Origin of the sequence: Pseudarthrobacter sp. O4 (assembly GCF_050157025.1) — a bacterium.
Classification (GTDB): domain Bacteria; phylum Actinomycetota; class Actinomycetes; order Actinomycetales; family Micrococcaceae; genus Arthrobacter.
Map to the genome: position 1 here is coordinate 4,482,303 of NZ_CP189591.1, position 114,510 is coordinate 4,596,812.

The 114,510-nt window shown below is 63.0% G+C and carries 97 protein-coding genes, 1 tRNA gene and 9 pseudogenes (2 of these 107 running past the window's edge); 53 read left to right on the top strand and 54 right to left on the bottom strand.

Going from position 1 to position 114,510, the window contains the following annotated elements; translation table 11 throughout:
- The 3 genes from gltB to pyk all read left to right on the top strand — a co-directional run.
- Positions 1 to 532: the 3' portion of a glutamate synthase large subunit gene (gltB, locus tag ACQCSU_RS20710; protein ID WP_426977221.1), read on the top strand. It extends 4,085 nt beyond the left edge of the window; 532 of the gene's 4,617 nt are visible here — the last part of the coding sequence; the start codon falls outside the window, past its left edge; its stop codon occupies positions 530 to 532.
- Positions 525 to 1,982 carry a glutamate synthase subunit beta gene (locus tag ACQCSU_RS20715; protein ID WP_426977223.1) on the top strand — a complete coding sequence of 486 codons (1,458 nt, stop codon included), beginning with the start codon at positions 525 to 527 and terminating at the stop codon, positions 1,980 to 1,982. The genes gltB and ACQCSU_RS20715 overlap by 8 nt, the downstream gene beginning before the upstream one ends.
- 98 nt (positions 1,983 to 2,080) lie before the next feature.
- Positions 2,081 to 3,580 (top strand): pyruvate kinase, encoded by a 1,500-nt coding sequence (gene pyk, locus ACQCSU_RS20720; protein ID WP_426977225.1) that lies wholly within the window; start codon positions 2,081 to 2,083, stop codon positions 3,578 to 3,580.
- A 100-nt stretch (positions 3,581 to 3,680) separates the two neighbouring features.
- On the opposite strand, the gene ACQCSU_RS20725 is transcribed toward pyk, so the two are convergent.
- The gene (locus tag ACQCSU_RS20725; RefSeq protein WP_426977227.1) at positions 3,681 to 4,286 is read right to left on the bottom strand and encodes an ANTAR domain-containing response regulator; all 606 of its coding nucleotides are present in this window, start codon (positions 4,284 to 4,286) and stop codon (positions 3,681 to 3,683) included.
- A gap of 207 nt (positions 4,287 to 4,493) precedes the next feature.
- Between ACQCSU_RS20725 and ACQCSU_RS20730 the strand changes: the two genes are divergently transcribed.
- A tRNA-Leu gene (locus ACQCSU_RS20730) sits at positions 4,494 to 4,575 on the top strand.
- A 1,154-nt stretch (positions 4,576 to 5,729) separates the two neighbouring features.
- Here the strand turns inward: ACQCSU_RS20730 and ACQCSU_RS20735 are convergent.
- Positions 5,730 to 6,167, bottom strand: a complete 438-nt coding sequence (locus ACQCSU_RS20735; protein ID WP_426977229.1) for a CBS domain-containing protein — start codon at positions 6,165 to 6,167, stop codon at positions 5,730 to 5,732.
- Between the two features lie 969 nt (positions 6,168 to 7,136).
- On the opposite strand from ACQCSU_RS20735, the gene ACQCSU_RS20740 reads away from it, so the two are divergent.
- From ACQCSU_RS20740 to ACQCSU_RS20750, 3 genes are all read left to right on the top strand, one after another.
- A protein-coding gene (locus ACQCSU_RS20740) for an IS3 family transposase (RefSeq protein WP_426977230.1) occupies positions 7,137 to 8,542 on the top strand; the annotation gives its coding sequence in 2 pieces (ribosomal slippage) (positions 7,137 to 7,476 and positions 7,476 to 8,542; 1,407 coding nt in all).
- A gap of 41 nt (positions 8,543 to 8,583) precedes the next feature.
- The gene (locus ACQCSU_RS20745; RefSeq protein ID WP_426977232.1) at positions 8,584 to 9,207 is read left to right on the top strand and encodes a hypothetical protein; all 624 of its coding nucleotides are present in this window, start codon (positions 8,584 to 8,586) and stop codon (positions 9,205 to 9,207) included.
- Positions 9,204 to 10,010: an ankyrin repeat domain-containing protein gene (locus ACQCSU_RS20750; protein WP_426977233.1), complete on the top strand. Its 807-nt coding sequence runs from the start codon at positions 9,204 to 9,206 to the stop codon at positions 10,008 to 10,010. The genes ACQCSU_RS20745 and ACQCSU_RS20750 overlap by 4 nt, the downstream gene beginning before the upstream one ends.
- Positions 10,011 to 10,082: 72 nt before the next feature.
- Here ACQCSU_RS20750 and ACQCSU_RS20755 read toward each other — a convergent pair whose 3' ends face one another.
- Entirely contained in the window at positions 10,083 to 10,208 is a 126-nt protein-coding gene (locus ACQCSU_RS20755; protein WP_426979883.1) for a zinc-binding dehydrogenase, read from the bottom strand.
- Positions 10,209 to 11,264: 1,056 nt separating this feature from the next.
- Positions 11,265 to 11,765: a DUF4192 family protein gene (locus tag ACQCSU_RS20760; protein WP_426977234.1), complete on the bottom strand. Its 501-nt coding sequence runs from the start codon at positions 11,763 to 11,765 to the stop codon at positions 11,265 to 11,267.
- A 62-nt stretch (positions 11,766 to 11,827) separates the two neighbouring features.
- Here ACQCSU_RS20760 and ACQCSU_RS20765 point away from each other — a divergent pair, with 62 nt between their 5' ends.
- Entirely contained in the window at positions 11,828 to 12,436 is a 609-nt protein-coding gene (locus ACQCSU_RS20765) for a transposase (protein WP_426977236.1), read from the top strand.
- Between the two features lie 20 nt (positions 12,437 to 12,456).
- On the opposite strand, the pseudogene ACQCSU_RS20770 reads toward ACQCSU_RS20765, so the two are convergent.
- A pseudogene (locus ACQCSU_RS20770) lies at positions 12,457 to 12,735 on the bottom strand (transposase); the annotation flags it as partial.
- Positions 12,736 to 12,917: 182 nt separating this feature from the next.
- Here ACQCSU_RS20770 and ACQCSU_RS20775 point away from each other — a divergent pair.
- Positions 12,918 to 13,349 (top strand): PAS domain-containing protein, encoded by a 432-nt coding sequence (locus ACQCSU_RS20775; protein ID WP_426977238.1) that lies wholly within the window; start codon positions 12,918 to 12,920, stop codon positions 13,347 to 13,349.
- A gap of 433 nt (positions 13,350 to 13,782) precedes the next feature.
- Here the strand turns inward: ACQCSU_RS20775 and istB (ACQCSU_RS20780) are convergent, their stop codons facing one another.
- The 5 genes and pseudogenes from istB (ACQCSU_RS20780) to ACQCSU_RS20800 form a co-directional block, all read right to left on the bottom strand.
- The gene (gene istB, locus ACQCSU_RS20780) at positions 13,783 to 14,541 is read right to left on the bottom strand and encodes an IS21-like element helper ATPase IstB (protein WP_426977240.1); all 759 of its coding nucleotides are present in this window, start codon (positions 14,539 to 14,541) and stop codon (positions 13,783 to 13,785) included.
- A complete protein-coding gene (locus ACQCSU_RS20785) occupies positions 14,538 to 14,720 on the bottom strand; it encodes a hypothetical protein (RefSeq protein ID WP_426977242.1) in 183 nt (60 codons plus the stop codon). Before ACQCSU_RS20785 ends, istB (ACQCSU_RS20780) begins: the two co-directional genes overlap by 4 nt.
- A complete protein-coding gene (locus ACQCSU_RS20790) occupies positions 14,714 to 15,580 on the bottom strand; it encodes a Mu transposase domain-containing protein (RefSeq protein ID WP_426977244.1) in 867 nt (288 codons plus the stop codon). The genes ACQCSU_RS20785 and ACQCSU_RS20790 overlap by 7 nt, the downstream gene beginning before the upstream one ends.
- 498 nt (positions 15,581 to 16,078) lie before the next feature.
- Positions 16,079 to 16,501 (bottom strand): annotated as a pseudogene (locus ACQCSU_RS20795) (transposase); the annotation flags it as partial.
- Positions 16,502 to 16,778: 277 nt separating this feature from the next.
- Positions 16,779 to 17,048, bottom strand: a complete 270-nt coding sequence (locus tag ACQCSU_RS20800; RefSeq protein WP_426977246.1) for a transposase — start codon at positions 17,046 to 17,048, stop codon at positions 16,779 to 16,781.
- 247 nt (positions 17,049 to 17,295) lie between these two features.
- Here ACQCSU_RS20800 and ACQCSU_RS20805 point away from each other — a divergent pair, with 247 nt between their 5' ends.
- Entirely contained in the window at positions 17,296 to 19,452 is a 2,157-nt protein-coding gene (locus ACQCSU_RS20805; protein WP_426977247.1) for a glycogen debranching N-terminal domain-containing protein, read from the top strand.
- Positions 19,453 to 19,979: 527 nt separating this feature from the next.
- Positions 19,980 to 20,870, top strand: a complete 891-nt coding sequence (locus tag ACQCSU_RS20810) for an SDR family NAD(P)-dependent oxidoreductase (protein ID WP_426977249.1) — start codon at positions 19,980 to 19,982, stop codon at positions 20,868 to 20,870.
- A gap of 898 nt (positions 20,871 to 21,768) precedes the next feature.
- On the opposite strand, the gene ACQCSU_RS20815 is transcribed toward ACQCSU_RS20810, so the two are convergent.
- Positions 21,769 to 22,116 (bottom strand): DUF4192 family protein, encoded by a 348-nt coding sequence (locus ACQCSU_RS20815; RefSeq protein ID WP_426977251.1) that lies wholly within the window; start codon positions 22,114 to 22,116, stop codon positions 21,769 to 21,771.
- Positions 22,117 to 22,506: 390 nt separating this feature from the next.
- On the opposite strand from ACQCSU_RS20815, the gene ACQCSU_RS20820 reads away from it, so the two are divergent.
- The 3 genes from ACQCSU_RS20820 to ACQCSU_RS20830 are packed head-to-tail and all read left to right on the top strand — an operon-like array spanning position 22,507 to position 25,224.
- A complete protein-coding gene (locus ACQCSU_RS20820) occupies positions 22,507 to 23,265 on the top strand; it encodes a prolipoprotein diacylglyceryl transferase (protein WP_426977252.1) in 759 nt (252 codons plus the stop codon).
- A complete protein-coding gene (locus ACQCSU_RS20825; RefSeq protein ID WP_426977253.1) occupies positions 23,262 to 23,618 on the top strand; it encodes a hypothetical protein in 357 nt (118 codons plus the stop codon). The genes ACQCSU_RS20820 and ACQCSU_RS20825 overlap by 4 nt, the downstream gene beginning before the upstream one ends.
- Before the next feature lies 1 nt (position 23,619).
- A complete protein-coding gene (locus ACQCSU_RS20830) occupies positions 23,620 to 25,224 on the top strand; it encodes a radical SAM protein (protein ID WP_426977255.1) in 1,605 nt (534 codons plus the stop codon).
- Between the two features lie 2,023 nt (positions 25,225 to 27,247).
- On the opposite strand, the gene ACQCSU_RS20835 is transcribed toward ACQCSU_RS20830, so the two are convergent.
- Positions 27,248 to 28,638 (bottom strand): IS3 family transposase gene (locus tag ACQCSU_RS20835; RefSeq protein ID WP_426977257.1). Its coding sequence is split into 2 segments (ribosomal slippage): positions 27,248 to 28,287 and positions 28,287 to 28,638, totalling 1,392 coding nucleotides; the frame shifts between segments, so codons are not numbered across the junction.
- Positions 28,639 to 28,797: 159 nt separating this feature from the next.
- Positions 28,798 to 29,469 (bottom strand): transposase, encoded by a 672-nt coding sequence (locus tag ACQCSU_RS20840; protein WP_426977259.1) that lies wholly within the window; start codon positions 29,467 to 29,469, stop codon positions 28,798 to 28,800.
- 83 nt (positions 29,470 to 29,552) lie between these two features.
- Here ACQCSU_RS20840 and ACQCSU_RS20845 point away from each other — a divergent pair, with 83 nt between their 5' ends.
- Positions 29,553 to 29,744 carry a hypothetical protein gene (locus ACQCSU_RS20845; RefSeq protein WP_426977261.1) on the top strand — a complete coding sequence of 64 codons (192 nt, stop codon included), beginning with the start codon at positions 29,553 to 29,555 and terminating at the stop codon, positions 29,742 to 29,744.
- Here ACQCSU_RS20845 and ACQCSU_RS20850 read toward each other — a convergent pair.
- Positions 29,651 to 30,058: pseudogene (locus ACQCSU_RS20850) on the bottom strand (IS110 family transposase); the annotation flags it as partial. The gene ACQCSU_RS20845 and the pseudogene ACQCSU_RS20850 overlap by 94 nt on opposite strands.
- Positions 30,059 to 30,152: 94 nt before the next feature.
- A complete protein-coding gene (locus ACQCSU_RS20855; RefSeq protein WP_426977263.1) occupies positions 30,153 to 30,926 on the bottom strand; it encodes an integrase core domain-containing protein in 774 nt (257 codons plus the stop codon).
- Here ACQCSU_RS20855 and ACQCSU_RS20860 point away from each other — a divergent pair.
- The 5 genes and pseudogenes from ACQCSU_RS20860 (at position 30,914) to ACQCSU_RS20880 (ending at position 35,598) form a co-directional block, all read left to right on the top strand.
- Positions 30,914 to 32,312, top strand: a pseudogene (locus ACQCSU_RS20860) (IS30 family transposase). The gene ACQCSU_RS20855 and the pseudogene ACQCSU_RS20860 overlap by 13 nt on opposite strands.
- Before the next feature lie 213 nt (positions 32,313 to 32,525).
- On the top strand, positions 32,526 to 33,335 hold the full coding sequence (locus ACQCSU_RS20865) for a fumarylacetoacetate hydrolase family protein (protein ID WP_426977265.1): 810 nt from the start codon (positions 32,526 to 32,528) through the stop codon (positions 33,333 to 33,335).
- 161 nt (positions 33,336 to 33,496) lie between these two features.
- A pseudogene (locus tag ACQCSU_RS20870) lies at positions 33,497 to 34,746 on the top strand (IS256 family transposase).
- A gap of 284 nt (positions 34,747 to 35,030) precedes the next feature.
- On the top strand, positions 35,031 to 35,237 hold the full coding sequence (locus ACQCSU_RS20875; RefSeq protein WP_426977267.1) for a ribbon-helix-helix protein, CopG family: 207 nt from the start codon (positions 35,031 to 35,033) through the stop codon (positions 35,235 to 35,237).
- Entirely contained in the window at positions 35,230 to 35,598 is a 369-nt protein-coding gene (locus ACQCSU_RS20880; protein WP_426977269.1) for a type II toxin-antitoxin system death-on-curing family toxin, read from the top strand. The genes ACQCSU_RS20875 and ACQCSU_RS20880 overlap by 8 nt, the downstream gene beginning before the upstream one ends.
- A 380-nt stretch (positions 35,599 to 35,978) precedes the next feature.
- On the opposite strand, the gene ACQCSU_RS20885 is transcribed toward ACQCSU_RS20880, so the two are convergent.
- From ACQCSU_RS20885 to ACQCSU_RS20895, 3 genes are all read right to left on the bottom strand, one after another.
- A complete protein-coding gene (locus ACQCSU_RS20885; protein ID WP_426979884.1) occupies positions 35,979 to 36,575 on the bottom strand; it encodes a DUF4192 family protein in 597 nt (198 codons plus the stop codon).
- A gap of 3 nt (positions 36,576 to 36,578) precedes the next feature.
- On the bottom strand, positions 36,579 to 37,439 hold the full coding sequence (locus tag ACQCSU_RS20890) for a glycerate kinase (RefSeq protein WP_426979885.1): 861 nt from the start codon (positions 37,437 to 37,439) through the stop codon (positions 36,579 to 36,581).
- Between the two features lie 68 nt (positions 37,440 to 37,507).
- Complete coding sequence (locus ACQCSU_RS20895; RefSeq protein WP_426977271.1) at positions 37,508 to 38,059, bottom strand: TetR family transcriptional regulator; 552 nt, start codon at positions 38,057 to 38,059, stop codon at positions 37,508 to 37,510.
- 168 nt (positions 38,060 to 38,227) lie between these two features.
- Between ACQCSU_RS20895 and ACQCSU_RS20900 the strand changes: the two genes are divergently transcribed.
- The gene (locus ACQCSU_RS20900) at positions 38,228 to 39,064 is read left to right on the top strand and encodes an SDR family NAD(P)-dependent oxidoreductase (protein WP_426977272.1); all 837 of its coding nucleotides are present in this window, start codon (positions 38,228 to 38,230) and stop codon (positions 39,062 to 39,064) included.
- 99 nt (positions 39,065 to 39,163) lie between these two features.
- Positions 39,164 to 40,099 carry an SDR family NAD(P)-dependent oxidoreductase gene (locus tag ACQCSU_RS20905; RefSeq protein ID WP_426977273.1) on the top strand — a complete coding sequence of 312 codons (936 nt, stop codon included), beginning with the start codon at positions 39,164 to 39,166 and terminating at the stop codon, positions 40,097 to 40,099.
- Between the two features lie 1,789 nt (positions 40,100 to 41,888).
- Here the strand turns inward: ACQCSU_RS20905 and ACQCSU_RS20910 are convergent.
- The 3 genes from ACQCSU_RS20910 to ACQCSU_RS20920 all read right to left on the bottom strand — a co-directional run bounded on the left by ACQCSU_RS20910 (position 41,889) and on the right by ACQCSU_RS20920 (position 45,542).
- Entirely contained in the window at positions 41,889 to 43,208 is a 1,320-nt protein-coding gene (locus tag ACQCSU_RS20910) for a 2-hydroxycarboxylate transporter family protein (RefSeq protein ID WP_426977275.1), read from the bottom strand.
- 62 nt (positions 43,209 to 43,270) lie between these two features.
- A complete protein-coding gene (locus ACQCSU_RS20915; RefSeq protein ID WP_426977276.1) occupies positions 43,271 to 44,437 on the bottom strand; it encodes a glycerate kinase in 1,167 nt (388 codons plus the stop codon).
- Position 44,438: 1 nt separating this feature from the next.
- Complete coding sequence (locus tag ACQCSU_RS20920) at positions 44,439 to 45,542, bottom strand: tartrate dehydrogenase (protein ID WP_426977278.1); 1,104 nt, start codon at positions 45,540 to 45,542, stop codon at positions 44,439 to 44,441.
- Between the two features lie 166 nt (positions 45,543 to 45,708).
- Between ACQCSU_RS20920 and ACQCSU_RS20925 the strand changes: the two genes are divergently transcribed.
- Complete coding sequence (locus ACQCSU_RS20925) at positions 45,709 to 46,617, top strand: LysR family transcriptional regulator (RefSeq protein ID WP_426977280.1); 909 nt, start codon at positions 45,709 to 45,711, stop codon at positions 46,615 to 46,617.
- Between the two features lie 97 nt (positions 46,618 to 46,714).
- Here ACQCSU_RS20925 and ACQCSU_RS20930 read toward each other — a convergent pair whose 3' ends face one another.
- The 5 genes and pseudogenes from ACQCSU_RS20930 to ACQCSU_RS20950 form a co-directional block, all read right to left on the bottom strand.
- Entirely contained in the window at positions 46,715 to 47,212 is a 498-nt protein-coding gene (locus tag ACQCSU_RS20930) for a GNAT family N-acetyltransferase (RefSeq protein WP_426977282.1), read from the bottom strand.
- A gap of 131 nt (positions 47,213 to 47,343) precedes the next feature.
- Positions 47,344 to 48,330, bottom strand: coding sequence for an NmrA family NAD(P)-binding protein (locus ACQCSU_RS20935; RefSeq protein WP_426977284.1), 987 nt, complete (start codon positions 48,328 to 48,330; stop codon positions 47,344 to 47,346).
- Between the two features lie 109 nt (positions 48,331 to 48,439).
- Positions 48,440 to 49,432, bottom strand: coding sequence for an alpha/beta fold hydrolase (locus ACQCSU_RS20940; RefSeq protein ID WP_426977285.1), 993 nt, complete (start codon positions 49,430 to 49,432; stop codon positions 48,440 to 48,442).
- 409 nt (positions 49,433 to 49,841) lie between these two features.
- Positions 49,842 to 50,297: a TetR/AcrR family transcriptional regulator gene (locus ACQCSU_RS20945; protein ID WP_426979932.1), complete on the bottom strand. Its 456-nt coding sequence runs from the start codon at positions 50,295 to 50,297 to the stop codon at positions 49,842 to 49,844.
- A 3-nt stretch (positions 50,298 to 50,300) separates the two neighbouring features.
- Positions 50,301 to 50,411 (bottom strand): annotated as a pseudogene (locus tag ACQCSU_RS20950) (TetR/AcrR family transcriptional regulator); the annotation flags it as partial.
- Positions 50,412 to 50,586: 175 nt separating this feature from the next.
- Here ACQCSU_RS20950 and ACQCSU_RS20955 point away from each other — a divergent pair.
- The gene (locus ACQCSU_RS20955; RefSeq protein WP_426977286.1) at positions 50,587 to 51,681 is read left to right on the top strand and encodes an NmrA family NAD(P)-binding protein; all 1,095 of its coding nucleotides are present in this window, start codon (positions 50,587 to 50,589) and stop codon (positions 51,679 to 51,681) included.
- Between the two features lie 237 nt (positions 51,682 to 51,918).
- Here ACQCSU_RS20955 and ACQCSU_RS20960 read toward each other — a convergent pair whose 3' ends face one another.
- Both ACQCSU_RS20960 and ACQCSU_RS20965 read right to left on the bottom strand, forming a co-directional pair.
- The gene (locus tag ACQCSU_RS20960; protein WP_426979886.1) at positions 51,919 to 53,235 is read right to left on the bottom strand and encodes an MFS transporter; all 1,317 of its coding nucleotides are present in this window, start codon (positions 53,233 to 53,235) and stop codon (positions 51,919 to 51,921) included.
- A 122-nt stretch (positions 53,236 to 53,357) separates the two neighbouring features.
- Complete coding sequence (locus ACQCSU_RS20965; RefSeq protein ID WP_426977288.1) at positions 53,358 to 54,098, bottom strand: GntR family transcriptional regulator; 741 nt, start codon at positions 54,096 to 54,098, stop codon at positions 53,358 to 53,360.
- A 221-nt stretch (positions 54,099 to 54,319) separates the two neighbouring features.
- Between ACQCSU_RS20965 and ACQCSU_RS20970 the strand changes: the two genes are divergently transcribed.
- Both ACQCSU_RS20970 and lysA read left to right on the top strand, forming a co-directional pair.
- The gene (locus ACQCSU_RS20970; RefSeq protein ID WP_426977290.1) at positions 54,320 to 54,511 is read left to right on the top strand and encodes a hypothetical protein; all 192 of its coding nucleotides are present in this window, start codon (positions 54,320 to 54,322) and stop codon (positions 54,509 to 54,511) included.
- Between the two features lie 111 nt (positions 54,512 to 54,622).
- Positions 54,623 to 55,819 carry a diaminopimelate decarboxylase gene (gene lysA, locus ACQCSU_RS20975; RefSeq protein WP_426977292.1) on the top strand — a complete coding sequence of 399 codons (1,197 nt, stop codon included), beginning with the start codon at positions 54,623 to 54,625 and terminating at the stop codon, positions 55,817 to 55,819.
- 436 nt (positions 55,820 to 56,255) lie between these two features.
- Here the strand turns inward: lysA and ACQCSU_RS20980 are convergent, their stop codons facing one another.
- The 5 genes from ACQCSU_RS20980 to ACQCSU_RS21000 form a co-directional block, all read right to left on the bottom strand.
- Positions 56,256 to 57,056, bottom strand: coding sequence for an IclR family transcriptional regulator (locus tag ACQCSU_RS20980; protein ID WP_426977294.1), 801 nt, complete (start codon positions 57,054 to 57,056; stop codon positions 56,256 to 56,258).
- Positions 57,057 to 57,241: 185 nt separating this feature from the next.
- On the bottom strand, positions 57,242 to 58,888 hold the full coding sequence (gene pruA / locus ACQCSU_RS20985) for an L-glutamate gamma-semialdehyde dehydrogenase (protein WP_426977295.1): 1,647 nt from the start codon (positions 58,886 to 58,888) through the stop codon (positions 57,242 to 57,244).
- Between the two features lie 50 nt (positions 58,889 to 58,938).
- Positions 58,939 to 59,613 carry a GntR family transcriptional regulator gene (locus tag ACQCSU_RS20990; protein ID WP_426977297.1) on the bottom strand — a complete coding sequence of 225 codons (675 nt, stop codon included), beginning with the start codon at positions 59,611 to 59,613 and terminating at the stop codon, positions 58,939 to 58,941.
- A 73-nt stretch (positions 59,614 to 59,686) separates the two neighbouring features.
- The gene (locus tag ACQCSU_RS20995; RefSeq protein ID WP_426977299.1) at positions 59,687 to 60,598 is read right to left on the bottom strand and encodes a proline dehydrogenase family protein; all 912 of its coding nucleotides are present in this window, start codon (positions 60,596 to 60,598) and stop codon (positions 59,687 to 59,689) included.
- Between the two features lie 518 nt (positions 60,599 to 61,116).
- The gene (locus ACQCSU_RS21000) at positions 61,117 to 61,713 is read right to left on the bottom strand and encodes a HutD/Ves family protein (protein ID WP_426977301.1); all 597 of its coding nucleotides are present in this window, start codon (positions 61,711 to 61,713) and stop codon (positions 61,117 to 61,119) included.
- Between the two features lie 255 nt (positions 61,714 to 61,968).
- On the opposite strand from ACQCSU_RS21000, the gene ACQCSU_RS21005 reads away from it, so the two are divergent.
- Genes ACQCSU_RS21005 through ACQCSU_RS21020 form a run of 4 tightly spaced genes read left to right on the top strand, consistent with a single transcriptional unit; the run spans position 61,969 to position 64,933 of the window.
- Positions 61,969 to 62,775 carry an amino acid ABC transporter ATP-binding protein gene (locus tag ACQCSU_RS21005; RefSeq protein ID WP_426979887.1) on the top strand — a complete coding sequence of 269 codons (807 nt, stop codon included), beginning with the start codon at positions 61,969 to 61,971 and terminating at the stop codon, positions 62,773 to 62,775.
- Complete coding sequence (locus ACQCSU_RS21010) at positions 62,772 to 63,410, top strand: amino acid ABC transporter permease (protein WP_426977303.1); 639 nt, start codon at positions 62,772 to 62,774, stop codon at positions 63,408 to 63,410. Before ACQCSU_RS21005 ends, ACQCSU_RS21010 begins: the two co-directional genes overlap by 4 nt.
- Before the next feature lie 2 nt (positions 63,411 to 63,412).
- Positions 63,413 to 64,054 (top strand): amino acid ABC transporter permease, encoded by a 642-nt coding sequence (locus ACQCSU_RS21015; RefSeq protein WP_111907118.1) that lies wholly within the window; start codon positions 63,413 to 63,415, stop codon positions 64,052 to 64,054.
- 27 nt (positions 64,055 to 64,081) lie between these two features.
- Positions 64,082 to 64,933: a transporter substrate-binding domain-containing protein gene (locus tag ACQCSU_RS21020; RefSeq protein ID WP_426977305.1), complete on the top strand. Its 852-nt coding sequence runs from the start codon at positions 64,082 to 64,084 to the stop codon at positions 64,931 to 64,933.
- A gap of 527 nt (positions 64,934 to 65,460) precedes the next feature.
- Here the strand turns inward: ACQCSU_RS21020 and ACQCSU_RS21025 are convergent.
- Together ACQCSU_RS21025 and ACQCSU_RS21030 are read right to left on the bottom strand one after the other, a co-directional pair.
- Entirely contained in the window at positions 65,461 to 66,714 is a 1,254-nt protein-coding gene (locus tag ACQCSU_RS21025; RefSeq protein ID WP_426977307.1) for an allantoate amidohydrolase, read from the bottom strand.
- The gene (locus ACQCSU_RS21030) at positions 66,714 to 67,874 is read right to left on the bottom strand and encodes an FAD-dependent oxidoreductase (RefSeq protein ID WP_426977309.1); all 1,161 of its coding nucleotides are present in this window, start codon (positions 67,872 to 67,874) and stop codon (positions 66,714 to 66,716) included. The genes ACQCSU_RS21025 and ACQCSU_RS21030 overlap by 1 nt, the downstream gene beginning before the upstream one ends.
- Positions 67,875 to 68,003: 129 nt before the next feature.
- On the opposite strand from ACQCSU_RS21030, the gene ACQCSU_RS21035 reads away from it, so the two are divergent.
- From ACQCSU_RS21035 to istB (ACQCSU_RS21065), 7 genes are all read left to right on the top strand, one after another.
- Positions 68,004 to 68,882 carry a LysR family transcriptional regulator gene (locus ACQCSU_RS21035; RefSeq protein WP_426977311.1) on the top strand — a complete coding sequence of 293 codons (879 nt, stop codon included), beginning with the start codon at positions 68,004 to 68,006 and terminating at the stop codon, positions 68,880 to 68,882.
- A gap of 98 nt (positions 68,883 to 68,980) precedes the next feature.
- Positions 68,981 to 69,982: an Ldh family oxidoreductase gene (locus ACQCSU_RS21040; RefSeq protein WP_426977313.1), complete on the top strand. Its 1,002-nt coding sequence runs from the start codon at positions 68,981 to 68,983 to the stop codon at positions 69,980 to 69,982.
- Positions 69,979 to 71,340 carry a flavin monoamine oxidase family protein gene (locus ACQCSU_RS21045; RefSeq protein WP_426977314.1) on the top strand — a complete coding sequence of 454 codons (1,362 nt, stop codon included), beginning with the start codon at positions 69,979 to 69,981 and terminating at the stop codon, positions 71,338 to 71,340. The genes ACQCSU_RS21040 and ACQCSU_RS21045 overlap by 4 nt, the downstream gene beginning before the upstream one ends.
- 298 nt (positions 71,341 to 71,638) lie before the next feature.
- Positions 71,639 to 74,080 (top strand): FAD-dependent oxidoreductase, encoded by a 2,442-nt coding sequence (locus ACQCSU_RS21050; RefSeq protein ID WP_426977315.1) that lies wholly within the window; start codon positions 71,639 to 71,641, stop codon positions 74,078 to 74,080.
- Between the two features lie 121 nt (positions 74,081 to 74,201).
- Complete coding sequence (locus ACQCSU_RS21055) at positions 74,202 to 75,596, top strand: IS1380 family transposase (RefSeq protein WP_426977316.1); 1,395 nt, start codon at positions 74,202 to 74,204, stop codon at positions 75,594 to 75,596.
- A gap of 1,700 nt (positions 75,597 to 77,296) precedes the next feature.
- Entirely contained in the window at positions 77,297 to 78,340 is a 1,044-nt protein-coding gene (locus ACQCSU_RS21060; RefSeq protein WP_426977318.1) for a Mu transposase domain-containing protein, read from the top strand.
- Positions 78,337 to 79,095, top strand: a complete 759-nt coding sequence (gene istB, locus ACQCSU_RS21065; RefSeq protein WP_426977320.1) for an IS21-like element helper ATPase IstB — start codon at positions 78,337 to 78,339, stop codon at positions 79,093 to 79,095. Before ACQCSU_RS21060 ends, istB (ACQCSU_RS21065) begins: the two co-directional genes overlap by 4 nt.
- A 462-nt stretch (positions 79,096 to 79,557) precedes the next feature.
- On the opposite strand, the gene ACQCSU_RS21070 is transcribed toward istB (ACQCSU_RS21065), so the two are convergent.
- The 5 genes from ACQCSU_RS21070 to ACQCSU_RS21090 form a co-directional block, all read right to left on the bottom strand.
- Entirely contained in the window at positions 79,558 to 80,607 is a 1,050-nt protein-coding gene (locus tag ACQCSU_RS21070) for a TDT family transporter (RefSeq protein WP_426977321.1), read from the bottom strand.
- The gene (locus ACQCSU_RS21075) at positions 80,604 to 81,125 is read right to left on the bottom strand and encodes a PaaI family thioesterase (protein WP_426977322.1); all 522 of its coding nucleotides are present in this window, start codon (positions 81,123 to 81,125) and stop codon (positions 80,604 to 80,606) included. The genes ACQCSU_RS21070 and ACQCSU_RS21075 overlap by 4 nt, the downstream gene beginning before the upstream one ends.
- A 47-nt stretch (positions 81,126 to 81,172) precedes the next feature.
- The gene (locus ACQCSU_RS21080) at positions 81,173 to 81,670 is read right to left on the bottom strand and encodes a GNAT family N-acetyltransferase (protein WP_426977323.1); all 498 of its coding nucleotides are present in this window, start codon (positions 81,668 to 81,670) and stop codon (positions 81,173 to 81,175) included.
- Positions 81,671 to 81,801: 131 nt separating this feature from the next.
- A complete protein-coding gene (locus ACQCSU_RS21085) occupies positions 81,802 to 82,788 on the bottom strand; it encodes an NmrA family NAD(P)-binding protein (protein ID WP_426977325.1) in 987 nt (328 codons plus the stop codon).
- A 233-nt stretch (positions 82,789 to 83,021) separates the two neighbouring features.
- Positions 83,022 to 83,837, bottom strand: coding sequence for an oxidoreductase (locus ACQCSU_RS21090; protein WP_426977326.1), 816 nt, complete (start codon positions 83,835 to 83,837; stop codon positions 83,022 to 83,024).
- Positions 83,838 to 84,072: 235 nt separating this feature from the next.
- On the opposite strand from ACQCSU_RS21090, the gene ACQCSU_RS21095 reads away from it, so the two are divergent.
- Positions 84,073 to 84,555 carry a TetR/AcrR family transcriptional regulator gene (locus tag ACQCSU_RS21095; protein WP_426977328.1) on the top strand — a complete coding sequence of 161 codons (483 nt, stop codon included), beginning with the start codon at positions 84,073 to 84,075 and terminating at the stop codon, positions 84,553 to 84,555.
- Positions 84,556 to 84,789: 234 nt separating this feature from the next.
- Here the strand turns inward: ACQCSU_RS21095 and istB (ACQCSU_RS21100) are convergent, their stop codons facing one another.
- From istB (ACQCSU_RS21100) to istA (ACQCSU_RS21115), 4 genes are all read right to left on the bottom strand, one after another.
- Positions 84,790 to 85,620 (bottom strand): IS21-like element helper ATPase IstB, encoded by an 831-nt coding sequence (gene istB, locus ACQCSU_RS21100; RefSeq protein ID WP_426977330.1) that lies wholly within the window; start codon positions 85,618 to 85,620, stop codon positions 84,790 to 84,792.
- Positions 85,617 to 86,873, bottom strand: coding sequence for an IS21 family transposase (gene istA, locus ACQCSU_RS21105; protein ID WP_426977332.1), 1,257 nt, complete (start codon positions 86,871 to 86,873; stop codon positions 85,617 to 85,619). The genes istB (ACQCSU_RS21100) and istA (ACQCSU_RS21105) overlap by 4 nt, the downstream gene beginning before the upstream one ends.
- Before the next feature lie 545 nt (positions 86,874 to 87,418).
- On the bottom strand, positions 87,419 to 88,198 hold the full coding sequence (gene istB, locus ACQCSU_RS21110) for an IS21-like element helper ATPase IstB (RefSeq protein ID WP_426977334.1): 780 nt from the start codon (positions 88,196 to 88,198) through the stop codon (positions 87,419 to 87,421).
- Positions 88,195 to 89,715: an IS21 family transposase gene (istA, locus tag ACQCSU_RS21115; RefSeq protein WP_426977335.1), complete on the bottom strand. Its 1,521-nt coding sequence runs from the start codon at positions 89,713 to 89,715 to the stop codon at positions 88,195 to 88,197. Before istA (ACQCSU_RS21115) ends, istB (ACQCSU_RS21110) begins: the two co-directional genes overlap by 4 nt.
- Before the next feature lie 820 nt (positions 89,716 to 90,535).
- Here istA (ACQCSU_RS21115) and ACQCSU_RS21120 point away from each other — a divergent pair.
- From ACQCSU_RS21120 to ACQCSU_RS21135, 4 genes are all read left to right on the top strand, one after another.
- A complete protein-coding gene (locus ACQCSU_RS21120) occupies positions 90,536 to 91,786 on the top strand; it encodes an IS30 family transposase (protein WP_426979888.1) in 1,251 nt (416 codons plus the stop codon).
- A 185-nt stretch (positions 91,787 to 91,971) separates the two neighbouring features.
- Positions 91,972 to 92,112 carry a GH32 C-terminal domain-containing protein gene (locus ACQCSU_RS21125; RefSeq protein WP_426979889.1) on the top strand — a complete coding sequence of 47 codons (141 nt, stop codon included), beginning with the start codon at positions 91,972 to 91,974 and terminating at the stop codon, positions 92,110 to 92,112.
- Entirely contained in the window at positions 92,078 to 92,230 is a 153-nt protein-coding gene (locus tag ACQCSU_RS21130; protein ID WP_426977336.1) for a GH32 C-terminal domain-containing protein, read from the top strand. The genes ACQCSU_RS21125 and ACQCSU_RS21130 overlap by 35 nt, the downstream gene beginning before the upstream one ends.
- A gap of 478 nt (positions 92,231 to 92,708) precedes the next feature.
- A complete protein-coding gene (locus tag ACQCSU_RS21135) occupies positions 92,709 to 93,143 on the top strand; it encodes a hypothetical protein (RefSeq protein ID WP_426977337.1) in 435 nt (144 codons plus the stop codon).
- Between the two features lie 387 nt (positions 93,144 to 93,530).
- On the opposite strand, the gene ACQCSU_RS21140 is transcribed toward ACQCSU_RS21135, so the two are convergent.
- Positions 93,531 to 94,925: an MFS transporter gene (locus ACQCSU_RS21140; protein WP_426977338.1), complete on the bottom strand. Its 1,395-nt coding sequence runs from the start codon at positions 94,923 to 94,925 to the stop codon at positions 93,531 to 93,533.
- Positions 94,926 to 94,983: 58 nt separating this feature from the next.
- A complete protein-coding gene (locus ACQCSU_RS21145; protein WP_426977340.1) occupies positions 94,984 to 95,727 on the bottom strand; it encodes a GntR family transcriptional regulator in 744 nt (247 codons plus the stop codon).
- 267 nt (positions 95,728 to 95,994) lie between these two features.
- On the opposite strand from ACQCSU_RS21145, the gene ACQCSU_RS21150 reads away from it, so the two are divergent.
- The 4 genes from ACQCSU_RS21150 to ACQCSU_RS21165 all read left to right on the top strand — a co-directional run bounded on the left by ACQCSU_RS21150 (position 95,995) and on the right by ACQCSU_RS21165 (position 99,033).
- Entirely contained in the window at positions 95,995 to 96,186 is a 192-nt protein-coding gene (locus ACQCSU_RS21150) for a hypothetical protein (RefSeq protein WP_426977342.1), read from the top strand.
- Between the two features lie 201 nt (positions 96,187 to 96,387).
- Complete coding sequence (locus tag ACQCSU_RS21155; protein WP_426979890.1) at positions 96,388 to 97,002, top strand: hypothetical protein; 615 nt, start codon at positions 96,388 to 96,390, stop codon at positions 97,000 to 97,002.
- A gap of 33 nt (positions 97,003 to 97,035) precedes the next feature.
- A protein-coding gene (locus ACQCSU_RS21160) for an IS3 family transposase (protein ID WP_426977343.1) occupies positions 97,036 to 98,474 on the top strand; the annotation gives its coding sequence in 2 pieces (ribosomal slippage) (positions 97,036 to 97,408 and positions 97,408 to 98,474; 1,440 coding nt in all).
- Positions 98,475 to 98,592: 118 nt separating this feature from the next.
- A complete protein-coding gene (locus ACQCSU_RS21165) occupies positions 98,593 to 99,033 on the top strand; it encodes a diaminopimelate decarboxylase family protein (protein WP_426977345.1) in 441 nt (146 codons plus the stop codon).
- Positions 99,034 to 99,038: 5 nt separating this feature from the next.
- Here the strand turns inward: ACQCSU_RS21165 and ACQCSU_RS21170 are convergent, their stop codons facing one another.
- On the bottom strand, positions 99,039 to 100,652 hold the full coding sequence (locus tag ACQCSU_RS21170; protein ID WP_426977347.1) for a hydantoinase B/oxoprolinase family protein: 1,614 nt from the start codon (positions 100,650 to 100,652) through the stop codon (positions 99,039 to 99,041).
- On the bottom strand, positions 100,649 to 101,167 hold the full coding sequence (locus tag ACQCSU_RS21175) for a hypothetical protein (RefSeq protein WP_426977349.1): 519 nt from the start codon (positions 101,165 to 101,167) through the stop codon (positions 100,649 to 100,651). Before ACQCSU_RS21175 ends, ACQCSU_RS21170 begins: the two co-directional genes overlap by 4 nt.
- A gap of 44 nt (positions 101,168 to 101,211) precedes the next feature.
- Between ACQCSU_RS21175 and ACQCSU_RS21180 the strand changes: the two are divergent.
- Positions 101,212 to 102,138: pseudogene (locus ACQCSU_RS21180) on the top strand (NADP-dependent oxidoreductase); the annotation flags it as partial.
- Positions 102,139 to 102,200: 62 nt separating this feature from the next.
- Positions 102,201 to 103,057, top strand: a pseudogene (locus ACQCSU_RS21185) (alpha/beta fold hydrolase).
- Positions 103,058 to 103,914: 857 nt separating this feature from the next.
- Here the strand turns inward: ACQCSU_RS21185 and ACQCSU_RS21190 are convergent.
- On the bottom strand, positions 103,915 to 104,628 hold the full coding sequence (locus ACQCSU_RS21190) for an SDR family oxidoreductase (protein WP_426977351.1): 714 nt from the start codon (positions 104,626 to 104,628) through the stop codon (positions 103,915 to 103,917).
- 105 nt (positions 104,629 to 104,733) lie between these two features.
- Positions 104,734 to 105,810: an alkene reductase gene (locus ACQCSU_RS21195; protein WP_426977353.1), complete on the bottom strand. Its 1,077-nt coding sequence runs from the start codon at positions 105,808 to 105,810 to the stop codon at positions 104,734 to 104,736.
- 169 nt (positions 105,811 to 105,979) lie between these two features.
- On the opposite strand from ACQCSU_RS21195, the gene ACQCSU_RS21200 reads away from it, so the two are divergent.
- The 4 genes from ACQCSU_RS21200 to ACQCSU_RS21215 all read left to right on the top strand — a co-directional run bounded on the left by ACQCSU_RS21200 (position 105,980) and on the right by ACQCSU_RS21215 (position 110,796).
- Positions 105,980 to 106,582 carry a TetR/AcrR family transcriptional regulator gene (locus ACQCSU_RS21200; RefSeq protein ID WP_426977355.1) on the top strand — a complete coding sequence of 201 codons (603 nt, stop codon included), beginning with the start codon at positions 105,980 to 105,982 and terminating at the stop codon, positions 106,580 to 106,582.
- Between the two features lie 176 nt (positions 106,583 to 106,758).
- Positions 106,759 to 106,812, top strand: coding sequence for a hypothetical protein (locus ACQCSU_RS21205; RefSeq protein ID WP_426979891.1), 54 nt, complete (start codon positions 106,759 to 106,761; stop codon positions 106,810 to 106,812).
- A gap of 1,865 nt (positions 106,813 to 108,677) precedes the next feature.
- A complete protein-coding gene (locus ACQCSU_RS21210; RefSeq protein WP_426977356.1) occupies positions 108,678 to 109,709 on the top strand; it encodes an NADPH:quinone reductase in 1,032 nt (343 codons plus the stop codon).
- Positions 109,710 to 110,016: 307 nt separating this feature from the next.
- Complete coding sequence (locus ACQCSU_RS21215) at positions 110,017 to 110,796, top strand: type 1 glutamine amidotransferase domain-containing protein (RefSeq protein WP_426977358.1); 780 nt, start codon at positions 110,017 to 110,019, stop codon at positions 110,794 to 110,796.
- 144 nt (positions 110,797 to 110,940) lie between these two features.
- Here ACQCSU_RS21215 and ACQCSU_RS21220 read toward each other — a convergent pair whose 3' ends face one another.
- The gene (locus ACQCSU_RS21220; RefSeq protein WP_426977359.1) at positions 110,941 to 111,219 is read right to left on the bottom strand and encodes a hypothetical protein; all 279 of its coding nucleotides are present in this window, start codon (positions 111,217 to 111,219) and stop codon (positions 110,941 to 110,943) included.
- Positions 111,220 to 112,392: 1,173 nt separating this feature from the next.
- Positions 112,393 to 112,977 carry an HhH-GPD-type base excision DNA repair protein gene (locus ACQCSU_RS21225; protein ID WP_426977361.1) on the bottom strand — a complete coding sequence of 195 codons (585 nt, stop codon included), beginning with the start codon at positions 112,975 to 112,977 and terminating at the stop codon, positions 112,393 to 112,395.
- 120 nt (positions 112,978 to 113,097) lie between these two features.
- On the opposite strand from ACQCSU_RS21225, the pseudogene ACQCSU_RS21230 reads away from it, so the two are divergent.
- Positions 113,098 to 113,434, top strand: a pseudogene (locus tag ACQCSU_RS21230) (DJ-1/PfpI family protein); the annotation flags it as partial.
- Positions 113,435 to 113,503: 69 nt separating this feature from the next.
- Here the strand turns inward: ACQCSU_RS21230 and ACQCSU_RS21235 are convergent.
- Positions 113,504 to 114,064 carry a DUF6036 family nucleotidyltransferase gene (locus ACQCSU_RS21235; RefSeq protein WP_426977363.1) on the bottom strand — a complete coding sequence of 187 codons (561 nt, stop codon included), beginning with the start codon at positions 114,062 to 114,064 and terminating at the stop codon, positions 113,504 to 113,506.
- On the bottom strand, positions 114,061 to 114,510 hold the 3' portion of the coding sequence (locus ACQCSU_RS21240; protein ID WP_426977364.1) for a helix-turn-helix domain-containing protein. 171 nt of this gene lie beyond the right edge of the window; only the last 450 of its 621 coding nucleotides appear in the window; its start codon lies beyond the right edge, outside the window — the gene reads right to left on this strand; its stop codon occupies positions 114,061 to 114,063. The genes ACQCSU_RS21235 and ACQCSU_RS21240 overlap by 4 nt, the downstream gene beginning before the upstream one ends.

Sequence of the window (114,510 nt, forward strand, 5' to 3'; positions counted from 1 at the left end):
CAACGTGATCGCCGGAAACGTGATCGGCTACGGCGCCACGAGCGGGGAGATGTTCCTGCGCGGCCAGGTCGGCGAACGCTTTATGGTCCGCAACTCCGGAGCCACCGCGGTGGTCGAAGGAATCGGCGACCACGGCTGCGAGTACATGACCGGTGGCCAGGCGCTCATCATCGGGCGCACCGGCCGCAACTTCGGTGCCGGCATGTCCGGCGGCACGGCCTACGTGCTGGACCTGCAGACCGAACGCGTCAACAAGCAGGCCCTGGAGTCCGGCGAGCTGCAGCTGCGCGAACTGGACGCCGAGGACCGCGACATTGTCCACGGACTGCTCGTCAGGCACCTCGAGGAAACGGAATCGCTGCTCGCGGCCCGGCTGCTCGAGAACTTCGACGACACCGCGGCCCGCATAACCAAGGTGCTGCCGCGGGACTACGCGGCCGTACTGCAAACCCGTCTTGACGCCATCGAAGAGGGCCTGGACCCCGACGGCGAAGAAGTTTGGTCTCGAATCCTGGAGGTGACCGGTGGCTGATCCACGCGGATTTCTGAAAGTACGTCAGCGCGAAACCCAGCCCCGCCGTCCCGTTCCGGTCCGCATCATGGACTGGAAGGAAGTCTATGAGGCCCAGGAAAAGGGTGTCCTCAAGTCCCAGGCCGGCCGCTGCATGGACTGCGGCGTGCCGTTCTGCCACCAGGGCTGCCCGCTGGGCAACCTCATTCCGGAGTGGAATGACCTCATCTGGCGGGACAAGGGTGAGGAAGCGATGGAGCGGCTGCACGCCACCAACAACTTCCCCGAATTCACCGGGCGCCTCTGCCCGGCCCCCTGCGAGGCGTCCTGCGTTCTGGGTATCAACCAGCCCGCGGTGACCATCAAGCAGGTCGAGGTTTCGATCGTGGACCAGGCGTTCGAGAACGGCTGGGTCAACCCGCTGCCGCCTGCCCGCCTCAGCGGCAAGACGGTCGCCGTCGTCGGCTCCGGCCCCGCCGGGCTCGCCGTCGCGCAGCAGCTGACCCGGGTGGGCCACACGGTCGCCGTCTACGAGCGCGATGACAAGATCGGCGGCCTCCTGCGGTACGGGATCCCCGACTTCAAGATGGAAAAGGAGCACGTGGACCGCCGGCTGGAGCAGATGAAGGCCGAGGGCACCCGCTTCCGGACCGGAGTCGCCGTCGGCACCGACGTGACGTGGGAGCAGCTGCGCCGCCGGTACGACGCCGTCGTGGTCGCCACCGGCGCCACCGTCCCGCGTGACCTGCCCATTCCGGGCCGTGAACTCGAGGGCGTCCACTTTGCGATGGACTACCTCGTCCCGTCCAACCGCGTCGTCGCGGGGGAGACTGTCGAGAACCAGATCAATGCCGCCGGCAAGCACGTCGTCATCCTCGGCGGCGGCGACACTGGCGCGGACTGCCTCGGCACCGCGCACCGCCACCAGGCCGCCTCCGTGACCACCCTGGCGATCGGCAAGCAGCCCCCGGCGGAGCGCGCCGGCCACCAGCCCTGGCCGACGTTCCCCACCCTGTTCGAGGTTGCCAGCGCCCACGAGGAAGGCGGCGAACGCACCTACCTCGCCTCCACCGTGGAATTCGTCGGCGAAAAGGGCAAACTGACCGGCGTGAAGGTTGCCGAGACGGAGTTCGTGGACGGCAAGCGCCTTCCGAAGGCCGGCACCGAGCGGATCATCCCCGCTGACCTGGTGTTCCTGTCGCTCGGTTTCACCGGCGCCGAGCCCGCCGGGATCACCGAGCAGGTCAGCGCCGAGTTCGACGGCCGCGGCAACGTGGCCCGTGACGGCTACTACATGACCAACACGGAAGGCATCTTCGTGGCCGGAGACGCCGGCCGCGGACAGTCGCTCATCGTCTGGGCCATCGCCGAGGGCCGCGCGTGCGCGGCCGCGGTGGACAAGTTCCTGATGGGCAGCACCATTCTTCCGGCCCCCGTGGCGCCGACCGACCGGGCGATGGCCGTCCTGTAGCCCGCAGCTCCTGCACCCCCAGGGACTGCTCCCGCCGGACCCCGACCGTTCACTTCCGCAACAACTTGATCCATGCAATCGACTACTAGGGTAGGTATATGAGACGCGCTAAGATAGTGGCCACGTTCGGACCGGCAATCGCGAGCTTTGAGAACACGCTCGCCGTGCTGGAAGCCGGCGTCGACGTCGCCCGCATGAACATGAGCCACGGCGATTACGCCGTGCATGACACCACATACGAGAACGTCCGCAAGGCCGCAGGCCAGCTCGGCAAGCCCGTCGCCATCATGGCGGACCTGCAGGGGCCGAAGATCCGCCTCGGCCGCTTCGTTGACGGACCGCACCTCCTGGCCGTCGGTGACACCTTCACCATCACCACCGAGGACGTCCCGGGCACCAAGGACATCGCCTCCACGACGCTCAAGAGCCTCACCGATGACGTCAATCCCGGCGACGCCCTGCTGATCGACGACGGCAAGGTGGCCCTCCGGGCGATCGACGTCGACGACGTCAAGGTGGTCGCCCAGGTGATTGTCGGCGGGTACGTCTCGAACAACAAGGGCATCAACCTGCCCGGCGTTGCGGTCAACGTTCCGGCGCTGAGCGAGAAGGACGAGGACGATCTCCGCTGGGCCATGCGCCGCGGTGTGGACATGGTTGCCCTCTCCTTCGTCCGCGACGCCTCGGACATCAAGCGCGTCCACGAGATCATGGACGAGGAAGGCCGCCGCGTGCCGGTGATCGCCAAGATCGAAAAGCCGCAGGCCGTGGAGCAGCTCTCCGAGATCATCGACGCCTTCGACGCCATCATGGTGGCCCGTGGCGACCTCGGTGTGGAACTTCCCCTCGAGGAAGTGCCGATCGTGCAGAAGCGCGCCATCGAACTGGCACGCCGCTGGGCCAAGCCGGTCATCGTGGCCACCCAGGTGCTTGAGTCCATGATCGACAACCCCCGCCCGACGCGCGCCGAGGCCTCCGACTGCGCCAACGCCGTGCTCGACGGCGCCGACGCCGTCATGCTCTCCGGCGAGACCAGCGTGGGCAAGTTCCCGATCGAGACCGTCAAGGTCATGGCCCGGATCATCGAATCCACCGAGGTCCACGGCCTGGAGCGCGTCCCCCCGCTGGGCACCAAGCCCAAGACCCGCGGCGGCGCCATCACCCGCGCCGCCGTCGAAATCGCCGACCAGCTGGATGCGAAGTACATCTGTACCTTCACCCAGTCCGGCGACTCCGCGCGGCGCCTGTCCCGGCTGCGGCCGATCCGTCCGGTCTTCGCGTTCACCCCGGTGGAGCACGTCTGGAACCAGCTGGCACTGACCTGGGGCATCATGCCGGTGCTCGTCCCGATGGTAGGCCACACCGACGAGATGACCGCCCAGGTGGACCGCAGCCTGCTGGACATGGACGTCGTCGAGGACGGCGACCTGGTGGTTATCGCCGCCGGTTCGCCTCCCGGAAAAGCCGGTTCCACGAACATGCTGAAGGTCCACAAGGTGGGCGACCTGGCAGACGCCGGCAGCCACGGCGAGGCAGCGGTGGCCAGGGACAAGCTTGGCCCGTGGCCGGAAAATAAGAAAAACGGGGCCCAGGACTAGTTCCTGTGCACCACGCAAAAGGGAGGGTCCCCGCCACGCGGTTTACGCGGCGGGGACCCTCCCTTTTTTGGCTTCTTTGTTTGCATCTAACCTGCCGGGGCTAGTTGACCTGGTTGATAATGGTCTCGGCAACCTCGCGCATGCTGAGGCGGCGGTCCATGGAGGTTTTCTGGATCCAGCGGAAGGCTTCCGGCTCGGTGAGGCCCATCTTGGTGGTCAGGAGGCTCTTGGCGCGCTCCACGAGCTTGCGGGTGGCGAACTGCTCCTGCAGGTCCGTCACTTCGCTTTCGAGGGCCTTGATTTCCTCGTGGCGGGAGAGCGCGATTTCGAGGGCGGGGATGAGGTCCGCCGGGGTGAAGGGCTTGACGACGTAGGCCATGGCACCGGCGTCGCGGGCCCGCTCCACCAGTTCCTTCTGGCTGAAGGCGGTCAGCAGGACCACAGGGGCGATCCGGGCCTTGACGATCTTCTCGGCGGCGGTGATGCCGTCCATGACCGGCATCTTGACGTCCATCAGGACCAGGTCCGGCTTCAGTTCTTCGGCGAGCTGCACGGCCTTTTCGCCGTTGTCCGCCTCGCCGACGACGTCGTAGCCCTCGCCCCGCAGGATCTCGATAATGTCCAGGCGGATGAGGGTCTCATCCTCGGCGACGACAACGCGGCGCGCAGGCTTGGAAGTGGGGGTTGACTCCGTCTGTTCTGACACGGGAACTCCTTGGAAAGGTACGGCGGGAACTAAACCATCATAGGTTTTATCCGCTGGTGTACTGGGGACCGGTTTGGGTTCGATGCGGCGTCACTGGCGCGATTCTGGAATTCAGCCTATCTGCATGTAGAGTAATTTCGCGCACTGGAAGCGATCGCGTTGCTCACAGCACTGTGGTTCAGCGATTGTTACACCGGTGCACTCCGCGCCCGAGTGGCGGAATTGGCAGACGCGCCGCACTCAAAATGCGGTATCGAAAGGTGTGTGGGTTCGAGTCCCACCTCGGGCACAGTGTTTCCGCAGGTCAGAGACTTTTTGTCTTCTTACTGTTGACAAAGCTTGACTTTTCGGAATGCTTCATTGCGGCGAGGGCCCGCAGCTGTTACTTTCGGCGCTGTTTGGCGGCGTTTTGTGATCGATAAATGGCGCGGAAGACCATCGCGGAGCGAGGCCCTGGCCTAGTCGCTCCGTCTCGTCTCTCTAGGGATTTGAGGCGCTGAGGTTACGAGACACAGGTTTCAGCTGTCTCATAAGGGGATCGGCTTGCGGGCGGTTTAGGCGTTCCCCCTGATCGACGGATACTCGGTTACGCAGCAATCCGCGACCCCATCGTCGTACCAGTAACGACGGTAGTGCAGACGACCTCGAGCAGCTAGATCCTCGCGCTCGCCTGTACCGTGACTACTCGCGCTCGCCTGTACCGTGACTACTTGTCCAGACGGCGGGCTTATTGAGGGAAAGTAGATGGCCAGGAAGAAGAAGACCTGCACAGGGAGTGGGAAGAACAAGAAATTCCCTTCCTACTTGAAGACCGGCCATGGGAGCGCGCTACAGTGACCGTGGCGGGAAGGCCGGCCCTAGAGTACGATCCGAATACCCAAGTAGTAACCGCTCAGCCGGCACTAGCATGCGGGGAGAACAGCTAACTTGTCATCTCCGCCCGCCACTGCCAATGCGACAAGATTGAGCGATTGACGCTGCTGGCGGGCCAGGAGTCCAAGCCGATTCCGGCCTGCCGTCAAGCAGCCCGGCAGGGCTCATCTGAACCGTGAGGGATAGGCTTCAAAGAAGAACCCCTGCGGCACGAGTCATTTGCGCGGCGTTCTTCTCGGTAGTTCGAACACTTTCGCGTATCGGGGGCAATGGCGCCGGGAGGATACAGCCCATGACCCCCCGAGGGCTTTAGATGATTAGTTTCTATTGGATTTAGTGGTCGAAGGCGATGAGTGATCGTTTCCTGGGGTGCTGGGCACAACTGGCCCGGAGCACCCCGGAATCAGTCACTCATCCCCTACGATCATTAGGACTTAATCATCTAGGCTCCGCCCGAGAGCGAGCCCCTCCGAAAAGGTCCGAGCACAAAGAAGCGCCACGGTCCCCTGACCCGTGGCGCATGGAACCGGTGGTGCCTGAGGCACGGTGGTGCCTGAGGCACCGCGGCTGTTACACCGTATGATCCATCGGTGTCCTGGCGGAAACGTGCTCCACCAATTCGCCCACGCGGTCCTCGGCGTAATTGCGTGCAATATCTCCTTGGCTGATGATTCCCACCAGCTTGTGGTCCGTGATGACCGGCAGGCGCCGGACCTGGAACCTTTCCATCATCTCGATGGCGACGTCCACACTCGCATCTGCGTCGATCCAGTGCGGCTTGCCCGTGGCCAGCTCGATCGCCCTCACTTCGCGGGCGTCGCGGCCCTCGGCAACACACTTGACCACGATGTCGCGGTCGGTGATGAAGCCGCTGAGCTTGCCGTCGCTGCCGCAGATCGGCAGCGAACCGCAGTCCAACTGTTTCATCAGCTGGGCGGCTTCCTGAAGCGTCTTGTCCTCGGCTATGCACTGGGCGTTTGTGGTCATGAATTCACGTACAACACTCATGGATCCTCCTCAATCGATGGGCTATCGACGGAGGGCCTCGGCACCTACGCCGACGATTTCAGCCTACGCCGGGGCCTCATGGATGCCTAGTCCAGGGGAAAGCGGCTGAGCCTGGCCGGCGGTTGTCCGTGGGTCGATGGTCAGACTGCCTGCACGCCCCTGGAGATGCTTGACCAAGGGCTTCTATCCTTTGGCCCGGAGCCCGCCGCGAACTGACAACGCCGGGGCATGCGCGTGACAACACGACTCCGACGCCTGGCCTGGCAGACATACGAACCAGCACGCGACGGCGATGAAGAGAATTCCCAGCCGCAGTGAAGATTTCCGGCTGGTTCTCAGACACGCAGACTGTGAACGCCGCTGGGGAACGATTCGGTTGCCCTGCAGGCACCCGTAGAGGTGTCCACGACGGCATATGACGCCCATGACGTGGCCATATTCTTCTGCAACGACGGTCATTGCGGCTCTTTCCTTCCTGGAAGCGGGTGCCGTGGATTGGCGTCGGCCTGGAAGGGTTCTTTCGAGGCAGCTCTCTAATGAGTCACAGGTGGCACCCTGGACGACCTTCTATCAAGCCATCGGAAGAGGACAGGCCGGCGCCAGCCCCGCCGAACGGACAAGTCAAACGAAAGGCACCATCGCAATCGGATGGGCCAGAGGTAGCGGGAGTCACGTTCGGCAGGACTGGCAGCCATCCTGCCAGCCAGGCACCAGGCCAGCCACCACCCATTAGAGAGTCAATGCGACCTCTAGACGCAGTTACGGCACCGGGCGTATTCTGGTGCTCCGTCGCCTCTGGGGGGTAATCGGATGGGATGCAGTCCGCGTGATCGTTGCGGCTCCCCTACGTGTCAGGCTGGAACGGTACCAGGGGCTCATAGCAAGTCCGTTTAATCGCGTGGGGCGAGAGCCAGGAATCCAGTAATCATGTCCAGTCCAGTTTTGAGTGCGGTACGCGAAGATAGTCCTGTGAGTAGTAGTACTAGTAGTAGTAATTCTTCCGGGCCGCGAGCCGGTGGGCCGCGGCCTCGCCGGTCGTTCACGCCGGTCCAGAAGCTCGAGTTTTTGGCCTCGTACGAGAGCGCTTGCGAGAACAGTGAGGGCGGCGCGTTCCTGCGCCGGGAGGGGCTGTATTCCTCGCAGATGACCGAGTGGCGGCGGCTGCGGGATGCTGGCGTCCTGGCCGGGAAGAAGGCCGGGGAATCGATCGGGAAGCTGTCGGCGGACCAGGCCGAGAACGCGCGTTTGCGCCGCCAGTTAGAGGTGAGTGAGAGCCGGTTGAAGAAGACCGAGGCAGCCCTGGATCTGATGGGAAAACTACAGGCGTTCTTAGAGAGCGCCTCAGAGGATATGCCGGACGGGCCCCGGTCCAAGAAACGCTGATGGCCACGTACCGGTCGATGCTGGAACTGAAGATCCCCTCACGCCGGGCGGCATCCTTGACGGGTGTTTCCCGGACGACTGCGAACCGCAAACCGGTCCCCCCGCGGGACCAGCTGGCGGTGGTGCCGAAGAACAAGCTCAGCGCCGCTGAGAGGGCGGAGATCTTGGCGGTACTGAACTCACCGGAGTTCGTGGACCTGGCGCCCATGCAGGTCTATACCATGCTGCTGGATGAGGGAATCTATCTGGGGTCGCTGTCGACTTTCTACCGGGTGCTGGAGGAAAACAGCCAGGTCAAGGAACGCCGACGGTTGGCCAAACACCCGCCCCGTACGGTTCCTGAACTGGTGGCCACGGCTCCTGGGCAGGTGTTCACCTGGGATATCACAAAGCTCGCGGGCCCGGTAAGGGGGAAGTATTTTGACTGCTACATGATGGTTGATATCCATTCCAGGTTCATCGTCGGCGCGCACGTCCACGCCACCGAATCGGGCGTGTTGGCCGTGGAGATGATGAAGGGAATCTTCGGGATCCACGGCATCCCTCAGGTCGTGCACGCGGACCGGGGGACGTCCATGACGTCCAAGACCGTGGCCGCGCTGCTCTCGGACCTGGAGGTCACCAGGTCCCACTCCAGGCCCCGGGTGTCGAATGATAATCCGTACAGTGAGTCGCTGTTCAAGACCCTGAAATACGGTCCGGAATTCCCCGAACGCTTCGCCTCAGTCCACGACGCCCGAGGCTTTATCAGCGGTTTCGTGGACTGGTACAACCATCACCACCAGCATTCCGGAATCGGCTTCCACACCCCCGCGAACGTCCACTTCGGCCACGCGTCCGGCGTCGCCAAAGAACGCTCGGCAACGCTCGCTGCAGCCCGCGCGAGACACCCCGAGCGCTTCACGACCACCATCGACCCCAAAATCCTCGCGCTCCCAGGACCAGCGTGGATCAACCAACCCAAGGAAATCACCGAACAGTTAGCCGCCTAACTCCCGTTGGTACCGTTCAGCTTGAAAAATTCCGCTCGGCCGTGCTCTTAGTCCTGCCCGCCGGCCTGGCCGCACCGGCCTGGCGCATCTGGGCAGCCGGTACCGCCGATGCTGCTGCACCAGCCGACCCCATCACCGGCGTCGGCTCCGGTTCCGTCGCCGTGGTTCTGCCGGGGGATGGCCCGACTTCGCCCCCCGAGGAAGCAACCGCCGCGGCCGCTGCAGTGGCGCACCCTCTGAAGCCCCTCGCGGCGCAGGTGTTGCCTGCCGCCAGCGGACTGCCGAGCGCCTCCGTCGCTGGCCCGATCCCGGCAGTGCAGCTTCCGCCGGTGCCGCTGCCGGCCTCAAGGGCGCTGGAGGCCGTCGTCAACACTTCTGTTGCCAACGAGGCAGCAGCCACCGTCGCAACCGTGGCCACCACGGCCGCGGCGCTCCCGCAGGAGTTACCCGACCCTGTTCCAGCCGGCAGCCGCGGGACAGGGACTGCTGAACAGCCACCCGGTCGAGTCTGGCCGGGGGCCGGCACTGCGGTCCTGACGACCGGCGGATGCCTGCGGATTCCTGATAGCTCCGCTCAACCGACGCCGGCACCCGGCCACGAGGTGAGTGCCTCCACTGGTGCCGGGCTGATAGTGCAGCAGTTGAAGAAAGAGGCGTTGCGATGATTGATATTGCGAGTCCGCCCGCTGATGCCATGGTCCGGGCGATCCACACCGGCGACCCGCTGACGGTGAGGCGGCTGTTGCGTGAGAACCCCGCCCTGGCCGGCGCCCGATTTGGCACCGGAGACCCGCAGGGGGTGGCACGCACGCTCCTGCATGTGGCCACCGACCTGCCGGGCCACTATCCCCACAGCGCCGAGACTGTCACGATACTCGCCGAAGCCGGGGTTGACGTCAGCGCCCCGTGCACCGGGCCGTACGCCGAGACCCCGCTGCACTGGGCCGCAAGCAGCAACGATGTCGAGGCGCTCGAGGCCCTGCTGGACGCCGGCGCGGACATTGAAGCCCCGGGAGCGATGTTCGGAGACGGCACCCCACTGGCCGACGCCATCGGCTTCGGGCAGTGGCAGGCGGCCCGGCACCTGATCGATCGCGGTGCACGGACGATGCTGTGGCAGGCTGCGGCAATGGGACTACGATCCCGCATCCTCGAGGGCTTCCCCGACACGGCGCCGCCTTCGCCGGAAAAGCTCAATGACGCGTTCTGGTACGCCTGCCACGGCGGGCAGTTCAATGCCGCGATTTACCTTCGTGGCCGGGGTGCCGACCTGAACCGGATACCGGCGCGGGAAGAGCTGACTCCTCTGGACGCGGCGCGGCGCAACGGTGCCGCCGACCTCGTCCAATGGCTTCACACCCACGGTGCCCGGTCGGCCACGGAACCGCGGTTCCCCGATAACGGCGCATTGGTTCATCATTTCCCCGCGGATCGCATTCGATGCTCCGGCTGGTTCCGGCCCGGGTGACAGCCACCGGACCGGCGGCCTCAGGAACAGGCCGCAGCAGCGGTACGTCAAAGCTGCTGCCAGGTCCCAAGCTCAGCCGACCCTCACGATGTACTTCCCGAGCCCGCGTCCCTGTTCGCTTTTCGCGTGGGCGGCCGCGATGTTCTCCAGCGTGAACGTCTCCGCGACCGGCAGCCTGAACTTTCCCCGCGCGAACATCTCCGCGGCTTCGGCACGTGCTTCCGGCGCGCGGCCCACGCCGCCGGAAGCGAACCCGATACCGTACCGGGCCGCATCATTGTCGGCGATGGTTATGACCTTATCGGCACTGCCCGTGAATGGAGAGGAACCGCACCCCGACAGGTGCTGGGCGCGGCTGGCGGCTGGAAATGCTTCCGAAGGGTGTTATTGAGGTCTGTGGACAATGTCCACAGTTGGGGCTCCGGTCTGAGTCGTACCGGTGCCGGACTGGCTCGGATTGCCCATGTTTTCGGGAGTTCCCAGTGTTTGCAAGGGCTGGAATGCGGTTCGAGTCCCACCTCGGGCACGTGTTTTCCTGGTCAGTGGGGTTTTGGTTCTAATGTGTGGACATTGACCCTGTGCGGGTCCCTCTGACTCTAGCTGCGGTTGGTGCCTGGCGCCGCGATCGCCTGTGAAGTTGTGCGGGTGGAGGGTTCAGTGCCCCGGCTGGTGGGCCCTCGTCCTGCTGGGATCTGCGGTCGGCCGGGCCTCCTCTCGAAATCGCTGTGGTGGCATTTGGTCGTTCACCTATTCATGGCCTGGGATCGTATTGACGGCATGACTTAGGGAAGTTTCTTCGAGATATTTCTTCTTCGTTCGAGTCTGTCGGCCGCCTTGGTGAACGCTGCGAAGTGCGTTTGTCCGGCCAAAGGTGTGTGGACAGTGTCCACACCATCTATCAGTGATTCCCTGGTTCATCGGATGGGTCCCTGTTGGCTGATTTCCGCTGACATCACTTCATGGACTTTCGCGTCAGCAACGACATGATTACCACGAAATGCACTGGGGCGCCACGCATTGCGCAAAGCTAGCCTGACGGTCGATGGACCCGTTGTCGACTGGAGCGGCGCGCTGGTGGCCAAGGCTCGGTCCAGTATGATTCCGTGGCTGGTTGCACGGCAGCGTTGCTGACCTGTCTTCCGCGGAGCACACGCAGGAGTGGAATGCCGATTCGGAGGGGTGGGATTCGGCGGTGTTCGGCTGGCTCCGAGACGGCCCGTCGTCGTCTGCCGCCGTATCCGTGTGACTGCGGTTTTATGACGCTTCAAGGCCCCAGGGCCGGAACGCGCGGTCCTTGTCCATGTTCCAGCCGGCGACCATTCCGGAGCCGATCATTTGGTCGCTGAGCCGGGCCAGGTGGTAGGCGGGGTCGGCGTCGAGGGCGAGTTCCAGGAATTGGTGGGCCTTGCTGCCTCGGCCTTCCCACCAGTTGATGAAGGCGATCGCGGTGAGGATGGGCGCTGAGTGTTTGGTGCTGCTGTGCGTGTGCGCGTGGAGGAGCAGTTGCTGGGCCCATTCGACGCGGGACCACTGAGGGGTGCCGTGCGTTTGGGCGAGGAGAACCCTGTCCATGGGTCCGTCAATTCCTGGGATATCGGCCATGAGCTGGTCCCTGATCGCGGGGGCCTGGAAGTTGGCAATCAGGCTGATGGTCTGGTCGTCGTTCGGGTAGGAGATCGCGTCCAGCATGCTCTCCCAAAGCGCCCGGGCCTGCTCCAGCGCCTCGCCGGCGTCCATCCGGAGAATAGTTTTCACCCGGTCATCAACGGGGTCCGCGGTGCGGCCTTGTTTGGTTGAGGCCGGCAGGGTGATGCGGTTTGTCGGCTCGATGGCGCCGCAACGCCCTCACGGCCCTGCTCCGGGGCACAGATCTCGGGATCGACGCCCGGTCATCCCTGCGGGACGCACAGATCACCGCCATCGCAGCCTGGCGGAGCTCAAACAGCGCCGACCCTGTGGTGCGAATCGCCCGCGGCGAAGCCAAGCGCCTGGCACTGAGCGTCAAAGACTTCACCGGCCAGCTCGCCGAAAACCACAAAGCCTTGGCCCAACTCACCGAAGAACTGGCTCCCGGACTGCAAACCACTCCCGGAGTCGGCCCGGTGACAGCGGCCATCATCATCTGCGCCTACTCCCACCACGGCCGGATCCGGTCAGAGGCAGCCTTCGCCGCCCTCGGTGGTGTTGCGCCACGCCCTGCATCCTCCGGCAACACCACCAGACATCGGCTCAACCGAACCGGCGATCGTCAGCTCAACCGTGCCTTCGACGTCATCGTCCGCACCCGCATGAGCTTTGACACCGCAACAAAGGAGTACGTGACGCGCAGCCGGGCAACAGGGAAATCAAACCGCGAGATCCGCCGCAACCTCAAACGCTATGTGTGCCGCGCTATTTTCCGTCAACTCCAGACCATCATGGCTTGACAGAACCCATAGAAGAGTCATTTTGGGTTGATGTCCCTGGCCAGATAGGCAGCAGCCCGGCGCAGAATCTCATTCTCCTGCTCCAACAAGCGGTTACGCTTCTTCAGCTCCCGCATTTCGGCCGACTCCGCCGCCGCCGGCCCGGCCCCGGTCTCCTTACGTTCGGCGATGGCAATCCAGCGCTTTAACGTCGTGACCGAAAGCCCGAAATCCTTCGCAATCTGCGCCAGCGGCGCTTCGCCCTTGCGGGCCACATCAATAACATCCTGGCGGAACTCCGCCCCATAAGCCGTGGGCATGGTCAACATCCTTCCACGAGCATCAGCTCGCTAGGTCAAGGAGTCAACAAAACCGGGGGCAGTCCCGCCCTCCGAGTGTCGATGCCAGTTCTATTTTTGCACTTCCGCTAGGAAAAGCACTCTGGTGCACTAGAAGGAGCCCCAGCTGGGCCGCTTCGACCGTAACCTAGAAAGAGATTCTTGTGAACCCTCAGAACCACAGCGTTGCCCCGGAAGACTTTCGCCGCTTGTTCGAAAGCTCACCTGCCCAGTATGTAGTCGTGAATCGAGAGTTCCGGATTGTCGCAGCAACCGACTCCGTCCTGGAAGCGGGTGGTCGACGTCGGGAAGACATCGTGGGCCTTCTGATAACGGACGCGTACCCGGACAACCCGGACAACCCGGATGCTAACGGTACGGAGGTGTTGCGATCGGCCCTGCAGCGCGTCTTGGACGAGCGCACTGGGCACGTACTTCCGATTCAACGCTATGACATTGAAGTCGACGGTATTTTTGAGGAGCGCTACTTCAAGCCGCTGAACGAGCCGGTACTCTCCGCCGACGGAGAGGTGGAGTACATCATCCACGGTGTCGAGAACGTCACCGAGTCAGTCAAAGCCACACAGGCTAGCTGATCTTCCGGAGAGGCGCTAAAGAGCTTTACTGAACCGGGACGTTCGTTACATCCGAATAGTGAAGACCTCTTAGGTTTTATGGTTACCAGACTGCCGTCTAAATCTAAGAGGTCTTCATGTCCCCACCAAAAATGCTTGTCTGTTTGTGCCGAAAGGGCCCCGATGTCCAGTGCTCGTTGATCGAGGAGCTGTTGCGGCGTCCTGCCGGTCGGAACGGCCAGCCGTGCGCCACCGCGTTGATGTTTGACCCGTGTTACTAATATGTGGTGGATTCTGTCAAGAGGGCAGGGTAAAGCGGTCCCGGGTTTGAAGCCAGGGGCCGCTTTTCTGATGTGGACCGTGGGCTTTGGTTGGCCTGTGGTCCATGTTGTTAACGCCAACCGAAAATAGGGCCATTAGTGCCAATTGAAAACGGGGCCACGGGGTTGTGGTTCTATTGTGCCGTACTGGCGGCGGGTTGGTGTTTTTTGAGCCGGTAGCTGTTGCCTTTGAGGCTGATGACGTCGGCGTGGTGGACGATCCGGTCGATCATCGCCGAGGCGATGGTCAGGTCCCCGAAGACGTCGCCCCAGCGGGCGAACGGGAGGTTGGACGTCAGGATCATGGAGGCGTGTTCGTAGCGGCTGGAGACGAGCTGGAAGAACAGGTTCGCGGCGTCCTGATCGAACGGGATGTAGCCTACCTCGTCAATTATGAGGAGCCCGTAGCGGCGTAGTTTGACCAGTTCCTGGGCGAGTTTCCCGCGGGAGTGGGCTTCCTGGAGCCGGGCCACCCAGCCGGTCGCGGAGTCAAAGAGGACCCGCTGCCCGGCCTTGGCTGCCTTGATGCCGATACCGACCGCGAGGTGGGTTTTGCCGGTTCCGGGCGGTCCGAGCAGAACCACGTTCTTGGCCTCGGAGAGAAACACCCCGGTGCCCAGGTGCGCGATGAGGTTCCGGTCCGCGGAGGGCTGGTGGTCGAAGTTGAACTCCTCGAGGTCCTTGTGCGCGGGAAACCGTGCGGCCTTGATCCGGGTCGCCGCTCCGGACGCCTCGCGTTCGGAGACTTCCCGGGAGAGGACCGCGGCCAGATACTCCTCATGGGACCAGCCGGAGTCCCGGGCCTGGTCCCCGAGCCGGCGGAACCCATCGCTGATCCGCGGTGCGCGCAGGGCCCGGGCGTAGTACTCGATCTGTGACGGTGTCCCGCTCATGAGGCCACCTCCAGGACCAGGTTCGGCTGCTGGCCGAGGTCGATGCCGAAGATCTCGTCGTAGGCGGCCAGATCCCGCACCTGCACCGCTTCCTCGGGTTCGGGGCGGTGCACCCGCTGGGTCCGGAAGTCCCGCCGCATCACCGCCGCGCGGGCCACATGGGCCGGATCGGTCACCACCAGGTGCCGGGCCCATGCCCGGACATGGGTGGCGATGATGACACCCTATGAGTGACCCAGACAGTGTCCAGATCAGCGGTGACATCCACGATCCGCCCGATGAACGAAGGGTCCACGGAATAGTCGTTGGAGAACACCCGCACGTAGTAATCCCGCGGGAGCCGCACCGCGTTGCGGAACACCGCCTCCGGGGTCACCGGCGGCAGCTCCCGCATCCTCTCCCGTTCCAGGACGATCAGCTCGTCCGGGCGGCCGTGGCGGGACCGCGAGTACCGGTGATTGGCCTTGGGCAGCCAGTCCTCCAGCTGGCCGTTGAAATCCGCCGGTGAGCGGAAGTCCCGGCCCGGCATGAAGCGTTGACGGAAGAACCTGTTCATCCGCTCGACCATGCCCTTGGACTCCGGATCCCGCGGCGGAAGCAGCTTGATCTCCAGTCCCAGGGACCCGGCGAACGCGGCCACCGGCTCCGTCGGCCGGCGCCGGCCGATGCCGGACTCGTTGTCCCACAACAGCCGGGACGGAACCGCCTGCGCGTCCTGCAGCAGAGTCCACATTCCGCCCAGAAGGTCCGGTGTCGTCCGCGACGGCAGCATCCGTGCCTGGATGAAGCCCGAGAACGCCGAGGGATTCCCCTGCACCGGTGGCGTGTCGTTCTGGCCCTCACCGACGGGCAGCGGCTCGTGCGGGAACCAGAGATCGCACTGGACCTGGAACCCCGGCTCATGGACCAGGCGGTCGGCCGGGTCAGGCGGCGCGTATTCAGGCCGGATCACGGCGACCTTCGCCCGGAACAGCGACGCGGAACCAGACCAACCCACCCGCTCCGCCAGCGTCGCGGCCGGCATCGTCGGCGTCTTCACCAACAACTCCCGAACCCTCGGAGCAAACGCATCAAAACTCGACACTCCAGCCGCCCGCTGATACTTCGGCGCCCGATCCGACTCCAAAGCCCGGTCAACCGTACCGCGGGAAACCCCCACGATCCTGCCGATCTCACGCTTCGAGTGCTTGCCCGTCGAAAACAGGTGGCGTATCTCCGCCCAATCATCCAAATTGATCACCTTCCATAATGGTCGGTGGCCCTATTTTCAGTTGGCGTTCCTGGCCCTATTTTCGGTTGGCGTTAACACATGTCCTGTATGGTCCGGGGCGTCTGGTGCGGTGGGCTGCGCGTCGTTGGCGACGTGGCCGTTGTCAGACTAATATGCGCGGGTTGGTTACCGCAGGACGAGGTGTTCGGCTGGAGCAGATCGCTTCTCTAGGGTCGAGCGTGGCCGTTTCCGGTTACTCATAGTAGCGACGCGAGTTCACTCCACGCGCTGCCTTCTACCCACCCCTGCCCAGGCGTCCCGGACGTTTCAGTGCCCCTGGTGACTGGCGGCTTTCTGTGCTTCGCTGGCCAGCGACCAGCACCAGCCTGCCAGTTCCCGTGCGATGGCGACGTTGGCGATCACGGGCCGTTTCCGGTGTTCCAGATAAACGAGCCACCGTTCGTGCAGGCGTCGGTTGCCGGCCTGTCCGCGGGTCCGGGATGCGGGGGTTGCTGCCTCCCACCGGGAGCGCATCAGCGCGGAAGGCTGTGTGTAGGCTCGTCGGTGGTGCCAGGCGGCCTCGATCAGAAGCCGTCGGGCGTGGGTGTTCCCGGTCTTGGTGATACCGCCTTGGGAGCGGTGCTGGCCGGAGGAGTTTTCGCTGGGGACAAGGCCGAGGTACGCACCGATCGTGCGTCCGGTGAACCGGTTCCAGTCTCCGATCTCCACGGCCAGGCCGAACGCCGTGAGCGCGCGTTCAGGAGCAGGGTCAGCTGGTCCCGGCCCGCACGCCCGGCCTCCGCCTAGTAGAGGTCGGTGACCGCGGTGACCAGCGCCTCATGCCGGACCGCACGTGGTGAGGGGCAGGCGGGTTTACGCCACCGGTAGAAGGAGGCCCGGGAGACCTTCAACGTCCGGCAAAGCCACACCACAGGATGGTTGGCCTTCTCCGCTTTGATGAACTCGTAGAAATCCTCTACTTTTGCTTCGCGGCAAAGAAGGCGCTGACTTTTCCCAAAAACTCGACCTAGGCCTTCAACCGCGCGTTTTCGGCCAGCGCCTTCTGGTGCTCATCCCATGCCACCGGACCCCGGTCCACCTCAGAAGGCACCGGGGCGTCCTGGTGCTTTTCCCGGTGCCTGTGCAGCCGGATTCCCAGAGTGCTTTCCTTCACCCCGATCTCCTCGGCAACCTGTTTCACCGAACGATCCGAGGATAAAACCAGGCGCACCGCTTCCTCACGGAACGCAGCATCATATTTTCTTCTAGGCGTCGTCATCTGAAGTGAAGCTCCCATCAAGCTGTCTCAGAAAACCATACGACCGCAGCCCGCAACAAAGGCAGGGAGCAGATGTGAGATACGGGAGCAGCAGGCAAGGAGAGGAATACCGTACCTGTGGTTGCCTTTCAGATACCTTCGGCAAACCCGCTCTGGTGCTAGGAGGAAGACCGGCGTAGCGTTCGATCGGAAGGATGATGGCCGTAGAGCGTAAGCCCAACGATCGGCCATGGCATGTCTGATCATACTTGTTTAAGGGGCAGGGATGGCTGGATGGAATGCTGACACTGCGGCCGGTCCCTTAGGGACCGGAACGGTCACTCTCGTCGAGGGATCGTCCTTCTGCATCTCTTTACAGAATGGGGACATTCACTCCGAGCTTCCACATGGACTTTTCTTCCAGGACACCCGCATCCTGTCTGGCTGGAACATGACGGTTAATGCCCAGCCGCTTGAGTCGCTGACCGCGGAGACGAAAGAGCCATACCGCGCACTGTTTGTTAACCGCGTTCCCCGCTCGGACGGGCATGCGGACAGCGCACTGATCGTGGAGCGGGTGCGCGAGGTGGGGGCTGGCCTCCAGGAGCAGGTTACCGTCAGTAACTACTCCCTGGAGCCGGCCGAATGCGTTATCTCCCTGAGGATTGAAGCGGATTTTGCGGATCTTTTCGAAGTTAAAGAGGCACGGATCCAGCGGCGCTGGGCCGAAACCCGGCAAGTTGACGGCGCCACGCTGACCATCCGTGCGCTCTGGCGGGATATCCGGAAAGGGGTGGCCATAGAGGCCCCCGGGGCGGACATTACGCCGGAGATGCTCACGTACCGGGTGTCGATCCCGCCTCAGGGCGAGTGGAACACGGTCCTCACCGTGGTGCCGAACATCGAGGGAACCGGCCCCGCAGCAGCATTTGTCCATACCAAGGGAGGTGGATTGTCCCCGAGTGACCGCCGCCGCCAGGAGTGGGTGGCCAAGATCCCCAAACTCCATATGGGCAATCATTCCATTGAACGGACCCTTCGGCGTAGCTATGACGATCTGGGAGCGCTCCGGATTGAGGACCCCGCCCATCCGGAGCGGATCGTGGTGGCGGCAGGTGCGCCCTGGTTCATGACCCTGTTTGGCCGGGACTCGCTGCTGGCGTCGGAAATGGCATTACCTGTGGACCCGTCCCTGGCGTTGGGCACATTGCAGACGCTGGCAGACCGTCAAGGCAGCGTCGTGGATCCGATGACCGAAGAGGAGCCGGGCAAGATTCTGCATGAGGTAAGGCTCGATGTCTCCAGCGGTTTGGCCCTGGGGGGCAAGTCGACCTATTACGGCAGCATCGACGCAACTCCGTTGTTCGTGCTCCTGCTGGGGTCGGTTAGCCGCTGGGGCTTTTCCTCGGACACCATCGCTGCCCTTTTGCCTAACGCGGACCGTGCGCTGGAATGGATTCGTGATTACGGGGATAAGGACGGCGACGGGTTCGTCGAGTATGAGCGCCTGAACGACCAGGGGCTGATCAACCAAGGCTGGAAGGACTCCTGGGACGGCATAAATTTTGCCGACGGCACATTGGCCGAACCGCCCATCGCCCTCTGCGAAGTGCAAGCGTATGTCTATCACGCCTACATGGCGCGGGCCTGGATGGCCTACGACGCGCACGACGCCTCGTTAGGGGACGAGCTCGCCGAACAGGCGGCACACTTGAAGAAACAGTTCAACGAGCAGTTCTGGATGCCCGACCGTGGCTACTACGCCATCGCCCTCGACGGCAAGAAGCGGCAGGTCGACGCGTGCGCTTCCAACATGGGCCACTGCCTCTGGCTCGGTTTCGTGGACGAGGACAAGGCTCCCAAGGTAGCCGAACGACTGATGTCCCCAGAAATGTTCAGTGGCTGGGGCGTGCGAACACTGGCCAGTGACATGGGTGCCTACAACCCCGCAAGCTACCACAACGGCTCGGTATGGCCACATGACAATGCAATCATCGCTGACGGTTTGCTGCGATACGGATTCAAAGAGGAGGCGCAGCGGATCTGCACCGCCCTGCTGGAGGCGGCCGAATACTCCGGCGGCCGGCTGCCAGAGCTGTTCTGCGGCTTCAGTCGTGACAAGTATGCCGAGCCCGTTCCTTATCCGACCGCCTGCTCGCCGCAGGCCTGGGCAGCGACGACCCCGATCCACTTAGTGACCAGCCTCATGCGGTACGACACCCACGTTTCCCGCGGCGGGCTATGGATGGATCCGGCCCTGCCGGATGCCTATGGCGACCTGCACATCACCAACGCGCCCTTGGCCGAGGGCAGGATCACCATCGACATCGCCAACTCCGTCCCAACCGTTCAGGGGCTGCCCGAAGGAATCAAATTCCATAGGGGGCATCGACCATGGATAACAGAACTAGTGGAACAAGCCCACCGCCCCCGAAACGCATAGCGTGCCCAAGCGAAGCGTCCTCGTTCAACGCCGTCGCCTCAATAGGAGGGATTGCGCGGGCCCCCTTATTTAGGGGGAATGACGTTCTGCGGCTGCGCCTTCATCTGCCATCCCCTACCAAACCAGGTCCTGCCTGAGTAGTTCTCCAGCCTTGAGCGAAGCCGATAGCCTGTTATTTCTTGTGACTGGCTAGAGCGCAGCCGCCGATAAAGTCGGATCGATGCAAAGAGAGCAGAATGGTTCCGAGCTGCTGACGCTGGCCTCGCCCACGCTGGCTCCCGACCACTACACAGACGGTTTTGCTAGGGTCCGCGGCGCCAGGGAAAACAACCTATGTAATGTGAATGTGGTTGTGCCTCGCGACGCGATCGTCGCATCTACCGGCGCATCCGGGTCGTATTGTCCGGTATGGCGACGAATTTTCGAGAGCTGCAGCTGGGACCAGTACAACGCCATGTCCTCATTGGCATTGGCACTGGCACCACATGCACACTGATAGCAGTCAATCTACCTATGAAGGAGAAGGCGTGAGCCACCAGCAAGCCACCACGGGGGCATCCCCAGAAACATCGACCCGGCGGGGTGCTTTGGCTGGCCGTACGGCTTTCGTTACGGGAGCAGGGCGGAGCATTGGGCGTGCCATCGCGGTGCGCTGCGGATCAGAAGGCGCCCGGGTCGCCGTCAATGACGTCGATGCGGCTGCGGCAGCAGCGGTTGTCGCCGAACTGCAGGAGGCCGGCGCGGAAGCGCTGGCCGTTGTCGGCGATATGTCAGATTTCGTGCAGGTGGATCGGGCATTTGCCGAGACCGAAGCCACAATTGGTGTAGTCGACGTACTGGTCAACAATGCCTATACCCGTCGGGGCGAAACGGCTTGGGGCAATTTCCTCTCAGTGGAGCCATCCGACTGGGAGCTTTTCGTTAGCGCGAATTTGAACATGCTCTACGGCTGCACCCAGCGGGCTGCACGGGCACTGGCCGGAGCACGATCGGGGGGCTCGATCGTCAACATCAGCTCCATCGGAGCCGAACGCGCACACCGCAACCTCATTCCTTACGACTCCGTAAAGGGAGCGATGGAATCCTTCACACGGGCCGTCGCCGTTGACCTCGCCCCGTGGGGCATCCGGGTCAATGCCGTGCGCCCCGGGGCAATCGCGACTGAGGGGGAGCAGCCCCTGCAGGACGGGTGGGAGGATCTCCGTGCCGCGCAAATTCCGCTGGGGCGCGCCGGAACCCCGGAGGATGTTGCCGCCGCCGTGGTCTTCCTTGCCTCTGCCGAGTCAGCGTATATCACCGGACAGATCTTCAACATCGACGGCGGCATGATGGCCCAGGGGCGGGCTCCCCAAGTCGAGGGCGCGCCGGTGATGCACCCGGGAAACGCGGCGCCTGCTCCGGTAACTCTTCTCCGCTGACCCACCACCCAGCGCGCACCAGTCCTTTGCCGGCAGTCGTTTTCCCACGCCGCGGTTCCGTTGATCTATTTCGTCATGTGCCAGTGGCGCCTTCTCTCGGAAGGCGTCGGCAGGTGGCGAGGCTCGTATCCGAGAATCAATGGTTAACGCCTCGTTCAGGGGTTCCTCAAAAGGACACCCCAGTCTGTAAAGCCACCGACCTTCGAATTTGGATGCCGATAACGGATCTTCTGTCTGCTGTGGTACTGGCTACCTGATGCTGCGGCTGGCCGGAATTCCGTTCCGGAAGGCAGCTAGCGCAGAATACGGAACTGCCGCGCCCCCGGCTTGGGGAGTGCGGCTTAAATGCTCTGGAGTGGTGAAAAGTGGGTGTGGACAATGTCCACACCTTGGGCTTCGGATCGGGCCGTACATCGACCGGACTGGCTCGGATTGGCGATGTTTTCGGGAGTTCCCAGTGTTTGCAAGGGCTGGAAATGCAGTTCGAGTCCCACCTGGGCACAGTGTTTCCGCAGGTCAGAGGCGTTATTGGTGTTTTTTCGTGTGGACAGTGTCCACACTCCGGCCTCTGATCTGCTTCTCCGGGGTGTGTGGGTTCCCGTAGTCCCGTATTCGGTTATGTGTGGGGGAGCAGGCTCAGTCCGGCGGGCCGGGTCCTGCCAGAGCGGGCTGCTTCTGGGTGTCCATCCTTGTGTGTCCTTTCCCTTTGGGATTTCGTCTTCACCAGTTCATGGCGGCTGGGGCCGCGTACAACATGACTTGCTGATTACTTGCGGCATGAGCCGGATGGTCGCGGTCGCTCCTGAATTTTTGAGCCGTACGCGGTGGGACACTGTGGTGTTCGACTGGCTCCGGAACGCCCCGCCGTCGTCGGCCTCCTCATTCGAGTGACTGGGGCCTAGGATGCTTCCAGGCCCGAGGGCCGGAATGCCCGGTCTTTGTCCATGTTCCAGCCGGCGACCATTCCGGAGCCGATCATTTGGTCGCTGAGCCTGGCCAGGCGGTAGGCGGGGTCGGCGTCGAGGGCGAGTTGCAGGAATTGGTGGGCTTTGCTGCCTCGGCCTTCCCACCAGTTGATGAAGGCGATTGCGGTGAGGATGGGGGCGGAGTGTTTGGTGCTGCTGTGCGTGTAGGCGTGGAGTAGCAGTTGCTGGGCCCATTCGACGCGGGACCACTGAGGGGTGCCGTGCGTTTGGGCGAGGAGAACGCGGTCCATGGGTTCGTCGATTCCTGGGATATCGGCCATGAGCTGGTCCCTGATCGCGGGGGCTTGGAAGTTGGCGGCGCGCTGTCCCAGCCAGCCCAAGTGGTCGGTACTGAATGTCCGAAGTAGTTTTGCACGAGGCGTGGGATACAACCGCCAAATAGTGACCTCGGCTTCTCACCGAGCGGGGAAGCGCGGCTGGACTGCGGCGTTGAGTGCTCGTCCTGTCCCAGCCAAGGCAAAGATGCCATTGGTGCACAATCCCGTGCCCTAACTTCAAGAAGTAGGGCTTCGCTGGCACTTTCACCATGTAACCCGTCTCTCAGCGTTCCATCTGAAGCCGGACGGCGGCTCCACGTCCACATGTAGTTCCCGTGAACGTCCAGATATAGGACCGGAGGAGGCGGGAATGGTCACTGCTACACTCTGCTCATGATCGGGCTTCCCTTCGCGGGAGACGGGCTGGTGCACGCCGGCTTGTTAGGGCTGGGAATCCTCGCAGCTCTGCTGTTCTACGCCCACGAAAAGCGCCGCAGAGGCCTTACCGATCCCCGGCTGTGGCCCATTGCAGGTTTCGCCATCGCCTTCGGAGCCATCGGCTCAAGAGTCCTCACATGGGACGTTTCCCGGCAGGTGTCCCTCGTTGACTGGTGGGGCAACGGCGACCGCAGCATCCTCGCGGGCCTGGTCGGCGCGTGGTTCGGCGTCCATCTGGGTAAACGGCTGACAGGTTACCGCGAATCCACCGGGGATTTACTTGCACCCGCGGTCGCCTTGGCGCTGATCATCGGGCGCATCGGTTGTCTCCTTACTGAATTGCCCGGCACCCCGACTGGGGGAGCGTGGGGGATATTACTCACGCCCGTACAGGCTGCGATGTTGGGCGGACAGCCCGGGGTAGGCCTCCACCCGTCCTTTGCCTATGAAATCGTGTTCCACGTGGCCGCGTTCGCGCTCATGTGGCGTTATCGGGACCGCCTGCCCCGTCCTGGCGACCTCTTTATCTGTTACGTGACTTCCTACGCCTTGTTCCGCTTCGGAGTCGAGTTCGTCCGCGGCAACGAGGTGCTCTGGCTGGGGATGAGCCGTCCCCAGTGGTTCCTCCTGGTGATTCTCCCCCTGCTGTTCTGGCGGATGCTGCGGGTGTTCGGGAAACCTCTCCGCCCGAAGTTGGAAGGAAGAGTGGCATGAGCGAGGACCACCCCGACGTACCGCAGGACCCGCCCCCGCCGCCCCAGCAAGAGGAGCCGCCCCCTGAACCAAGACGCGGCTCCATGGCGCTCGGAATCCTGCTGGGGGCTGTTGCCCTTTATGCCCTCTATTTCGGGACAACAGGTGGTATCGCTCCGGATCAGGGGTATAAGACCTTCCTCGCTGGGCCTGCAGTGTTCATACCCATCGCCGTCTACCTGGCGGTAGCGGGTGTTCTGGCGGTCCGGCCGCGCACGTCCCGGTTGGGCGCGGGGCTGTTGATTGGCCTGGGTGTATTCACTCTGCTCGGCGGCGGGATCTGCGTCGCAGCCCTCTCGCAGATGAGAGCCTGAGATGAATCCGTCCTCATTCGCTTCCCGGCAAGCTCTGCCCGGCCCCGGCCAGCCGCTGCGCGGAGACCGAATCCACCGGTACGTCACAGCCTTCTGTCCCCACTGCCACGAGACAAACCCCCAGCTCGCGCAGGTGCGGCGCCTCTCCGGCGCGCTGCTGATCCGCGATGACCGGGTCTGGCTCGAACGCGGCTGCCCGGATCACGGACTCGTCAGCACGTTGTACGACGAGTCTCCGGAAATTCTGCGCTACCTGGAGAAGTGGCAGGCGCCGACCAAGCAACACATCCCGGACCAGGCCGACAACTACCGCCAGGTACCGGAGGCTTACGCCTACGGGCTGCCCGCCATGCAGACGCAGCACACGTGCATCCTCCTGCAGGACATCATCGAGCACTGCAACCTGCGCTGCCCCACCTGCTTCACCGCCTCGGGCCCCCAGCTGCAGGGAGTGGCGCCGCTCAGCGAGGTGCTCGCGAATATCGATACCCGGCTTGCCCGCGAAAACGGGCGGCTGGACGTGCTGATGCTCTCCGGCGGCGAGCCGACGCTTTATCCCCATCTGGCCGAACTTCTGGATGAGCTCGTTGCTCGGCCGATCGTCCGGATCATGGTGAACAGCAACGGCATGCTAATGGCCACCGACGACGAGCTGCTCGCACTGCTGGCCAGGCACCGGGACCGTGTGGAGGTGTACCTCCAATACGACGGCCCGTCCAAAGAAGCATCCATCCACCACCGCGGGGGAGACCTGACCCGCTTCAAAGACATGGCCATCGCGCGCCTGTCCGAGGCAGGTGTTTTCACCACTTTAACGATGACGGCGACACTCGGCGTCAACGATGGTGAGGTCGGCGCCGTCGTCATGAGGGCTTTGGAAACCCCGTTCGTGGGTGGGGTTGCGCTTCAGCCGGTGTTCGGTTCAGGGCGCGGCCACGGCATCGACCCCACGGATAGGCTCACCCACACAGGCGTGCTCGAAAGGCTCGCGGAGCAAACCGGAGGGGTGGTCTCATGGCACGACCTGACAGCGCTCCCGTGCTCGCATCCGCATTGCGCGTCCGTGGGCTACATGCTGAAGGACGACTCAGGGGTCTGGCGTTCGCTGACAGCCCTCATCGGGCACGATCAGCTGCTGGCCTGGCTGGAACTCAATCCTGACAGCATCGCCAACCGCATCGCCGACAGCGCGATCCCGCTCGAGCTGCGCAACCTCATGAAGTCCTCCCTGCTGGACCTGCTGAGCGAGCAGTCCTCGCTGTCCCACCCGCGGACAATGGATCTTTGGAAGAACATCTGCACCCAGTGCGACCTCGGCATCGGCACACTCACCACACTGGCTGCCGGCAAGCTTCCAGGGCAGCAACAGCGGCTGCGCAGGCTCCTCGCCGAACGGGTCACCCGCATCATGGTGAAGCCCTTCATGGACATTTCGACCATGATCGAGGAACGGCTTACGCAATGCTGCGTTCATGTGGGCACGAAGAGTGACGCCGGCGATCATCAGTGTGCTCCGTTCTGTGCTGTTCAGGCGTGGCCGGCCCTGGCCAGGCAACGAATGAGCACAGCCACGGGCACGACGCTTCTCCCAGTCCGCCAGGTCTGAGTCAGCGATAGGGAGGAATGATGAGTTCCGCATCTGATGCCCGGCGTATTGCAGCCGGGCCATTGCCATCGCAGCTGGTGCGCTCCAAGCACGCAGGCCGGCACGGACACAGGCCTGACCCTGAAATGGATCCGCAGTCCCCGCCGACCTTCGATCCGCTGCGGCTCTGTATTTTCGCGACCGTTGCCCTGCTCGGCTGGGCAGCTGGTCCGGTGGCACTGGCCGTGTTCGCTGCAGTCGGATTCGCAGGCTATTGGAAAGCGCGACGGAGGGGCCTGACGAAGTCGAACTGCTACCTCCGCGATACGAGGCTGGTCTTGGCCTATCTGGGCATCCTCTTAGCGGCTGGGTTGTTGGGGATATATTCGATGGCAGCTCAACTGTTCGGCTCGTAAACGCCTCAGGATGTTGGCAGCCGCCTCATGCCTGTCCGGTGAGCGTCCCAATCGAAGTCGAGGTAATCATGGATATGAAACCGGAAGTCGGCGAACCCGATGCGGGACCCTGGCAAGCCGAGTCACTGGAAGGCTTGGTGCGGCGGTTACTGCCGGCAGCAGGACAACGTCCGAACCGCCCCTGGATTGTAGCGGTAGATGGAAGGAGCGGGGCAGGCAAGACCACCCTGGTCGATCGTCTACTAGCTCGAGTGCCGGACTCAGATGTCGTTCACACGGACGATGTAGCGTGGCATCTCTCGTTTTTTGACTGGGCCGATGAACTCCGTGACGGTGTCCTCGAACCCCTGCTCCAAGGCGAGGCAGTCCATTACCGTCCGCCGGGTTGGGTGGCCCGAGAACGTCCAGGTGCCATAGCTCTACCCGCCGGGCGTTCCGTGGTGTGGGTGGAAGGGAGCGGATCATCACGCCAAGCTCTCTCAGACCTAGTCGACGCTTCGATCTGGGTGCAGTGCGACAACTTTGAAGCCCGATGTCGCCTGCTGGCACGAGATGGCCAGGAAGAAGAAGAACTGCACAGGGAGTGGGAAGAACAAGAAATTCCCTTCCTACTTGAAGACCGGCCATGGGAGCGCGCTACAGTGATCGTGGCCGGAAGGCCGGCCCTAGAGTACGATCCGAATACCCAAGTAGTAACCGCTCAGCCGGCACCACCATGCGCGGAGATCACCTAACGCACGGATTTGCCATCTCCGCCCGCCACTGCGAATGCAACAAGATTGAGCGACTGACTGCTGGCGGGCCAAGAGTCCAAGTAGATTCCCGCACTGCCGTCAAGCAGCCTGGCAGGGCACATCTGAACCGTGAGGGATAGGCTTCAAAGAAGAACCCCTGCGGCACGAGTCATTTGCGCGTCGTTCTTCTCGGTAGTTCGAACACTTTCGCGTATCGGGGGCAACGCGAAAGTGGGAGAGCACGCCTTAAACGCCGATAACGGATGTTTCGTCGTTCTCGCACCGACGCGCTGGCGCCCAGGTGCGCTAACGGCCAGCCCAGCGAGTTAGGGATCGAGAACGGCGCAGGGCGAATTATTTGGTCCATCAGGATGGCTTCGCAAACCGGCAACGCGGCGTCGGGGGCGCCGTCACCCGTACGGGGGCGGACAGTCGCCTTGTCATGCGGGATCCCGCACGTTTGACAATGAGATGTGCGGAGAGGAGGAACCAACCGCCATGACACTCACCAAGTATCACCGCGTGCCTCGCCTCACGGGCAGGCGCTCGAACGCGGTCGCAGACCGGGCCCCAGCCGTGACTCCGGAGCCTAGCAGTTCGGAGCGGAAGGAAATCACGCTGAAGACGGAACGGCCGCGCTCGGAGTGGTGCGGCAGTCGCCTGCAGAGTGGAGGAAAAAGGGCAAAAGGGAAGTGTGGACAGTGATGCTCCTATTGTTGTCAATGGTCACTGAGCCACGTGCAGCACAGGCTACCGGGGCCGGCTTCTCCAGCCTCAAGGGTCTGCGATCGCTGCGCGACGGCCTGCGGCCGCCTTTGACCCCGGAGCCTCCGCGGCCCCGGTCTTGTAGTCAGCGCACGCGGAATTTGTCAAGGCGATTGAGGCCAGCGGGAGTTAGGCGGCTACTGCCGTAGCCATTCTGTTGGATGGGTTATTGATCCATGCCGCGTCGGGGATGGCCAGGATTTTCGGATCCCGTCTGGTGCTGAATCGTTCGGGGCTTCTCTCCCGGGCTGCGGCCAGCGTCAGGGAACGTTCGGTGGCTTTCGCGGCGGCAAGGCCGTAGTGGACGTCTGCCGGGGTATTTAGGCCGATCCCCGTGTGGCAATGGCGATGGTTGTATTGCTCAACAAAGGCGGCCGTGAAGGTCCTCGCGTCGGCCAGGGAGCCGAAGCGTTCAGGGAAGACGGGTGCGAACTTCAATGTCTTGAACCACGCCTCGCTGAACGGGTTATCGTTGCTTACCCGGGGCCGCGAATGTGACCTGGTCACCTCCAGATCGGACAGCAGTGCGGCAACGGTTTTGCTCGTCATGGAGGTGCCGCGGTCCGCGTGCACGATCTGCGGGATGCCGTGGATGCCGAAGATTTCCTTCATCATTTCCACCGCCAGCTCCCCTGACTCGTGGGCGTGGACGTAGACGCCGACAATGTAGCGGGAGTAGATGTCGATCATCACGTAGCAATCGAAGTACTTGCCCTTGACCGGGCCGGCCAGCTTGGTGATGTCCCAGCTGTAGACCTGGCCGGGGCCGGTCGCGAGCAGTTCCGGGATTGCCCGGGGTGGATGGCGGGCCTGCCGGCGGCGTTCCTTGACCTGCCTGTTCTCGGCCAGGACCCGGTAGAACGTTGAGATGGAACACAGGTAGGTCCCCTCGTCCAGGAGCTGGGCGTAGATCTGTACCGGGGCCAGGTCCACGAAACGCTCCGAGTTCACGGTGGCCAGGATGCGGGCCCGTTCGGCGGGGCCGATTTTGTTCGCCGGCACAGGCGCCGAAACGGCCACCGGGATCCGGGGCTTGCGGGTCGCGGTCGCCCGCGGGACGCCGGCCAGGACGGCCGCTTCCCTGGTCGGAATGTCCGCCCCTGTGAGGTCCGTGTAGATGCCCATCAGGGTTTCCTGTACCAGGGCTGCTGCTCCGCGCTTTCGGAGATATCCTCCAAAAGCTGCCGTGCTTTTTCCATGATGGACAACGCGGCCTCCGTCCGTACCAGCTTGCGTTCACTCACCTCCAGCTGCCGGCGTAGACGGGCGATTTCGACCTGCTCGGCAGTGAGCTTGCCGATCTTCTCACCGGGCTTCTTGCCCTCGAGCACTCCGGCGTCGCGGAGTTTGCGCCACTCGGTGATCTGGGAGGAATAGATCCCTTCGCGCCGCAGGTAGGCCCCGCCGCCGGAGCCGTCCCCGCAGGCGGTCTCGTAGGCATCCAAATGGGCCAGCTTTTGTGCCGGGGTGAATGACCGCCGAGGCCTTGGACCGCCGGCGCGAGGGCCAGAATTACTCATGGACCCATCTTCCCGCACCGGGGAAATTGTGGAGATAGACATTGATGCTGTTCCTGATTCTCGCCCTACGATTTTGCGGAGTTGCTATGAGCCGCTGGCCTCAACTCAGCCTGACACGTAGGGACGGGGCGCGCCAAGGCCGCCCCCTGGCGCGCGGCGCTACGCCAAGATTCGGGCCGACCCGCAATGCGGAGTTTCTACGCTTTCAGGGGATTGAGAGTTGAGCCACGTTTCGTAGCGTTTGTGGAAGTCGTTGTCGTGGGTGAGTCCGCGTTCGAGGCGGGACAGTGCGGTGGGCCAGACGTGGAGGGCGTCTGCGGCTTGTTGAAGGGTCAGTTGCTTGGCTGTGCGTACCGTCCGGAGGGTTCCGGCGTCGGGGCCGGGGCGCGGGTGGAGAAGCTGGTCGTAGATTTCCCGGGCGACGTAGCGCTTGAGGCAGCGCATGATTTCCTTGGTGCTCTTGCCCTCCTGGTGTCGCCTGGCCACATAGTCCTTGGTCCTGCTGTCGTACCTCATTCGCACGAGGACCACGCGGTGGATGGCTTTGTTGGCCTGCCGGTCGCCTGCCCGGCTGAGCCGGTGCCGGGAGGTCTTTCCCGATGATGCGGGGATCGGGGCGACGCCGACCAGTGCGGCGAACTTCGCTTCGGTGGTGACGCGCTCGGGGTTGTCTCCCACGGTCACGAGGAGCTGGCTGGCGACGTCGGTGCCCACGCCCTGCAGATCGCGCAGCATGGGTGCGTGGAGGGCGAGGATGGCGTCGAGTTCGGCATCGATCAGTGCCAGCTCCTGGTGCAGGTGCCGGTAGCGGACGGCGAGCCGTTTCAGCACGGTCGCGGTGCTGGTGGTCAGCTCGGACGGACGCTCCGGCGGGCCGTGTCTTCTCCAGTGCGGCCATCAAAGCGGGACTGGTCATGGCCCGGTATCTGGCGCGGATGGTCTCCGGTGCTGTTACCAGGATCGCCCTGACCTGGGCCATCACGGCGACCCGGGCCCGCATTGCCGTGGCGCGCTCCGCGCGCAGCACCCGCAACGATTCCACCGCCCCGTCCCGGGATTTCGGGGTGGCGCCGGCGCGGCCGGCCAGCACCGATTCGGCGGCCTGATAGGCATCGATCGGATCGGATTTTCCCTGCAGCCGACGGGCCTGCCGGTTCGGGCGCATCACCTCCACGACGTGAATGCCCTCACGGACGAGCACGCGGGAGAGCTCGGCACCGTAGCTGCCGGTCCCTTCCACGCCCGCGGCGAGGACCGGACCGAACTCTGCGATGAACTCGATGATGCCCTGGTAGCCGGAGCCCGCGGCAGGGAATTCCCGGTCGGCCACGTGCCGGCCGGTATCGGTGATGAGGGCGACGTGGTGGGTATCGGCGTGGGTATCGATCCCGGCGATGACTTTCAGATGTTCCTTTGCCATGATGAAACTGCCCTGACCTTTGCATGCGATGAGAAAAGGGCACGCCGGCCGGGTGGGCAGACAAGACAGTAATGGGACTCTTCGGAACAGGCTCCTATAAGGTCATGTCCACCTGGCCGCCGCGTTTACTGCGGTCGTGCCGCGGCGGACAGATCAATGTCAAGACAAACCCCTCACAGGGCGTCAGCCACACTTGGAGCCACGCCGCGACACAACCAATTCCATCATTACTGTCCACACTTTCGGCTTCGGATCGGGTCGTACATCGGCCGGACTGGGCCGGATAGGGGATGTTTTCAAGAGTTCCCAGTGTTTGCCAGGGCTGGAGTCCGGTTCGAGTCCCACCTCGGGCACAGTGTTTCCGCAGGTCAGATGCGTTTTTCTCTGAAACTGGTGCTTTTCCGTGTGGACAGTGTCCACACTCCGGCCTCTGACCTGGTTCTCCGGGGTGTGTGGGTGAACCGTCCCGGGAATCATGCCGCTGTTTGTTGGCGGCGTCGTCGGGTAACGAGCCGATTTCTCGAGCATAGTATGCCTGCTCGAATTCCTCTGGCGTCTGGTGATCCAGGGCGGAATGTAAGCGTTGGTTGTTGTACGAGTGGACCCACTCGAAAACGATCTCCACAACGTCGGTTTCGGTTTTCAGCGCCCCGGCGCGGAACGGTGAATCCTTCGCGACGGCCTCGTTCTTGAACAGCCCCATTACGGTCTCGGCGGCGGCATTGTCATAAGCGTCACCCACGCTGCCGATGGATGGCTGCAGGCCCTCCAGTGCAAGGGTGTCGGTGTAACGGATGGAGGTGTACTGGGCGGTTTCAAGTGGTCGTCGCAACACCTCTATCTGGAGGTGCTGAAATGGGACGACCATTGGGATGGGTGGCTGCTGCGACGGGGAGGCCGGCGATGCGTTCGCCAGGCCGGCCCGCCAGTTTCGCGGAGCGAGCATCGGCAGCGTTTCTGGGAGGCGATCGCTCGAGGTGTCACGAGCGAGGAGGCCGGCGTCGTGGCGGGCGTGTCATCAGCGGTGGGAACGCGCTGGTTCCGTGACGCTGGGGGGATGCCACCGTCGAAGTTCGAGCCTGCCACAGGCCGCTATTTGTCCTTCCTTGAGCGCGAGGAGATCGCGATCTGTCGCGCTTACGGGCACGGCGTACGGGAGATCGCCCGGCACCTGGGGCGTTCTCCGTCAGCAGTCTCTCGAGAGTTACGCCGGAACGCTGCGACCCGAGGCGGGCAAATAGAATATCGCGCAGTGACCGCGCAGTGGCATCGGGATCGTCGCGCTACCCGCCCGAAGATTGCGAAGCTGGCTGCCAACGACCGGCTGCGGCAGTATGTTCAGGACCGTCTCGCTGGGACGATCACAGATGCCGATGGCAGGCCGATTCCTGGACCGAATGTGCCGTGGGCAGGGCGTCGTCACGGCCGTCGCAAGGACCGGCGCTGGGGAACTGCTTGGAGCCCCGAACAGATCAGCAACCGGCTCCGCCTCGACTTCCCCAACGATGGTTCCATGCGGATCTCACACGAGGCCATCTACCAAGCCCTCTACATCAAGGGCCGTGGTGGGCTGCATCGGGAGTTGTCGGCGTGTCTGCGGAGCGGACGAGCGCTGCGGGTGCCGCAGGCGCGTACCCGCGGCCGCGGTAAGAAGTTCATCACGGCCGAGGTGATGATCGGTATCCGACCGGCCGAGGTTGACGACCGGGTTGAGGCCGGCCACTGGGAAGGGGACCTGATAATCGGGCTTGAGAGCTCGGCGATCGGCACGCTCGTCGAACGCACGACGAGATTCACGAAGCTGCTACATCTACCCCGAATGACCACTCACGGAGAAGAGGCTCAGGTCAAGAATGGTCCGCCATTAGCCGGCCATGGTGCCGAAGCTGTTCGCAAAGCGATTGCCTTCCAGCTCGGCACCCTGCCCGAGCAGTTGCGTCGGACTTTGACGTGGGATCAGGGTGCCGAGTTGGCCCAGCACGTCCAGCTACGGGCCGATGTTGGACTCCCGATCTACTTCTGCGAGCCGCACAGCCCTTGGCAGCGAGGCACCAACGAGAACACGAACGGGTTGCTCCGCCAGTACTTTCCCAAAGGCACTGACCTCGCCAGACACAGCAGTATCGATCTCGAAGCCGTCGCCGCCACGCTCAACAACCGGCCCCGGTGGTCCCTTGGATGGAAAACACCAGCCGAGGCAATGCACGATCAGCTAGTCTCGGTCACACAAGCCGGTGTTGCGACGACCCCTTGAACCTAAGCTGGCTGCCAGCATCTGAATGATGGATCAGTCCCGCCTGTGCCGGCCGGCCGGCCGGTGTGTTGGCGTCGCCACAGGGCCATTCTCAGGCAATGTTCGACGAACGCGGTGTCCTTGACAGTTGAGGTTTCCCAGCCGACGATCGCGCGGGAGTACAGGTCGATGACCAAGGCAACTTAGACGAATCCCGAGTAGACCGGGACATAGGTGAAATCCGTCGTCCGCCGCGTCGGAGAGGTCGACGGCGACCGCCTCGTCCCCCTGGCCGCACTCACCGAAATCGGGGCCGGCACGCCCACCAATGTGCTCGCCGAGTCCACACGCCTGCCTGACGAATCCGTCGAGATCGCCGCGGTGACGCTGCGCCCGATCTCCCCGGCCGCTGGCAAGATCATCTGCGTGGGCTTGAATTACAAGGCCCACATCGAAGAGTCCCATCGGGAGCTGCCCACCTATCCCGTGCTGTTCCCCAAGTACGCCTCCAGCCTCATCGGGCCCACCGACGACATCCTCCTGCCCCCCGAAGCCACCCAAGCCGATTACGAGGGCGAGCTGGCCGTCATCATCGGCCGGTCCGCCCGGCGCATCAGCGAAGAGGACGCCCTGGATCACGTTCTGGGGTATTCGGTCTGCAACGACGTGACCATGCGCGAGTACCAGTACAAAACCCACCAATGGATGCAGGGCAAGGCCTGGGACAATTCCACTCCCATCGGTCCCTACGTCATCACCCCCGACGAAGTGGACCTGGCCAGCGCAGGCATCCGAACCATCCTCAACGGCGAGGTCGTCCAGGACTCAGACCTGTCCTACCTGATCTTCAGCATCCCGAAACTGATCGCGACTATCTCGGAATTCACCACTCTGCAGCCCGGCGACGTCATCCTGACCGGAACCCCCGCCGGCATCGGTTACCGCCGAACCCCGCAACTGTTCCTCAATGACGGTGACACTGTCACCGTCGAGATCGATGGTGTCGGGTCCATCACCAACAAAGTGACCACAGAAGCCGCCTGACAGGCTTCCATACGTGAAGCGGGCGCCTCGACCATCTGGATCCAGGCGCCTGCTTCACCACCAAACACGGGGTCCCGTCCTGCGGCCGGGGAGTGTCTGAATAACGGTGGATCCGTGGTTGGCCTGACACGCCGGGCTGTGGCTGGCGGGAAGGACCGATCATGAGCGAAACACTGGATCCCATGGCGACTGATGAGGATCAGCAAGAGTTGGCGCAGCAGCTCCTGGCCCAGGCCAGAGAACAGGGTACCGACCTCGTGGGCCCGGGTGGGTTGTTGAACCGACTCACGAAGAACGTTTTGGAGACCGCTCTGGAAGCGGAAATGGACGAGCATCTCGGTTATGGAAAGCACGACGTGGCCGGGCGCGGAAGCGGGAATTCCCGTAACGGCACCCGCACGAAAACCGTGTTGACGGAGATCGGGCCGGTGGAGATTGATGTGCCGCGGGACACCGGCTCCACGTTCGACCCGCAGACGGTCAAGATGCGGCAGCGAAGGCTGACCGGCGTGGATGAGATTGTGTTGTCGCTGAGCGCGAAGGGCCTCACGACCGGCGAGATCGCCGCCCATTTCGGGGAGGTGTTCGGTGCCAGGGTATCGAAAGACACGATCTCCCGGATCACCGAAAAGGTGATCGGTGAAATGACCGAGTGGCAGAACCGGCCCCTTGACCGGGTGTTCCCGGTGGTGTTCATCGATGCAATCCACGTCAAGGTCCGCGACGGGCAGGTCACGAACCGGCCGGTCTACGTCGCGATCGGCGTCAGCGTCAACGGCGAACGCGACATCCTCGGGCTGTGGGCCGGGGACGGCGGGGAAGGCGCGAAGCTCTGGCTCTCCGTCCTGACGGAAATCAAGAACGGCGGCGTGGAGGACGTCTGCATCACCGTCTGCGACGGGCTCAAGGGCCTACCGGAGGCCATCAACACGGCCTGGACCGCGCCGTGGTCCAGGCCTGCATCGTCCACCTGATCCGGAACACCTTCCGGTTCGCGGCCCTGCAGTACTGGGACGAAATGTCCCGGGACCTGCGCCCGGTCTACACCGCTCCGTCCGAGGCCGCGGCGAAGGAACGGTTCGTCGACTTCTCGGGCAAATGGGGCCAACGGTACCCGGCGATCACGCGGCTCTGGGAGAACGCGTGGAGCGAGTTCGTGCCCTTCCTGGACTACGACGTGGAAATCCGGCGGGTCATCTGCAGTACCAACGCCATTGAATCCGTCAATGCCCGCTACCGGCGCGCGATCCGCGCCCGGGGACATTTCCCCACCGACCAAGCCGCACTGAAATGCCTCTACCTCGCCACCCGGGCACTGGACCCGACCGGCAAAGGCAGGGCACGATGGGCAACAAGGTGGAAGCCGGCCCTGAACGCCTTCGCCATCCCCTTCGAAGGAAGAATCAACTAAATGCCAGCCACGGTTCCGCCGTTAAACGGATACTCCCTTCGGCCATGAATGTCGAGCAATGGTTGCCCGACAGCTGAAGCAATTTACACGGGAACGGCTCATTGAAACAAGGGCGACGAGGTGCACCGCCCCCGGTTTTGTTGAACCTTGACCTTGCGAGCTGGTGCTAGTAGAAGAATGTTCACCATATGGGGCGGAGTTCCGCCACGATGTTATTGATGTGGGTGTGGAGTCCAAGTCGATGTGGGCATAAGGACGCGGTACCGCCTTGGTACCATGTTGATATGGCCATGAATTTGCGCGTTCCCGAAGATCTCGACCGTCGGCTCGATGAGCTTGCTGCCGAGGAACATACGTCCAAGTCCGCGCTGCTGCTTCAGGGAGCCGAGCTGGTTCTCCAGCGCCACCGCCGTAGCCGCGACGTTAGCGCTGGGATGGCGTTCGTCATGAATCACGATGCGGAGCTGCTGCAGCGACTTGAGGATGCATGAGTACCTCGAAATAGAAGATGCTCTGCACGTCGTTGATCGGTATGGATTTCATGTTCGGGACATTGGGCTTCTTGCCTCGGCCCTGGTCCGCCCGGCCACAACCGTTATGGGTGTCGAAGCCTATCCTGAATTGGACATGAAGGCGGCTGCCTTGATGGAGTCGGTGGCCCGTTTTCATCCTCTTATTGACGGCAACAAGCGCACAGCCTGGACGCTCATGGTGCTGATGCTGTGGATCAACGGATATCGCCATGACTTCACGACTGATGAGGGTTTTGACCTGGTAGTGGGTGTTGCTGCCGGCAGCGTGGAAATTCAGGATGCTGCGTCCTTGATTTCCCGGCACATGATCCCACGCTAGGTGTGCTCGGAGGGCCAAAAAAGGAGGGTGTGCACAATGTGCACATCTTGAGCTTCAGACTGGGTCGTACATCGGCCGGACTGGCTCGGATTGGGGAGGTTCCCGGGGGAGTGGCGGATTTGCAGGGCCCGGAGTCCGGTTCGAGTCCCACCTCGGGCACGTGTTTTCCCTGGTCAGAGGCGTTTTTCTGAAATTAGTACTTTGGAGTGTGCACATTGTGCACACTCTTGCCTCTGACCTAGTTCTCCGGGGGTGTGTGGGTTCCCGCAGGCCCGTATTCGGTTGTGGGGGAGCGGGCTCAGTCCGGCGGGCCGTGTCCTGCCTGAACGGGCTTTGTCTGGGAGTTCATCCTTCTTGTTCCTTTCCCTTGGTTTTTGTCTTCAGCACTTCATGCCGGCCGGGGCCGGATGCAACATGACTTGCTGATTATTTTTGGCCCAGGACCAAAGGCTGACGGCGAGTTCCGATATATCTCCTGTAAGGCGTTCATGCGGGATGTAGGCGGAACGGCATGACGTACCTGCGTTTGAGAGATACACGTTGGTCACCCTTCCGTCTGTGGAGCATACGCAGCAGGAATTTTGATCCGCTGTGATTGCGTGCCGCGGTTTTCGAGTGGCTCCGTAACGTCCCGCCGTCGTCGGCCTCATCTTCCCAGCGACTGGAGTCCAGGTTGATTCAAGGCACGTGAGGCGGAGGGCCCCTTCGTCGTCCATGTTCCAGCCGGAGACCATTCCGCAGCCGATCATTAGGTCGCTGAGCCTGGCCAGACGATTAGTGGGGTCGGCTTCGAGGGCGAGCTCCAGGAACTGGCGGGCTTTGCTGCCTCGGCCTTCCCGCCAATTGATGTAGGCGACCGCGGTGAGGATGGGCGCGGAGTGTCTGGTGCTGTTGTGCGTGTAGGCGTGGAGCAGCAGCTGCTGGGCCCATTCGACTCCGGACCACTGAGGCCCGCCATGGGTTTGGGTGACGACGATCCTCTACAGGAGGCTGGTTCCGATGTCTTTGCCGATCTCCCGGAGCAGGCTGGTGGAAAGTTCGGGGTCCTTGGATGAGTCCCGGTCGGTGTAGTCGGCCAGGGTGTAGACCCGGGTCAGTGCCATTTCCGACCAGCGTTCCTTCGGGAGGAGGGAGCGGCCGGCGACGGCGATGATTGGCCTGGTGCCGGATCGTCGTGCGACGGCGGCGGGCAGTTTGCCGGCCAGGGTCTGTTCGTCGATGCTGCCTTCGCCGGTGATAACGACGTCGCAGCTGTCCTTGCGGGTGTTGAAGTCCAGCAGGTCCAGGAAGTAGTCGGCCCCGGACACCTGTTTGGCGCCGAGTAGCAGGCAGGCGTAGCCGATACCTCCGGCGCTGCCGGCACCTTCGTGCTCGGCCAGCGCCGCCCCATCCGCGAATCCGGCTTCGGCCATTTTGGTGACAAGGTGCTCCAGTCCCTTGTCAAGTGCTGCAACGTCCGCCGGTCCGGCGCCCTTTTGGGGTCCGAAGACTGCGGCGGCACCTTGGGCGCCGCACAGGGGGTTGTGGACGTCGCTGGCCACGATAAGTTCGGTGTCAGCCAGTTCGGGGAGTGTGGTCCCGTGGATCGAATGGATCTGTGCCAGGGCCCGGCCACTGCCGAAGAGCTGCTGGCCCTGGGCATCGCGGAAGCTGTAGCCAAGAGCGGTGAGCATCCCCATGCCGCCGTCGGTGCTGGCGCTGCCGCCCAGGGCCATGACGATCCTGGCCGGATGCAAGCTCAGTGCGAACAGGATGACTTCGCCAAAGCCCCGGCTGGAGGCCTTCAGGGGTTCCAGCTTTCCATAGGGGAGTAGTCCAAGGCCGCAGGTGTTGGCGACCAGTCCGGTGTTGTTCTAGGGAAAGTTGGCCTTTGATGCTGCAGAAGACGGACTTGACGTAGCGGCTCTGTCTATTCGAGTGGTGATACGGCGCCCATCGCCTCATCGACAAGTTCGCTGAGAGGACGCGCGCCGCCGGCCTGCATCCATGAGTCGGTGGCGACATTCAGGCAGGCGATCGCGGAGGCGGCCAGGGCGGCGGCCCGCGGGTCCGCGCCTGTCTTTTGCTCCCGCAAGCGTCGTAGCAGGCGGGGGGAAAGTATGCTTTGCCAGCCTTGTGTCCGCTCCCATTCGTGAGTACGCAGCGCGCAGGCGTCGCTCATCAGCCGCATGAACTTTTGGGCTTCGTCCATATTTTCGGTATCGACCTGCGTGACGACGTCGATGGCTCGCCGCAACGCAAGCCATGGGTGCTCGTTGGCAGGACGTGCGTCGAGCGCCGTCGCGATGTCATGGCCTAATTCGGCCATCCGCCCCAGCACGACATCTTCCTTCGTCCCGAAGTAGCGGAAAAAGGTGGTCCGGGACAGGCCCGCTTCGGCGGCGATCTGCTCAACGGTTGTTTGGTCGAAGCCGTGCTCAGCGAACAGGCGGAACGCCACCTCGATGACTTCTGCGCGCATGGCCCGCTTGGTCCGCTCCCGCAGCGTAGGCGGAGTGCTCTTGAGCTGTCCGTCGGTGCTTGAGATTCCCATCCCTAAATAGTACACCGGCCTAAAATGGTACTGAGTACCACTTTGTGATAACGTCCCAGAATCGGTTGTAAGCTACTCATCAAGGAGAGAACGTTCATGAGCAAGACGTGGTTCATCACTGGCGCGTCCCGCGGTTTCGGTCGCCGTTTCGCGGAAGCGGCCCTTTCCCGCGGGGACCGGGTCGCGGCGACTGCGCGCCGGGCCGACACCTTGACGGAGCTCGTCGTCACGTATGGCGACGCGGTCCTTCCCCTGCAGCTTGATGTCACCGACAAGGCCGAGGTCGCCCGTGCCGTGGCGCGGACGCACGAACACTTCGGTGCACTCGACGTCGTCGTGAACAATGCCGGCTACGGACTGTTCGGAGCTCTCGAGGAACTCACCGAGGCCGACGTCCGCGCGCAGTTCGAGACAAATGTGTTCGGATCGCTCTGGGTGGCCCAGGCGGCCCTGCCCTATCTGCGCGAGCAGCGTAGCGGGCACATCATCATGCTCTCGAGCATGCTCGGGATCGCCGCCTTCCCCACTACCGGCGGGTACACCGCGAGCAAGGCTGCTGTCGAGGGCCTCGCCGACTCGCTGTCGCAGGAGGTCGCCGGGTTCGGCATCAAGGTGACGGTCGTCCAGCCGGGCGCGTTTGCTACCGAGTTCGGCGCTTCCTCGTCGTATTCCGCACCGCTGGCCGAGTACGACGAGGTGCGGAACGCATTCATGAGCGGCTTCGCTGATGTCGAGATGGGCGATCCGGCCGGTGTCGGCCCGGCGATCCTGAAGCTCGTCGACGCCGAGAACCCGCCACTGCGTGTCTTCTTCGGCACGCCGCCGCTGCAGCTCGTCCCGCACATCTACGGCACGCGCCTCGAGGAGTGGAACGAGTGGGCTTGGCTCTCGGCAGAGGCCGAGAAGAACCAGACCGCAACAAGCCTGACTTAGCAGACTCTCGTGGTCCGCGCCGTACGCGCGGACCACGAGCCTGCCTGCACTCGTCACCGGTTTCGCAGCCGGAGACCCCACCAGGAGAAGGAGCATGCCATGTCCTCGCTCATCAGGACCCCGTTCACCGTGCTGTCCACGGCTCGAGAGGTGGTTGAGGGCATCGATTTGACCGGTCGCCGCGCGATCGTTACCGGAGGGGCCTCCGGCTTGGGAACCGAGACCGCCCGGGCCCTCGCCGGTGCGGGCGCCGAGGTGACCCTCGCGGTCCGCGATCCCGGCCGGGCCAAAGAAGTCGTGCGGGCTTTGCGCACCGAAGTCGGCCGCGAACGGATCGCCGTCGCTGCACTGGACCTTGCTGATCCGGTGTCGATCTCGCGGTTCGTGCGGGAGTGGAGCGGCCCGCTGCACATCCTTGTCGCGAATGCAGGAATCATGGCGCCGCCGGAGACGCGGACGTCGGACGGGTGGGAGTTGCAGTTCGCGACGAACCACCTCGGCCACTTCGCCCTCGCCACCAGTCTGCTCCCGGCCCTTCGCGCCGCGTCGGACGCGCGCGTGGTCGTGGTCAGCTCCGCAGCGCACCTCGCGGCCCCACTCGATTTCGACGACATCCGTTTTCTTCACACGGAGTACGATCCACAGCTCGCCTACGGGCGTTCCAAGACGGCGAACGTCTTATTTGCCGTCGCCGCGCATGAGCGCTGGGTGGCAGACGACATCACAGTCAATACCCTCCAACCCGGGAGCATCCTCACTGCGCTCTCCCGGCACCTCCCGCCGAGCGTCCTGGCCGTCACGCGCGAGGATCCCTCGAAGACGTTCTCGACAGCGGAGCAAGGAGCCGCGACTTCCGTTCTGCTCGCCGCCTCCCCGACCCTGCGCGGACTCGGCGGGCGCTACTTCGAGTACGGCCAGCAAGCTCCCGTAGTCAATCCGCCCTTCGTGACCCGCGAAGGCGTTGCCGGCCACGCGATGGATCCGGACTCTGCTGCCCGGCTATGGGCGATCAGCACAGAGGTCGTCGGCGGCTAAAAAGCCGGAACACCTGGCCATGCAGGGATCGCGAATTCCAAACGTGGACCAACGATGCCCTTGACCTCCCCATTGCGGCCGGGGCCGTCGTAATTGCACGGCAATGCCTTGAAGGGCGTCAGGGAATCCAAGCGAGGAAATTAGCGATAGCGGAGGGCCGAGCGAAGTTTTTGGTCGGGGCGGCGCAACATAGCGTAGGCAGCTACCGGCGACCGGTCATCATCGTGTAGGACGTCGGCCTCGTTGACGTTAGGTCATGCGGGTTCCCTTCTTTCAGCACTTGAGAAGTTGGGAAAAGGGGGAACGACCGTCAATGACGTTCACCCACTCGGAGCCTGTGTCTTGCCCCAAATACCGGCCCCGGGCGTGGCCGTCATCGGCGACGCGCCGGGCCGGACCTTGAAGCCTGGAGGAGCGGTCGGAACCGCACTGCGCACAAGGCAAAGTGCCGCACTCCGCAGGGTGCGGCAGTCGTACCAATGGTGAGCAATGGGACAAAAAGAAGGGTGTGCACAATGTGCACACCGTTGGCTTCGGACTCGGCCGTACATCGGTCGGACTGGCTCGGACTCGGGATGTTTTCGGGGGAGGGGCGGTTTTGCAGGGCTGGAGTCCGGTTCGAGTCCCACCTCGGGCACGTGTTTTCCCTGTTCAGGGGCTTGTGGGTCTCTGAGTGTGGACAAATTGTTCACTTATAGCCCCTTCGGGGGCCTTTTTTGTTGGTGGCGGCTGCTGTTCCGGGTTCCTCCTTCTTGAAATGCGCGGCCGGGTTGGGGCTAGTTACTCTTCATGGTTAACTCTGGCCTCCACGACATAAATTACTCTTCATGGTTAACTCTGGCCTCCACGACATAAACGGTTGTGGATTTGGAGCGAGATGTCCGGTGGTAGCGGTTACGTGGCTGGTTCTTCATATCCATTCATTGCATGAGTGTTGGATGACTACATGCGGAATGGTGAGACGCCGAGGTGGTGTCTGTGGAGAGGCGGCGCTGGGTCCGCGTGCCGGCGCGAGCACGAGCGCGCGGCCCGGAGGCCCTCCGCAAGCCGATAAGAACCCCTCTGTAAAGCTGGAGGATTCATCGGTGGGTACGTCTGACTGTGCGGACGATGGCCTGGCACTAATGGCCCGGAGGTAGCCCAAGCACGCACAGACATTGGCCTCTATTTTCGCTAGCCCAGCGCATCCATTCCCACTCGGAGTGCGTGTATGGCTGCCTTTAAGTGCCGCGGTTGGGTGCCGCAATACCGGGACGTAACCTGAGGCTTCGAGCTGATGAATTACATCGGCCTGCCGGCCGTGGCCTTCGTCGAAGCTACTTCTGCCGGGTTAGCCCCGGCGGCGTGAACCGTATTGGCGATCACCAAGGCCCTGGCCACCGGAGGTTGATTCAGCACAGGACTACTAGTGAGTCATTGACCAAGAATCTGCGGTGGACGGTTCAGAGGTGGGGTCGACGAGGGTCTTGTTCCGTCTTGGCGGTGGAACAAGCGACGCCCATCGCATCCGCTCTGCAGGAGCCAGATAAAGGAGCCGTCACCCGAGATGGCGTCTACAATTCCTGCCTGAGGTTCCACTTCGTTCCGGGCTTTGTAGCACGACGTTGTCCCCTGGGGTCAGTTCGCGCCAATCGAGGACGACGGAACTTCGGTAGCCGTAGCGGATCGGTTCTTCTAAAGGCTTTGGCGCCGCGTCCATGGGCGACTTTTCCTCGGGTTGCTACGGTCGCAGGGAGGCGGAGCCGATAACGGCTCCGCCTCCCTGCGCAGTGGTTCTAGTGTGCCGGTCTTAGCCGGCGGTGAGGTGGATCAGGGATGCTGCGGAGATGACGGTGGTGACGCCGCCGATGCGGGTGGAGATCTGGGCGAAGGGCATGAGGTTCATACGGTTGGATGCGGAGAGGATGGCGACGTCGCCGGTGCCGCCGAGCCCGCTGTGGCAGACGGTGACGAGGGAGGCGTCTATGGGGTACATGCCCAGCGCCTTGCCGACGTAGAAGCCTACGAGGGCCATGGTGATCACGACTGCCGCGCAGGTGACGACGTAGCCGATGGAGAGGACGCTGATGACGTCGGCCATCGGCACGTAGAGCATCCCGAGTCCGATCATCGTCGGGTAGATCAGGTGCTTGGAGACGATGGCGTAGACGGCGCGGGCGGAGCCTTCGACGCTGGCCGGGACGATGCCTGCGACTTTGAGGATGACGGAGAAGACGATGACCAGCACCGGTGCGGGCAGGTGGAGGAAGGGTTCGGCGAGGCTGGCCAGGACGAACATGCCGCAGATGAGCAGGATGCCCATGGCGTAGTTCGGGTTGGCCTGGACGGTGTCGTGGTGCGCAGCTTCAAAGATCTCGGCGTCGTTGGAGCCCTTCTTGGGCCTGACGAGCATGCCGCCGCCGTCGAGGTGGGCTTTGCGTTCACCTAGGCGGCGGAGCATGCCGGCGAGGATGATGGCGACGATGTTGCCGATGACAGCGGCCGGGATCAGCTGCGCGATGAAGTCCTTGGGCGTTCCGCCCAGAGCGTTGGCGTAGGCGGCGGAGAGGGGAATGACGCCTTCTCCGATACCGCCGCCGATGATGGGGACCACGATGTAGAACAGGGCGCGTTCGAAGCTGTAGCCAAAGAGCATGGCGACGCCGATGCCGGCGGTTACGGCCGCGGCCGTTCCGGCGACGAGGGGTGGGAAGATGCGGACCAGGGCCCGGAGCATCATGGTCCGGTGCATGCCAAGGATGCTGCCGACGACCAGGGTGCAGATGACGAAGTAGAGGAAGTTGGCTTCCTTCATCAGAGCCGTGGTTGCTTCGAGCATGTTGGCGTTGAAGACGCCGAAGTAGACGAGCAGGGACGGGACCATCAGGCAGACCAGGGCGCCGCCGCCGATCTTGGAGATGACCGGGAGCCGGTTGCCCAGCGGGCCGAGCAGCATGCCGAAGGCTGTGATGATTGCCAGGCCGCCGATCATGTTGGCGGGGACCGCGTCGAGGGCGCCGGCGGTGATGACGATGCCGGCCATGATGACCGGGACAATCAGTGGCACTCCGCCCAGCTGGAACCGGGGGACGCGCGTTGGTGCTTCCTTGCTTTCTGTGGTGGTGCTCATAGTGGTTTCTCGCTTCATTGGGAGGGTGGGCGCCGCTGCCCGGGTGATAGGTGTCTTGTCCGTTAGTTCGCGGAGCGGGCGGATCGCTTCCGAACCGTGATTTGTGCTGCGAGGCGTTCGAGCAGCGGTTCAGCGTTGCGGATGGCCGTGGCAATATCCGGTGCTATGTCCGTGATCGCGTGAATGGTGTCGAAGTCCGGGTGACGGGGTGCCGGCGTGAGCTGGCTGGACCCGCATACGGCGATGGTGGGGATGTTGTGCCGGGCTGCTGCCATCAGCACGCCCATCGGTGCTTTGCCGTGGAAGGACTGATCGTCCAGGCGGCCTTCGCCGGTGATGACGAGGTCCGCGCCGGCCAGATGGGATTCGAAGTCCAGCAGTTCCATGATCAGTTCGATTCCCGGGCGGGCCGTGGCGCCGAGCACCGCCAGCGCGGCGTAGCCGATGCCGCCCGCGGCACCGGCACCGGGAAGGTGCGCGGCTTCGGGGGCGACAAGAGAGGCGAAATGGCCAAGCGCCCGGTCAAGGACGGTGACGTCCTCGCTGCTGGCGCCCTTTTGCGGGCCGTAGACGGCGGCGGCGCCGTCCGGACCGCACAACGGGTTGGTGACGTCGGTGGCCAGAATGATCTCCGTATCCCAGATTCGTGGATCAAGCCCGGAGATGTCGACCGTGTGCAGATCCAGCAGGCTGACCCCGCCGGGGTACAGGACCGCACCTGATCCATCGCGGAGGGAAACGCCCAGGGCTTGGAGCATGCCCGCTCCTCCGTCGGTGCAGGCGCTGCCCCCGAGGCCGATGATGATCCTGCGCGCCCCGGCGTCGAGGGCTGCCAAGATGGCATCACCGACGCCGCGGCTCGTGCCGCTCAGCGGGGACAACGGCCGGTCACCGCGCATGGCCAGGCCTGAGGTCAGTGCGGTCTCGATCACGGCCGTGCCGTCCTTGAGAGCCAGGGTCGAGGGCTGGAGATCGCTATCCGGTCCGGTCACGGAAATCGGATGCGCGACGTATCCGCTGGCGAGAAAAGCATTTAGGGTCCCGTCGCCCCCGTCGGCGACCGGCAATTCGATCACATTCAGTCCAGGCTGTTCCTTGCGGAGGCCATGGGCGATGGCCCGGGCCACCTGGGATGCGGTCAAGGAGCCTTTGAACTTGTCCGGCGCGATGAGCACCGAGAGACCTGCTCCACTGACGCGGAGCCGGTCTTCGACTGGGGTAACGGTCATTTCAGTGGTCCGTTGCGGTCAGGGCCACGGCCGTGATCTCTTCGGCGACAGTCTTGCCCAGGATTTCCGTGGTGGCTTCGCCGCCCAGATCCGGGGTGAGGATGTGCTTGCCGCCGCGTTCCAGGACGTTTTCGAAACCTTGCTGGACAGCTGCCGCGGCCCCTCGTTCGCCGAGGTGTTCGAGCATCATCGAAGCACTCCAGATCTGGCCGACCGGGTTCGCGATCCCCTTGCCGGCGATGTCCGGCGCGGAGCCGTGGACCGGTTCGAAAAGGCTGGGGAACTTGCGTTCGGGGTTGATGTTCCCGCTCGGGGCGATGCCGATGGTCCCCGTGCAGGCCGGGCCCAGGTCCGAGAGGATGTCGCCGAACAGGTTGCTGGCGACCACGACGTCGAACCAGTCCGGGTGCATCACGAAGTTAGCCGTCAAAATATCGATGTGGTACTTGTCGACCTTCAGGTCGGTGAAGCCTTTGGCCATCTGCTCCACGCGCTCATCCCAATAGGGCATCGAGATGGAAATGCCGTTGCTCTTTGTCGCGGACGTGAGGTGCTTCTTCGGCCGGCTCTGCGCAAGGTCGAAGGCGTACTTCAGGATCCGGTCAACACCGGTGCGGGTCATGACGGTTTCCTGGATCACCGTTTCACGGTCGGTGCCTTCGAAGATTTTCCCACCGATGCTGGAGTATTCGCCCTCCGTGTTCTCCCGCACGACGTAGAAGTCCACGTCCCCGGGCACGCGGCCGGCCAGGGGGCTGTCCATTCCTGCCAGCAGCTTTACCGGGCGGAGGCTGACGTACTGGTCGAAACCGCGGCGGAACTGGAGCAGGCTGCCCCAGAGCGAGACGTGGTCCGGGACGACGTCCGGCCAGCCCACGGCGCCGAAGAAAATCGCATCAAAAGTGCTCAGCTCTTCGAACCAGTTATCCGGCATCATCTTGCCGTGCTTGGTGTAGTAGTCGGCATTCGCGTAGTCGAACTGCGTGGTCTCCAGCTTGAAGTCGAACGCCTCGGAGGCTGATTCCAGTGCCCGCAGGCCCTCGGGCACAACTTCCTGGCCGATGCCATCTCCGGCGATGACTGCGATGCGGTGTGTCCTGGTCATGATCATGGTCCTTCTCGTGTGAACGCCGTTGTCCCGAATCGAGCCGTGCCCTCAGAGGGCCTTTGGTTCCGGCTGTGCTTCCAGTCACACAAGCGTACGAAACAAAAAGCCCGCGATTATCGGGCTGTGAGACAATGCAATTTTTCCTCAAAAGAAAGAATCGGTCATGGACCTATACCAGATAGACGACCTGGAGTTCTTTGAACAGATCGCACGGTCGCAAAGCCTCACCGAAGCGGCGAGGACCTGGGGTAAAGGAGTGGCTTCGGTCAGCAAGCGCCTCTCAGCGCTGGAAGCCCGCCTGGGGGTGACGCTGATCAGACGCAGCACCCGTAGGTTGACGCTGACCGAGGAAGGACACCGCTACGCCGCCGGGGCACTCGCGATCCTGCAACAAAAGGCCGACCTCGAAGACCTCGTCTCACACCAGCACGGCGAACTTAAAGGCAGGATCACCGTCCACTCCACCCTCGGAATCGGGCGAACCCACATCGCACCGCTGCTCGGTGAATTCATGCTGCAACATCCCCAGATTCACATCGATCTGGAACTCTCCGCCCTTCCGCTGAACATTTCCGGCACGAATTTCGACATTGCCATCCGCGTCGGCGCGCTGGAGGATTCGAGGCTCAAGGCCAAACTGCTCGCACGGAACCGGAGAATCGTTTGCGCGGCTCCGCAGTACTTGGACAACAGGCCACCGCTGGAGACTGTCGAGGACCTGGAGCGTCACAATTGCATCGTGCTGCGCGAAAACAACGCCGACTACGCGCTATGGCGATTCGGCGCCGAAAACCAGCAGCAGTACGTACGCGTCATCGGAAACATGGTCAGCGACGACGGAGACGTCGTCACCGGCTGGTGCGCCCAGGGCCTGGGCCTAATCATGCGCTCGAGCTGGCACGTCGATCCACTGATCCGCGCAGGGACGCTCCGCCAGGTCCTTCAGCACGTCCCCACCCCGCACGCCGACATCCATGCCCTCTATTCGGCAACCTCGCAGACCCCCAGACGCATCACCGCTGTCATTGACCACCTCCGGGAAGGTTTGGCCCTGCGTCTAGCTGGCGCGTGAGCTGCAACGACACCGAATCCTACAGTTTCAGACTGTGCGCGGGCTAATTTCTACCGGTGACGCGCTTGAAAGCGAGCTCCGTTGAGGTTGCTGGGACTCAAGCCTCAAGTTCCTTCTCGAAGCAGACTGACAAGGGTATGGCCGTGTTGTAGGGCGGATACACCGGAATTTCTCTGTAGCCGATCTTTCGGTAGAGGGCTTCTGCTTCTGGTTGTTTGCCACCGGTTTGAAGAATGACCCGCCTGGCGCCAGCCGCAGCTGCGATTTGCTCCAGTCCGGCCATGAGTTGAGTCGCGGCTCCGAGGCCACGCGCTGCGGGGTCAACGATGACACGCTTGACTTCCCACTCCCCGTCCAGCAGGCGAAGTGCCCCGTGCCCTATCGCGTGCCCGAAGGAGGTGACAACGAGGACATTCGCGACAAAGTCTTCGGCCGGGACGCTTAATGCAGACCTGGCGGCAGCCGGAAGGGTGGGCTCTTCCGCCGTGGCGTACCGGGCGAGGAGTTCTTTGTTCAGCAGATCCCGCAGTCGTGCAGCACGCGGATCTTCAAAACTAACTTCCTCCAGATTCAGAGCCAACTTCTCAGCCGACACGACACCCTCCTTCAGGTTAGCGTGGTCGCAATTCCTACTTTGATCATGAGTTTTCTGGGCGGAGCCGCTCTGCTCCCAGCCGCACTGGAGTCCCCAAGCCGGGGACTCCAGTGCTGCGTCGTCGAGGCCGCTCAGTGGCTCACAGATGCCATTTTCCGGATGCGGGGATGGTTCTTCAGCGCCCACCGCACGGTCTTTGGCGGGCGCCCGAGCAGGGTTTCCAGCTGTTCGCTGACTCCGGCGGCGCCGTAGCGTCCGCCGGCGACCAGTCGCGTCAGGGACTTCAGGTGCTCCGCAATGTGTGGATAGGCGCCCATGGCACTGTCCACGTATTGCTTGTTCCAGGTTTCTACATCTTCGGGAACGTAAGTGATCTGGCGTCCCAGCGCGGCCCCGTAGTCCGCAGCGAACTCGTGCATGTCCTTGAGTTCAGGACCGGTGAGCTCGTAGGACTTCGAGATGTGCGGTGCCGGGTCGAGGAGGATCTTCGCGCATAGTTCCGCCACGTCGTAACCGGCGATGGGCGCGAACCGCTGGGTACCGAAGGGCAGGCGCAGTTCGCCATTGCCCAGCGGCTCCAGCGCCAGCCAGGTCAGGATGGGGTTCTCTACGAAGATGGCCGCCCGCACGTTGACGGTCGGGATGCCGGACCAGTCCAGCACCTGCTCGGCGACCCAGTGGGCCCGATGCTGCGGTGACCAGTCGGTGACGAGTCCGCCGAGCCATTCACGCCGTTCTTCGACTGGTGCGGTCATCTTCTCGAACGGCATGAACCACTGCTCGTACTCGGAGATATTGACGAAGACTTCGATGTCGCCCTGTGCCCGCGCCGCCGCTGCCATCAGGCTGACGGCGTCGGTGTAGTACGGCGACAGGCTCATGCTGAAGTAGATGCGCCGGCAGCCCTTCAGTGCGGCGGTCACGTCGGCGATGTTCAGCAGGTCACCGACGAAGACCTCGGCCCCGGCCTGGCGGAGCGAGTCCGCGCGTTCGTCGTCCTGTCGCACGAACGCGCGCACCGGGTGCCCTTGTTCAATCAGCATGTTGACCATCGTCCTGCTCACACCGCCGATTTCGCCGGCTGCGCCGGTGATCAGGATGCGATTGCGCTCGGTCATTTGTGTCCTCTGTCTGGTTGTGGTTTGTCTGGGTTGGGTGGGTCAGATGTTCAGAGGGTCCAGGATGTGCTTGGCGACTGTCTTGCCGGCCAGGCGGTTCTGCGTCGTGTCATCGGGCCGTCGAGCCGTCGATGCCGGCGAGGAAGTCCAGGAGTGCGGAATTTACCTCGGCGGGACGCTCCTGCTGAGTCCAGTGCCCACAGCCCGGCAGCACCACCGGGTCGTGCAGTCGAGGCACCAGCGCGGTCAGCGAGGCCAGCCCGCCTGGGCCGCTTAGGGAGGTGACCATGTCGCGGTCTCCCACCAGGTACAGCGCGGGGACGTCGATCCCGCGCCCCCGAAAAGGCGCGAGCAGTTCGTTGTTGCGCTCGATGTTCCGGTACCAGTTGAAGGCTCCGGTGAAGGCCTGCTCGCCGTGGAGGGCGTAGTCCTCGGCGTAAACCTGGATATCCTCCTCCGTCAGCCAGTCCGGGAGAGCGGGCGACTCGGGCATGGTGTCCAGGAGGCCCAGACCGTCGGGTATGACCAATGGGCGGGGCTCCGTGCTGTCCGGGTTGTCGCCTGAGGCACCGACGAGGATGCGGCGGAAGGAGTCCGGGATGTCCTTCGCGAGCTCCGCGTCAACGACTCCCGGCTCCTGGAAGTAAACCTGGTAGAAGCCCTCGCCGTATTGGGTGCGTGTGATTGAGGGCGGGACCATCCCGCCGGGCAGAATCGGCGGGACACTGAGCCCGGCCACGGCGCGGACCTTGTCCGGGCGCAACATTGCCGCGGTCCAGGCAACGGGTGCGCCCCAATCGTGCCCCACGAGGATCGCCTGCTCCTCGCCCAGCTCCTCGATCAGGGCGATCATGTCGCCGACGAGGTGGAGCAGCGTGTACGACGTGACATCTGCCGGCTGCTCGCTGCGGGCGTAACCGCGCTGGTCGGGGGCCACAACCCGGTACCCGGCCGCCGCAAGCGCCCCGAACTGGTGACGCCAGGAGTACCAACTCTCTGGCCAGCCGTGGAGTAACAGCACCAGCGGGCCTTCGCCCTGCTCGGCAATGTGCAGCCGGACCCCATTTACGTCGACGAAGCGGTGGGTGAGTGAACTGAGCACAAGGATCTCCTGCAAATCTGGATTGAGGGCTACTTCTTCGGCTGCGTTCCAATGACTTGCAGCGGAGAACGGGATTTGACCAAGTTCGAACCCACCCTAAGGTGCTGTGATCGCTGGCTTCGAACTTTGTGAAACCGGTCGGTTTTATTACCGTAAACCGATCGGTCCTGTCATTGCAAACTGGATGGCCCCTGTCATGGATCCAGAGCGATCCAGCGAGTTGGCAAGTCTTCGAGCACCGATGCAACCACGGCGTCTCCGTGTCGGACGGCAGGCGGCTCAGCACTCGCACGGTCCGGCCCCTCCAGTCGTGGGTGTACCGCAGGGTTATGAATCGATGCGAAGCGCTACCCGCACCTTCGATTCTGGGAGGGCACTAAGTCACAGTCCTTGGTCGAGAACGCGATTACTAACGCATATCTGCTGCGTCGAGCAGTATGTTGACGGTAGGTGAGATGAGCCCTCTCAGATTGTCAGCTCCGATGCCCGCCCGTGCGCTGGCGCCGTCGAAGACCAGGCTGAGCTGCCGGGCCAGCAGGTCAGGATCACTCGCACCACCCCCGGCAGCCTCAGCGCGGAAAAAAGCTGTCAGGTTTCCCTTGACTCGGTGAGCCACCTGGCTTGCAGGGTGGCTCTGATCCTTGAGTTCGATCTGCACTGCCAGGTACCGACAGCCCTGGAACTCAGGCGCACCAGCTTGCAATTCCACTTGCTGGAAGACGTGCAGGATACGCTCCCGAGGCGAACGGCCATCGCCCGCCGTAGGCAGGAGCCCCGCTACGAAGGCGGAGGAGCGTTGCTCCAGGCTCGCGGCCAGCAGTTCATCCTTGCTGTCGAACAGCTCGTACATGGAGCGCTTGGACACGCCGGCCGCCTTGCATAGCGCCTGGATGCCGATCCCGACACCGTCCCGGTAAGTAAGCGTTGCCGCTGCCTCCAGTAGTCGCTCTCGGGAACTCAGATTCGTTGCTGTGGGCATACTGCGAGGTTAGCGCGAACTTCGCCGAAAATAAAACCGATCGGTCCGTGACGGGTGGGGCACCGTTTGCAGTATCAAAACCGATCGGTATACGCTCCCTGAAACCGATTGGTTTCAAGCACGCCGCCCAATGCGTATTGATCGCGTCCGTCCTCAACTTATGGAGTCGAAAACTATGTCTTCCCAGACCACACCCACAATATTCATCATCGGCGGCACAGGGGCCCAAGGGATGCCCATCGTCCAAGGTCTTGTGGCCGACAAAAAATACAAAGTTCGGGTCCTCACCCGCGACGCCACCTCTCCGAGGGCCCAGGCACTCCTCGCGCTGGGCAACGTCTCCATCATTGAAGGGTCATTCGCCGACGAAGATGTGCTGCGGGAAGGATTCCGCGGCTGCGACGGGGCGTACGTCAACATCGACGGGTTCAATACCGGTGAGAAAACGGAGATGTATTGGGCCATCCGCAGTTATGAGATAGCGATTGAGGAAGGAATCAAGTTCTACGTCTACGGAAACCTCGACTACGCACTCAAGAAATCCGGCTACGACTCCAAGTTCCGCACCGGCCACTACGACGGTAAAGGCCGTATAGCCGAATGGGTACTGTTCCAGAACCAGAAGAACAAGGACAGAATGGGAGCAGCGGTCTTCACCTCCGGTCCTTACATTGAAATGGTGATCTCACCGCTCACGCCCATGACGCCCAATATCGAGGACGGTGTCGTTACGTGGCGGGTCCCGCTCGGAAAGGGCGCAGTTCCCCACGTGTCCCTGGAAGATTGCGGGTTCTATGTTCGCTGGCTTTTCGACAATCAGGAACGGGCGAACGGCATGGACCTCGAAGTCGCTATCGAACACATGACCTATGCCGATATGGCTGCCGCATTCGAGAAGGTCACAGGGCATCCGGCGCAATACATCGACACAGATTTAGACACATATTGGGGTGGTCCGCTGAGCGGCGCTGCTGATCTGCCTGCCGGATACAACGCCGATCCCAACGACAAAAGCACCATGAGCTTCCGGGACAATTTCACAGGCTTCTGGAACGTGTGGAAACACGACATCATCACCAGGGATTACGCGCTGCTCGACGAAATCCACCCCAACAGGATCAGGAGTGCCGAACAGTGGTTCAGGCGGGAAGACCAGCTGGGCAAAGACCTCGGCAAGGGAAGTCTCTGGGAGAGGGTCCAGCCGGAGAACTGGCGCAGCGACTCTCCGATCCTTAAGGGCAGTGCAGATGCGAGGACGGGCACCTTGTAGGCGGGTGAGCGGCAATACGAACCCGTCCTCGGTCGATCGCTCAAGGCACTGAGAAGGTCCGCCTGTGGGCGCAGGCGGATCTTCCCAGTCAGAAGCCATATCGTTCCTGAAGAGCCACCAAGTAGACAACTGTCGAGTGCAGACTGTTGGGGATCCAGGTTTTTTGGTTTTCGGCGACGGTGCTTGCCAGAGGTAGATAGGGCTCCACGGGCACGGCTCGGCGAGCCTCGCCAGCAGCTAAAGCGACGCCGCCTCCTCCAGTGCGAGTCCTCGAGTTTCGGGTGCCATCCGAAGGCTTACGAGGAAGCCGACCAGTGTGATGCCCGCGGCGATCAGCATCGTCGCTCCGATCCCCAGCTCGGTCAGCGAGAGCGGAACAAGGTAGGTGCCTGCTGCCGCGCCAATCCGGCTCAGCGAGGATGCGAGTCCAACGGCGGTTCCCCGCACCTCGGTCGGAAAGAGTTCGTTGGGGTACACCCATTGCAGGATTTGGGTTCCTCCAATAAAAAGCGCATATCCTGCAAAAAGAATCATTGTGACGGTCGGGGAAGACTGGGGGAAGAGGCCCAATCCCAGCAGGGCAAGGCCCGACCACAAGAAACTGTGGAGGATCACCTTTCTGCGGCCCAGTCGATTGATCAACAGGACGAACACCACGGTTCCCGACAAAAAGAGGATGGTGATGACAGCGGATCCAAAGTTGGCCCTGGTCCCGCCTAGGCCGAGCGCGTCGAGGATCCTGGGCGCGAAGGCATAAATCGCGAACAGCGGAATGATGGAGCAGGTCCAGAAGACGGATATGAAGAAGATACGGCCGCCGTACCCGGACCGGAACAGGACGCCGGCACTCACGCGATCGCCCGCGGCCGACTCGAAGCTCGCCAGCTTCACGCCTTCGCCGAAGACGCGGGCAACTACGGCTCTCGCTTCTTCCATACGCCCTTTGTTGGCGAGCCATCGAGGTGATTCGGGAGTGCCTTGCCGGAGGATGAGGAAGACCAAAGCCGGGAACGTGGCGCTGGCCAGCATCCACCGCCATCCGTCAGGTCCTGTTTGGAGCAGCAGTTCACCCACGATGTAGGCGACTGCGGCACCCACAAACCACATGACGATCAGGCCGCCCACTAGGGGTCCCCGATATCTTCGAGGAGTAAACTCAACGAGCAGCGACGTGGCTATCGGGTAATCGGCGCCCACCGCGATGCCTATCAGGAGCCTGAGCACAAATAATCCAAGCGCGTCCTGAACCCAAAATTGCAGCGCTGAACACAAGACGATTGCGGCGAGGTCAAGAGTGTAAAGCGTTTGCCGTCCGAACTTATCGGTCAGCCATCCGCCGAGGAATCCGCCAAAGAAGATTCCTACGAGCGCGGAGGCGCCGATCAGGCCTTCCCAGTAGACGGTCAGCTCCAGTTGTGGAGTCGCTTGGACCAGCGCAACGCCGATGATGCTCAAGACGTAGCCATCAAGGAAGGGACCGCCGGCTGAATAGACGGCCAGCCGCTTATGGAAGCTGTTGAGGGGAAGGTCCTCTACGTTTACTGATGGTGGCATCACCTTGAGTGTCCTACAAAAGTCCGATCCTGACGAGACCGCTCCGGGTGAATGATGCCTACTGGGGGACGAGGCGTTTCTCGAGGCGCTGGCGAGCACTGGCCAAGGACTGCTTGGTCAATTTAGTGGCTGCCTTCACGTCCCTTGCCCGGGCGGCTTCCAAAATGGCGGGCTGTGGGGTCCAAAGACTGGCGTCGTCGTGCTGGATTGCTTCCGTGGCGCCGATGACTTTGTAGGGCCGGCACTGAAGCCAGAGATTTTCTATGACGTCCATCAGGACCGGGGTTGCGGCCTGCGGAGTACAGAGTGCGGAGCAGGTCTTCGTCATCATCCAAGGCATCCCACACGCGGCGTTCGGTGACCGCCTTTTGCATTCGGGCGCAGGCAGCCTCCATGCGCGCTACGTCAGCGTCAGTGACGTTGGCAGCTCCGCGGCGGGCGGCCTCAATCTCCAATGTGGCCCGTACTTCGTAGATATGGATCAGTTCATCGACGGTGAATTCACGGACGACTGCCCCCCGGTGGGCCGCCACCCGAGTGGCCAGTCCTGTCTCTTCCAGCCGGCGAATGGCTTCCCTGACCGGCATCACGCTTGTACCGACCATCGCAGCAACGTCCCGGACCCTTACGGGGGAGCCCCCGGCCAATTCGCCGGTGAGAATCGCGGTGCGCAGTGCCTCGTAGACTTGATCCGCTACAAGGGTGGGTGTGATCGAAAAGGCCGGAAAGGATCCGGACTGGGCCCCCAACAAGGGCTTCTTGATCTCCTGTTGTTGGGCAGCATCCGCTTTTTTTCCTGGCATGGGAACGATCCTAATGGTGAGCGGCCCTGTTTTGCTCGTATTGCCAGTGTCAGTCGTCATGCACACTCCTAAACACGTTCCAAAACTAAACATGATCCAAAAATCTCCAGCCCAGCTATTGCGTGATTTGTGATCACATATCTAAACTGGATATAGGCGCCAAGCACGCCAGAGAAGTCAAGTAAGCAGTAGCGGCACGCACCCAGTGCCATATCACCGACAGAGGCCGGGCCCCAAGGACAACAATTGTCCAAAGCCACTAAGACCAGGAAACCGCAGCCATGAAGAAGCTGACAGCCCCAAGAACCACCCAGCAGCGCCTGCACTACGACGCACTTCCAGCCTTGAAGCAGGAAGCGGCCGACCAGCGCACCTGGACAGGTTGCACCGGTGGAGAGTTTTCGCTGGATTGCCCCTTCTGCCGGAGCCCCGAACCCAGCCGTCAGCGCAACGTGGCCGACGACCTGTGCTGAAACCCTGAGGACCGAATGTCCGAACGTCACAATCAGCCCACAATTAAGCCGCTTCCCGGAAGCCTTTCCGGAGCCCGTGTGGCGGGGATCGTTGATCGCGTTGGAACTCCTGTGTGGATCTACGATGCGGGCACCATCCGGGCACAAGTTGATCAACTTCGAAACTTCGATGTCATCCGATACGCACAAAAGGCAGGATCAAACATCCACATCCTCCGCCTGATGCAGGAGCTGGGTGTACTGGTGGACGCGGTATCTGCTGGCGAGGTCCTAAGGGCCCTGACCGCCGGATACTCACCTGGCACGGCTGAGGAGCAGATTATCTTCACGGCGGATCTGCTGGACCGCGAAGCGTTGAAGCTGGTTGCTGAGCGACGGATACCGGTGAATGTAGGTTCACCACAAATGCTGGAACAGCTGGGACCGGCGTCGCCCGGCCACGCTGTGTGGCTCAGAATCAACCCCGGATTCGGGCACGGCCATAGCCGCAAGACGAACACCGGTGGCGATCACAGCAAGCACGGCATCTGGCACGAGCATCTCGCAGAAAGCCTGGACCTCGTCGATCGGCACGGGTTGAAACTGGTCGGCTTCCATATGCACATTGGCTCCGGCGTCGATTACTCCCATCTCGAGCAGGTGTGCGACGCCATGGTTCAGCAGGTCAAACGGCATGGCCGGGACCTTGAGGCGATATCGGCCGGTGGCGGCCTCTCCATTCCCTATGCTCCGGACGACCCGACCGTGGACACGGAACGGTACTTCAACGTCTGGGACGCCGCGAGACGCGAGATCAGCGACCATTTGGGTCACAGCGTCAGACTCGAAATTGAACCAGGTCGTTTCCTTGTCGCGCAGTCAGGAGTGCTTGCCGCCGAAATAAGGGCGAGCAAGCAGGTTGCCCACAACCACTTTTTGCTGGTCGACGCTGGTTTCAATGACCTTGGCCGCCCGGCCATGTATGGCAGCAGGCATCATGTGACAATCCTCGGTGCCGACGGATCCCCGCGCTCGGGTCCGCTTTCCGACGTCGTGCTCGCCGGGCCGCTCTGCGAGGCCGGTGACGTCTTTACGCAGTCCGACGCAGGCGAAGTTCAGACCATGAAGCTGCCTGAGGCCGGGCTTGGCGACCTGGCTGTATTCCATGACACCGGCGCCTACGGCTCCAGCATGTCGTCAAACTACAACTCCCGTCCGCTCATACCGGAGGTCCTCGTCGACGGCGACATTACCACGCTGATACGACGCCGCCAGACGGTTCAGGAACTGATCGGCCTGGAAACGGACGCAGCATGTGAGCTCCGCTGACGAGAAGAGTTTGCCCGAGGCCCGCAATGCCAGGCTGGAGGCAAGGTGCACATCCCACGGGCCTTCCGCAACACTGGCGCTGGCACGTCCGCGGGGGCGCGTCAGCTCGGGGATCACGCCGTCGCCACCTCGGTGGCTACAATTCCCGCCGGTCCCCCGCAACAGCACTGCGCTCGGCGCGTAGCGGATATTCGGGTTCGATAACCTCACAGGGAGCATTCCGGGTGTCGTCACGTGCACGGCGTCCTTGGTGGTTCTCCGGATGAGGAATGGGGGCGGGCAGCACGCCAAGGACAAACAGGTATCGCCAGCTGAGCTCTGAGGGTGCCGCAGACGGCCTCGCCGGCGAGGACGAATTGATTCGCTGACGGCGGCGGCGCCCCTCGCCGCGGTGCCGCCATCGCCGTCGTCGACCTTAGGAATGCCGCAACCCGCGTCAGACGGGTGCAGTCACATGGCCCAGGTCCGCGGCTGCCTGGCGCGTGCTGTTGACGAACAGGGCACGTGCGTCCTCTGTGGCGGCGCGCTCGAGGGGAACCATGGTGGTCACTACACCGGCGAGGCTGTTTGCCTCGCTGAACACGGGGGCGCTGACGCCCCAGATGCCCGGAGCCAGGGCGCCGGAGCTGGTTGCGTAGCCGCGCTCCCGGATATTTGAGAGGTCGGCACGGATGCTGGCTTCTTCTTCCCTGCCCAGGAAATGGCCGGCAAGAATCCCCTCGATTTCTTCTTCCGGCAACGAGGCCAGAATGGCGCGTGCACTGGCTCCGTTCAACAGTGGGCGTGAACGTCCGGCAGCGTAGCTGCAACTGAGGATATGGGTGCTTTCCACCGATTCGACGCAGAGGGCTTCTCCGCTGCTCTGAACAAGGAAAGCAGCCAATTCGCCGGTCTCGCCCGAGAGTTGCTCAAGCCGCTGTCTCACGACGCCTTGGGCCAGGGCTTCATCGCGGTAGTTATCCGCCAGCCGCACCACTTCGGGCCCGGCCGAGTAGCGGCCGATGACCTGGCTTTCAACGACGAAGCCGGCCTGCAACAGGGTCTGGAGGTGCCGATAGACGGTGGCTGTTGGAACCCGGAGAAGGCCTGCGATCTGCGGGCTGCTGAGGCTCCGGTGGCGGGCGAACAGGAGCAGGATGGACATCGCCATCCCGCGCTGGTCCCGCCTCTTCTGGGGCGTTGCTGCTGCGGCCTGGCTGGAGGCCGTGGTGATCCGGGGAATGTTGCGTTTCTTCATGAGAGAACTTCCGTGGCTGTGTGGAAGGCCGGAGAGGGCAGCAGCCGCCGCCCGGACATGGTCAGGCGGCGGCTGCGGAAGCCGCCGGGCACGTTGCGAGAGACCCGGCGGCGGTTGGAGGCTGAGTGCGCGGACGCGCACCCAGCCGGTCACGGGAGGCCTTGGTCAGTGGGGCCTTAGATTTGTTACTGGGCGAGGTACGGCTGGCGCCATTCGGTGGACGGTGAGAAGTTCTCGTGGATGAACCGTCCGCTGAGCCAGCGCTGGAGGGCCAGGCGGGAACCGGCCTTGTCATTGGTGCCGGAGCCGCGGCCACCGCCAAAGGCGACCTGTCCCATGAGGGCGCCGGTGGGCTTGTCGTTGATGTAGGTCATGCCGGCAGCATTGCGGAGCTTGTCCAGTGCCAGGGAGACTGCCCGGCGGTCGTTGGCGAAGATGGAAAGGGTCAGGGCATAGTTGCTGGTCTGGTCCACCAGATCCAGGACGGACTCCCATTCGTTGTCCTCGTACACGTAGACCGTCAGGAGGGGACCGAAGAATTCCTCGCTCATGGTGAAGGCGTGGGGATCGGTGGTCTCGAAGATCGTGGGTTCGACGAACCAGCCCTCTTCGGCGTGGACGTTCCCGCCGGCCAGGAGGGTATGGCTCGGGAGGGCCTTGGCCTTCTCGAGGGCAGCCTCGATCTTGCGCAGCGACGTCTCGTCGATAACTGCTCCGAGGAACGTCTCGTGCTCGGCCACATCGCCCACCCGCAGCGACTTGACGGTCTCGACAAGTTCGTCCTTGATCTGGCTCCAGATGCTGCGCGGGATGTAAGTGCGTGATGCCGCGGAGCACTTCTGGCCCGAGTACTCGAAGCCACTGCGAACCAGGGCAGCGCGCAGGGCGTCCGGATCGGCGCTGGGGTGTGCCACCACAGCGTTCTTGCCACCCGTTTCGCCTACCAGGCGGGGGAAGGAGCGGTACTGGTCGATGTTGTCACCGGCTTTTTTCCAGAGGCTGCGGAACACGTCCGTGGAACCCGTGAAGGTCAGGCCTGCAAAGTCCGGGTGGCTCATCGCCTGGTCGGAGATCGCACGGCCCGAGCCGTGGACGAGGTTGATCACACCTGGCGGAAGGCCGGCTTCCTCGAACATCCGCATGAGGACGTCATTGCTGAGGGCCGACTTCTCGGAGGGCTTCCAGACAACGGTGTTTCCCATGAGTGCAGCAGTGGTGGGCAGGTTGCTGGCAATGGCGGTGAAGTTGAACGGCGTGATGGCCAGGACGAAGCCTTCCAGGCCACGCTGGTCCAGCGAGTTGCCTTCGCCCTGCAGGGACTCCGGCTGATCAGCGAAGATCTGCTGGGCAAGGTGGGCGTTGTAGCGGAAGAAATCCGCTACTTCGCTGGCGGCGTCGATCTCTGCCTGGTGGAACGTCTTGGACTGCCCAAGCATGGTGGTGGCTACCAGCTCGTCACGGTACTTCCCCGCGGCGAGGTTGCCGGCACGCAGGAAGATCGCGGCGCGTTCCCACCAGGGAGTCCGGGACCAGTCGTGTTGGGCGGCCAGGGCCGCGTCGATCGCAGACTGGACTACCGCCTCGTCTGCCGTGGGGATGCGGCCCAATACCTGGGAGTGGCGGTGGGGAGCTGTGACGTTGCGCAGCTCCCCGGTCATGGAGCGTACTCCGTTGATGACATGGGGAAGGTCGCGAACGCTGGCTGTAACTTCGGCGATCTTCTTCTTGACGTCGGCTGCTTCGGGGGATCCCGGACGGAATTCGCGGGACGGCTCGTTGTGCGGGGTGGGTACCTTGAAGTTTCCAGCAACGCTGACTGATTGAGTGGCCATTATCCGGCTTTCTCCTCTGCGATGTGCCGGGGCAGTAAGCCCCGGGTTGGTTATTGGGTTTCCAGTCGGAGCTCCAGCCGGCGCAGGGCGCTGGCGAGGGAGTCCGCGGTGATAGTGGTGGTAGCGGCGGTGTCGCCGTCGATGAGTGCCTGGACCAACGCTGGTTGCGGAGTCCAGAGCGTGTTGTCGTTCTTGGCAAGGGCCTCCGTTGCGCCGATCACCTTGTAGGGCCGGCACTGGAGCCAAAGTTGTTCGATAATACTGACGAGTACGGGATTACCCGAGGCCCGGTACAGGGTCCGGAGAACTTCCTCATCCAGGTCCAGGGCGTCAATGATGCGACCTTCCGCGACGGCCTTCTGCATCTTTTCGCAGGAGGATTCCATCTCCCGTAGGTTCTTGCGGCTGACATTAGGGGCTCCCTGGGTCGCAGCTTGTACCTCGAGGATTGTCCGTACGTCGTAGATGTGAATCAGTTCGATGGCAGTGAACGTCCTGACCACTGCACCCTTGTGGGGGATGCGGGTGGCCAGCCTTGCTTCCTCCAGGCGGCGGATTGCCTCCCGGACGGGCATGACGCTGGTGCCTACCATGGCCGCCAGATCGCGGACCCGAAGGGGTGACCCGGATTCCAAAGTGCCGGTCAAAATGGCGTTCTCCAAGACCTCGTACACCTGGTCAGCCACCAACGTGGGGGTGACTGGACGGGTCATTTCAAGGCTCATGAAGTACTCCGTTTCTAGCTGGCGGCCACTAAGCGTGATATTTGATCACAATTCAGCTTACGTCATTGCCACATCAGCCTCCGATGAGGGAGCGAAGGAAGAGCAGCAGGTTGGCCGGTTTCTCAGCCATCCGGCGCATCAGATACGGGTACCACTGCGTTCCGTAGGGGAGGTACACGCGGACGCGGTATCCGTCGCGGACCAACTCATCCTGCAACTTCCTCCGGACTCCGTACAGCATCTGGAATTCGAAGTCCCGCTTGTCCAGTCCAAGCTCGGCCGCGGTTTCCTTGACCACGTCGATGCAGGTGTCGTCGTGGGTTCCGAAGGCCGGGTCCGGCAGGTGCTGAAGCGCCCAGCGGGAAAGATACTTGTATTGCTCGGTGACCTCGTCTGCATTGCACAGTGCAGCGGACGAGGATTCGTCAAAGGCGCCTTTGACAAGACGGATCCGGGGCTTGATGTCCGTGAAGGACAAGAGGTCCTCGGGCGTTTGGCGCATGTTGGCCTGGATGGCCAGCCGGGTGTTGGGATGGTCCGGCAGGATGCTCTTGTAAATGGCGAGGGTTTCCCGGCCCACCGAGCTGTGTTCCATGTCGACCTCCACGGTTGCCCCGTGGGTGGTGGCAGCGTTCAGAAGGGCCTTCAGGTTGTTCGCACACTCCTGGGGGTCGATCATGATGCCAAGCTGGGAGAGCTTCACCGAGACGGTTGAGCCCGGGGCCTGGTTTCGAATATTCTCGATGGCGCCCTGGTATTCCTGGGTGGCCGCTTTGGACTGGGCAAGGTGGTGTACCGACTCGCCCAAAAGGTCCAGGCTGACGTCGATACCAGCCCGGTTGAGGGCCTTCGTCGCAGTCCAGGCTTCGTCCAAGCCGCGGCCCGCGACATACCTGTCCACGATGGGCCGGGTTAGCCGATTGCGCGTGGCAATGGCTTCAAGTTTCTTATTCTCTGCGACATGCAGGAGAAGTCTGTTCGGCATAGGTGCACTTCCTAAGAGTCGCCGCGGTGGGACCGCGGTTCCCGGCTGCTGGCCATTCCCTGTATGCGGGGGCCGGGGCAGTTAATGTGGCCCAACTCTCTTTCGAGGGTTGTTCAGACAACATTATCTTGTGATCACAAATCACACAATGGGTATCGTGGAACAAATAAAAAAGACGTTCCCGGGGTTGAGAACAGTGGCAAGTCCGTGCTTAGCTCTGTCCTACCAACGGCTTTGCTTGGATGATGGCCGGCATATTGGGGGCCATTTCACCCGCGCCAGAGCGGGCCCCGGAAACCAAAGACCTTCACCTTGGCGTCCGCCCGCCCCCAAAGCAGTCGGCCGGCCGCGCGCACCGTCCTTCGAACCTGAAAGAAGATCACCCCATGAACAGGATTCCAGCAGATGGCGTGGAACTGCCCGATGACGACGATGTCTGCAGAAACGGCCTCGCAGTAGACGGTTGCTTCTACTGCACAGGGCCGGAAACGGACTAAAGCCGCCGGCGGGCCCGGCCACTACAGTCTGCGGACCGTAGTAATGGCCAAAAGGCATGCCTCCGCCTCTATCTCCTCGGCTCGCACATCCAGGACCAACGTTGCCAAGTCCGTCAGTTTTCTGCCATCTGAAAGAAGAACCGTCCCTGCCAATACGGTTACTGCCGCTACGCCGGCGCTGGGATCCAGTGCCAGTTTGCCGTTCAGCCACTGAACGCTCGTCCATCCGGTGCAGGAGCCGCGACGGGTCATGAGGTTCAAGCCAAGTTGCGGCTCCGGCGAAGCCAGTTCGATTCTTACGGCTACTTCTCCCGTGAATTCCACTCTTTGACCGCGCCACAAAATGCGTTCGACGCCGTCTACGGTCATCGCCAAGGGTCCCTGGCTTGCGAGCGTAAAGACCCGGTCGATCCCGGGGAGCATCGAAAAATTTGCCGCCCGAGTCAGCTCGGCAAGGCTGAGCCGCCACTGGTAGTCCGCGGAGCGCCTGTCCGAAAAGCGCTCGGGGCCGATCTTGGTACTGACGCTGATTTCCCTCGTGTGGCCTGCGCCGTTGGCCCAGGCGGTTTGGGGGAGGTCAAGCGGGAGGACCACTTGTGCATCCGATGGGCCTGTCATGTGCTTCCTTTGCAGGTAGGGCAGGGCAATTCGGTGGGGTTGGAACAAGTTTACAAACCCGTTACACCAAACTATTGACCTGATATGTGATCACAGATTACATTTTACGTGTGACACCAACCACATTCGACCACCGTTCCCCGGAGGCCGATCTTCCCGGCACTGAACGCCAGGGCTAAAGACCATCAGTCGGCGGGTGAAAGCCCGCCGGCACCAGCGCCTCCCGGCGCCCATCTGGAGGATGAGTACCCAGTGATCGACAATCAACAAAACCGCACCCAGGGTGCGGCCGGCGCCACCGACGCGCAGAAGGCTCCGCAGCTTCAGCTGAAGGACATCCACAAGGAATTCAACGGGAATACCGTCCTGTCCGATATATCCCTGGACGTCAACGCCGGTGAAGTCGTGGCGTTCATCGGTCCTAGCGGCGCCGGCAAGAGCACACTGTTGCGTTGCGTGAACTACCTGGAGACGCCATCGAGCGGTGATCTGCTGATCGACGGCAAGCCCACCGTGAAGATCGCTTCCAAGCCGACGCGGAACGAGCTGATGAACTTGCGCCGTCAGGTGGGGATGGTTTTCCAGTCCTTCAACCTCTTCCCGCACATCAGTGTGCTCCGCAATGTGGCACTTCCGCAGGAGCGGGTCCTGGGACGTTCCCGCAAGGAAGCCGAGGAACGGGCCATGGAATTACTGACGCGCGTGGGCCTTGGAGACAAGGCGGACGCCCGCCCGAGCAAGTGCAGCGGCGGGCAACAGCAGCGCATTGCGATCGCCCGAGCACTCGCGTTGGACCCCGAGATCATGCTCTTTGATGAACCTACATCCGCCCTCGATCCCGAATTGGGCGGGGAAGTGCTGGCGGTCATGCAGGAACTCGCGGCAACCGGCATGACGATGCTTGTGGTGACTCACGAGATGTCCTTCGCCCGGAGGGTCTCGGACCGCACAGTCTTCATGGCCGACGGGCGGATCGTGGAGCAAGGAGCTCCCGAACAGGTTTTCGGGGCACCCCGCGAGGCCCGGACCAAGAAGTTCCTCGAGGCGGTGCTGGAACGGTGATCGAGGCAATCCCCTTCCTTCTCCAGGGCCTGGGTACAACGGTGATCATCACCTTTGGATCCTTCCTGATCGGTGCATTTTGTGCCATCCCGCTCGCATTGGCCAGGCTCTCAGACATTGTGCCGTTGCGCTGGCTGGCCACGGCCTACATCGAAGTTGTTCGAGGCATTCCACCCATTGCCTGGATGTTGGTACTTTTCTACGGGCTCGGGCGCTACGTCACCCTCCCGCCGCTCTTGGCAGCCTGCCTGGCGCTGGGTGCAGTCTCCACCGCGTACCTTGCGGAAAACTACCGTGCTGGCATCCAGGCTGTTGCCGGCGGGCAGTGGGAGGGCGCCGGAGCCCTTGGCCTTTCAAAAGGCGACACGTTCTGGCGCGTCATCGCACCCCAGGGCATTGGGGTGGCGCTCCCGCCGTCGGCTTCCTATGCGGTGGGGCTGCTCAAGGACTCGGCAGTCGCTTCCGTCATCGGTGTCAGTGACATCGCGTTCCAGGCGCTGACCCTGAACCAGCAGGGCAACCCCGGCCTGCCGATCTTCCTGGCCGCCGGTGTGGTCTACATGCTCGTCAGCGTCCCCATGGCTGTCCTTGCCCGCAAGGCAGACACCTTCATTCGAACCCGAAGCGCGGTGTGAACATGTTTGAACAATGGATTCAATGGCTGCCGGGCCTCCTTTCCGGCCTCCAGACCAGCCTCGCTGTGACCGGCCTCAGCCTCCTGCTGGGCCTTCCCCTAGGCCTCCTGTTCGCCTTCGGGATGATCTCCCGTACCCGCATCCTGCGCCAGACGACCATCCTCATCGTCGAACTCGGTCGCGGCATCCCGCTGTTGGTCGTCCTGTACGTTGTCTATTTCGGCCTTCCCGACGGCGGCATCGTGCTTGAGTCGTTTGCCGCGGCCGTCGTCGCCATTGCCTTCAACACCGGGGCGTACACCAGCGAGATCTTCCGGGCCGGACTCCTCAGCGTCCCGCGAGGCCACATCGAGGCCGCCCAAAGCCTGGGGCTGAACTGGACAGACGAAGCACGTTACATCGTTCTCCCACAGGCACTCCGCGCCATCGTGCCTCCCCTCATGTCCTACAGCGTGATCGTGTTCCAGGCCACGAGCCTCGGCTACGCGATCGCGCTCCCGGAATTACTGAACAGCGCCTACCAGATCGGGTCGGTGACGTTTGAATTCCTGAGCGTCTTTATCCTTGCCGGACTCATCTACGCCGCGCTGTCCATCGTCGTATCCCGCTTCGTAGACGCCATTCACAGCAAGACCAGCCACTAACCCTTCCCACCTCCAGGAGCATCTTCCATGCGTAAGTTCAAGATCACAGCCGTCATGTTCGCAGCGGTCCTGCCGTTGGCAGCCTGCGGCGGCACCTCAAGCACCGCCACCACCGTAGCGGCCGGCTGCACGCCGGTAGTGTCCGGCGTCGAGACCGCCACTAAAGGCAAGCTCACCATGGCCGTCGCGGAGTACCCGCCGTACGTGTCCATGAAGGGCGGTGCGCTCTCGGGCGTCGACGGCGAAGTCCTCAAGAGGGTGGCCAAGGACCTGTGCCTCGAGCCCGATGCCAAGACGTCCAGCTTCACCGCCATCATTGAGTCCGTGAAGAACGGCAGCGTCGACCTGACGGCCGGTAACTGGTACATCAATGAAGAGCGCGGACAGCAGTTCGCCGTCAGTAAGCCCGTGTACCTGGACAAAATGGCCCTTCTGACCTCCAACGGCGCCGACACCATCGACGGCGTGTCCGGCGGCACGGTGGGAACCCCGCAGGGGTACCTGTGGGTCGGGGATCTCCAGAAGACCTTGGGCACTGACAAGGTCAAGCTCTACGCCACGGAGGACGCTGTGTACCAGGACGTGAAATCCGGCCGCGCCGGCGCCGGCGTGATGACTTACGGTGCTGCGCTGCAGTTGGTCAAGAACAACAATGACAACAAGCTGAAGGTCGCCGAACTCAAACCGGACGAGAGGGTCCAGGCTTCCGTCGGTGCGGCACAAACCGCTGTCCTGGTCAACAAGGACAAAGCCACTCTGCGGGACGCGGTCAACCAGATCGTGGAGAAGATGCGTGAGGACGGATCTTTGAAGAAGGCGCTCGAGGACAACGGCCTGCCGGGCACGGCCGCTGACGTGAAGGCCGCTGCCGGTAGCTAGTTCGCCGGGCAGCCTCGTTGAAAACAAAAGGCGGTTGGATCCCTCCAAGGATCCAACCGCCTTTGCGTTCCCCGGGGCTGTTAGTGGGAAGCCCCGCTTCCACCTGCTGCGTAACCGGTGCCCACTACACGGCAGCCATGCTTTGTGTCGTGGCCATTGATCTCCCGGCTGTCCAAAACAGCCACGAAGTCCAGCACGTTTGAGGTGATGAGTTGTCCCGGCACAAGAACCGGGAAGCCTTGGCGAAAGTTCATCACGCAGTCCGGTAGCGGTGTGCTCCTTTGGCGGGGACTGGACACCGCGGTACGGCGGCGGTAGATCGGGTGGAATCCGGCGAAAGCGAAACGGGCTCCGTCCCTCAGGACCAGGTCGGGCCTGATAGCCAGGCTTGTCCGGGTTGCCGCCGTTGATAGGGTCGCCTCCGGGCTCCGCTGGTACCAGTGGAGGAAGGAAATATGAGGGTCCGGCCTCCAGGGCACAGGAAAGCACCCGCGCCGAACAGGTCGGCGCGGGTGCTTCGTATGTAGTTAGGCCATCAGTCCGTGAAGGGCATCGGCCAGGGTCCGTGCCCCGGTTTCGGCGTCCTCGTCGACCACGTGTTCTTCGGGGGAGTGGGACACCCCGCTCGGGTTCCGGACAAAGACCATGGCTGTTGGGACATAGGGCGCCAGGACGCCGGCGTCGTGTCCGGCGCCGGTGTCCAGGATAGGAGCCTGCGGCAGGGCCAGCTGGAGCTCCTTCTGCAGGGCGGGATCGAAGTGCACGGTGGGGCTCAGCGATTCCTCACGGAGCTCCACGGTGCAGCCTTCCTCGGCCGCAATGATCTGGGCCTGGGCATGGATGGCCTCCACAACGTGCGCTGTCACGGCGTCGTCGGGGTGACGGACGTCCAGCCAGAAGTCCACACGTGAGGCGATGACGTTGGTCCCGCCGGGCACGGGCTGAAGCCGTCCGACGGTCGCCCTGGCGTTGGTTTGGTTGCGAGCGATGTCGCGGATGGCGACCATCATCCTGGAGGCCGACACCATGGGGTCATGCCGGTCGGCCATCAGCGTTGTTCCGGCGTGGTTGCCCTGTCCGTGGACGCTCAGGCGCCAGCGGCCGTGGCCGAGGATGGAGGAAGCAATCGCTATGGGCTGGTCGAGATCGATCAGCCCGCGGCCCTGCTCAACGTGCAGTTCAACGAAGGCGCCGATCTGGCCTAGGAGCTTCTCGTCCCGGCCGATGAAGCGTGGGTCCAGGCCGTTGGCCTTGGCCACGTCGGCGAAGGTGGAGCCGTCCTGGTCGCGGAGGTTCCGGGCCTTGTCGGGGTCGATCGCGCCGGTCATGAGGCGGGAACCCAGGCAGGCGACGCCGAACCGTGAGCCTTCCTCTTCCGGAAAGACCACTACCGCAAGTGGCCGGGCGGGTGTGGCGATCCGGGATTTGAGGATGTCCACGGCCACCAGGGCGGACGCTACGCCCAGGGGGCCGTCAAAAGCGCCGCCGCCGGGCACCGAGTCGAGGTGGCTGCCGGTCACCAGACTGTTGCTGCGGTCTCCGCCGGGTACGTCCCACCAGGCCCAGATTGCTCCGTTGAGGTCGGTTTCGACGCTCAGGCCCCGCGTGGTGGCCTGTTCAATGAACCAGTTGCGCAGGTCAAGCTCTGCGGTGGAATACACCGGACGGGTGTAGCCGCCGCGGATGTTGTCGGTGCCGGTGCCTGCGATGTCGGACAACAGCCCCGTCACCGTAGCTGTTAGCGCCCGGGCCAGGGGAGTGGCTTCCGTGTCGGGCGCCATTAGTGGGCCCCCAACGCTGCGTGCCGGGCCTGGGCTGCGAGCCGGAACTGTTCCGGGACGGGTCCTGCGCCTGTGGCCAGGTCTGCGGCGAGTTGACCGATCAGCGGGGCAAACTTGGCACCATGGCCTGAGCAGGGCGAGAGGATGGTGATGCCGTCGATGCGGTCGAGGATGAAATCTTCGTTGGGGGTGTTGGTGAACAGGCAGGTGGTCTCGGCATACGGTTCCGGAATGAGCCCCGGCAAGTACTGTTCGACGTATTCGATGACCCGACGACGGTTCGCGGGGTCGATCTGGCCGTCCTGGTCCGCTGCGGACGGCAGGATCTTGCCACCGTTGTACTCGGCCACCTTCTGGCCGTGGAAATCGGCGTCGCGGCCACCGGGAAGGCCGTAGGCCTGCCAGCCTGCGCGCTTGTGAATGAAAGTGGGCCACGGCGATTCTGCCAGGTCCGGCTGATCGGCGTAGGGGAAATGGTAGGCCTGTTCCTGGCGCACCTGGATCTGCGGAATGGCCGACAGGAACGTTGAAGGCAGCGACAGCGAACCCAGGAGCTGGGGAAGCCAGCCGCCGGCGGCAACAATCACGTTAGCGGCGTGCAGGGACCGGCCATCCGCCGACGTCAGTACGTAGCCGCCGTTCGATGCCACGATCGAGGCAACGGCCCAGTTGTTGTGGAGTTGCGCGCTGTGCGCCACGGCCTGGTCGACCATTGATGCGACTGATTCGTGGGCATCGATGACGCCGGCGTCCGGGTGCCAAAGGACCTGGGTGTCAAAGGCGATTTGAGGCCATCGACGGTTGGCCTCGTCCGCGCTGAGAAGTTCGTGGTCAATGCCGCGGGCAGCCAGCACCGCGGCCAGGCGTTCGGGCTGACGGATGGCGCCGTAGTCTACGGCGCCAGTGGGGGTGATGAGTTGCTTGCCGCTCAGACGGGCCAGCTCGTCCCACCCGGCCTTCGCTTCCTGGACGAGGCCGGTGTAGAACTCCTCGGGATAGGCGTAGCGGAAGATCCGGGCCGAGCCATGGGAGCTTCCGGCATCGTTCGCGGGGGTTGAACGTTCGAGCAGGGCAACGTCGTGGCCGCGGGCGGCGAGATGCCACGCGGTGGCAGCTCCAGACAGCCCTGCGCCGACGACGGCGTATTCGGTCGATTCCATGGATGGCTCCTTAGACGCAGGATGGGCAACCGGGGGGATGCCCTCTTCATGTCCAGTAACTCACCCGAAGTTGCATCGCGTCCAATATCATTTTACTTGTAATTATTAGCGTCAATCGAAAGAATCGCCATGGAACTCCGGCAGCTTCGGTACTTCCTCGTCGTCGCGGACGAGCTGCACTTCGGCCGGGCCGCAGAACGCCTGCACCTCACCCAGCCGCCACTCACAGTCGCCGTCAGGAGGCTGGAGCGCGAGCTTGGTGTCCAGCTCTTTGACCGGACCACCCGCCGCGTGACGTTGACCGCGGCGGGCCAGGCGTTCAGGGAGCGGATCCAGGCTGCCGTTTCGGACATCGACGACGCGGCCGGGGATGTCGCCGACGTCGCGGCAGGCAAGAGCGGCAAGATCAGGGTGGGATTCGTCAGTTCAGCGAGCTACACCACCGTTCCCGAAGCCATCCGGGCCTTCCGCCAACAGCGCCCACGCATAGACCTGGTCCTGAATCCGCTCACCAGCGGGGAGCAGATTGAGCAGTTGCTGGACGGAAACCTTGATCTCGGACTCATCCGGGATCCGGGTGACATCCCCGGGCTGAACCTTGAACTGCTGAGCACGGAGGACCTGGTGGTGGTCCTTCCCGACACACACCACCTGGCGGCCGCGAAGGAAATTCGCCCCCAGGATCTCGAGGGGGAACCCATGATCCTTTTTCCCTACCGCCTGATGCCCGGGTTCGTGACGCGGGTCCTCCGACTCTTCGATGCGCTACGAACACCGCCGATCGTGGTGCAGCAGGCCATTCACCAGGAAACTGTCCTGGGCCTGGTCGCGGCGGGTCTGGGGATATCCGTCCTGCCGGAATCGGTGCAGCGGTTTCAGATGCCGGGGGTCACTACTCGCCGCTTTGTCAGCCGGCCACAGACGGAGCTTCATGTGGCCCGGGCCTTCGGCCATTCCCCGGCCGTGGATGACTTCATCCTGTGCCTCAAGGGAGAAATTCCGACATAAGCCTTGTGTGATCACATATCCCAGAAGTAACCTGAGCGGACTTCTACGTTTGCCGCCGTTCAGGGCTGCCGACGCTTCCCAAATACAGAGGAAGTCCCATGCTCCAGCCAACCGCAGTCGTCGAACGTTTGTGCATCCAGGCTGCGCAGGAAGCCGGCGCTGCCGAGGCCACTGCGGCGGCGCTGGCCGATGCCATCATCCACGCGGAGCTGCGTGGCCGCAGCTCCGTCGGTGTTTCGCACCTCTTCGACTACCTTGCCGGGCTGGAATCAGGTGCCATCAACGGGGCGGCGGTGCCGCTCATCTCAGTCCGGGGCGGAATCATCGCCTGCGATGCCGGCAAAGGCATCCCTCACACCGGGTTTCTCGAGGCTGTCGACACAATCCTGGATGTGGCCGGCACCCATGGCTGCGCCGTCTTCCTGCAGAACAATTCGTACACTTGCGGTGAGCTCGGCTACTTCACGGACCGCCTGGCCGAAGCCGGACTGGTCTCTCTTGCCGCGGCAAATTCCCCCGCCCTGATGGCAGTGGGTTCCAGCGGGCGACGGGTTCTGGGGACAAACCCGATATCTTTCGCCGCCCCCACCGGGCAGCAACCGTTCCTCGTCGACCAGGCATCAAGTGAGACAGCCTTCGTAGCTATCCGCGAGGCGGCGGCGGCCGGAACGGAAATACCAGCCGGGTGGGCTGTCGATTCCCATGGCGAGCCGACCACGGACGCCAGTGCCGCCGTCGAAGGTTCCCTTTTGCCTTATGGAGGCCACAGAGGCGCGAACATGGCGCTCGTTGCAGAGGCGCTGGCCGGGCTGGCGGGCGGACTCTGGTCGGTTGATGCGCCGTCGTTCACCGAAGGAAGTTCAAGCCCTGAAATTGGCATGACTGTTCTGGCTATCAATCCGCGCTTCGCTGATCAGGCTTTCCCGCTAAGGCTTGGCGCACATTTGGACCGGCTATCCCGGGACTACCAGGTACGGATCCCGGGACGGCGGGCAGTGGGCGCAGCAGGCAAAGGCGTCTTGGAGATAGACAGCGGGCTGTTCGAGAAGCTTCAGTCCGCCGCGCAGAAAAACACGACCAGAAAGTCGGGACAAGCATGAATGAAATACACGATGTCGTGGTGGTCGGGGCGGGACCGGCGGGGCTGGGACTCGCATACGATCTCCGCGATCTGGACCTTGACATCCAGGTACTCGAAGCCGGCGATGACGTTGGCGGGCGGACCCGGAGCGTCCACCTCGCCGGCGCCACGGTCAACACGGGCGCGATGTTCATCTATCGCGGAACGCGAGCCGAAACGCTCGCAAGGGAACTGGGACAGGAAACCGCACCTTTCCACCCGGAAACCTACGGCATCCATATCGACGGCGTTACTTCCGTTGCGGAGTCCTCTCCCGAAGTCGTCGAACGCCTCCCGCTGGCTCCTGAGTCCAAGGAGGCGCTGGTCGATTTCATGGAAGGACTGGCCCGGGAGTACAGGGAAAATGTGTCGGGCGGAACCATCACCGCCAAAGCCGCGGGGCTGGAGCATGAAACCGTCGCCGCCAGGCTGACAGGGCTGCCGGGACCCGCCCGGAGCATCATTGAATCAGCGGTCCGGGGCGGTGCGGTGGGGGACTCGGCCCAACTGTCGGCCAAGTATGCTCTCCGCTATCTCGCTAGCTACATCGCACACGAACGCGACAACCGCCTCTACCCGGTGAACGGCATGCAGGCCCTTCCGCGCGCCCTCGCCGCCAATGCCGGCGCCCGGACCTCGATTGCTACAGGCATGCGTGTCCACAGTGTGCGGTTACGGGATGATCTGATTGAAGTTACTGCCGGTGACGGGGAGCGGCAGCGGGTGTTTCTGGCCCGCCACGTTGTGGTGACGGTGCCCGCTCCGCAGGTGGCAGGCCTATGCCACGACCTGCCCCGCTGGAAGGTTGAGGCCCTGCGGGCGGCCGAGACGCCGGGCAGCACGACGCTCACCATTGCCGCCAACATAGAGGGCCTGCCGGAGTTCGCGGACTGGTCCTTTGTTTCGACTGTGGGGAAGAAGTTTGACGCCATCATCAATCCGCAGCCCGGAGTTCTGCCGGCCGACGGAATCGTCAGGTTCACGTGCTACGGAAACTCGGCCGGATTCATCCCCGGAATCGAAAGCGATGAACAGCAGATCCAGCAGTGGATCGAAGATTTCCTCGAGGTCGCTCCGGAGCTCCAAGGCCGGATTGTCGGGTCAGTGGCCACCACCTGGGAGCACTGCTTCTCCGTGCTGTCCCCGAAGCGAAACGACGCTTTGCCCGAGCTCCAACGCAGTATCGGCAATCTGCATTTCGCGGGGGACTACACCTCGGAGACGGCAGGTTCGCATGGTGCGTACGGGGAAGCCAGTCGTGTGGCACAGGTGTTGCGAGAAGCCTTCGGGGAAGGGCCCACAAGCCCGTCCCACCGGGGACTATTAGCGTCTGGCTAATAGATGCATGCCCCGCAGTTGGCAGGAGAAGCGCAGCCCTCCGGGGACTGCGCTTCCTGTGTTTAAGGGGGGCTCCCTGCAGCTTCAAACTCTCCCAAAAAAAAGCGCAAAAAGGGGTGGTTGTGATCACATATCTCATCTATACTGTGATTCAGCCGACGATTTTCGAGGTGTCTTGAACCTCGATGACGGTAACCAAATTCTTGCTTCACCGCTAAGGGCGCCAATGCGCGACTCCTGACGCCAACTCGACATTTTGACGTGAGACGTAGACGTCTCTGACCGTAAGGGAGATAACGTGGCCACCGCCCGAATTGACGCAGACACCCGTATCCTCATCATTGGCGCCGGCGTGGTTGGTGCAGCGCTGGCCGACGATCTGACCCGGCATGGCATGACATCCGTAACAGTGGTGGACCAGGGTCCCCTGTACCAGACCGGTGGGTCCTCATCCCATGCCCCTGGCTTCGCGTTCCAGACGACAGGTTCGTCGGTGATGTCCGAACTGGCCCGACGAACACTCGACAAGCTGGATGGGCTGACATTGGATGGCCAGTGGATCCTCAAGCGGGTGGGCGGCCTCGAACTGGCCTGTGATGAGGAACGGCTCGAATACCTGCATCGCCGGCACAACCTCGCACAGTCATGGGCTGTCCCCTCCCGGCTGGTATCTCCGGCCGATTGCGAGGCCCTGTTCCCGGGCCTGGACACGTCCACTGTGCTCGGCGGGCTGCACACCCCAACGGACGGTGTGGTCAAGGCCGTGCGTGCCGTGGAGTGGCAGGCCCGTCGTGCCATTGCGAACGGGGCACGTTTTTATGGCCATACTGAGGTTACGGGGTTCCGTATGGAACGTGGACGCGTGACCGGCGTCGACGTCCGACCCACACCGCCCGTGCCGGGCAACCCCTCCAAGGGTGACCAGCTTCCAGAAGGGACGTCCTTCCTGGAAGCGGAAATCGTCGTCGTATGCGCCGGGCTCTGGGGCCCCGGGCTCGGCAAGCTGCTGGGCCTGGAGCTTCCGATGGTCCCCATGGAGCACTGCTCCGCCTCCACCGACGCCCTGCCGTCGCTTGCCGGGTTCGGCGACGAGGTGGAGATCGACAGGCCCATGGTGCGGCACCAGGCCACCGGTTCCTACTTCCGCCAGAGCGGAGAGCGAATTCTGTGGGGAACCTACGAGCACCGCGTCATCCCCGTGGACCAGTCCGAGATCGCCAGTCCCGAGGACTTTGCCCAAACGCAGATCGAACCCGCGATCCATCCCCTGACGTGGAACGATCTCAAGGACGGGTGGACCGAACTGAGGCGGCTGTTCCCGGAGGCGAACAGCTGCGAACCAGCGGAGGGATACAACGGAATCTTCTCGTTCACTCCGGACGGCAACCCGCTCCTCGGGGAGGTCCCGGGCATCAGGGGACTTTGGCTGGGCGAATCCGTGTGGCTGACCCAATCCGCAGGCGTGGCCGGCGTCCTGGCTGACTGGATTGTGACCGGAGATCCCGGCGTTGACACGACGAGCCTCGACTTCCGTCGCTTCGATCAAGCACACCTGACGCGCAGCGCCAGCATTGCGCGGGCCAGCGAGAACTACGACGAGGTCTACGACATCAGCCACCCGCGCAACCAGACGAAGCAACTGAGGAAGTTCGCCACAACGCCCTTCTATGTTCGGCAGGAAGCCCTGAAGGCAGAGTTCGGGACCTCACAGGGCGGCTGGGAGCGTCCCCTGTGGTACGGCACTACCAAGGCGAATCAGCCAGCAGTGCCGCGGGACGCATGGGGGACGTACGGATGGTCTCCGTCCATTTCTGCCGAGGCGCGCCAGGCCGCAAGCGGCGTTGGGCTCGTCGACAGGGGAGCGGTCAGCGTCTTCGAAGTCCGCGGTGAGGATGCCGGGAAGCATCTGGATGAAATCCTCGGCTCAGCTGTAACTTTGCAGGTCAACGGTTCAGCACACGCCCACCTGAAGAGTCCGTCCGGGGGTATCGCAGCTGTTCTGACAGTTTTGCGGACTGCTGACGACTCATTTCTCGTCATCGGCAGCAGCCCCGAGGACGTCTGGCACCTCCGCCGGGAGACTCCGCACTCTGACACGGTCACCGTTTCCGATTTGTCGTCAGCAACAACCGCGTTGGCGCTGATCGGTCCGGATGCAGCAACAGTTCTCGGTTCGGTCACGCGCGGTGCCGCCCCCGCGGCGAACTCACCCGAGACGCCAGTGCTCGACGTCGGAGGCGTTCGGGTCCGCGTCGTCGCGGAAACCGCCGCCGGCGCGGGCGGCTGGACACTGTATGCGGCCACAGAACACGGACTGTACCTCTGGGATCTCCTTGTTGAAGCCGGTGCACAGCATGGGATCGCCCTCGTCGGCGACGAAGCATTCACCGCATTGCGGATCGCCAACGGAGTACCTGCATTCGGTGTTGAGTACGGCCCCCGGGACACCGCCGTTGAAGCTGGCCTTGCCGGCCCTTCCACCGGTGAGGGCGCGCGTGCTGGGCACCGACTCCTCGTGCGCCTGAGAATGCGCAGCGATCTCCACGCCATCGTCCCGGGCGAACCGGTATCGAAGGGCGGCTCCGTGGTCGGGTTCGTCACAAGTTCCGCCGAGGATCCCGGCTCAGGTCATTTCCTCGCGTTCGCCTGGGTCGACCCGGAAGCCGCGGAGGAGGGCACTGAAGTGGAGATTTCGCACCTCGACCGGCGTTGGGCGGCGTGCGTCGAGCGTTCCCGCTAACCTCGGCCTTTCATGAGGGCGAGCGATTCGCCGCGTGGTTAAGCGACGAAAAGTGCTCCTGAACTGGGAAAATGATGGTGTCTAAGCCGCATTATCCCCAGTTCAAAGGAGCACCTTTCTGGTGAGTAACTCTACCGGGTTCTACCCGTCTGTCCGCGTTGATTCTGCTGGTGGGGGTGTGGTGTCCCAGGCTGGCGGGCTGGTATTGGCCCGGGCGGTGCACGTATCCGGTCTCGGCGCCGGGCTTTCGGAGGCTTTGGGGCCGTGGCGGAAGCCTTTTGCTCGCCATGATCCGGGCAAGATCCTCACGGACGTGGCTTTGTCGCTGGCTACCGGCGGGGACTGTGTCTCTGATGTTGACCGGCTTCGTTCCCAGCCCCAGGTCTATGGATTGGTGGCGTCGGACCCCACGATCAGCCGGCTGATCAGGACCCTCTCCACGGCCGGTCCGGGCAAGGCACTGGCAGCAATCAATACCGCCCGGGCCGCTGCCCGCGCCCATGTCTGGGCTGCGGCCGGGGACGACTCGCCCCTGCACGGTGTCACCGGTAAGAGCCCGCTCATCGTGGATCTTGACGCGACACTCATCGCCTCTCATTCGGAGAAAGAGGACGCCCGGCCGACGTGGAAGAAAGGCTTCGGGTTCCACCCGCTGGCCGCGTTCATTGACCACGGGGCCACCGGGACGGGGGAACCTCTGGCCATGTTACTGCGCCCGGGTAACGCCGGGTCGAACACCGCCGCCGACCACATCAGCGTGGTCAGGGACGCGCTGAAGCAACTGCCCGCCGGGTACCGTTCGGGCCGGAAAGTCATGATCCGCACCGATTCGGCCGGCGGCACCCAGGGTTTCCTGCGCTGGCTCACCGCCCGGTCCCGGAACCTGGGCTACTCGGTGGGGTTCCCGATCCACGGCGCCGTTGAAGTGGCCCTGCCACGGATCCCGAAGAAGGCCTGGACCCGTGCCTACAACAGTGACGGCATTGAACGCGACGGTGCCTGGGTCGCGGAAATCACCGGCATGCTGGACCTTGCGCCCTGGCCTGCAGGAATGCGGGTCATCGTCCGGAAGGAAGAACCCCACCCCGGCGCGCAGTTGCGTATTACGGACATCGACGGGATGCGCTACACAGCGTTCGCCACCAACCAAAAAGGCGGCCAGCTCGCCGACCTCGAAGTACGGCACCGGCTCCGTGCCCGGTGTGAGGACCGGATCCGTAACGCCAAGGACACCGGGCTGGCGAACCTGCCCCTGCATTCCTTCGCAGCGAACACGCTCTGGTGCCACCTGGTCATGATGGCCGCCGAGCTCATGGCCTGGACCCAGATGCTCGCGTTCACCGGCACCAAAGCGCGTAGGTGGGAGCCGAAGAAACTCCGTGCCCGGATCTTTGAAATCGCCGCCAAGATCAGCCGTCACGCCCGCGCAGTCACCGTTCACCTGGCAGCGAAAGCACCCGAAACGGGACTGCTCCTCAAGGCCCTGACACGGCTCGCGGCGCTCAGCCCACCATAGCCACGCACATCCGGCACCCACCAAAGGAAGAACCATAAGAACGATGGACGTGGAACCATCACGCCCAGCCGCCACCGGTCAGCGGTCAAATTGTCATACCCATCCGCAAGAATCAGCAGCGTCAGGCAGCCGGTAAGCCCTGAAACCTCAGAAACCGTCTCTCATGAAAGATCGAGGCTAAGAACCAATTCGGGCCGTCGTCTGGTCATGCGTGTTCCTATCTGTTTTTACATGGGATGCATGGAAAGGAGGAACAAGTCGCCATGACCTTCGTTGATTCCCAGCCTGCTCGTTGCCCCGTGTGGCGGTGCTCGATCGCGGCCGACGGTTGGGCTGCAGCCACGGTGGCGGTGGAGCATGACAATTCAGAGTGGTACGAAATCACTCACAAGACGGAATTGCCGCGCACGGAGGGCGCGGCAGGTATCTGGGCAGGGCAGCGAAGTGGTCAAAAAGGAAGTGTGGACAGTAATGATGGAATTGGGTTGTGTCGCGGCGTGGCTCCAAGTGTGGCAGTAATGATGGAATTGGTTGTGTGGGGGAGCGGGCTCAGTCCGGCGGGCCGGGTCCTGCCTGAACGGGCTTCTTCTGGGAGTTCATCCTGGTTTTTGTCCTTGCCTTTGGTTTTCGTCTTCACCAATTCATGGAGGCCTGCGGGGCCGTCTGATCCCTGGCCGGTGTTTTGCCGTGTCTACGGGAGCTTGATCGGGCCTTGGGCCAGACTCCGGCCCGCAACCCCGGACCGCGTACTTCGGCTCAGAGCCCGGACACGCGCAAGATAGACTGCCGGGAGCCCCCAGGGTCCGGCAGTCGTCTGAATAGTTCAGCAGAGGGGGAAAAGTAAGGTGTGCAAATTGTGCACACCTTGGGCTTCGGATCGGGTCCTACCGGTGCCGGACTTGGCCGGATTGCCTATGTTTTCTGGAGTTCCCAGTATTTGTAAGGGTTGGAGTCCGGTCGAGTCCCACCTCGGGCACAGTGTTTCCGCAAGTCAGAGACGTTTTTGGCTGAGATTGGAGCTTTTCCAGTGTGAACAATGTGCACACTTGGCCTCTGACCTGCTTCTCCGGGGGTGTGTGGGTTCCCGGGCCCCTATTCGGTTGTGTGGGGGGAGCCGGTTCAGTCCGGCCAGCCGGGTCCCGACTGAACAGACTTCCTCTGGGAGTTCATCCTTGGTCCGTCCCGTTGGTTTTCGTCTTCACCAGTCCATGGCGGCTAGGGCCGGAGACAACATGACCTGCTGACTATTTGTGGCCCTGGATCGTGGCTGACGGCCAGTTCCGATATAGCTGTTCTGACTCGTTCACGTCGGAATGTCGGTGACGGAGGCCGCGGCCCCTATGCGGCTCCTCGCTTTGGTCGTGAACGTGGCCATTGAACAGGCCCCCACGGCCAGGATTATTCCATCTCCAAACCTGACCAGCGGCTCCATGTTAACGCCAACCGAAAATAGGGCCAGGAACGCCAACTGAAAATAGGGCCACCGACCATTATGGAAGGCGATCAATTTGGATGATTGGGCGGAGATACGCCACCTGTTTTCGACGGGCAAGCACTCGAAGCGTGAGATCGGCAGGATCGTGGGGGTTTCCCGCGGTACGGTTGACCGGGCTTTGGAGTCGGATCGGGCGCCGAAGTATCAGCGGGCGGCTGGAGTGTCGAGTTTTGATGCGTTTGCTCTCAGGGTGCGGGAGTTGTTGGTGAAGACGCCGACGATGCCGGCCGCGACGCTGGCGGAGCGGGTGGGTTGGTCTGGTTCCGCGTCGCTGTTCCGGGCGAAGGTCGCCGTGATCCGGCCTGAATACGCGCCGCCTGACCCGGCCGACCGGCTGGTCCATGAGCCGGGGTTCCAGGTCCAGTGCGATCTCTGGTTCCCGCACGAGCCGCTGCCCGTCGGTGAGGGCCAGAACGACACGCCACCGGTGCAGGGGAATCCCTCGGCGTTCTCGGGCTTCATCCAGGCACGGATGCTGCCGTCGCGGACGACGCCGGACCTTCTGGGCGGAATGTGGACTCTGCTGCAGGACGCTCAGGCGGTCCCGTCCAGGCTGCTGTGGGACAACGAGTCCGGCATCGGCCGGCGCCGGCCCACGGAGCCGGTGGCCGCGTTCGCCGGGTCCCTGGGACTGGAGATCAAGCTGCTTCCGCCGCGGGATCCGGAGTCCAAGGGCATGGTCGAACGGATGAACAGGTTCTTCCGTCAACGCTTCATGCCGGGCCGGGACTTCCGCTCACCGGCGGATTTCAACGGCCAGCTGGAGGACTGGCTGCCCAAGGCCAATCACCGGTACTCGCGGTCCCGCCACGGCCGCCCTGACGAGCTGATCGTCCTGGACCGGGAGAGGATGCGGGAACTGCCGCCGGTGACCCCGGACGCGGTGTTCCGCAACGCGGTGCGGCTCCCGCGGGATTACTACGTGCGGGTGTTCTCCAACGACTATTCCGTGGACCCTTCGTTCATCGGGCGGATCGTTGATGTCACCGCTGATCTGGACACTGTCTGGGTCACTCATGAGGGTGTCATCATCGCCACCCATGTCCGGGCATGGGCCCGGCACCTGGTGGTGACCGATCCGGCCCATGTGGCCCGCGCGGCGGTGATGCGGCGGGACTTCCGGACCCAGCGGGTGCACCGCCCCGAACCCGAGGAAGCGGTGCAGGTGCGGGATCTGGCCGCCTACGACGAGATCTTCGGCATCGACCTCGGCCAGCAGCCGAACCTGGTCCTGGAGGTGGCCTCATGACCGGGACACCGTCACAGATCGAGTACTACGCCCGGGCCCTGCGTGCACCGCGGATCAGCGATGGGTTCCGCCGGCTCGGGGACCAGGCCCGGGACTCCGGCTGGTCCCATGAGGAGTACCTGGCCGCGGTCCTCTCCCGTGAAGTCTCCGAACGCGAAGCCTCCGGAGCGGCGACACGGATCAAGGCCGCACGGTTCCCGGCCCACAAGGACCTGGACGAGTTCAACTTCGACCATCAGCCCTCCGCGGACCGGAACCTCATCGCGCACCTGGGCACCGGGGTGTTCCTCTCCGAAGCCAAAAACGTGGTCCTCCTCGGGCCGCCCGGCACCGGCAAAACGCACCTCGCGGTCGGCATCGGCATCAAGGCAGCCAAGGCCGGGCAGCGGGTCCTCTTCGACTCCGCTACCGGCTGGGTCGCCCGCCTGCAGGAAGCTCACTCGCGCGGGAAACTCGCCCAGGAACTGGTCAAACTACGCCGCTACGGGCTCCTCATAATTGACGAGGTAGGCTACATCCCGTTCGATCAGGACGCCGCGAACCTGTTCTTCCAGCTCGTCTCGAGCCGCTACGAACACGCGTCCATGATCCTGACGTCCAACCTCCCGTTTGCCCGCTGGGGCGACGTATTCGGAGACCTGACCATCGCCTCGGCCATGATCGACCGGATCGTCCACCACGCCGAGGTCATCAGCCTCAAAGGCAACAGCTACCGGCTCAAAAAACACCAACCCGCCGCCAGTACGGCACAATAGAACCACAACCCCGTGGCCCCGTTTTCAATTGGCACTAATGGCCCTATTTTCGGTTGGCGTTAACACTCCAGGTCTGTCTCCGCCGAGACGCGGCTCCTCAATCGAGCCCACCAAGCCATGAGGATATCGAGCAGGGATGAACGCCACGTGCTGCGCCTCGTGATCCTCCCACCGGTAACCACCAGTTCTCAGGATGGTCTTCAACGAAACGGTGAGACTGGTCCTTCACTCACGGGTCACTCAATCCGACTATTCCCGATCATCTTTGGGGTAGCGCTCACCCAACAGGTCCGGGAGATTGTCATAGGTTCCTCGTGCCCGACGGGCAGCTGACACATCGAGTACGTGGCCGTTATCGAGGAGAGTCGCTGCAATGAAAATCGCATTGGATAGCTGTTTCAGCGTCATGTCTTCAACGGGCTTGACTCCAGGCATTTCCGTCGCTTGGTAGGGGATCGACTTCTAGGGGCCAACACTCGAAAGCGGGCTTCGGACCTGCTTTCCTGCAGCTGACTTTGGGGAAATGGCGGTGAGGGCGGTGCGCGCGGCAATGAACAGGGTAAAGGCTGTTGCGAGGCCGAGAACCGTCCAGGCATAAATTTCCCGGCCGGGGATATCGGTTGTCGCTAGCCAGCGGATGGCATAGTTCGAGGTGGCAGCAACAGGAAAAGTGAATACCCAAAACATTTGCGTGAAGGGAAGCCTGCGGTACTCGGGGAGGAGCATGACCTGCATCAGCGCCATGATCAACAGCACGCCTGTTAGGCCGAGCTGCACTCCCCCCACGGGTCCTGGATGTGACACCATCCAGGCGATATTGGCCGTTGCAGGCGCAGCCAGATATGCGGACAGTCCGATCTTGGCAGCTGGTGGCAGCTCGCCGCCCGTCATCAGGCGCACGGTGACGACGGTTCCCATGACCAGCCAGAAGAACGCGCCGATGCCAAACGCGGCCATGGCCGCACTATGGGCGTGGACGGTTGAGAATCCGATGCTGGCAACGAAGAATCCGGGCACGACGGGCAGCAAGTAGCCGGGATGGATGGATTGCATGGATACCCCGCCGGTGATCCAGTGAGCGAGGAGCTGGGCAGCGACGATGGCAAGGGCGGCAATGAAAGCCGTGCACAGCCAGGCGCCCCATGGCGGCAGATACTGGCTGTAGTGCGACGAAAGCAGGATCCCCACCAGCGGGATGAAGGATGCAAAGGGCCCCGCCAGTTCATGTCTCAGGTCGGCCCGGAATGCTCCTCTTCTGCGAAGGCCACGGAACACGTAGACGGCGGTCAGGACCAGCCACAGAGAGCTGGCTGCTCCGTAAAGAATTTCCTCCGGCCATACCGGGGATCCGAGAGAGCTCCTCGCGGCCGACCAGCCGCCGCCGAGACCGGCAAGCCCCAAGGGAATGCCGAAGCGGCTCAAAGCCGGCATTCCCGAAAGGCTGGCCGGGGACAAGGCGCGACCCTGAGATGTAGGCGTCAGCGCAACATCGGTACCGGTATCAGTCATCATGTCAGGGCGCCCGGTTGGTGGGTGAAGATGAGCAGCGTGCTCGTCGCGGTGGCGAGGAGCTCTCCGCTGGCGGTGCTGAGGCGGCCTTCGGTGAAGATCACGCGCGGGCCGGATTTCACAACTGACCCCTCTGCGCGAAGAGCACCCTTGTGGAGCGTGATGGGCCGCAGGTACTTGACCGCTAGGTCGATGGAGGTGTAGCCTATCCCTGCTTCCAGGGTACTGTGCGCTGCGCAGCCGAGCACCGTGTCGAGGAGCGTGCAGGCCAGGCCGCCGTGCACGTTTCCGAGGGGGTTGTAGTGCGCTTCTCCCGGCCAGCACTCGAACTCGACGTGTCCGTATTTCGCATCGACGAGATCGAAATTCATGAGGGAAGCGATCGGCGGCGGCGAAATGCTGCCGTCGCGGAGGCCGGAAAAGTAGTCCAGACCAGACAGTCGTGGCAGTTGTTCGAGCGCGATCGCTGGATCCCTCCAGGTGAAGGTTTCCGAGCGTTCCGCTGACGTGTTGGTTGACATAGGGGTTTCCTCCTTAGGTTCTCTGCGGGTCTTGCGGGTTCTGGGACTCAACCCTCAAGTTCCTTCTCGAAGCAGACTGACAAGGGTATGGCCGTGTTGTAGGGCGGATACACCGGTATTTGCTTGTAGCCGATCTTTCGGTAGAGGGCTTCTGCTTCTGGTTGTTTGCCACCGGTTTGAAGAATGACCCGCCTGGCGCCAGCCGCAGCGGCGATTTGCTCCAGTCCGGCCATGAGTTGAGTCGCGGCTCCGAGGCCACGCGCTGCGGGGTCAACGATGACACGCTTGACTTCCCACTCCCCGTCCAGCAGGCGAAGTGCCCCGTGCCCTATCGCGTGCCCGAAGGAGGTGACAACGAGGACATTCGCGACAAAGGTTTCGGCCGGGACGCTTAATGCAGACCTGGCGGCAGCCGGAAGGGTGGGCTCTTCCGCCGTGGCGTACCGGGCGAGGAGTTCTTTGTTCAGCAGATCCCGCAGTCGTGCAGCACGCGGATCTTCAAAACTAACTTCCTCCAGATTCAGAGCCAACTTCTCAGCCGACACGACACCCTCCTTCAGGTTAGCGTGGTCGCAATTCCTACTTTGATCATGAGTTTTCTGGGCGGAGCCGCTCTGCTCCCAGCCGCACTGGAGTCCCCAAGCCGGGGACTCCAGTGCTGCGTCGTCGAGGCCGCTCAGTGGCTCACAGATGCCATTTTCCGGATGCGGGGATGGTTCTTCAGCGCCCACCGCACGGTCTTTGGCGGGCGCCCGAGCAGGGTTTCCAGCTGTTCGCTGACTCCGGCGGCGCCGTAGCGTCCGCCGGCGACCAGTCGCGTCAGGGACTTCAGGTGCTCCGCAATGTGTGGATAGGCGCCCATGGCACTGTCCACGTATTGCTTGTTCCAGGTTTCTACATCTTCGGGAACGTAAGTGACCTGGCGTCCCAGCGCGGCCCCGTAGTCCGCAGCGAACTCGTGCATGTCCTTGAGTTCAGGACCGGTGAGCTCGTAGGACTTCGAGATGTGCGGTGCCGGGTCGAGGAGGATCTTCGCGCATAGTTCCGCCACGTCGTAACCGGCGATGGGCGCGAACCGCTGGGTACCGAAGGGCAGGCGCAGTTCGCCATTGCCCAGCGGCTCCAGCGCCAGCCAGGTCAGGATGGGGTTCTCTACGAAGATGGCCGCCCGCACGTTGACGGTCGGGATGCCGGACCAGTCCAGCACCTGCTCGGCGACCCAGTGGGCCCGATGCTGCGGTGACCAGTCGGTGACGAGTCCGCCGAGCCATTCACGCCGTTCTTCGACTGGTGCGGTCATCTTCTCGAACGGCATGAACCACTGCTCGTACTCGGAGATATTGACGAAGACTTCGATGTCGCCCTGTGCCCGCGCCGCCGCTGCCATCAGGCTGACGGCGTCGGTGTAGTACGGCGACAGGCTCATGCTGAAGTAGATGCGCCGGCAGCCCTTCAGTGCGGCGGTCACGTCGGCGATGTTCAGCAGGTCACCGACGAAGACCTCGGCCCCGGCCTGGCGGAGCGAGTCCGCGCGTTCGTCGTCCTGTCGCACGAACGCGCGCACCGGGTGCCCTTGTTCAATCAGCATGTTGACCATCGTCCTGCTCACACCGCCGATTTCGCCGGCTGCGCCGGTGATCAGGATGCGATTGCGCTCGGTCATTTGTGTCCTCTGTCTGGTTGTGGTTTGTCTGGGTTGGGTGGGTCAGATGTTCAGAGGGTCCAGGATGTACTTGGCGACCGTCGTGGGCTGCTGGAGGTGGAAGAAGTCCTCCCCGTGGGCGAAGGTGATGAGTAAGATGACAGGGTCCACAAAGACCCAGGGGCCCTGTCCCAGCCGAATGGTGCCGGAGAGCCGGGGTGGCTCATTAAAAAGGTTGCTGGGAAGCGCGTTAGTTAGCTGGGCAAGTGGTTCAGCTTGCGAATCTGGCTGTCGAAGGCCGATGCAGGGACGTAGCGTCGGAGCATGCTGACCTGCCGGACGCGGGAGCCGGCGGCATAGCGGAGCTTGGGCTTGGAATCCTGAGCGGCGGCAACCACTGCGTCGGCAACCACTGATGCTGGATGGCCTTCCTTCATGGCGCCAGCCATGTACTCGGTAAAGATCGCCCGCTGTTTGGCGTAAGTGTCCATGGGCTTGTCGGCCTGCAGGTTGTTGGCTTCAAAATCGGTGTCGGTCCAGGCCGGCTCCACCAGGACTGCGCGGACACCGTGCTCCCGGAGTTCGTGGTCAAGGGATTCCGTGTACCCCTCGATCGCGTGCTTTGAGGCAGAGTATGTGGCCATGTACGGCTGCGGAATGAAGCCGACGATCGAGGAAAGATTCACGATGCGCCCCGATTTCCGGGCGCGCATGTGGGGCAGAACCGCCTTGGTCATCCGCATGACGCCGAACACATTGATGTCGAACACGCGGCGATCCTGGTCAAGCGAGCTTTCTTCGGCTGCCCCCGAGGACCCGATGCCCGCGTTGTTGACCAAGACATCGATCTTTCCGAAACGGTTGATGACCTCTTGGACTGCAGCTGCAACGGAGTCGTCACTGGTGACGTCTAGGTCAGCGAATGTCACTCCGGGGACGGGCGTGACGCCTGCCGAGGCGCGGCTGGTCCCGACAACCTCGTATCCCGCTTCCGCCAGGGCGGCAGCTGCCGCCTTCCCGATTCCTGAAGATGCACCCGTAACGAGGGCTACCTGCCGTGCTGTTGTCATCGCCTGCTCCTGCTGCTGGTTGGTGAAAGTTATCACTAGTGTAGCTATTATTAAATGAACTGCAACAGTTCTGTTCTAGTTGCTCGGTTAGGTGCGGCTTGACGGTAGCGGTTACGATGGACAGAGGAAGATCGGAGGAACTGTGGCGAGACCCCTAAGGGCTGACGCAGAGAGAAGTGTGCGGGCAATTCTGGAAGCAGCAGAACAAGTGCTGAGCCATGATTCAGGCGCTTCCATGGAGCAGATCGGCGACGCTGCCGGGGTGGCCAGGACCACGGTTCATCGCCGCTTCGCCAACCGCCAGACCCTCATCGACGCCTTGGCGATCTCGGCCATACAACAGCTGGCCGAAGCCATCGAAGAGGGCAGGCCAGATACAGCCCCACCTTTGGTGGCGCTGTACCGGGTAACCGCCAACGTCTTGAAGACCAAGAACGCCTGGAAATTCACCCTCGGCAATCCCACGGCAGACACCAGCGCCGCCGCGTCAATCTGGGAGAGGATCAACACGCGCTGCATGGATCTGCTCACCAGGGCACGGCGAGAGGGTCTACTGGACGCGGCCGCAGACCTGGAGTGGACCCGCCAGGTCTACTACGCCCTCATGAGCGAGGCCTTGCAGCGGCCCACCCCAGGATCAGAAGACGCCGACACCGATGCCCTGGCTGAGCTGGTCGTTGACACCCTGCTCCACGGTGCCGGGCGGCGGACCCAATGACGACCAGGTCCTCCTCCCATACTTACCGTCGGCAGGGGAAGGTGCCGCAACGTATGGAATTCCAACGTCTCCTAAGGCAAATGGTCATCGTTTGGCGGAAGACAGCTTTGGAAGCCACCCCCACCTGATCCGTTTTCTGCAGTGACCCTTATCAGTGTCAATGCTTGGCTAAAATTGACCCCTTTTTGCTGTTCTAAAATTGACCCCTTGACGGGGCCAGGGTCTGTAGTTTTGTTAGTCCTTGATGGTTGTACTGGCGAGCTGATCGCGCCGGTTCTTAGTCCGGTAGGAGTCCCCTTTCAGGGGCACGACCTCGGCGTGATGGACAAGGCGGTCAATCATCGCGGCGGCGATGATGTCGTCATTGAAAACCTCTCCCCACCGGGAAAACGTCATATTCGAGGTCAGAATCAGGGACGCATGCTCATAGCGGGAAGAGACAAGCTGGAAGAACAGATTCGCGGCATCGGCGTCGAACGGGATGTAACCTACTTCGTCGATTATGAGTAGCGGGTAGCGGGCGAGCCTGGCCAGTTCGGTCGGGAGTTCACCCTTGGCGTGAGCCTGCTGCAGTCGGCTGATCCAGCCTGCGGCCGTATCGAAAAGCACCCGGTGCCCGGCGTGGGCGGCCTTGATGCCGAGCCCGATGGCCAGGTGTGTTTTCCCGGTTCCCGGCGGCCCTAGCAAGATCACGTTCTCCGCCGCATCGATGAAGGACGTGGTGCCCAGATGGGCTATCGTCTGCCTGGCCAGTCCAACGTTGTGGGTGTAGTCATACTCCTCCAGGGACTTCCGTGCGGGGAAATGCGCGGCGTTGATCCGCAGCTGGGTGCCGTTGGCCGCCCGGGCACTGACCTGGCGGTCCAGCACGGCGGCCAGGTACTCCTCGTAGGCCCAGCCTTCCGCCCTGGCACGTTCGGCGAGACGTTCATAGACCTCCGCGACCACCGGCGCCCGCAGCGCCCTGGCCAGGTACGCCAACTGCGCCGATGGCTTGACGGCTCCCGCAGTTCCTGGGCCCGGCTGTCCGGCCGCCGGGGCGGACAGTTCGGCAGTGGTCGTCATGACAGCGCCGGAACGCTCGAAGCGGCGCCGGTGCGGTGGCTGAAATCTATCCCGTAGAGCGCGTCGTAGTCCGGCAGTGCCCGGGCGCTGACATCGGTGGGCGGCGGGGCAGGACGGGCGTGGTTCGCCTTCCAGTACTCGGTGCGCAGCCTGCCCGCCGATTCCTTATGGGCCGGGTCCGTGATGGTCTGATGCACCGCCCAGGACCGCGGATGATCCGCCACCAGCCGGCCCTCGAGGCGGACCTGGATCCGCTCCAGCGTCCCGGCGACATCGACCATCCGTCCGACCGCCACCGGGTCAACGGAGTAATCGTTGGCGTGGACCCGGACGTAGTAATCCCGCGGCAGCCGCACGCGGTCGGCAAACCCCAGATGAGGTGCAACCGGAGGCAGGACGGCCATGGCCAACCGGTCCGCGGGCAGCCGGTCAACGGGCCTGGCCCCTGTCCGGCGCACCAGCCGGGAATTGGCCCCGGGTAGCCAGGCACCGAGCTGGGTGTTGAAGTCCGCCGGGGAGGCAAAGGCACGCCCGGGCATGAACGAGGTCTCGTAAAAGTTGTTGCCGCGCTCAACGATGCCTTTATGTTCGGGCTCCCGCACGGCGACCTGGTAGATCCTGGTCCCCAGGATCCCGGCGAAGGACCGGGCCGGTTCGGTGAGTTTGTTCCTCCGTCCGATACCGCTCTCGCTGTCCCATACAAGTTCCTTGGGCACGCCGCCGAAAACACTCAACAGTGCCCACATTCCGCAGAGCAGATCAACGGTCTGCCGGGACGGGATCATCATCGCCGCGAGCATCCGGGAGAACCCGAGCACCATCACCAGTACCGGTGGCGTTCCTGTCTGCCCCGCACCAAGGGGAATCACTGCCGGCGGGAACCACAGATCACACTGCACCCGTTCCCCGGCCACGTACTCGGTCCGGTCAGTCGGATCGACACCACGGTACTCCGGCCTAAGCAACGCGACCTTCGCGCGCAGAATCGCTGATGAATGTTCCCATCCGATGCGTTCAGCGATCACCGTCGCCGGCATCGTCGGCACGTCCTTGAGCAACGCCCTGATCCGCGGTTCCGCCGCGTCCGTCAGGGAACCCCTGCCCGGCCGTTCATAGCGTGGAGGCGTAGCGGCCGCCAACGCCGCCCGGACCGTGTTCCTCGCCAAACCCAGCCGACGCGCGATGGTCTTGATCCCCAGATGCTCGCTGCGGTGCAGCCGCCGGATCTCTGCCCAATCTTCCATGATGATCATCCTCAATCCAACCCCGGAGGGGTCAAGATTCAAACGGCGCTATGGGGTCAGTTTTCACTAAGCAGCGACAATCAGATAAGTGCGCCTGTGATCACTTCATAAAGTCCCTTCCTTGTTCGATTCACCATTAATTCCCTCTTGCACGAGTCGGTGACACGACATGATCGGGAAGTCGCGGCTCAGGGTCCCGTCGGCGCGTTGAGGGTTGTCCTGAGCAGGCGGGATTTGGCGACCCGTCGGAGGTCGTATACCGGCGCTTGGCGGGATCCCCTGGGTAGCCACGACCCTACAACGGCCGCGCGGAACTTCGTTCGGTAACGAGATCAGGACAGCAGCCAAAACGTCGAAGACCAGAAACAGGGCAAGGGGCAGTTTCCAACCAACACGTTCCGGCTTGGCACCCCCGCCCTACTGTCAATGGCCAATAGTTTGTGCCCACGGGCGGCCAGCAGAAATGCCCGCTGGTGGCCATGAAAACTGCCCGCTCATGGCCATGAGATCTGCCCACCGGGTAGTCGGCGGCGTTGGCCATGTTCGGGACTTGTTTAGCTCATTGGCGTGACTCCTTTTCCGGCCAGGGCCTGGCTGAGGCGGATCGATTCCCCTGAGGTTTGGCAGACGTGCGCGTGGTGCAGCAGCCGGTCGACGGTCGCCGTGGCGAGGGTTTTGGGCATGAGCTCGTCAAAGCCGGCGGGATGCAAATTTGAGGAAACCGCGATGGACCGTTTCTCATAGGCGGCGTCGACGAGGCGATAGAGGCCCTCGGCCGCGTCCGTTCCGACCGGCAACAGCCCGATATCATCGACCACAATCAAATCCGCGCGCAGGATCCTGGCGACCACTTTGGTGACGCTGTCATCGGAGCGGTGCGCGCGCATCAGCGCGCCGAGATCTTCAAGGCGGAACCATGCCACCCGCATGCCGGCCTCGACGGCCTGCTGGCCGAGAGCCTCAAGGAAGAACGTCTTGCCCGTGCCGGAGGGGCCGCAGATCACGACGTTCTCCTTCCGCCCGATCCATTCCAGCGTCCGCAGCGCCTGCTGAGTCGGTGTGGGGATCGAGGAGGCGGCCGGGTCCCAGGTGTCGAAGGTCTTCCCGGTCGGGAAGCCCGCGGCCTTGCGTCTGGTGGCGAGCATGGACCGGGACCGGCCGGTGACTTCCTCGACGAAGAGGGCTTTGATGACCTCGGCCGGTTCCCAGCGCTGGGCTCGGGCGGTCGCGATGAGTTCCGGCGCCAGCGCCCGTGCATGGGGCATCTTCAGCTGCCGCATCAATGCCTCGAGCTCCGCCGGCAGTACGGGTGCGCCGGCCGGGACCGGGCTCATGCGCTTTCCTCCAGCGTGCCGACGGAACTGGCCGTAACGGGTGGGCGGCCGATGGCCGCCCACCCGGCGGTGCCTTGGGTCAGGGACCGGGTTTCCCCTGCGGCATGGGTGGCGGTGCGGGTGGGGGCGGCGTTCAGGATCGAGGCCAGGTCCTTGTTCGCGAAGCGGCCATGGATGGCTGCAGTTCCCAACGCGTGATCGACTTCTGCCTGCCCTGCGATCTTGGCCAGGGCGACGGCTTCGGCCATCTTCACGTTCATCCGCGCCGTTCCCGCCGCTGCGGCCTCGAGCAGCCAGGTGCGGGCGCCGTCCCCGATTGCGAGGAACTCCGCCTCCGCGGCCGTCCTGGCTTTCGCCGTGTAGTCACCCGGGATCTTGGGCCGGTGGTCAGGGAAGTGGGCGTCGTTGATCGCCGGGCTGCCGGGCCGGGCGCGCAGGTGCCGGGCGACTTCCACCGGGCCCTGGCTGCCGTGGTGGACCACGATGACCTGCTCGTCGGGTCCGGCGCCGTGGGATCGGACGAATACCCGCGCGCCGAGCAAATGTGCCGGGACGGAGTACTGGCCGTTTTCGAACGTGACCACCGGCGTGTTCTCCGGGACGCTGCGGGAGAGCCCGAACGCAACCGTGTGCGCGGTATCCGGGATCCGATGCAAGCGCGGTGCCTCCTCGGCCAGCATCACCGCGGGTTTCCGGCGGATGGCCCGGTGCTCCCGGTGGTTGACCTCGTCCATGAACGCCTGGCAGGCCGCTTCGATCTGGGCGAAGGAAGCGTATTCGGCACGCAGGTTGGTGTCCTTGGGCACGATGTCGGCCTTGGCGAGCTTCACCGAGGACTCCACGCCGCCCTTGGACGCCGGATCCGCCGGCTGACAGGTCAACACCGTCACGCCGTAGTGGCGGGCGAAGTCGACCGTCTGCTGGTTGCGCACCGGGACCCCGGCGACATGGGAAACCGTCACGGTCTTCTCGTTATCCGTCAGGACATAGGTCGGGGCGCCGCCCAGGACCCGGAAGGTGCGGTCCAGCGCCGCGAACACACTTGGCGCCGTCCGGTCCCGCAGCGCGATGACGATCCTGAAGCGGGACCATGCCAGCCAGGCCACGAACAGCACGGTCTTCTTCCCGTCGATCACGGGGCCGTCGCCGAAGTCGTACTGAAGCCACATGCCCGGTTCCGTGATCCACGGCCGGTGCACCCGGTCATGGCCGAGACGCCAGGCGGCGCGCACCTGGGCGACGGCCCGGCGGGTCGAGCGTTCCGAGCCCGCATAGCCGAGGGCCCGGAGTTTCTCGTGGGCTTTGTCGGCGCGGATCTTGCCCTTGGAGGCCTCAATCCATTCCTCAATCTTGGGCAGGAACGCATCGGTGACCCGGCCCCGGTAGGCCGGCTCGGCGATCGGCTGGCCGGCGTCCCGGGCAGCGACGTGCCGGCCAACGGTGTGGTGCGAACAACCGGTGAGTTCCGCGGCAGCACGCAACGATCCGGTCAGATCGTACGCAGCAAGTATTTCCATGATTCTCCGTCAAACTTCATTAGGGCCTCTTCCCGGGCGACTTTGGTGCGACTAGACACCGTCATCAAACCCCGGGAAGAGGCTCCCGCCGCTTAAGCAGCAGGGTCAGTAAGGAAGTGGGCAGATCTCATGGCCGCCGGCGGGCAGTTTTGCTGGCCGTCAGGCGAGTTCTAGCGATCGTTGCAACACCCCCGAATAATCGGGAGTTGCAACACCCATGGAATCACCATCAAAAAATAGTTCTTCCTTAAAGAAAAAATCTTCTTCAACGGAGAAATCCGCGCCTTTGGCTGGGGCTGCCGTGAAGCGTCCGCAGCAGTCCCATACCCGTGCCCAACGACAGGATTTCCTGGCAGCCGTGGCGCGCCTGGGAACTGTCGCCGCGGCGGCCAAGGAACTCGGCATCAACAGGAGCACCTGCCAGAAGTGGGCGAACGCTGCCGGGATCAGGCGCAAGCGCCAGTACACCCAAGCCGACAAGGAACAGTTCCATGCCGCCCTTGATCGGACCGGCAGCATCGTGTCGACAGCCTGGGAACTGGGGCTGAATATCGGCACCGCGCACAACTGGGCCGGCAGGGTCAATCCTGCTGGGAGAAAACCACGGGCGACGAGAATTGTGAAGACTGATCCGCCGCAACGCTATTCACCGGCGGTGATTGAGGGGTTCCTGAGCGTGCTGCGCGAAATCGGAAGCGTCAGGGCGGCAGCGGAGCAGCTGGGCCTGAACCGCTCCACCTGCTCGAACTGGGCGATCGATGCCGGCCTGGCCTCAACCTGTCTGCGACGCCCATCGGCGAAACAGATTCACTACCTGCGCCTGCGCCAAGAAGGAGCCGGCCGGAGGGACGCCGCCCTCGCCGTTGGTGCCAGCAAACAGAGCTCCTACGTGTGGGACCGGCAACAGGCTGCAAAGGACACGGCCGCGGCCGAAGGCCATGCCGTGGATCTGCCGTATATACAGGAAGTGAGAACTACATTCGCGGAACCTTCGGCTCCTGCAGCGGCGCCGGAGCTGCCAGCCTCAGTGACGGCGCCAGTACCCGCTGTGGTGGCGTTGGAAGCTCTGGAGCAGTCCGTCAGCGCCCGCTACCTGTCCCTGTCAGAGCGGGAGAGGATCGCGGACCTGCGATCCCACGGAACCTCAATGCAGGCGATCGGCAGGGCACTGGGCCGGTCCGTGGGCACCATCAGCCGGGAGATCAAGCGCAACAGCCACCCGGTGCTGGGTTACCGGCCCTACGGTGCTCACCGGGCTGCCACCGCGGCCCGCGCACGGCCCAAGGACAGTAAGCTGGCAGAATCCGGGGAACTGCACGACTACGTGAAGACCAAGCTCCTCACACGCTGGTCCCCGCAACAGATTTCGAAGCTGCTGATCAAGGAATTCCCCGATGACGAGCAGATGCGCGTGAGCCACGAAACGATCTACCAGGCCCTCTACTTTCAGGCCCGCGGTGGACTCAAGCGCGAGGTCAAAGAGGCCCTGCGCAGCGGGCGGACACGCCGCAAGCAGCACAGGAATCCCGAAGAACGCACCAGCCGTTTCCGGGACCCGATGATCAACATTTCCGAACGCCCCCCAGAGGTCGAAGACCGCGCCGTCCCCGGCCATTGGGAGGGGGATTTAGTGACCGGAGCTTACAACCAGTCGGCGATCGCAACGCTGGTGGAACGCACCACGCGCTACGTGATGTTGGTGCACCTGCCGGTGGACCATACCGCCGAATCGGTCCGCGACGGGCTGATCAAGACTATGTCCACCCTGCCGGCGCACCTGCGCGGATCCCTGACCTGGGACCAAGGCGCCGAAATGGCCAAGCACAAGGCCTTCAGCATCGCCACCGACATGGACGTCTACTTCTGCGACCCCGCCAGTCCCTGGCAACGCGGATCCAACGAGAACACGAACGGGCTGCTGCGCCAGTACTTCCCGAAAGGCACCGACCTGAACGCCTACGGGCCGGAGGACCTCGAGCACGTCGCCCAGGAACTCAACGCCCGACCACGCAAAACACTCGACTGGGACACCCCAGCCGAGCGTCTACGTGATTTACTGATAGCCAGCTAAGCACGGGTGTTGCAACGACCCCTGGAATTCAAGTCAGTGGGCAGTTCCGTGGCCGCCTATGGGCAGTTTTTCATGGCCGCTAACACCCTACCTTGACATCGGCGACATGACTTTGGCCGGCTTGCACCGCGTGTCTTTTTCGACCCTACGACTGACGCTACTCGCTCACCAGCTCACGGAAGAAGCTGGACTGCAGAAACTCCGGAAACACCGACTTCCACAAGGAGTTCCCCTCCATCGAGTCGCCCGCAGTGGACCTTGAGAACGGAGTCATCAAGCTGCGCATGGTCATTGACCACTGCTCGGTGGAGGGTTTTCGCCCATGACGGCAAGGCGGTCCTGACCGATCTGGTATTCCCCGGCCCAGGAAACCTGGCGACTTCGGTATACGCCGATGGCGGTTCTGCGACGATCCTGAGCCTCTCTGTTGCCGCTGTCAGATAAGGATCACCCAGTCGCGGATGTTGACGGGCTGTACGATGACGCGGTAGCGGCCGTCACCGTGAAGAGGGATCGACGCAATGCTGGCATCCCGGAGGATCAGGGTTCTTGGAAAGTTCCCTCGTCGGTGCTGAACGCTCCTACGTGTTGAGCGTGATCCCGGCGAAGTCAGGTCCGCGTGCGGTAATTGCCTGCTCTGCTGGCAGTCGTTCCATGGATCACGCACCAAAGAACCCGGCAATGCCTGTTGTGGTCCTGAGGACATGGGCCGCGTCCTCAGGATGGGCGATGGGTCCGCCGTGGCATAGGGACGATGACTCCTGGATTGACTGCAACGGCGGCCTCGCGGATGCCCTGTATCCGGAGGGTGGCCTGGGAGATACCCTAGTAGCGGCACGGACTCAGTGTATTGCTTATAGAAACCCCGAACGGCGCCACGGGTTGAGGCCTCGAGCTTCGAGCAAAGCTTAGGCCCGTCATCATGGCCAGCTTTGGGAGGCCGATTGAAGGCAGGACGGCCCAGCGTCTGGTGGCAGGGATGGTGGAACGGGCTCGGGAATACAACGCCGACGCGGGCAAGCCGCTGTACGTGGAACGACTCAGACTATTCGGAAGTTGTTTGATTCCGGCTATCGACCCGCCCGGCGACTTAGAACTGACTTTCGGCCTGCGCATCCCGGATCAAGCGCTAATCCGCGCCTACACGCAGTCGAGTCATTCCGCTCATTCATGGCTGGAGTTACCTGGCCGGAAACCAGAGCTCATCCAGATCCTCAGAAACCGGTCCGCGGCCATCAACATCACGCTTGAGAACATCGACCACGTCACTGACTGTTCCCGCGCCGTCTATGACATCCAGGACGAGGCCGGCGCGGTTCCGCCGCCAGGCACGATTGCCAACCAACCATCGCCGTAAACACCCGCCAGCCGAGGGCTACACAAAAGCAGCGGGCTGGCCCACATCAAGAATTGGCGAAACTCCGGTCAAATAGCAGTTGACCGAAGTTTCATTCCATTGTTGCCGCTCGAATCTTGAGGCCCGCTGAGAACCCCCGACCCCGACGGGTCCACCCGTGGCGGCGTTGGCATTACCAGCCATTCCCGTCGCAACCCAGCAAGAAGTCTGACAATCGAGCACTTCTTCCAACCACCTCGACATGACGCCGATAACCGGACGTTCCGTCAAGCTGAGGTCCCCTCCGCGGCGTAGCGGTGCTGCCCGTCCTGCTCCGCGGTCGGGCTTGAAAGAATTCTCGCATGGAACAGCCTGGGGCCAAGATTGTGGGCGGGTCCGAGTGGATCCTCAGGATTCGTGCGGAAATAGTCGGCAGCGCTCCCCGGATATGGCGACCTTCTCAAGGCGGGTGCGGGGATCGCCTTCCCTGCAGGAGGACGCTTCATGCAGCCCAAGTCCCCGGGTTTCCGGTGCCATGCGCAGGCTGACAAGGAACCCAACCAATGTGACGCCGGCGGCGATTAGCATGGTTGGGCCGATGCCCAGTTCGGTCAGGGAGAGTGGAACGAGGTATGTTCCTGCCGCTGCGCCAATCCGGCTCAGGGAGGATGCGAGTCCAACGGCGGTGCCGCGTATCTCAGTGGGGAAGAGTTCGTTGGGGTAGACCCATTGCAGGATCTGGGTTCCGCCGATGAGGAGCGCGTACGCGGCGAAGAGGATCATAGTCACGATGGGGGATGACTGGGGAAAGTGGCCCAGTCCCAGAAGGGCAAGGCCGGACCACAGGAAGCTGTGGAGGATCACCTTTCTGCGGCCGAGGCGGTTGATCAGCAGGACGAACACCAACGTCCCCAGCAGGAAGAGGATCGTGATGAACGCGGATCCGACGTTGGCCATGGATGCGCCAAGTCCGAGCGCGTCGAGGATCCTGGGGGCGAAGGCGTAGATCGCGAACAGCGGAATGATGGAACAGGTCCAGAAAACGGAAATGAAGAAGATACGCCCACCGTACCCGGACCGGAACAGGACGCTGGCATTCACGTGCTCGCCCGGGACCGCGCCGAAGCTTTCCAGTCTCACGCCTTCACCGAAGACCTTGGCCACGACGGCTTTCGCTTCCTTCAAACGGCCCTTATTAGCCAGCCATCGGGGAGACTCCGGAGTGCCATGCCGGAGGATGAGGAAAACCACGGCTGGCAGGGTGGCGCTTGCCAGCATCCATCGCCACCCATCAGGTCCCGCCTGCAGAAGCAACTCGCCTACGATGTAGGCAGCTGCAGCGCCCACAAACCACATGACGATCAGGCCACCCACCAGTGGTCCCCTGTATTTTCTTGGAGTGAACTCCACCAGCAGCGAGGTTGCGATCGGATAATCGGCGCCCACCGCGATGCCAATCAGGAGCCGGAGCACGAACAGCCAGATAGCTTCCTGAACCCAAAACTGAAGAGCCGAGCACAGGACGATCGCGGCGAGGTCGAGCGTGTAGAGGGTTTGTCGTCCGAACTTATCGGTCAGCCATCCGCCGAGGAATCCGCCAATGAAGATTCCTACGAGCGCGGAGGCGCCGATGAGGCCTTCCCAGTAGAGCGTCAGCTCCAGTTGTGGAGCCGCTTGAACCAGTGCAATTCCGATGATGCTCAGGACGTAGCCATCAAGAAAGGGACCGCCGGCTGAATAGACGGCCAGCCGTTTATGGAAACGGTTGAGGGGAAGGTCCTCTACGTTTATTGATGGTGACATCACCTTGAGTGTCCTCCAAAAGACCAATCCTGACGAGATCGCTCCGGGGGACTAATGCCTAGTGGGGAACGAGGCGCTTCTCGAGGCGCTGGCGCGCGCTGGCCAGGGATTGCTTGGTCAGCTTGGTGGCTTCCTTGGCATCCCTTGCCCGGGCGGCTTCCAGGATGGCGGGTTGCGGGGTCCAGAGGCTGTCGTCGTCGTGCTCGATTGCTTCTGTGGCACCTATGACTTTGTACGGCCGGCACTGAAGCCAGAGGTTCTCTATGACCTGCAACAGCACCGGGTTGCCGCCTGCGGAATACAACGTGCGCAGCAGGTCTTCGTCGTCGTCCAGGGCGTCCCACACGCGGCGTTCTTTGACTGCTTTTTGCATACGGGCGCAGGCTGCTTCCATGCGCGCCAAGTCAGCGTCAGAGACGTTGGCGGCGCCGCGCCGGGCGGCCTCAGTTTCCAATGTGGCCCGTACTTCGTAGATATGGATCAGTTCACCGACGGTAAATTCACGAACCACTGCGCCCCGGTGGGCGGCCACGCGTGTAGCAAGCCCGGTCTCTTCAAGCCGGCGGATGGCCTCCCGGACGGGCATCACGCTCGTGCCAACCAATTCTGCAACGTCCCGGACCCTTAGGGGGGAGCCCCCGGCCAATTCGCCGGTGAGAATGGCAGTGCGCAGGGCCTCGTAGACCTGATCTGCCACAAGGGTGGGCGTGATCGAAAAGGCAGGGGATGACCCGGACTGCGGTCCCAGCAAGGCCTTCTTGATCTCCTGTTGTTGAGCAGCTTCAACTTTTTTTCCTATCATGGGAACGATCCTATGGCGAGTCGTGTGGTTTTGCTCCCATTGAGGGTGTCGGTGGTCATGCCCACAGCTGAACTTGTTCCAAAAATCTTCCGCCCATCTATTGCGTGATTTGTGATCACATATCTAAAATAGAACCAGAGGCGGAAGGCACGCCAGAGGGAATCCAAGAAAGCAGTACCGGCACCCAGCCGATACCACATCACCCGACAGAGGCCGGGCTCAGGGACAAGACTTGTCCAAAGCCACTAAGACCAGGAAACCGCAGCCATGAAGAAGCTGACAGCCCCAAGGAACACCCAGCAGCGTCTGCACTACGACGCACATCCCGCCCTGAAGCAGGAAGCCGCGGACCGGCGCACATGGATAGGTTGCACCGGTGGAGAGTTTTCGCTGGATTGCCCGTTCTGCTGGAATCCTGAGCCCAGCCGTCAGGGCATCGCGGCAGACCAACTGTACTGATACCCGGTTTGTATGCTCCCGGGCAAACCGTTTCCAGGCAGCCTTTCCGGAACGCGTGTGGTTGGTATCGCAGATCGCGTTGGGACGCCGGTGTGGATCTATGATGCCGCCACCATCCGGGCCCAAGTGGATCGTCTCAGACACTTCGACGTGATCCGGTACGCACAAAAGGCAGCATCGAAGGTCCACATCCTTCGCCTCATGCGCGAACTGGGTGTGTTGGTGGATGCCGTGTCTGCTGGCGAGGTCCTTCGGGCGTTGGCCGCCGGATACGCGCCTGGCACGGCTGAGGAACAGATTGTCTTTACAGCAGACCTGCTGGACCGCGAAGCATTGCAGCTGGTGGCTGAGCGACAGATACCGGTCAATGCCGGTTCACCGCAAATGCTGGAGCAGCTAGGGAGGGTCTCGCCCGGACACCCTGTGTGGCTCAGGATTAACCCCGGATTCGGACATGGCCATAGCCGCAAGACGAACACAGGGGGCGAACACAGCAAGCACGGCATCTGGCACGAGCATCTCGCAGAATGCCTGGGCCTGGTAGACCGTCATGGGTTGAAGCTTGTTGGCTTCCATATGCACATCGGCTCAGGCGTGGACTACGCCCACCTGGAACGGTATGCGAGGCCATGGTTCAACAGGTCAAGCGGCACGGCCGTGACCTTGAGGCAATATCGGCCGGAGGCGGCCTCTCCATTCCCTACGCTTCGGACGACCCCACTGTGGACACCGAGCGTTACTTCAAAGTTTGGGACACGGCCAGGCCCTACGTGTCAGGCTGGAACGGTACCAGGGGCTCATAGCAAGTCCGTTTAATCGCGTGGGGCGAGAGCCAGGAATCCAGTAATCATGTCCAGTCCAGTTTTGAGTGCGGTACGCGAAGATAGTTCTGTGAGTAGTAGTAGTAATAGTTCCGGGCCGCGAGCCGGTGGGCCGCGGCCGCGCCGGTCATTCACGCCGGTCCAGAAGCTCGAGTTTTTGGCCTCGTACGAGAGCGCTTGCGAGAACAGTGAGGGCGGCGCGTTCCTGCGCCGGGAGGGGCTGTATTCCTCGCAGATGACCGAGTGGCGGCGGCTGCGGGATGCTGGCGTCCTGGCCGGGAAGAAGGCCGGGGAATCGATCGGGAAGCTCTCGGCGGACCAGGCCGAGAACGCGCGTTTGCGCCGCCAGTTAGAGGTGAGTGAGAGCCGGTTGAAGAAGACCGAGGCAGCCCTGGATCTGATGGGAAAACTACAGGCGTTCTTAGAGAGCGCCTCAGAGGATATGCCGGACGGGCCCCGGTCCAAGAAACGCTGATGGCCACCTACCGGTCAATGCTGGAACTGAAGATCCCCTCACGCCGGGCGGCATCCTTGACGGGTGTTTCCCGGACGACTGCGAACCGCAAACCGGTCCCGCCGCGGGACCAGCTGGCGGTGGTGCCGAAGAACAAGCTCAGCGCCGCCGAGAGGGCCGGGATCCTGGTCGCGCTGAACTCACCGGAGTTCGTGGACCTGGCACCGATGCAGGTCTATACGAAGCTGCTGGACCAGGGAATCTATCTGGGGTCCTTGTCGACTTTCTACCGGGTGCTGGAGGACAACAAGCAGGTCAAGGAGCGCCGCCGGCTGGCCAAACACCCGCCGCGGGCCGTTCCTGAACTGGTGGCCACGGCCCCGGGGCAGGTGTTCACCTGGGATATCACGAAACTCGCCGGCCCGGTAAGGGGGAAGTATTTTGACTGCTACATGATGGTTGATATCCATTCCAGGTTCATCGTCGGCGCTCATGTCCACGCCACCGAATCCGGGGTGCTGGCCGTGGAAATGATGAAGGGAATCTTCGGGATCCACGGCATCCCTCAGGTCGTGCACGCGGACCGGGGAACGTCCATGACGTCCAAAACCGTGGCCGCGCTGCTCTCGGACCTGGAGGTCACCAGGTCCCACTCCAGGCCTCGCGTGTCGAATGATAATCCGTACAGTGAGTCGCTGTTCAAGACCCTGAAATACGGTCCGGAATTCCCCGAACGCTTCGCCTCAGTCCACGACGCCCGAGGCTTTATCAGCGGTTTCGTGGACTGGTACAACCATCACCACCAGCATTCCGGAATCGGCTTCCACACCCCCGCGAACGTCCATTACGGCCACGCCACGGGCATCGCCAAAGAACGCTCGGCAACACTAGCGGCAGCCCGCGGGAAACACCCCGAACGCTTCACCACCACCATCGACCCCAAAATCCTCGCGCTCCCAGGACCAGCGTGGATCAACCAACCCAAGGAAATCACCGAACAGTTAGCCGCCTAACTCCCGTTGGTACCGTTCAGCTTGAAAAATTCCGAGGCGACAAATCAGTGATTTCCTAGGCCACAGCGTCAGGCTGGAAATTGCACCGGGTCGATTCCTGGTGGCGGAGTCAGGAGTGTTGGCCTCCGAAGTCAGGGCGATTAAGCAGGTGGACCTCAACCGTTTTGTTCTGGTAAACGCTGGCTTCAATGACCTCGTCCGTCCGGTGATGTACCGCAGCCGCCACCGAGTCACCATCCTTGCTCCTGACGGATCAACCCGCTCAGGCCCGCTAACCGGCGTCGTACTCGCTGGGCCGCTCTGCGAGGCAGGCGACGTCTTTACGCAGTCCGAGGCGGGTGACGTTCAGACCATGCAATTGCCAGAAGCCGCGGTGGGCGATCTGGCCGTTTTCCATGACACCGGCGCCTACGGATCCAGCATGTCGTCAAACTACAATTCCCGCCCGCTGATACCTGAGGTCCTCGTCGACGGCGACACGACCATGCTGATACGGCGTCGCCAAACGGTTCGCGAACTTATCAGCCTCGAAACCGAGGCAGCAGGCAACCTTCATTAAACTTGTTACAACGCCGGCTCGTATCCACCTCCGCCTGCGGTCTGAATGGACAGGCTATCGCCCGGGGCGAGCTCCGACGTCGACATCGCCTCTAGCTCCCGGACTTCTCCGTCCGCGGCCAGCCGCACCACTGCGGGGCGTCCAGGGCTGCCGCCTTCAAGGCCCCACGGCCCTTCGGCAACCCTGGCGGTGGCAACGACGGCGGTGGCACGCCCACGGGTGAGCGTCAGCTCGCGGATCAAACCGTCTCCGCCTCGGTGGCGACCGTTCCCGCCGGTGCCCCGCGCAACCGCATAGCGTTCGACGCGCAGCGGATATTCGCGTTCGATAACCTCGCAGGGAGTATTCCGGGTGTTGGTCATGTGCGTGTGGGTGGCGTCCGCACCTGCCTGGGAGGGAAGGGCTCCCTGGCCTCCGCCGTAAGTCTCCACGTAGGAGAAGTACCTGCCCGTGACATCATCCTGGCCGCCCACCGTGAGAATGCTCATGCTCCCGCTGGAGGCTGCAGGGACGATGCCAGGGGCGAACGCGTGGAATGCGCCGAGCAGAACGTCGACAATTCGTTGGGACGTCTGCGTGTTGCCATTCGCGACTGGTGCCGGGAAAACGGCCGAGACCAGGGAACCGGGACGGGTCGTGACGGTAATGGGTGCCATCAAGCCCGCGTTGGACGGCAGGGTTGGATCCGCCAGGAGTTTTACGACGTAGGCCACACACGCCTCGGCCACCGCGTAGGAGCAATTCATCGCGCCGCGGACCTGGTCTGCCGTCTCGGACAGGTCAACCCGCAGTTCGTCGCCGACCTTTTCCACAGTGGCGATGATCGGGATCTGTATCTTGCGTACGCCGTCGTGCTCGAGGTAGTCCACAAACCGTCCCCGTCCGTCGGGCAAAGATGCCAGCGCGGCCCTGGTCCGACGTTCGGCGTACTCGATCAGCGCATCCGTGGCCGCCGAGAAATGCCCGGATCCCCAGTCCTCGACCAACTCGAGCACGCGGCGCGCTCCGAGCCGGTTGGCGGATACCTGAGCCATGAGGTCCCCGCGGGTTTTGTCTGCCGTTCGGACGTTGGTGAGCATGAGTGCCAGGATGTCCTCGCACATTTCGCCCTCGCTGATCAGGCGTATCGGGGGAATCCGGAGTCCTTCCTGGAAGATCTCGGTGGCATGCGTCGCCATGGAACCAGGAGTAATGCCGCCCACGTCCACATGGTGTGCCATGTTCGCGACCACGGCGAGCAGCTCTTGACCGCGGAACACTGGAGTGATGACGCAGGTGTCGGGAAGGTGGGAGCCTCCCAAGTACGGGTTGTTCGTGATCAGGACATCCCCGGGACGCAGCCTGTCGGCGCCGAATTCCTCAAGTGCCCGTCGGATCAAGGTGGGCATGAGTCCAAGGTGCAGGGGGATGTGTTCGGCTTGCGCGATGAGCTGGCCGTTGGGGCGGTAGAGCCCGGCCGAGCAATCCCTGCGGTCCTTGATGTTGGGGGAGTAGGCGGTTCGGATCAGCGCCATGCCCACCTCTTCGGCGATGGATTCGAGCCGGTTCCTGGCGATTTCGAGATCGACGGCGTTGAGGGTTTGGGTTGGGGCGGGGACCAGCAGTTCCTGAACAGTCACAGTGCTGCCTCCTTCTTGTAGATGTGGAGGAAGCCGAAGTGATCCGTGCGGCATTCCTGTTGGGGGTTGACCACGATGGTCGAGTCGAACTGCTCGATGATGATTGGACCCGTTACAGCCTGCCCTTGGGCCAAGCGGGAGCGGTGGTAAATGGGCGTATCCCTCCATTTGCCAGAGAAGTACACGGAGCGGCTGGAGACCGGGACCCCGTGTTCAGCGACTGTATATTCGGACAGCCTGTCTGAGGTGGCCGAAGGATCGATGGCGGTGACCCTGACAGCCACGATTTCGATCTCGGCGTCGGAGTCGGCAAAACCGTACCGTTCTGCATGGGAGGAATCCAGGGACGAACGGACCACCCTGAAGTCGGGGGAGTACGGCACCGTCAGTTCGTAGCTCTGGCCAACGTACCGGGCGTCCAGGAACCGGAGCAGTTTGAGCGGAGACTTGCCGCGCTCAAGCTGCTCACGGCCGGCTGTCTCCAGGCTGAGGAACCGCGCTTCGAGATCATCCATTTCCTGTGGGCTGCGGATGAGGGTGCTGGCGGAGAAATCGTGCCGGAGACCATGATGTGCTCGTGCAGATTCAGGCTGCAGGGTTGAACATGCTGGATGAGAAGATCCGCCTCGGGGAGTTCAAGCAGATCCTGCCCTACACGATGCCGTTGATCCTCGGCAACGACCTCGCTGGCCTCGTCATCCAGGTCGGCGCGAAGGTGCGGGCGTTCAAGCCTGGTAATGAGGTTTACGCCCGACCCTCGAAGGACCGCATCGGGACGTTCGCGGAGCGCATTTCCATCGCCGAGGCGGACCTCGCCCTCAAGCCCGCATCGATCAGCATTGAGGAGGCGGCCTCTGTCCCGTTGGTGGCGTTGACTGCGTGGCAGGCGCTCGTGGAACGCGGCCGCGTGCATCCGGGTCAGAAGGTCCTCATCCATGCTGGTGCGGGCGGTGTCGGGTCGATCGCGATCCAGCTCGCCAAGCACCTCGGCGCGACCGTCGCGACGACGGTGAGTGCCGCCAACGCGGACTTCGTGCGCGAGCTCGGTGCGGATGTGGTCATCGACTACCGCAGCCAGGATTTCGCCGAGATCCTGCACGATTACGACTTCGTGTTGGACAGCCTCGGTGGGCAGAACCTCGAGAAGTCGCTCCGGGTACTCAAGCGTGGCGGCAAAGCGGTCGGGATCGCCGGGCCCCCGGACCCTGAGTTCGCTCGTGACATGGGCCTGAACCCGGTACTGCGGCTGGCGATCACCGCACTCAGTAGCAAAATCCGCCGGAGAGCCCGCCGGCTCGGCGTGAGCTACGAGTTCCTGTTCATGCGCGCCGACGGTGACCAGCTCCGCCAAATCGGCGCCCTCATCGATGACGGCGTGCTCCGCCCTGTCGTCGGACGCGTCTTCCCGTTCGAGCAGGCCCCCCAGGCCCTGGCGTCCCTCGAAAAGGGCGGCATCAGGGGCAAAGCTGTCATCAGCAAAACCTGACCCGCCGCACTCACGACCACCATCATCCACTAGATCATCAACCACCTAGAAGGAGAATCATCATGAGGCCCACAAGCAACGACCCCGCCACGTCCTACGCGACGGCGCCGGCCGGCACCGTCAATGCCGGCGGCGTCAGCTACGCCTACCGGGAATTGGGAACCAAGGGCGGGATCCCGGTCGTTTTCTTCGTCCACCTCGCCGCGACCCTGGACAACTGGGATCCCCGCATCATCGACGCCATCGCGAACGAGCACATGTCATCGCCTTCGACAACCGCGGCGTCGGTGCCACCACCGGCACCGTCCCCGACAGCATCGAGGCGATGGCCGATGACGCCTACACCTTCATCCGTGCGCTCGGTTTCGACACGGTCGATGTCTTCTCGTTCTCGCTCGGCGGCATGGTCGCCCAGGCCCTTGTGGCTAAGCACCCGGAGTCGGTCCGCAAGCTGATCCTCACCGGCACCGGCCCGAAGGGTGGCAAGGACATAGACAGGGTCGCCGGGACCACCTACTACGACATGCTGCGTGCCACCCTGACCCGGTCGGATCCGAAGGAGTTCCTGTTCTTCAACCGCAACGCCACCGGCCAACGGGCCGCGAAAGCGTTCGTCGAACGCCTCAAGGAGCGCACGGTGGACCGTGACGCCCCCATCAAGGTCAAGGCGTTCCAGACCCAGCTGACGGCGATCAAGAAGTGGGGCCGAGGGGCACCCGCGGACCTGTCGACGATCACCCAGCCCACCCTGATCGCCAACGGCGACAACGACCGGATGGTCCCGTCGATCCTCTCCGAAGACCTGCACCGCCGCATCAAAGGGTCCGAGTTGATCATTTATCCCGACGCCGGGCACGGCGGAATCTTCCAGTTCCACGACAAGTTCGTCCCCGTCGCCGTCGAGTTCCTCGCGCGCTGACCGGCACCCCGAGAGCTCCAGGAAGGAACGCAACGGCCATGACGCGTCTTTACGCCAGGAAACCGTTCGCCTCTTCGATCCTGTTGTGGATGCGCACCGACCAGCCCCGCCGGCAGGGAATGGACTACTGGAGAGGCCCGCACTCCAAGATCATCACCGCAACCCCCGGGGTTCGACGAGTACCGCCAGATCCGCCTGGCCGAGCACAATCCCGGGTTGTGGCCGGCAATCCGTGGCGTTGAACCCGCCATCCGGTCGACCGCAAGATCGATGGGGTCGCAGAAGTCACGTTTACATCTATTCTCTCGCCGCTTCGGGGGAGGAAGCAGACAAAGCTTGCCTATAAAGATGAAGTGAACGTGTTCCGACGTACCCTGCTCTACGCAGGGCCACCGAACTTGGCCTGCTGGTACGACGTCGCCCGGCCCGGCGAGAAGGCCGGATCCCGCGCCCTCATCTACCTCAATAAACAGGACGGGCTCACGACTGGTACGTTCCGGAAGTACTTCAGTGACGAACTTGTTCCCAGCTCGCGAATACCGGCACCCTTGAAGGAACTCCGAACCCAGGTATTCATGCCGAACGTCGCGCACAACAACCCGACCGGCCAGCAGCTCCACGTCTCACTCATGCTCGGCTTCACCGACGCGCGGGACCGGCAGGCATTCTTCGGGGCGATGAGATCACGAAGCTGTCCGGCAGGCTGCCGGAGTTTGCGGCCGCCGTCCACGCCTACGAGGTGTCCGAAGCACTGACGCCTACCCACCCGTGTAGTCGGCTGAGTCGCTGCCGAGTATAGGAACGCCACCGGATGAGTCGATGGTGGACTCATCCGGTGGCGTCTGGGTCGCCCCGGCTTAAGCGCGGGTGCCGTGGATCTCCGGGTACAGTGCCTCGACCGGGGCGCTAAGTGCTGCCTTGACGCCCGCGGTGGTGTCGTCGGCGATGACTTCGTACTCGCCGGCCTCGACCGCGGTGTAGACACTCTGCACGAGGTCGATGGGTGTCATCTTGGGGCCGTCGGCGTGGGCGGCCATCGCGGTGTCGACGTAACCCATGTGGACACCGACCACGTGGACGCCCTTCGGGCCAAGCTCGAGGCGGAAGGAGTTGGTCGCCGACCAGAGGGCGGCCTTGGAGGCGCTGTAGATGCCGCCGAAGGCGTACCAGCTGGCAACGGAGTGCACATCGATGAGGACCGATTCCGGCTTCGCAATCAACACCGGGGCGAAGGCGCGGGCGAGGAACACGGGGCCAAAGAAGTTCGTCTCCATGTTGGCCCGGATGTCGGTCTCGGTGATGTCCAGCAGGCTTGCGCTGGGCGGGTTCGCGCCGGCGTTGTTGATCAGCACGGTGACGTCCTGCGCGGCGGTGACCGCGGCTTCGACCGACGTGGAGTCGTTGATGTCGAGGGTGAGGGGCACGATGCGCTCGTCGTCCCAGGCGCGCGGGGTGCGGGCGGTGGCGTAGACCTTGGCGGCGCCGCGGGCGAGGGCGTCATGGACGAACTGAGTTCCGATTCCGCCGTTGGCGCCGGTGACGAGCACGACGGCTCCGTTGAGTGAAGGCATGGCTGGGGTTCTTTCTGTTGTGACGAGGGCCGTCCGCCGGGTGGGGTGGCCAAAGGGGATGGTGAGCCGCCATCGGGGGAGGATGGACGGCTCACCGCACACTCCTCAGGCGTGTGCCAGGGCAGGGTAGTCGGTGTACCCGGTTTCACCGCCGGTGTAGAGCGTGGTCGGGTCCAGCTCGTTCAACGACGCGTCGGTGCGGAGGCGTTCAACGATGTCCGGGTTTGCCAGAGCGAACCGGCCCAGCGGAGCGAGATCCGCAAGGTCCGCGTCGATGTCGTCGGCGATCTGTTCCCGGGTGCGCCCATACCGGACGACCAGCACCGCGGTTGGCCACACTTCGCGGAACCAGCGGAGGAGCTCGTCGTCGCCGACATGGTGCACGTGCAGGTAAGCGAGGTTCAGCTTCGCGAGCTCCCCGACCAGCTGCCTGTACTGGGCCCGCACGCTCTCGATATCGCCTTCATCCAGGCCGCCGAGGGGCATACCGGGGGAGAGCCGGATGCCGACCCGGTCCGCGCCGATCTCTTCTGCCACCGCTTGGGCGACCTCGACGACGAAACGCGAGCGATTCTCCACCGACCCGCCGTACTGGTCAATGCGGTGGTTCGCGTTAGGGGAGAGGAACTGGTGCAGGAGGTATCCGTTTGCCCCGTGGATCTCAACGCCGTCGGCGCCGGCGGCGATCGCGGATGCGGCGGCGTGCCGGAAGTCCGCGATCGTGGCTTGGATGTCCGAGACGCTCAGCTCGCGCGGCACAGGGGTCTTCTGCAGCCCGGTTGGAGTGAACATGTCTTGATCGGCGGAGATCGCTGATGGTGCGACGGGCTGGCGGTGGTGCGGGGTGTTGTCCGGGTGAGCTATCCGGCCGGCGTGCATCAACTGGACGAATAGCGCGCCGCCACCCGCGTGCACAGCGTTAGCTACGTCACGCCATCCTTCGATGTGTGCCGGTGTGTAGATCCCTGGGGTGTTCAAGTAGCCCTGCCCGTCGTCGGAGGGCTGTGTGCCTTCAGTGATGGTCAGTCCGAGCGAGGCGCGCTGACCGTAGTACTCCGCGACAAGAGGGCCTGGCGTGCCATCCGGGTTCGCGCGATTCCGAGTCATGGGCGCCAGCGCCAACCGGTGCGGTAGCTCGACGCGGCCTAGTGTGAACGGCTGCCAGAGAGAAGACGAGGTCATCGGTGTTGTTCCTTTGCATGGATCGTTCATGAGCGCCACTGGCCCGCGGGGCTGCGGAGGGCCATGCGGCATTCGTGGCAGAATGTCAGCAACTCTTCTGAGCCCAACCAGTCGTGACTACACTCATAACTGAGTGTAGTCATCAGTTATTCCCGAAAGGACGAACCTGATGTCATCCCCAGTCCAGGCGCCCGGCCGGCGCGAGCGAAACAAGCAGCAAAAACTCGAACGCATCACTGCAGCCGCGCGCGAATTGTTCACCGAGTACGGTGTTGACGACGTCACGACCCAGCAGATCGCGGACAGGGCCGATGTGGGAACTGGGACCCTGTTCCTTTACGCCAAGACCAAGGGTGAGCTTCTGTTGCTCGTGCAGAACTCCAGCTACGTCGACGCCCTCGAGCGGGGTCGAGCGGCGGCGGAGAACATCCCAGACGCGCTCGACGCGGTGATGGCGATCGTCCGCCCGGTAGTGGAATGCAACCGCACCCAGGTTGACAACGGGCGCACCTACCTCAAGGAAATCGTATTCGGCGACCCCCAGGAACCTCATCACCGAGACGCGCTCGCGCTGACCGTGCAGACCGAGGAAGCCATCGCCGCCGTGCTCCGGCGAAACCACGCCCTCGGCGAACGCGACGGAGCAACCCGGGCGCACATCGTATCCGCCATCATGTTCATCAGCATGGCGGCGACCATCAACATCGCAAGCAGCGTCGATGACATCGTTGACGAGATCAGGAATCAGGTCGCCGTTCTTCTGCCTCATTGACGCGGCCTTGCGATCACTTGCGCCTCGCCTGGTAGTCCTGATCACTTGCGCTCGCAGCCTCTCGACAAACCGCCACCGCTATCATTGGACGGTGAGTGAAACCCTTCCCCTTGTCGGAACAAAGACCGCAACATCCGCCCCGTGAACGGCGCCGGGGCCACGACATCGACTGCAAGGTGGACGGCTTCGGTCCCATGCAGCTCAAGTCCAGCGTCGCCAAGAAAGTCTGACGCGCCGCCCCAAAACAACGCCAAGGCAAAGAACGAACCCCGCCGTTCCACTGAAGGAACGGCGGGGTTCGTCGTGTACGCCCGACATAGGCACTGGCTTGGAGGTGGAAACCCTCTGGAGGAGAAGGTGAGCTAACTCCTAGCCAATGGCAACTGCGTCATCGTGAGGTGGGTGGGAAGGAATCCTCATGGCCCGGGCGCAGTACTCAATCTGCCCGGCGGCGCCCACCCTTTGAGCCAGCACCGTCGCCGGCATCCGTGGATTCTCCTCCAGGGTGAATAGAGGCGAAGGTGGTGCTTTCGACAGGCGCCAACTTTAGTGCCGTAGCTGGCGGCCATGAGCGAGCCAGCCGAGACGCGACAGCCGCCGGTGCGATCTGGCGCGAACGAGAGTACAACTGTCCGCTTCCTTGGGCCCTCGATCGCTCAACCTCCGAGACGGGTCGAGCACTACATGTTGTGCGTATTCCAAATTTTCGCCCGTATCTGGTGTTCGGGGTCGCCGATAACCGACGTTTCGTCGTTCTGATTTCGGCTGGCTCAGGGGCGAGCTGTTTTGAGGGCACGAGTGCGAAAGTGTGGGGGGGGGGCGGTCCTGGATGAACAAGGTTGTGAGGCTCCGAGTCAGGTCTTTGATCGATTTGGCGGAATAGCACGCCCGGCGCGCGCTGTAGACCCGTCCATCGAGCACGGATATTGGCAGGGCAACGGCGAATCATCTGGGCCGCAGGGCGGCCTGGAAATCCGACAAGGAGGGCCATCGACGCCATCGCTCAGTCTGTCCCGGCCGGGTTCTCGTCATGCGGGTTTCTATCCGTTTGCCCATGAGATGTTCAGAACGGAGGGGGCGCCGGCATGACGGTCATCGATTTGACCGCATCTGCCTTGCTCCGTTCGTCAGTGCTCGATCTGGGCCGCCGGCAACGCTCTTGCGCAGTCACCGGAGCCCGGCAAGTCAGGGCGACACTGTCTCACGTACGTCGCAGAACTGCCGCGCCCGGCGGGCCGCGGCCGTCAGTTGAACCAAGCAGAAAACTGGGCAAAAGAACGGGGTGTGGACAGTGTCCACACCTTAGGCTTCGGATCGGGTCGTACATCGCTCGGACTGGCCCGGATTGAGGAAGTTTTCGGGAGTTCCCAGTGTTTGCAGGGTCTGGAGTCCGGTTCGAGTCCCACCTCGGGCACAGCATTCCCCCTCGTCAGAGGGGTTTTTGCTTTAACGTGTGTACATTGGCCTTGCTCTGGTCCCTCTGACGCTTGTTGCGGCCTGTGGCCTGGCTGCCGCGGTGGCCTGTGAAGTTGTGTGGGTGGCGGGGTCAGGGCCCTGGCTGGTGGGCCCTCCGCCTTCTGTGATGTGGGGTCATCTGGGTCTCCTTTCTGGCATGTTCTGGTGGCCGTGGTTGGTCTTGTACCTATTCATGCTCTGGGGTCCGGTTGACGACATGACCTGCGAGGATTTCTTGAAGTTTTTGTATCCCGGTTCGCTGCTTCCTATGGGCTTGGGGGGAGGGGCTGGTTCCCGTTTGTCCGGCCAAGAGGGGTGTGCACATTGTCCACACCGGAGTGAGTGTTCTGCCGTTGATCCTTTGTGGCTCCTTCCTTGCATACTTCTGCTGACACGCATTCATGGGGCCGCGAGTTCTGTGTGACCTGACCGCCAAACCCCGCCATCTGCTCACCGAGGCGGGCATCGGATACCGGTTCATGCCTTAGAGACACGCGGGCGCGGATGCCCGGATCAGCATCTCAAATCCTTTGGGACAGGCGCCGGATATGGTGGGTTCTACGGCCAGGAGGGACCGTTGCCCGCATTTGGTCCGGCACCCGGCGGGAATTTTCGGTCGGGGCCGGCGTTGGGTCTGAGTATGAAAGCAATCGTGTACCGTGCCACCGGCGATCCGTCTGTTCTCGAGCTCGTCGACCGCGAGATCCGCGACCCGGGGCGCGGGGAGGCGCGCGTGCGGATCATGGTCTCCGCGGTGAACCCCACCGACTGGAAGTCGCGCCGCGGCGCCAAACCGGGCGAGCCCTTGCCCTTCGCGGAGGTCGTGCCGAACCAAGACGGCGCCGGAGTGGTGGACGCCGTCGGACCCGGCGTCGAGCATCTCCACGTCGGTGACAGGGTCTGGCTGGCCTTGGCCGCCCACCAGCGCGCCGACGGCGGGACAGCGCAGGAGTTCGCCGTCCTGCCGGCCGAGCGGGTCTTTCCGCTGCCGGAGAACGCCGGGTTCGACCTCGGCGCAAGCCTGGGCGTTCCCGCGATCACCGCCCACCGGGCCCTGACCATCGCCGAGGACGGCCCGCGGCGGCTGCACCCGGGAACCTTGGACGGCAAAGTAGTTCTCGTCGCTGGAGGGGCCGGCGCCGTGGGCCATGCGGCGATCCAGCTCGCCAAGTGGGCCGGCGCCGTTGTGATCACGACCGTGAGCGGACCGGCGAAGGCTGCGCTGGTCACGGCTGCCGGCGCCGATCACGTCGTCAATTACCGGGAAACCCACGCGGCCGGGGAGATCCGCCGGATCGCTCCCAACGGCGTCGACCAGATCGTGGAGGTGGCACCCGCGCAGAACGAGGAACTCGACCTGGCAGTGATCCGCAACCGCGGCTCCGTCGCCGTCTACGCCAACAACGGCGGCGATCAGGTGAGCCTGGACGTGCGCAGGCATTTCAGCCTCAACGTCCGCTACCAGTTCGTGCTGCTCTACACCGTTGGCATGGCGGCGGTGCAAGCCGCCGCCGAGGACATCAATGCGGCCATCGCCGACGGCGCCCTTCCGGTGGGAGAAGCCGCAGGCCTGCCGCTGCATCGCTTTGACCTGGCTGACACGGCTGGGGCCCACGCGGCGGTGGAAGAGAGCATCGTCGGCAAGGTGCTGATCGATGTGTCAGCCGGCTAGCCGATAACGCGTCGGGAGCCTCGCGGGGATCATCACGCGGTGCAGCCGCGGGACTGAGCGGGCCGAGCAGTCCGGACTGCGCACCGTGATGGATCAATATGGCGCTACTTTTGGGCCAACTCAGCGGACGGTCAGATATCGCGGCTTCACCCCGTGGATCATCAACGACAGTGAGAGGCAACCGTGCCGGGACCAACAGGCCAGCACACCCCAATCCTGCACCAGAACGAGGGTCCAGAAAACGGTAACGAGGGAGGGCCCGAAATGGGCTGGGCGTAGGGTGGAAGTTAGACGAAAGGAACACGTCATGAAGAAAATCCTCATGTTACTGACCAGCGTTTCCGAGATCGGCGATACCGGCGAGAAGACCGGCTACAACGTGGCGGAAGCTGCACATCCCTGGAAGGTCTTCAAGGATTCCGGGCACTTCGTCGACTTCGCGTCGATCCAGGGCGGCCAGCCCCCGCGCGACAAGGTGGACTCAGAAGATCCCATCCAGGTCGCCTTCACGGAGGACGAGACCACGCGCGCCGGTCTCTACAACACTGCCCGCGTCGACGTCGTTGATCCCGAACAGTACGACGCCGTCTTCCTCGTGGGAGGCCACGGCACCATGTGGGACTTCCCGGACAGCGAAGGCTTGCAGAATCTGGTGGCCAGCGTCTACAACGCCGGCGGCTTGGTGGGCGCGGTCTGCCACGGACCGGCCGGCCTGCTGAACGTGGAATTGGAGAACGGGCTTCGCCTCGTCGAGGGCCGGAAGGTGGCCGCCTTCACCAACGACGAGGAGGTTGCCGCAGGGAAGGACAAGGTCATCCCGTTCTTTTTGGCAGACCGACTTGAGGAACAGGGCGCCACCCACGTCTCCGCTGGTGTCTTTGAGGAGAAGGTCGTGGTTGACGACCGGCTGGTGACCGGCCAGAACCCGGCCTCAGCCGCCGGCGTGGCCAAGGAGATGGAGAAGCTCTTCGCAGAGGTCATCCACCAGGAAAAAGCCGAGGAACAGCACGAGACGGAGGCTCTGCGCGCCGAGAAGGACGCCGAGAAGAACGCCAAGAAGGCTGCTGCGGCAGGCACCGAGCACTAACGCCCGCAGCGCACTGAAACTGGCGGCCGCCCCGACGACGGGGCTGTCGCCAGCCCGCGTACGTGCGCCGGCAACCACACTGTCCAACGCATCGCCGACCTGCTTCAGGTTCCGCGCTCCACGATCTACGGCCACCTCAACAAATCAAGCATCGGACGACGAATCACGCACCACCGGCCAGCTGGCCATCACCCTGTCGGGCATTCTGCTCAGTGCTGCGGCCTGCGCCGTCCCGCAGGGGCACATTGAGCCGAACGCTACGCCACTGACGGCGTCGGCCACACCCGTGAATCCTTTGCCCAGTGCCACAACCACGGCAACCGCAGCCCCGGCACCGGCAGCCAGTGAGACGGCGGCGGCACCTGCTCCGGAGACCCGCCAATCTGCACCGATGGAGACGTTCACGTTCCCGGACGCCCACATTTTCCTTCACCCGCCCGGCCGGCTGGACCGTCACGGTCAAGCCCGGTCCGGTAAACAACGCTGAAGAGCAGAAAATCTCCTTCGAGGCGACCATCTCGGACGAGTAGTGCTGCCTCATAGCGCTGCCGCCCTCAGGCTGTTAGTGGGCTTGAGCCTAGCAGGCGGCGTCGACGCTGCACGGCTGGCAGAGGCGCAGTCGCCAGGCCGCGCTTGTCGTTACTCCAGCCCGGCACGGCCGCGTAGCGAACCGGCATGCCTTCAGTCCCCGGACTTCCGTTTCCGGGCACGGCGCACAGCCCGGACGGCCAGGACGATGAAGACCGCGAAGAACGCGACCGGCAGGAGCGACAGCGGGTTCCAGCCCTCAATGCTCATCGAATTCCCCTTCCAGTTCGGATGCTTTTGAGCCGACTCTACCGGGCCGGACGTGCAGCCGCCCGTAGCCGCTAGGACCATGCGGGGCCTGGTTGACTCCCATCGTAAGAATCAGGGCATGGGCGCCAGAGATAGGAAGCAGCCGACCAAAGCCCAAGCCTTCTTTATGGGCGTTCTGGCTTTGTTCCTTTTGATCAACATCTTATGGCGGTGCTGGTGGAGGGTCGCCTTGCGACGGTCTTCTATTGGCTTGTCGTGGCAATGGACGTAGCCCTCCTTGTAGTGAGCGCGTGGTTGTACCGTCGAGCCGTGAAGAGCCCACCCACACGCGACTAGCACGCACGATACTGCCGGTTATCGCGCAGCGGGCAACGGAGGAGATCTGCCCCTTCTTCTCACTGCTCGCCGCTGAGCCTTCCGGATCGTCTTGGCGGGCTGGTCCATTGGCTACGTCGTGGCGCCTGGGCTGATGTTCACCTGGCACGTGCCCAAATCCTCTGGCGCGGACCCTGGATGTGCCGGATCGTTAGGTCTATGCATTCGTTGAGGCCAAAGCGCTGATCAACGCCCGAAGTTCCACTGTCTGGGACATCATCACCGATGCCGGCAATTTCGGTGGGGCCGGACGCCCGCCATGGGTTGCGCGGACTGCGTGAGAAGCGTCTGCTGCAGGGCGTTGTGCGGGACCGGAGCGTTAGACCGGGGCCTGAACGTGTGTGCAACGTCTGATATTCATTGCCGGGGTCCGCGCAACCGATCGACAAACGTATCGGAACCCTTTGGTTCATGCCATTCTTATCAGCGCTCGGATGCCTTCGCGGCTTTGATGGCGGCCTTGGCAGCCTGCTTGCTGGCGCGCACTTTTTTCAGCGACTCGGGATCCACGATGTCGGCGACAGAAAGAAACGCACTCTCGTGGCCATAGGGGTCAGCAGCCTCACGCCAGCCTTGTGCCTGGAGTCCGCACTGCTTGCCGAGTAGTGCGAGGAAGATTTTTGCCTTTTGCTCTCCGAAGCCGGGCAGTCCCTTCAGCCTGCGTAGCACTTCCTGGCCGTCCGGGTCGTCCTGGTTCCAGATGGCAGTTGCATCCCCTTTCCAATCGCGCTGTACGGTCGCGGCGAGGTCCTGGACGCGGCTGGCCATCGAGCTAGGGAAGCGGTGGATGGACGGACGCTCCTTGAAGATCTCAACGAAGCCTGCCGGGTCATGTTCGGCGATTGCGGCAGGGGCCATGGACCCGATGCGCCTCCGGATTTTTTCGGGTCCGGCAAACGCAGACTCCATGGTCACCTGCTGGTCAAGCAGCATGCCGATTAGGAGTGCGAACGCGTCATTGCTGAGCAGTTGGTCGGCGGCGGGGTCGCCAGTGATGTGCAGTTCCATGCGCCCATCCTCCCACCTGCTCCGAGTCGCGTCATGCCACCTACGACAGCAGGGCGTTGCCGTCCGCGCCGCCACGTCCCACGAACTCGGCAAGCGGGATGCTGAAGCTCCGTCCCACCGAACGCATCGGACTTTGACGCCTTGGTGCTCCCCGGTGGAGTGGATAAACGCCGACCACCTCCGTGTGGATAAGGACTCGCAGACGTTCGCACGCATCTGGTTTGAGCAGGACAAAACCGGTGGCCGCGATCTGCCGCGGACCGTGGGGGCTGATGAATGCCGGTGTTGGTCAGCGGTCGAAAAGTTGCCTCCGACCACACGCTCCAGAAGGAAGTATAGAACGCAGGCGCCAACTGGATCGATGAGGAGGTGGCGGTCGACCAAGGCTTGGTGACCAGCCGTAACCCGGATGATCTTCGGACCTTTAAGCAAACTGTTGGAGGAAATCTCGGAGGGCATTCCGACGGCACCCGAGAGGAAGCGAATGGACCAAAGTCTGATGCCGGTGGCTCTTGAAGGCACCGGGCTATTCGCCGGGTTCGGGATTGAGAGTTGTTGCTGCGTCGAGGGCGTCGTCGACCACGATGAGGTAGTTGTCCCGGCCCGCGGAGAGCGGGATGGAGTGTTCGCCGTACTTGCGGTAGGCGAGATTCACGGCGTCGTCGGCGTTAGTGATGTTGAGGCGGCGCAGGAGGCGGGCGATATCGAGCATATCCTTGTCCCGCTCGGCGGCGATTTTCATGGCCAGGAGTGTTTCTGTGTCCGCTGCGCGGATGGTGAGCCCGTCCAGTTGCTCCAGTTCGACCCAGGTGGCGTTGTCCGGAACGAAGGCCGCTGCGTTGGAGTTTAGCCATTCGGGCGCAAGGTCATAGTCCGCGGCCATCTCGGTGACAACGGCGTTGACCGTGGCCTGGTCGGCGTAGCTGGCGTCGATGTCGGCGGTGGGGCGGTTGCCGATTCCTTGCAGGATGAGCGCGGCACCGCCCACGAGTTTGACGTCGCCGTGTATGCCGCGGGCCTTTAGGCGTCGGCCGAGTTCTTGGAGGAGGGCGCGGATTTGTGCGGCGGTGAGTTCTCCGCCGGTCATATGGTGGCCAGGCTGCGTTCGCGGATGAAGACGTTCATGGCGGCGAGTTCCGGTGGTGTTTCGGACATGGCGAGTTTCTTCATGGGTTCCCGGACGCTCCGGTAGGACTCTGCCGGCATCCATGCCTCATTGAGGGGCCTGATGCGTCTGGTCCAGGGCGGGGCGGGTTGCCCGAGCCGGTGTGCGGTGTAGTTCGTGATGCCGGCCAGGGCTGCGGACCAGTGTGGTTCCTTGAGCCGGGGGCTGCGCTGGAGTAGTGGCCTTCCCGCTTTGAGGGATGCGGTGGCGTAGTCGGCGAGCATCTTGATGGCGAACTCGAAGTCTCGTGAGTCAATCAGTTGTGTGAAGGTTTCGGCGTAGTCGCGCCTTGCAGGGTCGTAGTCACTGCCGCGGGGGATGGGCTCGGTGGCGGTCAGCGACAGCCCAAGGGTGTGGAGGACGGCCAT

Coding starts and splice junctions, on each gene's coding strand:
- pyk (WP_426977225.1), top strand. CDS start 2,081: ATGAGACGCGCTAAGATAGTGGCCACGTTCGGACCGGCAATCGCGAGC.
- ACQCSU_RS20735 (WP_426977229.1), bottom strand. CDS start 6,167: ATGAGTGTTGTACGTGAATTCATGACCACAAACGCCCAGTGCATAGCC.
- ACQCSU_RS20750 (WP_426977233.1), top strand. CDS start 9,204: ATGATTGATATTGCGAGTCCGCCCGCTGATGCCATGGTCCGGGCGATC.
- ACQCSU_RS20755 (WP_426979883.1), bottom strand. CDS start 10,208: ATGTTCGCGCGGGGAAAGTTCAGGCTGCCGGTCGCGGAGACGTTCACG.
- istB (WP_426977240.1), bottom strand. CDS start 14,541: ATGAGCGGGACACCGTCACAGATCGAGTACTACGCCCGGGCCCTGCGC.
- ACQCSU_RS20800 (WP_426977246.1), bottom strand. CDS start 17,048: ATGGGAGCTTCACTTCAGATGACGACGCCTAGAAGAAAATATGATGCT.
- ACQCSU_RS20805 (WP_426977247.1), top strand. CDS start 17,296: ATGGCTGGATGGAATGCTGACACTGCGGCCGGTCCCTTAGGGACCGGA.
- ACQCSU_RS20815 (WP_426977251.1), bottom strand. CDS start 22,116: ATGGCCGATATCCCAGGAATCGACGAACCCATGGACCGCGTTCTCCTC.
- ACQCSU_RS20820 (WP_426977252.1), top strand. CDS start 22,507: ATGATCGGGCTTCCCTTCGCGGGAGACGGGCTGGTGCACGCCGGCTTG.
- ACQCSU_RS20825 (WP_426977253.1), top strand. CDS start 23,262: ATGAGCGAGGACCACCCCGACGTACCGCAGGACCCGCCCCCGCCGCCC.
- ACQCSU_RS20830 (WP_426977255.1), top strand. CDS start 23,620: ATGAATCCGTCCTCATTCGCTTCCCGGCAAGCTCTGCCCGGCCCCGGC.
- ACQCSU_RS20845 (WP_426977261.1), top strand. CDS start 29,553: ATGGCCCGGTATCTGGCGCGGATGGTCTCCGGTGCTGTTACCAGGATC.
- ACQCSU_RS20855 (WP_426977263.1), bottom strand. CDS start 30,926: ATGGTCGTCCCATTTCAGCACCTCCAGATAGAGGTGTTGCGACGACCA.
- ACQCSU_RS20875 (WP_426977267.1), top strand. CDS start 35,031: ATGGCCATGAATTTGCGCGTTCCCGAAGATCTCGACCGTCGGCTCGAT.
- ACQCSU_RS20880 (WP_426977269.1), top strand. CDS start 35,230: ATGCATGAGTACCTCGAAATAGAAGATGCTCTGCACGTCGTTGATCGG.
- ACQCSU_RS20895 (WP_426977271.1), bottom strand. CDS start 38,059: ATGCGCGCAGAAGTCATCGAGGTGGCGTTCCGCCTGTTCGCTGAGCAC.
- ACQCSU_RS20900 (WP_426977272.1), top strand. CDS start 38,228: ATGAGCAAGACGTGGTTCATCACTGGCGCGTCCCGCGGTTTCGGTCGC.
- ACQCSU_RS20905 (WP_426977273.1), top strand. CDS start 39,164: ATGTCCTCGCTCATCAGGACCCCGTTCACCGTGCTGTCCACGGCTCGA.
- ACQCSU_RS20910 (WP_426977275.1), bottom strand. CDS start 43,208: ATGAGCACCACCACAGAAAGCAAGGAAGCACCAACGCGCGTCCCCCGG.
- ACQCSU_RS20915 (WP_426977276.1), bottom strand. CDS start 44,437: ATGACCGTTACCCCAGTCGAAGACCGGCTCCGCGTCAGTGGAGCAGGT.
- ACQCSU_RS20920 (WP_426977278.1), bottom strand. CDS start 45,542: ATGACCAGGACACACCGCATCGCAGTCATCGCCGGAGATGGCATCGGC.
- ACQCSU_RS20925 (WP_426977280.1), top strand. CDS start 45,709: ATGGACCTATACCAGATAGACGACCTGGAGTTCTTTGAACAGATCGCA.
- ACQCSU_RS20935 (WP_426977284.1), bottom strand. CDS start 48,330: ATGACCGAGCGCAATCGCATCCTGATCACCGGCGCAGCCGGCGAAATC.
- ACQCSU_RS20955 (WP_426977286.1), top strand. CDS start 50,587: ATGTCTTCCCAGACCACACCCACAATATTCATCATCGGCGGCACAGGG.
- ACQCSU_RS20960 (WP_426979886.1), bottom strand. CDS start 53,235: ATGCCACCATCAGTAAACGTAGAGGACCTTCCCCTCAACAGCTTCCAT.
- ACQCSU_RS20965 (WP_426977288.1), bottom strand. CDS start 54,098: ATGACGACTGACACTGGCAATACGAGCAAAACAGGGCCGCTCACCATT.
- ACQCSU_RS20970 (WP_426977290.1), top strand. CDS start 54,320: ATGAAGAAGCTGACAGCCCCAAGAACCACCCAGCAGCGCCTGCACTAC.
- ACQCSU_RS20980 (WP_426977294.1), bottom strand. CDS start 57,056: ATGAAGAAACGCAACATTCCCCGGATCACCACGGCCTCCAGCCAGGCC.
- pruA (WP_426977295.1), bottom strand. CDS start 58,888: ATGGCCACTCAATCAGTCAGCGTTGCTGGAAACTTCAAGGTACCCACC.
- ACQCSU_RS20990 (WP_426977297.1), bottom strand. CDS start 59,613: ATGAGCCTTGAAATGACCCGTCCAGTCACCCCCACGTTGGTGGCTGAC.
- ACQCSU_RS20995 (WP_426977299.1), bottom strand. CDS start 60,598: ATGCCGAACAGACTTCTCCTGCATGTCGCAGAGAATAAGAAACTTGAA.
- ACQCSU_RS21000 (WP_426977301.1), bottom strand. CDS start 61,713: ATGACAGGCCCATCGGATGCACAAGTGGTCCTCCCGCTTGACCTCCCC.
- ACQCSU_RS21015 (WP_111907118.1), top strand. CDS start 63,413: ATGTTTGAACAATGGATTCAATGGCTGCCGGGCCTCCTTTCCGGCCTC.
- ACQCSU_RS21020 (WP_426977305.1), top strand. CDS start 64,082: ATGCGTAAGTTCAAGATCACAGCCGTCATGTTCGCAGCGGTCCTGCCG.
- ACQCSU_RS21025 (WP_426977307.1), bottom strand. CDS start 66,714: ATGGCGCCCGACACGGAAGCCACTCCCCTGGCCCGGGCGCTAACAGCT.
- ACQCSU_RS21030 (WP_426977309.1), bottom strand. CDS start 67,874: ATGGAATCGACCGAATACGCCGTCGTCGGCGCAGGGCTGTCTGGAGCT.
- ACQCSU_RS21035 (WP_426977311.1), top strand. CDS start 68,004: ATGGAACTCCGGCAGCTTCGGTACTTCCTCGTCGTCGCGGACGAGCTG.
- ACQCSU_RS21040 (WP_426977313.1), top strand. CDS start 68,981: ATGCTCCAGCCAACCGCAGTCGTCGAACGTTTGTGCATCCAGGCTGCG.
- ACQCSU_RS21045 (WP_426977314.1), top strand. CDS start 69,979: ATGAATGAAATACACGATGTCGTGGTGGTCGGGGCGGGACCGGCGGGG.
- istB (WP_426977320.1), top strand. CDS start 78,337: ATGACCGGGACACCGTCACAGATCGAGTACTACGCCCGGGCCCTGCGT.
- ACQCSU_RS21070 (WP_426977321.1), bottom strand. CDS start 80,607: ATGATGACTGATACCGGTACCGATGTTGCGCTGACGCCTACATCTCAG.
- ACQCSU_RS21075 (WP_426977322.1), bottom strand. CDS start 81,125: ATGTCAACCAACACGTCAGCGGAACGCTCGGAAACCTTCACCTGGAGG.
- ACQCSU_RS21085 (WP_426977325.1), bottom strand. CDS start 82,788: ATGACCGAGCGCAATCGCATCCTGATCACCGGCGCAGCCGGCGAAATC.
- ACQCSU_RS21090 (WP_426977326.1), bottom strand. CDS start 83,837: ATGACAACAGCACGGCAGGTAGCCCTCGTTACGGGTGCATCTTCAGGA.
- ACQCSU_RS21095 (WP_426977328.1), top strand. CDS start 84,073: ATGGAGCAGATCGGCGACGCTGCCGGGGTGGCCAGGACCACGGTTCAT.
- istB (WP_426977330.1), bottom strand. CDS start 85,620: ATGACGACCACTGCCGAACTGTCCGCCCCGGCGGCCGGACAGCCGGGC.
- istA (WP_426977332.1), bottom strand. CDS start 86,873: ATGATCATCATGGAAGATTGGGCAGAGATCCGGCGGCTGCACCGCAGC.
- istB (WP_426977334.1), bottom strand. CDS start 88,198: ATGAGCCCGGTCCCGGCCGGCGCACCCGTACTGCCGGCGGAGCTCGAG.
- istA (WP_426977335.1), bottom strand. CDS start 89,715: ATGGAAATACTTGCTGCGTACGATCTGACCGGATCGTTGCGTGCTGCC.
- ACQCSU_RS21135 (WP_426977337.1), top strand. CDS start 92,709: ATGGCCAGCTTTGGGAGGCCGATTGAAGGCAGGACGGCCCAGCGTCTG.
- ACQCSU_RS21140 (WP_426977338.1), bottom strand. CDS start 94,925: ATGTCACCATCAATAAACGTAGAGGACCTTCCCCTCAACCGTTTCCAT.
- ACQCSU_RS21145 (WP_426977340.1), bottom strand. CDS start 95,727: ATGATAGGAAAAAAAGTTGAAGCTGCTCAACAACAGGAGATCAAGAAG.
- ACQCSU_RS21150 (WP_426977342.1), top strand. CDS start 95,995: ATGAAGAAGCTGACAGCCCCAAGGAACACCCAGCAGCGTCTGCACTAC.
- ACQCSU_RS21155 (WP_426979890.1), top strand. CDS start 96,388: ATGCGCGAACTGGGTGTGTTGGTGGATGCCGTGTCTGCTGGCGAGGTC.
- ACQCSU_RS21175 (WP_426977349.1), bottom strand. CDS start 101,167: ATGGATGATCTCGAAGCGCGGTTCCTCAGCCTGGAGACAGCCGGCCGT.
- ACQCSU_RS21190 (WP_426977351.1), bottom strand. CDS start 104,628: ATGCCTTCACTCAACGGAGCCGTCGTGCTCGTCACCGGCGCCAACGGC.
- ACQCSU_RS21195 (WP_426977353.1), bottom strand. CDS start 105,810: ATGACCTCGTCTTCTCTCTGGCAGCCGTTCACACTAGGCCGCGTCGAG.
- ACQCSU_RS21200 (WP_426977355.1), top strand. CDS start 105,980: ATGTCATCCCCAGTCCAGGCGCCCGGCCGGCGCGAGCGAAACAAGCAG.
- ACQCSU_RS21210 (WP_426977356.1), top strand. CDS start 108,678: ATGAAAGCAATCGTGTACCGTGCCACCGGCGATCCGTCTGTTCTCGAG.
- ACQCSU_RS21215 (WP_426977358.1), top strand. CDS start 110,017: ATGAAGAAAATCCTCATGTTACTGACCAGCGTTTCCGAGATCGGCGAT.
- ACQCSU_RS21220 (WP_426977359.1), bottom strand. CDS start 111,219: ATGTGGGCGTCCGGGAACGTGAACGTCTCCATCGGTGCAGATTGGCGG.
- ACQCSU_RS21225 (WP_426977361.1), bottom strand. CDS start 112,977: ATGGAACTGCACATCACTGGCGACCCCGCCGCCGACCAACTGCTCAGC.
- ACQCSU_RS21235 (WP_426977363.1), bottom strand. CDS start 114,064: ATGACCGGCGGAGAACTCACCGCCGCACAAATCCGCGCCCTCCTCCAA.